Origin of the sequence: uncultured Sphingomonas sp. (assembly GCF_913777625.1) — a bacterium.
Taxonomy (GTDB): Bacteria; Pseudomonadota; Alphaproteobacteria; order Sphingomonadales; family Sphingomonadaceae; genus Sphingomonas.
On the sequence record NZ_CAJYTI010000023.1, the window covers coordinates 1 to 89,958 of the forward strand.

Annotated in this window: 61 protein-coding genes and 2 pseudogenes; 23 read left to right on the plus strand and 40 right to left on the minus strand. The window is 67.7% G+C overall.

Annotated elements, in window-relative coordinates; all coding sequences use genetic code 11:
- The 3 genes from clpX to QZ814_RS12835 form a co-directional block, all read right to left on the minus strand.
- On the minus strand, window positions 1-868 hold an 868-nt coding region (clpX, locus tag QZ814_RS12825; RefSeq protein WP_294332822.1), incomplete at its 3' end, for an ATP-dependent Clp protease ATP-binding subunit ClpX.
- Window positions 869-1,012: 144 nt separating this feature from the next.
- Complete coding sequence (locus QZ814_RS12830; RefSeq protein ID WP_294332824.1) at window positions 1,013-1,648, minus strand: ATP-dependent Clp protease proteolytic subunit; 636 nt, start codon at window positions 1,646-1,648, stop codon at window positions 1,013-1,015.
- Window positions 1,649-1,759: 111 nt separating this feature from the next.
- A complete protein-coding gene (locus QZ814_RS12835; protein WP_294332825.1) occupies window positions 1,760-3,721 on the minus strand; it encodes an SDR family oxidoreductase in 1,962 nt (653 codons plus the stop codon).
- A gap of 425 nt (window positions 3,722-4,146) precedes the next feature.
- Here QZ814_RS12835 and QZ814_RS12840 point away from each other — a divergent pair, with 425 nt between their 5' ends.
- Entirely contained in the window at window positions 4,147-5,319 is a 1,173-nt protein-coding gene (locus QZ814_RS12840; protein ID WP_294332826.1) for a cellulase family glycosylhydrolase, read from the plus strand.
- Window positions 5,320-5,373: 54 nt separating this feature from the next.
- Here the strand turns inward: QZ814_RS12840 and glf are convergent.
- A pseudogene (gene glf / locus QZ814_RS12850) lies at window positions 5,374-7,577 on the minus strand (UDP-galactopyranose mutase).
- A gap of 281 nt (window positions 7,578-7,858) precedes the next feature.
- Complete coding sequence (locus tag QZ814_RS12855) at window positions 7,859-8,557, minus strand: pirin family protein (protein ID WP_294332829.1); 699 nt, start codon at window positions 8,555-8,557, stop codon at window positions 7,859-7,861.
- 120 nt (window positions 8,558-8,677) lie between these two features.
- Here QZ814_RS12855 and QZ814_RS12860 point away from each other — a divergent pair, with 120 nt between their 5' ends.
- The 3 genes from QZ814_RS12860 (at window position 8,678) to QZ814_RS12870 (ending at window position 10,437) form a co-directional block, all read left to right on the plus strand.
- Window positions 8,678-9,607, plus strand: coding sequence for a LysR family transcriptional regulator (locus QZ814_RS12860; RefSeq protein ID WP_294332830.1), 930 nt, complete (start codon window positions 8,678-8,680; stop codon window positions 9,605-9,607).
- An 89-nt stretch (window positions 9,608-9,696) separates the two neighbouring features.
- Complete coding sequence (locus QZ814_RS12865) at window positions 9,697-10,062, plus strand: hypothetical protein (RefSeq protein WP_294332831.1); 366 nt, start codon at window positions 9,697-9,699, stop codon at window positions 10,060-10,062.
- Between the two features lie 45 nt (window positions 10,063-10,107).
- Entirely contained in the window at window positions 10,108-10,437 is a 330-nt protein-coding gene (locus QZ814_RS12870) for a hypothetical protein (protein ID WP_294332832.1), read from the plus strand.
- 20 nt (window positions 10,438-10,457) lie between these two features.
- On the opposite strand, the gene QZ814_RS12875 is transcribed toward QZ814_RS12870, so the two are convergent.
- The 4 genes from QZ814_RS12875 to QZ814_RS12890 form a co-directional block, all read right to left on the minus strand.
- A complete protein-coding gene (locus QZ814_RS12875) occupies window positions 10,458-11,240 on the minus strand; it encodes a transporter (RefSeq protein ID WP_294332833.1) in 783 nt (260 codons plus the stop codon).
- An 83-nt stretch (window positions 11,241-11,323) separates the two neighbouring features.
- A complete protein-coding gene (locus tag QZ814_RS12880; RefSeq protein ID WP_294332834.1) occupies window positions 11,324-11,806 on the minus strand; it encodes an OsmC family protein in 483 nt (160 codons plus the stop codon).
- Window positions 11,803-12,198, minus strand: a complete 396-nt coding sequence (locus QZ814_RS12885; RefSeq protein ID WP_294332835.1) for an OsmC family protein — start codon at window positions 12,196-12,198, stop codon at window positions 11,803-11,805. Before QZ814_RS12885 ends, QZ814_RS12880 begins: the two co-directional genes overlap by 4 nt.
- Window positions 12,199-12,210: 12 nt before the next feature.
- Window positions 12,211-12,525 (minus strand): hypothetical protein, encoded by a 315-nt coding sequence (locus QZ814_RS12890; RefSeq protein WP_294332836.1) that lies wholly within the window; start codon window positions 12,523-12,525, stop codon window positions 12,211-12,213.
- A gap of 216 nt (window positions 12,526-12,741) precedes the next feature.
- Between QZ814_RS12890 and QZ814_RS12895 the strand changes: the two genes are divergently transcribed.
- The 3 genes from QZ814_RS12895 to QZ814_RS12905 all read left to right on the plus strand — a co-directional run bounded on the left by QZ814_RS12895 (window position 12,742) and on the right by QZ814_RS12905 (window position 14,931).
- Window positions 12,742-13,161 (plus strand): DoxX family protein, encoded by a 420-nt coding sequence (locus QZ814_RS12895; protein WP_294332837.1) that lies wholly within the window; start codon window positions 12,742-12,744, stop codon window positions 13,159-13,161.
- A gap of 121 nt (window positions 13,162-13,282) precedes the next feature.
- The gene (locus QZ814_RS12900) at window positions 13,283-13,591 is read left to right on the plus strand and encodes a UBP-type zinc finger domain-containing protein (protein WP_294332839.1); all 309 of its coding nucleotides are present in this window, start codon (window positions 13,283-13,285) and stop codon (window positions 13,589-13,591) included.
- Window positions 13,592-13,596: 5 nt separating this feature from the next.
- On the plus strand, window positions 13,597-14,931 hold the full coding sequence (locus QZ814_RS12905; protein ID WP_294332840.1) for an MFS transporter: 1,335 nt from the start codon (window positions 13,597-13,599) through the stop codon (window positions 14,929-14,931).
- A 50-nt stretch (window positions 14,932-14,981) separates the two neighbouring features.
- Here the strand turns inward: QZ814_RS12905 and QZ814_RS12910 are convergent, their stop codons facing one another.
- Window positions 14,982-17,270 (minus strand): glycoside hydrolase family 3 N-terminal domain-containing protein, encoded by a 2,289-nt coding sequence (locus QZ814_RS12910; protein ID WP_294332841.1) that lies wholly within the window; start codon window positions 17,268-17,270, stop codon window positions 14,982-14,984.
- 155 nt (window positions 17,271-17,425) lie between these two features.
- On the opposite strand from QZ814_RS12910, the gene QZ814_RS12915 reads away from it, so the two are divergent.
- The 3 genes from QZ814_RS12915 (at window position 17,426) to QZ814_RS12925 (ending at window position 22,970) form a co-directional block, all read left to right on the plus strand.
- Complete coding sequence (locus tag QZ814_RS12915; protein WP_294332842.1) at window positions 17,426-18,454, plus strand: LacI family DNA-binding transcriptional regulator; 1,029 nt, start codon at window positions 17,426-17,428, stop codon at window positions 18,452-18,454.
- 8 nt (window positions 18,455-18,462) lie between these two features.
- The gene (locus QZ814_RS12920) at window positions 18,463-21,489 is read left to right on the plus strand and encodes a TonB-dependent receptor (RefSeq protein ID WP_294332843.1); all 3,027 of its coding nucleotides are present in this window, start codon (window positions 18,463-18,465) and stop codon (window positions 21,487-21,489) included.
- 62 nt (window positions 21,490-21,551) lie between these two features.
- Window positions 21,552-22,970, plus strand: coding sequence for a glucoamylase family protein (locus QZ814_RS12925; RefSeq protein ID WP_294332844.1), 1,419 nt, complete (start codon window positions 21,552-21,554; stop codon window positions 22,968-22,970).
- 3 nt (window positions 22,971-22,973) lie between these two features.
- Here the strand turns inward: QZ814_RS12925 and QZ814_RS12930 are convergent, their stop codons facing one another.
- From QZ814_RS12930 to QZ814_RS12940, 3 genes are all read right to left on the minus strand, one after another.
- Window positions 22,974-23,171, minus strand: coding sequence for a hypothetical protein (locus QZ814_RS12930; RefSeq protein ID WP_294332845.1), 198 nt, complete (start codon window positions 23,169-23,171; stop codon window positions 22,974-22,976).
- An 88-nt stretch (window positions 23,172-23,259) separates the two neighbouring features.
- A complete protein-coding gene (locus tag QZ814_RS12935; RefSeq protein ID WP_294332846.1) occupies window positions 23,260-24,573 on the minus strand; it encodes a HAMP domain-containing sensor histidine kinase in 1,314 nt (437 codons plus the stop codon).
- Window positions 24,566-25,243, minus strand: a complete 678-nt coding sequence (locus QZ814_RS12940; protein WP_294332847.1) for a response regulator transcription factor — start codon at window positions 25,241-25,243, stop codon at window positions 24,566-24,568. Before QZ814_RS12940 ends, QZ814_RS12935 begins: the two co-directional genes overlap by 8 nt.
- A 145-nt stretch (window positions 25,244-25,388) precedes the next feature.
- Here QZ814_RS12940 and QZ814_RS12945 point away from each other — a divergent pair, with 145 nt between their 5' ends.
- From QZ814_RS12945 to QZ814_RS12960, 4 genes are read left to right on the plus strand one after another with little or no spacing between them, the layout of a single operon-like run.
- Window positions 25,389-26,375: a YncE family protein gene (locus QZ814_RS12945; protein ID WP_294332848.1), complete on the plus strand. Its 987-nt coding sequence runs from the start codon at window positions 25,389-25,391 to the stop codon at window positions 26,373-26,375.
- Window positions 26,372-27,772: a TolC family protein gene (locus QZ814_RS12950; RefSeq protein ID WP_294332849.1), complete on the plus strand. Its 1,401-nt coding sequence runs from the start codon at window positions 26,372-26,374 to the stop codon at window positions 27,770-27,772. The genes QZ814_RS12945 and QZ814_RS12950 overlap by 4 nt, the downstream gene beginning before the upstream one ends.
- Window positions 27,769-28,743, plus strand: coding sequence for a hypothetical protein (locus tag QZ814_RS12955; RefSeq protein WP_294332850.1), 975 nt, complete (start codon window positions 27,769-27,771; stop codon window positions 28,741-28,743). The genes QZ814_RS12950 and QZ814_RS12955 overlap by 4 nt, the downstream gene beginning before the upstream one ends.
- Entirely contained in the window at window positions 28,743-31,811 is a 3,069-nt protein-coding gene (locus tag QZ814_RS12960; protein WP_294332851.1) for an efflux RND transporter permease subunit, read from the plus strand. Before QZ814_RS12955 ends, QZ814_RS12960 begins: the two co-directional genes overlap by 1 nt.
- 176 nt (window positions 31,812-31,987) lie before the next feature.
- Here the strand turns inward: QZ814_RS12960 and QZ814_RS12965 are convergent, their stop codons facing one another.
- Window positions 31,988-34,438 (minus strand): TonB-dependent receptor, encoded by a 2,451-nt coding sequence (locus QZ814_RS12965; protein WP_294332852.1) that lies wholly within the window; start codon window positions 34,436-34,438, stop codon window positions 31,988-31,990.
- A gap of 301 nt (window positions 34,439-34,739) precedes the next feature.
- Between QZ814_RS12965 and QZ814_RS12970 the strand changes: the two genes are divergently transcribed.
- Window positions 34,740-35,174, plus strand: a complete 435-nt coding sequence (locus QZ814_RS12970) for a PepSY domain-containing protein (RefSeq protein ID WP_294332853.1) — start codon at window positions 34,740-34,742, stop codon at window positions 35,172-35,174.
- On the opposite strand, the gene QZ814_RS12975 is transcribed toward QZ814_RS12970, so the two are convergent.
- From QZ814_RS12975 to QZ814_RS13070, 20 genes are all read right to left on the minus strand, one after another.
- Entirely contained in the window at window positions 35,137-36,528 is a 1,392-nt protein-coding gene (locus QZ814_RS12975; RefSeq protein WP_294332854.1) for a HAMP domain-containing sensor histidine kinase, read from the minus strand. The two genes, QZ814_RS12970 and QZ814_RS12975, sit on opposite strands and share 38 nt — an antisense overlap.
- The gene (locus tag QZ814_RS12980) at window positions 36,519-37,199 is read right to left on the minus strand and encodes a response regulator transcription factor (protein WP_294332855.1); all 681 of its coding nucleotides are present in this window, start codon (window positions 37,197-37,199) and stop codon (window positions 36,519-36,521) included. The genes QZ814_RS12975 and QZ814_RS12980 overlap by 10 nt, the downstream gene beginning before the upstream one ends.
- 73 nt (window positions 37,200-37,272) lie before the next feature.
- The gene (gene epsC, locus QZ814_RS12985; protein WP_294332856.1) at window positions 37,273-38,280 is read right to left on the minus strand and encodes a serine O-acetyltransferase EpsC; all 1,008 of its coding nucleotides are present in this window, start codon (window positions 38,278-38,280) and stop codon (window positions 37,273-37,275) included.
- 89 nt (window positions 38,281-38,369) lie between these two features.
- The gene (locus QZ814_RS12990) at window positions 38,370-39,032 is read right to left on the minus strand and encodes a DUF6445 family protein (protein WP_294332857.1); all 663 of its coding nucleotides are present in this window, start codon (window positions 39,030-39,032) and stop codon (window positions 38,370-38,372) included.
- A complete protein-coding gene (locus QZ814_RS12995; RefSeq protein ID WP_294332858.1) occupies window positions 39,029-39,745 on the minus strand; it encodes a SapC family protein in 717 nt (238 codons plus the stop codon). The genes QZ814_RS12990 and QZ814_RS12995 overlap by 4 nt, the downstream gene beginning before the upstream one ends.
- Window positions 39,746-39,766: 21 nt before the next feature.
- Entirely contained in the window at window positions 39,767-41,302 is a 1,536-nt protein-coding gene (locus QZ814_RS13000) for a tryptophan halogenase family protein (RefSeq protein WP_294332859.1), read from the minus strand.
- A 108-nt stretch (window positions 41,303-41,410) separates the two neighbouring features.
- The gene (locus QZ814_RS13005; protein ID WP_294332860.1) at window positions 41,411-44,569 is read right to left on the minus strand and encodes a TonB-dependent receptor; all 3,159 of its coding nucleotides are present in this window, start codon (window positions 44,567-44,569) and stop codon (window positions 41,411-41,413) included.
- Between the two features lie 107 nt (window positions 44,570-44,676).
- Complete coding sequence (locus QZ814_RS13010; protein WP_294332861.1) at window positions 44,677-45,666, minus strand: FecR domain-containing protein; 990 nt, start codon at window positions 45,664-45,666, stop codon at window positions 44,677-44,679.
- Window positions 45,663-46,238: a sigma-70 family RNA polymerase sigma factor gene (locus tag QZ814_RS13015; protein ID WP_294332862.1), complete on the minus strand. Its 576-nt coding sequence runs from the start codon at window positions 46,236-46,238 to the stop codon at window positions 45,663-45,665. Before QZ814_RS13015 ends, QZ814_RS13010 begins: the two co-directional genes overlap by 4 nt.
- A gap of 173 nt (window positions 46,239-46,411) precedes the next feature.
- The gene (locus tag QZ814_RS13020; protein ID WP_294332863.1) at window positions 46,412-47,545 is read right to left on the minus strand and encodes a hybrid sensor histidine kinase/response regulator; all 1,134 of its coding nucleotides are present in this window, start codon (window positions 47,543-47,545) and stop codon (window positions 46,412-46,414) included.
- Window positions 47,532-48,098: a chemotaxis protein CheB gene (locus QZ814_RS13025; RefSeq protein WP_294332864.1), complete on the minus strand. Its 567-nt coding sequence runs from the start codon at window positions 48,096-48,098 to the stop codon at window positions 47,532-47,534. Before QZ814_RS13025 ends, QZ814_RS13020 begins: the two co-directional genes overlap by 14 nt.
- Window positions 48,095-48,943: a protein-glutamate O-methyltransferase CheR gene (locus QZ814_RS13030; RefSeq protein WP_294332865.1), complete on the minus strand. Its 849-nt coding sequence runs from the start codon at window positions 48,941-48,943 to the stop codon at window positions 48,095-48,097. Before QZ814_RS13030 ends, QZ814_RS13025 begins: the two co-directional genes overlap by 4 nt.
- On the minus strand, window positions 48,940-52,389 hold the full coding sequence (locus tag QZ814_RS13035; protein ID WP_294332866.1) for a response regulator: 3,450 nt from the start codon (window positions 52,387-52,389) through the stop codon (window positions 48,940-48,942). The genes QZ814_RS13030 and QZ814_RS13035 overlap by 4 nt, the downstream gene beginning before the upstream one ends.
- 168 nt (window positions 52,390-52,557) lie before the next feature.
- Window positions 52,558-55,281, minus strand: a complete 2,724-nt coding sequence (locus QZ814_RS13040; protein ID WP_294332867.1) for a TonB-dependent receptor — start codon at window positions 55,279-55,281, stop codon at window positions 52,558-52,560.
- Window positions 55,282-55,535: 254 nt separating this feature from the next.
- Window positions 55,536-55,913: a YdbL family protein gene (locus QZ814_RS13045; RefSeq protein WP_294332868.1), complete on the minus strand. Its 378-nt coding sequence runs from the start codon at window positions 55,911-55,913 to the stop codon at window positions 55,536-55,538.
- A complete protein-coding gene (locus QZ814_RS13050; protein ID WP_294332869.1) occupies window positions 55,913-56,107 on the minus strand; it encodes a YnbE family lipoprotein in 195 nt (64 codons plus the stop codon). The genes QZ814_RS13045 and QZ814_RS13050 overlap by 1 nt, the downstream gene beginning before the upstream one ends.
- A 25-nt stretch (window positions 56,108-56,132) precedes the next feature.
- Window positions 56,133-59,282 (minus strand): YdbH domain-containing protein, encoded by a 3,150-nt coding sequence (locus QZ814_RS13055; RefSeq protein ID WP_294332870.1) that lies wholly within the window; start codon window positions 59,280-59,282, stop codon window positions 56,133-56,135.
- A 330-nt stretch (window positions 59,283-59,612) separates the two neighbouring features.
- Window positions 59,613-61,004: an efflux transporter outer membrane subunit gene (locus tag QZ814_RS13060; RefSeq protein ID WP_294332871.1), complete on the minus strand. Its 1,392-nt coding sequence runs from the start codon at window positions 61,002-61,004 to the stop codon at window positions 59,613-59,615.
- A complete protein-coding gene (locus QZ814_RS13065; RefSeq protein ID WP_294332872.1) occupies window positions 60,991-62,133 on the minus strand; it encodes an efflux RND transporter periplasmic adaptor subunit in 1,143 nt (380 codons plus the stop codon). The genes QZ814_RS13060 and QZ814_RS13065 overlap by 14 nt, the downstream gene beginning before the upstream one ends.
- Window positions 62,126-65,323, minus strand: coding sequence for an efflux RND transporter permease subunit (locus QZ814_RS13070; RefSeq protein ID WP_294332873.1), 3,198 nt, complete (start codon window positions 65,321-65,323; stop codon window positions 62,126-62,128). The genes QZ814_RS13065 and QZ814_RS13070 overlap by 8 nt, the downstream gene beginning before the upstream one ends.
- Window positions 65,324-65,501: 178 nt before the next feature.
- Here QZ814_RS13070 and QZ814_RS13075 point away from each other — a divergent pair, with 178 nt between their 5' ends.
- Window positions 65,502-66,581 carry a LysR substrate-binding domain-containing protein gene (locus QZ814_RS13075; RefSeq protein ID WP_294332874.1) on the plus strand — a complete coding sequence of 360 codons (1,080 nt, stop codon included), beginning with the start codon at window positions 65,502-65,504 and terminating at the stop codon, window positions 66,579-66,581.
- A gap of 30 nt (window positions 66,582-66,611) precedes the next feature.
- On the opposite strand, the gene QZ814_RS13080 is transcribed toward QZ814_RS13075, so the two are convergent.
- A complete protein-coding gene (locus tag QZ814_RS13080) occupies window positions 66,612-67,778 on the minus strand; it encodes an FAD-dependent monooxygenase (protein WP_294332875.1) in 1,167 nt (388 codons plus the stop codon).
- Between QZ814_RS13080 and QZ814_RS13085 the strand changes: the two genes are divergently transcribed.
- Complete coding sequence (locus tag QZ814_RS13085) at window positions 67,762-68,490, plus strand: TetR/AcrR family transcriptional regulator (RefSeq protein WP_294332876.1); 729 nt, start codon at window positions 67,762-67,764, stop codon at window positions 68,488-68,490. The genes QZ814_RS13080 and QZ814_RS13085 overlap by 17 nt on opposite strands.
- A gap of 374 nt (window positions 68,491-68,864) precedes the next feature.
- Here QZ814_RS13085 and QZ814_RS13090 read toward each other — a convergent pair whose 3' ends face one another.
- Entirely contained in the window at window positions 68,865-71,948 is a 3,084-nt protein-coding gene (locus QZ814_RS13090; RefSeq protein ID WP_294332877.1) for a TonB-dependent receptor, read from the minus strand.
- A gap of 496 nt (window positions 71,949-72,444) precedes the next feature.
- Window positions 72,445-74,946 (minus strand): beta-galactosidase GalA, encoded by a 2,502-nt coding sequence (gene galA, locus QZ814_RS13095; protein ID WP_294332878.1) that lies wholly within the window; start codon window positions 74,944-74,946, stop codon window positions 72,445-72,447.
- 171 nt (window positions 74,947-75,117) lie between these two features.
- Between galA and QZ814_RS13100 the strand changes: the two genes are divergently transcribed.
- Together QZ814_RS13100 and QZ814_RS13105 are read left to right on the plus strand one after the other, a co-directional pair.
- Window positions 75,118-76,683 carry an alpha-L-fucosidase gene (locus tag QZ814_RS13100; protein ID WP_294332879.1) on the plus strand — a complete coding sequence of 522 codons (1,566 nt, stop codon included), beginning with the start codon at window positions 75,118-75,120 and terminating at the stop codon, window positions 76,681-76,683.
- A gap of 22 nt (window positions 76,684-76,705) precedes the next feature.
- Window positions 76,706-78,781: a beta-galactosidase gene (locus QZ814_RS13105; RefSeq protein ID WP_294332880.1), complete on the plus strand. Its 2,076-nt coding sequence runs from the start codon at window positions 76,706-76,708 to the stop codon at window positions 78,779-78,781.
- Between the two features lie 68 nt (window positions 78,782-78,849).
- Here the strand turns inward: QZ814_RS13105 and QZ814_RS13110 are convergent, their stop codons facing one another.
- Window positions 78,850-79,785, minus strand: coding sequence for an IclR family transcriptional regulator (locus tag QZ814_RS13110; protein ID WP_365898671.1), 936 nt, complete (start codon window positions 79,783-79,785; stop codon window positions 78,850-78,852).
- An 80-nt stretch (window positions 79,786-79,865) separates the two neighbouring features.
- Between QZ814_RS13110 and QZ814_RS13115 the strand changes: the two genes are divergently transcribed.
- Entirely contained in the window at window positions 79,866-82,784 is a 2,919-nt protein-coding gene (locus tag QZ814_RS13115; RefSeq protein ID WP_294332881.1) for a TonB-dependent receptor, read from the plus strand.
- Window positions 82,785-82,911: 127 nt separating this feature from the next.
- Window positions 82,912-84,438 carry a tryptophan halogenase family protein gene (locus tag QZ814_RS13120; RefSeq protein WP_294332883.1) on the plus strand — a complete coding sequence of 509 codons (1,527 nt, stop codon included), beginning with the start codon at window positions 82,912-82,914 and terminating at the stop codon, window positions 84,436-84,438.
- Window positions 84,439-84,617: 179 nt separating this feature from the next.
- On the opposite strand, the gene QZ814_RS13125 is transcribed toward QZ814_RS13120, so the two are convergent.
- Both QZ814_RS13125 and QZ814_RS13130 read right to left on the minus strand, forming a co-directional pair.
- The gene (locus QZ814_RS13125; RefSeq protein ID WP_294332885.1) at window positions 84,618-87,803 is read right to left on the minus strand and encodes an alpha-L-rhamnosidase; all 3,186 of its coding nucleotides are present in this window, start codon (window positions 87,801-87,803) and stop codon (window positions 84,618-84,620) included.
- A 373-nt stretch (window positions 87,804-88,176) separates the two neighbouring features.
- Window positions 88,177-89,388, minus strand: coding sequence for an IS256 family transposase (locus tag QZ814_RS13130; RefSeq protein ID WP_294332887.1), 1,212 nt, complete (start codon window positions 89,386-89,388; stop codon window positions 88,177-88,179).
- A gap of 227 nt (window positions 89,389-89,615) precedes the next feature.
- Here QZ814_RS13130 and QZ814_RS13135 point away from each other — a divergent pair, with 227 nt between their 5' ends.
- Entirely contained in the window at window positions 89,616-89,741 is a 126-nt protein-coding gene (locus QZ814_RS13135; RefSeq protein WP_294332891.1) for a hypothetical protein, read from the plus strand.
- Window positions 89,714-89,958, plus strand: a pseudogene (locus tag QZ814_RS13140) (transposase); the annotation flags it as partial. The gene QZ814_RS13135 and the pseudogene QZ814_RS13140, both read left to right, overlap by 28 nt.

Below are 89,958 nucleotides of genomic sequence, written 5' to 3' on the forward strand. Positions count from 1 at the left end.
GCTCGGTCTGGCGGAGCAGTTCGCCGGTGCGGCGCTCGTCCGGCCCGGCGACATGCGCGCCGAAGCCGATCGACTTGCCCTGCAGGCGGTCGCCGATGATCTTTTCGAGCCCGCTGAACGCGCCGCCGCAGATGAACAGGATGTTCGTCGTGTCGACCTGCAGGAATTCCTGCTGCGGATGCTTGCGGCCACCCTGCGGCGGGACGCTCGCGGTCGTGCCCTCCATCAGCTTCAAGAGCGCCTGCTGCACGCCCTCGCCCGACACATCGCGCGTGATCGACGGGTTCTCCGCCTTGCGGCTGATCTTGTCGATCTCGTCGATGTAGACGATGCCGCGCTGCGCCCGCTCGACATTATAGTCGGAGGCCTGGAGCAGCTTGAGGATGATGTTCTCCACGTCCTCGCCGACATAGCCGGCTTCGGTTAGCGTGGTGGCATCGGCCATGGTGAACGGCACGTCGAGGATGCGCGCCAGCGTCTGCGCCAGCAGCGTCTTGCCGCAGCCGGTGGGGCCGACGAGCAGGATGTTCGACTTGGCGAGCTCGACATCGGCACCCTTGGCGCCGTGGTTCAGCCGCTTGTAATGGTTGTGCACCGCGACAGAGAGAACGCGCTTCGCCTTCTTCTGCCCGATGACGTAATCGTCGAGCACGTCGCAGATTTCCTGCGGCGTCGGGACGCCCCCGTCCTTCTTCGACACCAGCGAGGACTTGGTTTCCTCGCGGATGATGTCGTTGCACAGCTCGACGCACTCATCGCAGATGAACACGGTCGGGCCGGCGATGAGCTTGCGCACCTCGTGCTGGCTCTTGCCGCAGAAGGAGCAATAGAGCGTGCTCTTCGAGTCACCGCCGCTGAGCTTGGTCATTCAATCCATCCTTCGCGCCTCGGGCGCGCTACGCTCGCCTGCCATCCTACACGCAGGCGAAGTTCCGGCAATCCATAATCGCCCCGCCCGCCCGACGTTCCATGCACCGGGAATCGTCAGGCGGTCGAAGATAGTCCAATAGTCTTAATTACCCGCTGCCGCATCCTCGCTCGGCACCGGACGCTTCTCGTACACCTCGTCGACGATGCCGAAGGCCTTGGCTTCTTCGGCCTCGAAGAACGAGTCGCGGTCCATCGTCGTCTCGATCTTCTCGATCGGCTGGCCGGTATACTTCGCATAGAGCGCGTTCATGCGCGCGCGGATCCGCAGGATTTCCTTGGCCTGGATCTCGATGTCCGACGCCATGCCCTGCGCACCCCCCGAAGGCTGGTGAAGCATGATGCGGGCGTTGGTCAGCGCCACGCGCAGGCCCGGCTCGCCCGACGCCAGCAGGAACGAGCCCATCGACGCCGCCTGGCCGATGCACACCGTGCCGACGCGCGGACGGATATACTGCATCGTGTCGTGGATAGCCATCCCCGCCGTGACGACACCGCCCGGCGAGTTGATGTACATCCAGATGTCCTTCTTCGGATTTTCCGATTCGAGGAACAGCAGCTGGGCGGTGATCAGCGAGGCCATATGGTCTTCCACCTGCCCGGTGACGAAGACGATCCGCTCCCGCAGCAGGCGCGAATAGATGTCGAAGCTGCGCTCGCCGCGGCTCGACTGCTCGATGACGATGGGAACGAGTGCGCCGGTAACGGGATCGATGGTCATCTGACCGGAAAGCGGATGCATGTGGGATGATCTCGTGGTTGTTGTATTGCCCGCGACTACATCGGCGCTCCGGCAGCACAGCGCAAGAGGGGCTTTGCCGGAGACGCGCCGTCAGGCCGATTGCAGAGCCCCCGTCGACTGCGCAGCCCGCGCGATCCGCGCGAGGGTTTCGGGTGCAGCAGCAAAGGCTTCCACGGCGGAGGCGAGCGCTGGCATGCGCTGGCTTGCCAGGGGCACATGGCGCGGACGCGGCGCCTTCCAGCCCAGCGCGCTCCCGGGGACCGCGTCGACCAGCGCCACCGGCAGCCCGCAGGCATCCGCGATCGCGACGGCAAAGGCCGCCCAGCTCAGCGCGCCCTGATGGGCGAGATGGAGGACCCCATGGGTCCCGTCGATCAGTTCGTCGAGCACCGCGTTGCACAGGTCGGGGACATAAGCCGGCGACACGATCTGGTCCTTCGCGGCGGAGAAGCGCCGCCCGGCGGCCAGCGTCTCCACCGCCTGCATGGCGAAATTGTGCCGGTCCCAGGGAGAGAAGAACGCAGCGGTCCGCACGATCAAGTGCCGCCCGTCGAGGACGCCGATCGCCGCCTCCATCGCCGCCTTGCTGCGGCCATAGGCGCCGAGCGGGACGCAAGGGTCGTCCTCACGATAGGGTCGGTCGAGCATACCGTCGAACACCATGTCGCTGGAGAAGCTCACGGTGGAGACGCCGCGCTCCGCTGCAGCAACGGCGAGTTCGGTCGCGCCGACGCAGTTGGCGGCAAAGCACGCCGCCTCCTCCGCTTCGGCATTGTCCACGCGCACCCAAGCGGCCGCGTTGATCACCGCCCACGGGCGATGCGTATCCAGCGCCGCCGCGATCGAGTCGGCATCCCCCAGATCGAGCATGGCGCGACCGGTGAGGATATATTCCAGGTCGCGGACGGCGCAGGTCCGGGCGAGGGCCTGCCCCAGCGTGCCGCTCGCCCCGGCGATCAGCAGCGGTTGGCGTCGTCGGCCCGGCACGACCGGTCGGGCCGTGCCCGGTTCTGGGTGCGGATGGCTACGATGGGTTACCCGCAGGTCGCGGCGCCACCAGCCCGCCCCCTCCAGCGCAGGGTGGCCCGGTGGCGTGCCCGTCGCCAATGCGTGCAGCAGCGGAACCATCGCGATCGGCCGCGGTGCCCCGCCCGCCACGTCGAACACGCCGGGCTCATAGAGGCCCGGTTCGGTCAGCAGCGTATTCCAGCCCGAGTCGCCGAACAGCGACCAGGCGGTCACCGCCTGCACCTCGATCCCTGCCACCCGCGCCGCCTCGGCATCCGCCCACGCATCGCGCATCCAGCGCATCTGCTCCTCGCGGGTGCAGCCGTTATGCACCTCGGTGATCGCGATCGGGATGGCGTAGCGCGCCCAAGCCTCGGCCAGCGCGCTGGCGAGCCCGTCCGGCGCCGGATCCAGCACCCGCACCGCCTCGGTATCGACATAGGCGATCCGGCCATTGCCCCCGCGCATCGCCGGCGGATAGGCCGCGCCCCGCTCGTCGAGGAAGCGATCGCTGGTCAGATAGTGATTGATGCCGATCACGTCGGGCGGGCACGGCGCCTGGGCCAGCACCTCCAGCTTTGCGGTGAGGCCGTGGCCGGCCAGCCGCGCCCATATCGGATGCCCCGGCACGCCCCGTCCGCAGAGCAGGTCCCAGCCCATCCAGCGGCGATCGTTGTCGAAGGTAACCTGCGACTGCGTCTTCGGCGTGCCGTAGGTCTTGCCGAGATCGTCGGTCTGGATCAGCCGTGCGTCCGGCACCACCGCCCGCACCGCCGCCATCACCTGCACCACGCCCTCGATCTGGTGGACCAGCGCCCGCCAGAAGCAGCCCTCGTCGCGGGCGTGCGGATACCAGTGCCCGTACAGGGCGGCGAACCGCGCGGTGGTCAGCGGTTCGTTGACCGGCGTCCAGTCGGTGATCCAGGAATAGCGTTCGGTGACGCGGGCGGCATAGTCCCCCAGCTTCACGCCGAAATCGGGATCGAGCAGATCGGTGCGGCGCGGCCTGCTGCCATGATGGACCAGCCCGGCGATCGGGTGCACGCCAAGCGCCCGCAACCGCGCGAGACGACTGTCGCTCCACGTCCAGTCGCACGTGGCGGCATCTTCCGGGGATACCCGCTCCCACAGCACCGGAAAGCGCAGCGCGCGCGCCCAGCGCGGCGATACAATCGAGATCCTCGATCCTATCGTGATGGCCGGTCTCGACCGACTGGTCGGGGAAGCGGTCGCGGACGCGATTGACGGTGCATTCCGCGCCGCCCCAGAGTTTAATCGGTGGCACGCCGCGCCCCTTTATGATTGCAAGAACAAGGGCATGCGGCCGCCGCGGACCAACATGGATCAACCACGCCTCTCTGCTCGTCGCAGAATGCGCCTTTCCACCTCCGAACAAGCGCGTAGCGGGTACCCCCGCAATTCCCTTCGTCGCCTATAAAAACCACATTGTTGTCGGGGGTTGGACCACGATGTCGGTACAGGGCGTAACGGAGTACGAAGCGATGGTCGGGCGCTGGTCGGAGACGGAGGCAAAGGCGTGGTTCGCGCGCCAGCCTTGGGTTATGGGCTGCAACTTCACCCCCTCGAACGCGATCAACCAGCTCGAGATGTGGCAGGCCGAGACGTTCGACATCGAGGCGATCCGCGCCGAGCTGGCGCTGGCGGCCGATGTCGGCATGAACGCGGTGCGCATCTATCTGCACGATCTGCTCTGGGCCGAAGACCCGCAGGGCTTTCTCGAGCGGGTCGACACCGTGCTCGCGGTGGCCGACGGCTTCGGGATCCGGGTGATGCTGGTGCTGTTCGACAGCTGCTGGCATCCCGATCCGGCGCTGGGGCCGCTGCCGGCACCCAAGCCTGGCGTGCACAATTCGGGCTGGGTGCAGTCGCCCGGAATCCCGGCGCTGCGCGATCCTACGCAGCGGCCGCGGCTGGAGCGCTACATCAAGGGCGTGGTCGGCCGCTTCCGCGCCGATCGCCGCGTGCTCGCCTGGGACATCTGGAACGAGCCGGACAACGGCCCCGAAGTGTCGCTGTGCGACGCCGGCGAGCTCAACGCCAAGGCCGATTTCGTCCTGCCGGTGCTGGTCGAGGCGTTCGACTGGGCGCGCAGCATGCGGCCCGTGCAGCCGCTGACCAGCGCGATCTGGCTGGGCGACTGGTCCACGCCCGATCGCCTGACCCCGCTGCAGCAGGCGCAGACCGGCCTTTCCGACATCCTCTCGTTCCACAATTACGGCACGGCGGAGGATTTCGCCCAGCGCATCACCTGGCTCAGCGTATTCAACCGGCCGATGTGGTGCACCGAGTTCATGGCGCGCCCCGCGGGCAGCACGTTCGAGGCGATCCTGCCGGTGGCGAAGCTGCACAATGTCGGCGCCTTCTGCTGGGGATTGGTCCGCGGCAAGACGCAGACGCACTTGCCCTGGGCGGCTTGGGAAAACCCCGATCTCGCCGGGCTGAAGGACAAATGGTTCCACGACATCTTCGATGTCGGCGGCGTCCCCTATGACGACGCCGAGGTCGAGTTCCTCCGCCTGCTGCGGACCCTCGACGACAAGGCGCCGCACTGGCCGATCATCGCGGTGGAAGCGAGGAAAGACGCCGACAACAGGCCGGAGGGCGAGGCGAAGGCAGCCTAGTCCTCCTTCCACTCCTCCCCCCCTGCGGGAGGGGAACCTGCGGGGCGAGCCTGCTCACTCCGCCAACGCCACCGCCCTTACCGGCGCAGCCGCCTGCTCCACGGCGACATGCCGCCGATAGGTCGCGAGCGCCTGACCGACGACCTGGTCCATGTTGTAATAGCGGTAGGTCGCCAGCCGGCCGACGAACAGCACGCCCTTGGTCGCTTCCGCCAGCGCCTCATAGCGCTTGAACAGCGCCTTGTTCTCGGGCCTCGGGATCGGGTAATAGGGATCACCCTCCGCGCTCGGATACTCATAGGTCAGGCTGGTGTTGGGCGCCTGCTGGCCGGTCAGGTGCTTGTACTCGGTCACCCGGGATACGGTACGGTCTCGTCCGGATAGTTCACCACCGCCACCGGTTGCGCCCATTCGCGACCCTCGTGGACATGCTCGAAGCGCAGCGAGCGATAGGGCAGCTTGCCGAAGCGGAAGTCGAAATATTCGCCGATCGGGCCGGTATAGACGATCTGGTCGAAGCTGAACCGGCGCTTCGCGTCCTCGAAGGTCACGCCCCGTTCGAGGTCGATGTTGGGATGATCGAGCATCCGCGCGAACATCGCCGTAAACCCGTCGCGCGGCATCGCCTGGAAGCGATCGGTGAAATAGCGGTCGTCGGTATTGGTACGGGTCGGCATCCGGGCGGTGACGCTCTTGTCGAGCTCGGACGGATCGACCCCCCATTGCTTGCGCGTATAGCCCTGGAAGAAGGTCTCGTAGAGCTCGCGACCCACCGCCGAAATCACCACGTCCTCCGAGCTGCGGATCACCGTCACCGGCTCCGCCCGGTCGGCGAGGAAATCGGCGGCCTCCTGCTCCGGCTCCAGCGACAGGCCGAACAGCGCGTTCAGCGTCGTCCGGTTGATCGGGATCGGCACCAGCTGCCCGCGCACCTCCGCCAGCACGCGGTGCTCGTAGGGGCGCCATTCAGTGAAGCGCGACAGATAGTCGAAGATATCCGCGCTGTTGGTGTGGAAGATGTGCGGGCCATATTGGTGGATCAGGATCCCCGCATCGTCTTGGTGATCGAAGGCGTTGCCGGCAATGTGCGGCCGCTTGTCGATCACCAGCACGCGCTTGCCCGCGTCCGCCGCGAGCCGCTCGGCCATCACCGATCCCGCGAAGCCGGCACCGACCACCAGATAGTCATAGTGCGTGCTGCGCACCGGCTTGAGCAGCGGCTGATCGGGCTCGGTGACCTGGCGGATCAACCCCAGCATCCGGGCGGCAACCTGGTCCCAGCTCTGCTCGGCCAGCAGCGTATCGGCCTCGGCGCGCCAGGCATCGCCCGTGCCGCGCAACGCCAGCGCCTGCTCGCACGCTTCGACAAAGGCCTCCGCCCCCTCCGCCACAAACACGCCGGCAATCTCGCCATAATGGCGGATCACGTCGGTGATCGGTGTCGAGACCACCGGCAGGCCGGCCGCGAGATATTCCGGCGTCTTGGTCGGGCTTATGAAGCGCGTCGCCTCGTTGATCGCGAACGGCATCAGCGCGACGTCCCAGTCGCCGGCATAGAGTGGCAGCTCCCCATATCCCTTGGGGCCCAGCCAAGCGAGGTTCGCGCGCCGGGGCAGCGCGGCGGGGTCGAACTTCACCACCGGACCGACCGTCACGATGGTCCAGTCCGGTCGGGCGTCGGCGATCGCCGCGATCAGATCGAGATCCATGCGCTCGTCGATGACGCCGTAAAAGCCCAGCCGCGGGCGCGGCAGGCCGGGCTGGTCGGCCGCATCCTCTTCCAGCGCCCGGCCCTGCGCGAAATGCGCGGCGTCGACGCTCGACGGAAAGGGATGCACCGAGGGATGACAGTCGCGCTTCGCCTCATAGAGACTGTAGCCGCCGGTGAAGACGAGATCCGCCAGCCCGAACAGTTCCTGCTCCAGCGACATCGGCTCGGGCGGCGCGAAGCGGAAATTCTTCAGCTCGTCCATGCAGTCATAGACGGTGCAGCCGGCCTGCAGATGCCGCGAGAAGGGCAGCATCATCGGGGTATAGTACCAGCGGATCAGCTCCGCCTCGACGCCGGCGACATGCGCGTCGAGCAGTGCCCGCAGCGCCGCCACGCGCGCTTCCCCCTCCAGCCCGACGGGAAGATGGGGCACCGCCACGGCCACGCCGCCACCCGCGTCCCGAACGTCGAGCCAGGGCTTCGGCGTGTCGTCCTCGATCGGCTCCTCCCAGAACAGCATATCCATGTTGCGCGCGAAGCGCGTCATGAGGTGCTGCGGGCGCTGGAACACGAAGTCCCAGCGGAGACGGGAGAAGCAGATCAGCGCGAAGTTGCTGCTCGGATGGGCGATGGCGGCATGCTTGGTCAAGGACGGTTTTCCCGCTGCGTTCAACAGGGAGAACCCGTGCCTGCTTTGCACCGCTCCAGTTCTTGTAGCTAATTTCTTTTTAAATCAGCACGATGCAAGTTAATGCAACATGCCCGTAAATGAAGGCGGGGCGGCCGGTGCAATCGCACCATCCGCCCCACCTCCGGGATACACGTTCGTCAGGCCGCGTCGACCATCACGATCTCGCTGTCTTCGATCGCGGTGATCTTGAGCAGCGCGAGATCCTTGATGGCGGCACCGTCGCGGGCATTCACGCGCACGCCATCGATCTCGACCGCGCCGGTAGCCGGCACCAGATAGGCGCGGCGATCGCTGCCCAGCGGGTATTCGGCCGTCTCGCCGGTGCGCAGGGTTGCGCCGAGCACCCGGGCATCGGTGCGGATCGGCAGCGCGTCGCCATCGCCCTCGAAGCCGCTTGCCAGCACCACGAACTGGCCGGCACGATCGGTCTTCGGGAAAGGCCGCGTGCCCCAGCTCGGCTTCTCGCCGCCGCGGGTCGGCTGGATCCAGATCTGGAAGATCCGGGTGGTCTCGTCCTCGCGATTATATTCGGAGTGCGCGATGCCCGTGCCTGCCGACATTACCTGCACGTCGCCGGCGACGGTGCGGCCGTGATTGCCCAGATTGTCCTGGTGGGTGATCGCCCCGTCGCGGACATAGGTGATGATTTCCATGTCGCGGTGCGGGTGCGGCGGGAAGCCGGTCTGCGGCGCGATCGTGTCGTCGTTCCACACGCGCAGATTGCCCCAGCTGGTGCGGGCCGGATCATGATAGTTGGCGAAGGAGAAATGGTGCTTGGCGTCGAGCCAGCCATGGTTGGCGCCGCCGAGGCTGGAAAAGGGGCGAAGTTCGATCATGGTGGGTCTCCCTGTGGGGGTGCGCCGCGCTGCGGCGCCGTTTCGATGGCCGGGATATAGGCGGGCTCGACTTCTCCAATCAGTGGGATAAACTGGACAAAAACGTTCCAGGAAATCGAAATGTCTACCCCGGGCACCCCCACCTTCGACCAGCTTCGCATTTTCCTCGCAGTGGTAGACAACGGCAGCTTCGCGGGCGCGGGGCGGCAGCTGAACCGCGCGGTGTCGGTCATCAGCTACGGCATCGCCAACCTCGAAGCGCAGCTGGGCGTGCTGCTGTTCGATCGCGAGGGCACCAAGAAGCCGCGCCTCACCACCGCCGGCGAAGCGGTGCTGGCCGAAGCGCGGACGGTGGCGCAGGGCATCGATGGCTTGCGCGCCAAGGTGAAGGGCCTGCTCGACGGGCTGGAGGCCGAGGTGCACCTCGCCGTCGACGTGATGCTGCCGACGCGGCGACTGGGCGAAGTGCTGCGCGCCTTCCGCGCCGAGTTCCCCACCGTGACGCTGCGGCTGCACGTCGAGGCGCTGGGGGCGATCGCCAGCCTGGTGCTGGAGGGCAAGGCCGTGCTCGGCATTTCCGGCCCGCTGGCGGCAGGGATGAACGGCATCGAGTATAAGGCGGCGGGATCGGTGCAGATGGTGCCGGTGGCGGCGCCCGACCACCCGCTCGGCCGGATGAACCCGATCCCGCCAGGCGCGGGGCGCGACCATGTGCAGCTCGTGCTCTCCGATCGCTCGCCGCTGACCGCTGGCCGCGACTTCGCGGTGATGAGCCCGCGCACCTGGCGGCTCGCCGACCTGGGCGCCAAGCATGCGCTGCTCCGCGAAGGTATCGGCTGGGGCAACATGCCGTTGCCGCTGATCGAGCCGGACCTCGTCGCCGGCACCCTGGTCCGGCTCGCCATGCCGGAGAGCCCCGGCGGCATGTACCGCTTCAGCGCGATCTGGCGGCGGGATGCGCCCCCCGGCCCGGCGGCATCGTGGCTGCGGGCGCGGTTCGTGGACGCAGGGCGCAACGATATGGATCTGGAGGGGCTGGTCGAAGTTTAGACCGGACCTGGGGGAAACCCGGCGTCTTTGACAGCCCTGCGGGTCGGTCGGAGGACGCCGCAACGATAGATGTTGGAGAGGATGCGATCATGCAGGGCTGGTTCGCGATCGCGAAAGAGAAAGAGCGGCATCTCGTCCGCCTGACGATGGGCGGCTTTTTCGAGGCCGCCACGATCCTCCAGCTGCGCGCCGCGCTCGTCGAGGCGGTGGCGTCCCTGTCCTGCGGGCCGAACGAGCATGTCACGCTCTGCGACATTCGACAGATGGACATTCAAAGCCAGGAACGCGTGGAGGAATTCTCCAAGCTGGTCGGCAGCGACGACATCCGGTCGCGCAGGCTTGCCTTCGTCGTCGCGAAGAGCCTGGCACGCCTGCAGGCCAAGCGCCTGACCTCGCGCGAAGGCGTGGAGTTCTTCGCGGACCCGGAAACGGCCCTCGACTGGCTGACCAGCTAAGCCCGTTCCGCTTGCGAGGGGATCGAGATGCTCGCCCGAACACTGATGATCGCAGCGCTATTGGCCGCCGAGCCCGGGTTCCCGGCACCCGAACCCGCCCGCGGATCGCGGGCCGCACCCAGCCGCCCCGTGGGGCAAGACGGCGAAGACATCGTCGTCACCGGCGCGCGCCTGCGCACGACCAAAATAGACTATCGTCAGCGCGGCCCCCGCATCCTCTATTGCGGCCCGCGCGACGAGCGACAGGACGCCAGATCCGTCGCAACGATTTGCGATTTCCTGGAAACCTGTGCGCTCGGCGGCGCGCGGGCGCCCGGCACGCTGGCAGACTGCGTGGAGGCGAAGATCGCCGCCCGCAGCCGGCGCCGGGACTGACGCGCGCCCCGCTCGCCATCTCAGAACAGGATCGCGCCCCCCGTCACCAGCCGGAAGTCCGGCGAGTTATGGTTCAGACCAGCCACGGCCAGCACGTCGAACTGGAGCACCTTGGTCGGCCGCCATGCGGTCGACAATGCCGCGAGCGCATGGGTCTCGTGCCCCTGCGGATCCTGATCGCGCTCCAGCGAGACTTCGGCAGTGGTCGTCACCCTCTCGCTAAACTTGTACCGCAAGCTGGTGATACCGCTGTAGGCGAAGTGGCTCCCGGCGCCGCTCTGGTTTGCGGCGGCGTCGGCTTCGCCGGTGAAGGCGACCGCCACCTTTTCGGTCAAATTATACTGCACCGGCACGATCACCCCGGCGCCCCAGGTGCCGTCGCCGATCGGATATTTGCCCGTCGGCGCCGTGACGAATGCCTCGACGCCGGCGGAGAAAGGCCTGCCCTTCTCGCCCGCGAGATGCTGGCGGACGGCGAAGCGCAGGTCGCCCGTGCCGCGGATTGTGTCGATCCCGCCGCTGGCCTTGTCGCGCGTGCGATCCTGGCCATAGGCGGTCCAGCCCAGCTGGACCTCGGTCTTCGATGCGACCCCGACGCGCAGCAGCAGATCTGCCGCGGCGATGCGGTCCTCGCGCTGGTCGGGCTGGTCGTCGCGCTCCCAATCGAGGAACGACGCCTCGACATGTACCCGCCCGGGCTCGGTGGTACAGCTCGACCCGCCGATGCTCGGCCGGGTCGGGCAGAAACGCGGATCGTCGTCGGCCAGGGCCGACCCCGCTGCGAGCAATGCGCTCGCGGCCATCCCCACGTTGCAAACTGTCCGCCGCATGTCGCCCCCCTGGCTCGTTATGGGGGCCCAACGAGGCGTGTTACAAATTGTTTCGCTCAGCCGTCGCGGATGGCGTGCTCAAGGTCTGCGGCATGGGCAGCCGCCGGTTCGGTCGGTGCGGCGGCGTCCGCAAGTTCGGTCTCGACGCGTGCGCCGCCGGTGAGCGTGCGGTGTACCGGGCAACGATCGGCGATCTCGAGCAGCCGTGCGCGTTGCGCGTCGTCGAGGTCGCCCTCGATCTCGATCCGCCGGGTGAACAGGTCCGCGGGCACGATGCCGGCCTGGCGCTGGTGCCCGGCGAGCGTCCGGAAGCCGGTCACCGGCCAGCCCTTCTGCAGCGCATAGACGCGCAGCGTCATCGTGGTGCAGGCAGCTAGCGCAGAGGCAAGCATCTGATAGGGCGTCGGGCCCGATCCGAGGCCGCCGACCGATACCGGTTCGTCGAGCATCAGCGCCACGCCCGCGACCTGCACCGCCACCTGGAACTTGCCCGCCCCCGTATCGCGCGCCACCGCGTCCAGGGCCACTTCGCTGCTCATGCCGTCTGCTCCGCCAGTTGCGTTTCGATGGCGATACCCTGCTTGAGCGTGAGCGTCACCGGCGTCCGTTCCGCGATCTCGGCCAGCCGAGCACGTCCCGCCGCGTCCGGGCCGGCGATGGTCAGCGTCCGCTTGATGCGGCGCGCATCGGGCGTGCCGAGGATCCGCAGATCCACCTCCAGCGAATCGATCCGCCAGCCCTTGCGATCGGCATACATGCGCAGCGTCATCGCCGTGCAAGCGCCCAGCGCCGCGAGCAGCAGGTCATAGGGCGCGGGCCCCGCATCGTGGCCGCCATTGCCCGGCGGCTCGTCGGCGAGGATCGGGTGGCGGCCGGCCTGGATGCGGGTTTCCAGCAGGTCGGGGCCGATATGGGCGGTGGCATGGGCCATGACGGTCGCTCCTCAGATTGCCAGCAGCGCGATCGCTTCGATCTGCGCGGGGTTGAAGCCGTGGTCGGCCAGCATCGGCACCAGATCGGCGGCAGGGGTGCGCTGGCGCCGCGTGATGCAGACGAACTGGCGGATAGCCTCCAGCCGCGGGTTGGCGAGGGGGGTCGGCCGCCGCAAACCGAACAGCGTGTCCGCAATGCGGCCGAGCAGCGACGGGGACCGGGTACCCGAAAGGGCGCTGCAGCCGCAGTCCGCCGCGTCCTGGAACGCGACCGATATGGCAGCCCATTCGATCTGGCTGAGCTGGGGTGCGGTGTGACGATCCATCGAAGCCTCCTGTGTTGGCCCCTTGCTAGCGCGGCACCGCTATTCCGATCAGCCGGATAGTTTCGACGCTATCGTTCGAGGAAATCGAATAGCCTCTTTTCTAATTCCTCGAACATGTGGGACGATTTTATTCCAGTTAACCTGCCACTCCCTCGGGACCATGTTCGGGTCACCAGGCGAAGCAGATCGGCCCCCGCCCTATCTCGGAGACACATCATGGCTACCGCACCCCTCCCCACCGCCACCACCCCCACCAACGTTCAGTCGGCGCTGCCGCTGGTCGGCCGGATCGGCATTGCGGCGATCTTCCTGCTCAGCGGCCTGTCGAAGCTCGCCGCGCCTGCCGCGACGATCGGCTATATCGCCTCGTCGGGCCTGCCGCTGCCGCAGCTCGGCTTCGCCATCGCCCTGCTCGTAGAGCTCGGCGGCAGCATCGCGCTGATCCTCGGCTATCGCACCCGCATTGTCGCCGCGATTCTGGCCGCCTTCTCGGTGGCGACGGCGCTCGCGTTCCACGCCGCGCTGGGCGACCAGAACCAGTTCATCAATTTCTTCAAGAACATCGCGATGGCCGGCGGCCTGCTGCAGATCGTCGCCTTCGGGGCAGGCGGCTGGAGCATCGACGCTCGCCGCTGAACGGACGTCGGTCGCATGAAAGGGGGTCGCACGGTCGTGCGGCCCCTTTTTGCCATCCCCATCCATCGTACAGGCGACCAGCCGCCGGGGCTCCGCTAGAAACGCAGGCGAGGAGCTCGCCATGACCCGCTGCACGCACATGAACGCCGAGACGGTCCGCGCGGTAACCCCCAGCGCCAAGGGCTGCGAGGAGTGCCTCAAGACCGGCAGCTGGTGGGTGCATCTGCGGCTGTGCCGAGAATGCGGCCATGTCGGCTGCTGCGACCAGTCGCCCAACCGCCACGCCACCGCCCATTTCCACGAGACCGGCCATCCGATCATGGAAGGCTATGACCCGCCCGAAGGCTGGGGCTGGTGCTATGCCGACGGCATCGAGGTGGACCTGCCGGACCAGACGCCGCAGATCGGGCCGATTCCCCGCTTCTTCTGACCTGCATGGACAGCCGGCCGCCGCGCGCTAAGAGCGGCAGCCATGGCCTTTCCGGTTCTCCCGGCGTGATCGACCCGCCGCCCCCTGCCCGCAGCGCGATGCTGCTGTTCGGCGCAGGCGACTTTGCGTTCAATCTCTACTGGCAGGCAGTCAATCTCTACCTGCTGTTCTTCTATATCGACACGCTGCGACTGGCGCCGGCATTGGCCGGCTCGCTGTTCCTGATCGGCGCGGTCTGGGACGGGGTGGCCGATTTCGTCGCGGGCGTCGTCGCCGAGCGGATGCGGCGGCCCTATCGCTGGCTGATCGGCTGGGGGGCGTTGCCGCTCGGGCTCAGCTTCGTCGCGATGTTCACCGTTCCGGCCGGCGCCTGGGGCATCGCCCTGGCGGGGCAGCTCGCATTCCGCACGCTCTACGCTTTCACCAACATTCCCTATTCGGCCTGGACCACCCGGCTGGCCGGGACCAGCGCCGAGCGTGCGCTGATCGCCGGGCTGCGGATGATCTTCGGGGCGATCGCCGCGACGCTGGTCGCGGGCATCCTGCCGACGCTCGTGGCACGGTTCGGCAGCTATGCGGCGGCGAGCGCGCTGCTCGCCGCGCTCGGCGTGCCGCCGCTGCTCGCGATCGCCTGGCGCGTGCCGGAGCACCGTCCGCCGCCAGCTGCTGCGCCCCGCCCCCGCATCGGCCCGGCACTGGCGCTGCTTGCCCGCAACCGCGCGTTCGTGGCGCTCAACCTGGCCGCCGCGGCCGGTGCGGCGGCGGCGGCGCTGACCACCCAGTCGGTGCTCTATTATTTCCGCTATGTCCTGGCCGACGGCCCTGCCGGGCCGCGCGCGCTGGCCGCGATGGCCTTCGCCAGCCTCGTCGCGACCCCGCTGTGGACGATCGCCGCCCGTCGCGCCGGCGCCCGGGGTGCCTGGCTGATCGCCTGCGGGCTCGCGCTCGCCGTGCCCGCCGGCTTCGTACTGCTCCCAGCGCCAGGGGTGGCGGCGACGACACTGTTCCTGCTCGGCATGCAGGTGGCCTTTGCCGGGTTCGGCCTCGCGGCGTGGACGCTGCTGCCGGACAGCGTCGACTGGGGCGCAGCGCGGAGCGGCGTGCGCGTCGAAGCCATCGCCTTCGGCACCTTCGCGCTGGCCCAGAAGGCGGCGCTTGCGGCCGCCGGCTTCGCGATCGGCGCGATCTACCAGGCCAATGGCTTCGTCGCCGGCGCGCCGCAGGGCGCGGCAAGCCTGGCGGCGATCCGCTGGCTGATGCTGGCGGGACCGGCACTGCTGCTGCTCGCGGCACTGGCGGCCGTGGTGGCGCTGCCGCTGCGGCGAGAGACGATCGCCTAGCGCGTCCTTCGCGCAGGGCGAAAGGACGCGCTATTGCTAATCGTTAGCCTTCAAACCAGCGCAAAACTGCCCGAAACGCCCTCCGCCTCGGCCGAGGGGGCAATCCACAGCCGGAAGGTCCCAGGCTCGACCGTCGGCTTCATCGCCTGGCCGATGAAGAGCAGGTCGGCGCGAGTGAGCGTGAACTCGACGCGCTTCCGCTCGCCCGGCTTCAGCGCCACGCCGCGGAACGCCTTCAGCTCGCGGACCGGGCGAGTGACGCTCGCCGCTACGTCGCGAATGTAGAGCTGGACGACTTCCTCGGCCGCGCGCGACCCGCGGTTCGTAATCGTCGCCGATACCGTGAGCTTGCCGTCCGCCGTCAGCTTGCCGCCGCCCAGGTCGAGGTCGCTGTAGACGATCTCCCCATAGGTAAGCCCGTGCCCGAACGGGAACAGCGCCTCGTTCGGGAATTCGCGATAATGGGTCTTGTATTCCTGCAGCGGCCCCGCCGGGTTGGGGCGGCCGGTGGACTTGTGGTCGTAATGATAGGGTTCCTGCCCGGTCGCCTGCGGGAAGGAGACCGGCAGCCGCGCCGAGGGGCCGACGACGCCGAACAGCACGTCGGCGATCGCCGGACCGTCCTGCGAGCCGAGGAACCAGGTGACCAGGATCGCCGGGGCCTTGCGCACCGCGCCCTCCAGCGCCAGCGCGCGGCCGTTGCGGAGCAGCACGACGATCGGCTTGCCGGTCGCTGCCACCGCTTCGGCCAGCGCCATCTGCGCCGGCGGCACGACGATCGCGGAGCGCGACTGCGCCTCGCCGGACATGCGGGCATGCTCGCCCACCGCCAGCACCACCACGTCTGCCGCCCGCGCGGCCGCCACCGCTGCCTCGATCCCACCGGCGATCGGCCCGTCGAGGCCGGCGCCTTCGGTAACGCTCACCAGCGCCGGATCCGAAACCAGCGCCTTGACGCCGGTCGCCAGATCGATCGCTTCCTTGTCCGTGCCATAGACGTTCCATGGCCCGATCTGGTCGTGCAGCCCGCCGGCGAACGGGCCGATCAGCGCGATCTTCTTGCCCGAGCGCGGCAGCGGCAGCAGCTGTCCCTCGTTCTTGAGCATCACGATCGAGCGCGCGCCCGCCTCGCGGGCGAGCGCCAGATGTTCGCGGGTGCGGACCCGCGCCTTCTCCCGCGCCGGATCGATGCGGCGGAACGGATCGTCGAACAGGCCGAGCTGCACCTTGAGCGCCAGCACCCGCCGCACCGCCTCGTCCAGCCGCGCCATCGGCACCTCGCCCTTGGCGACGAGGTCCGGCAGGTGCTTGATGTAGAAGCCGCTCTGCATGCTCATGTCGACGCCGGCCAGGAAGGCCAGCTTCGTCGCCTCGCGCGCATCGGCGGCGAAGCCGTGCGCGATCAGCTCCTCGTCGGCGGTATAGTCGGAGACGACGACGCCGCCGAAGCCCCATTCGCGGCGCAGCACTTGGGTGAGCAGCCATTCATTGGCGGTGGCGGGAATGCCCGAGAGTTCGTTGAACGAGGCCATCACCGTCGGCGCCCCCGCCGCGAGCGCGGCCTGGAAGGGCGGGAAATAGATCTCGCGGAGCGTCCGTTCCGAGATGTCGACCGTGTTGTAGTCGAGCCCCGCCTCCACCGCGCCATAGGCGGCGAAATGCTTGGCGCAGGCAGCGACCGCGTCGGCCGCCTCCAGCCCCTTCGCGCCCTGGAAACCGCGCACCCGGGCCGCCGCCATGAGCTTACCGAGCAGCACGTCCTCGCCGGCACCTTCCACGCTGCGGCCCCAGCGGGCGTCGCGGGTGATGTCGACCATCGGCGCGAAGGTCCAGTCGATGCCCGCCGCCGCCGCCTCGACCGCAGCTGCCCGGGCGGTCCGCTCGGCGAGATCGGGATCGAAGCTGGCCGCCTCGCCCATCGGCACCGGGAAGACGGTGCGGAAGCCGTGGATCACGTCGGCGGCAAACAGCAGCGGGATCCGGAGCCGCGATTCGCGCATCGCTACGGTCTGCATCCGCTTGGCCATCGCCGCGCCGTTGCCGTTGAACACGCCGGTCAGCCGCCCGGCCCGGACCTCGGCCAGCTGGCCGTCGAAATTGGACGAAGCGCCCGCCGGATTGAGCGTCACCGCCGCCCCGCCGGACCAGGCCGCGGCCATCAGGGTGAGCTGCCCGGCCTTTTCCTCGACGGTCATCGTCGCGAGCAGCGACTCGACCGCGGCAGGCAGCTTTTGCGCCCCCGCCTGGAGCAGCATCGCCCGCGCCGGGCTCGCCGCCCAGGCCGCAGCGGCACTCGCCCCGATCAATACCGCACGCCGGGAAATTTGGCCGTCCTTCACGCGTTTCCTCCCTAAGCACGACCATCCTCCGGCCGCCCTATCATCCATGTTGCAAGTCACCCTTGCTTCATGTAACCGGTTACATCAATAGGTTCATGCCGTCACCTGCAAAACGCACGGCGCGGACCGAGGATCGGGAGAGGACCAACCACGCCATGCCGAATGCGACGATCCGAGATGTTGCGCGCGAAGCAGCGGTATCGGTCGCGTCGGTGTCGCGTGCGCTGAACGGCGCGGCCAACATCCGCCCGGAGCTGCGCGACCATATCCGCGCGGTGGCCGATCGGCTCGGCTATGTCCCGCATGCCGGCGCGCGACATCTCAGTCTCGCCCGCTCCTCGACGATCGGCGTCGTCGTTCCCGATCTGCACGGCGAATTCTTCTCCGAACTGCTGCGCGGCATGGACCGCCAGGCTTCCGAACTCGGGCTCCACCTGCTGCTAATGGTGATGCACGGCGAGGCCGATCGCGGCGTCACGGCGCTCCAGGCGATGCGCGGCCGGGTCGACGGGCTGGTGGTGATGGCACCGCAGATCACCTCGGACGAGCTGTTCGCGCATCTGCCGCGGACCATGCCCTCGGTGCTCGTCAACTGCCCGCCTCATGACGGCGCGCGCCCCGAACTTCGTGTCGACAACGTTGCCGGCGCGGTGGCGGTGATCGAGCATCTCGCCGCCGGCGGGTGCCGCCGCATCGTCCATATCGCCGGACCTGCGGCCAATATCGACGCGCAGGAGCGCCTGCGCGGCTGCCGGGAGGCATGCGCGCGGCTCGGCCTCGACCTGCGCGTGCTGCAGGGCGACTTCAACGAGGAAACCGGCACCCAGGCGGTCGCGACGCTGCAGGCCGAAGGCGCCGCCTATGATGCGATCTTCGCCGCCAACGACAATATGGCGGTCGGCGCGCTGATGGCGCTGAAGCGCGCGGGCATTGCGGTGCCCGAGCAGGTGGCGGTGGCAGGGTTCGACAATATCCCGCTCACCCGGATGATTTCGCCCGCGCTCACCACCGCCAGCATCGACATCGCCGAATTCGGCGCGCGCGCCGTGGTGCGCCTCGCCGGACTGATCGACGGCGCCGACGACGACACGCTCGAATGGCGCGCGCCGGTCGTCATCGCGCGGGAATCGACCCGCCCACTACCCGATAACACAACAGAAAACCCGATCCGCCGGGGAGATTGAGAGTGACCATGACCAAGTTTGTATTGCGTTCCGCATTGCTTACCATGACCGTGCTGGGCAGCGGTGCCCTGCTCGCCCCTGCGCCGGCCATGGCGCAGGTTGGCCAGGCATCCCTCCGCGGCACGATTACCGCGCCCGCCGACAATCCGGTGACGGAGGTCACCGCGATCGAGGTCGCCACCGGCATCCGCCGCTCGGCGACGGTCGGCGCCGACGGCACCTACAATTTCGCCTCGCTGCGCCCGGGCACCTATCGCCTGGAGATCCGCTTGCAGAACGGCACGCGCAATTCGGACGCGTTCACCCTGCGCGTCGGCCAGAATGCCGGCCTCGACCTCGATCTCTCGACGCCTGCCGACACCGCTGCTGCACCAGCCGACGGTGCTGCCGCCGCGCCTGCGGGCGGCGACGAGATCGTGGTGACCGGCAACCGCCTCCGCTCGCTCGACGGCGGCCAGGTCGGCATCAACATCACCCAGCGGCTGATCGAGCAGCTGCCGCAGAACAACCGCAACTTCCTCGCCTTCGCCGATCTCGCGCCGGGCGTCCGCTTCATTGAGAGCGCCGACGGCTCCTCGCGCATCCAGGGCGGCGCGCAGGACAGCCGCACGGTAAACGTGTTCGTCGACGGCGTCAGCCAGAAGGATTACGTCCTCAAGAACGGCATCACCGGGCAGGACAGCTCGGCGGGCAACCCCTTCCCGCAGCTCGCGATCGGCGAGTATCAGGTGCTCTCGTCCAACTACAAGGCGGAGTTCGACCAGGTGAGCTCGGTGGCGATCACCGCCGCCACCAAGTCCGGCACCAACGAATTCCACGGCGAGGGCTTCCTCGACTATACCAACCAGGACTTGCGCGCCCGCCGGCCGAGCGAGCTGTTCCCCACCAAGACCGACAAGGTCGAGTCGAACAACAAGCAGTTCGGCCTGTCGCTCGGCGGCCCGATCGTGAAGGACCGCGCCCACTTCTTCCTGACCTATGAAGGCAAGCGGATCGACAGCCCGTACGACGTACGGCCGGAGAACGGCTTCCCGATCAGCGGCCTGCCCACCCAGTATCAGCAATATTTCGGCAGCTTCTCACAGCGCTTCAACGAGGACCTGTATTTCGGCAAGATCGACGTCGAGCCGAGCGACAAGGACCTGATCGAGTTCACCGGCAAGTATCGCAAGGAATCCGGCGTCCAGATCGGCACCGGCTTCGCCGCGGCGAGCACCGCCACGCTCAACAAGGTCGAGGAAAAGCGCTTCACCGGGCGTTGGCAGAGGAGCGAAGACAGCTGGATCAACGACTTCCGCGTCTCCTACCAGGATACGCGCTGGGCCCCGACGCCGGCAACGGGCGGCATCACCACGCTGTTCCAGGCCACCCCGCTGGTCAACGGCAACCGCAGCAGGTTCAACCTGCTGCAGTTCGGTGCCGGCGGCAACCAGCAGGACAAGGGCCAGAAGGGTTGGACCGTCCAGAACGACTTCACCTGGACCGGCTTTGACGGCCACACCATCAAGGTCGGCGCCAAGGCGAGCTGGATCAAGCTGCGATCGCTCGAGCAGAACCTGACCAACCCGCTCTACACCTACGACATCAACGCGTTCAGCCAGGGCGGATTCAACGACGCGGTCCCCTATCGCGTCCAGTTCGGCGCGCCGAGCAGCTCGGGCGCGTCGGACGTGCGCTCGAACAACTTCCAGTTCGGCGTCTATGCGCAGGACGACTGGGACGTGACCTCGCGCCTGACCCTCAACCTCGGCCTGCGCTGGGATTATGAGCGGACGCCCGCCTATCTCAACTATGTGACGACCCAGGAGAACATCACCGCGGTGTCGCCGGCGAACTATCCGAACCTGGTGAACGCCGACTACAACATCAACGATTACATCTCGAACGGCCACAACCGGAAGACGTTCACCGGCGCCTGGCAGCCGCGCCTCGGCTTTACCTATCGCTTCGACGAGGCGGGCCGGTTCGCGATGTTCGGCGGCTATGGCCGCTCCTACGATCGCAACCAGTTCGACTTCCTCCAGCAGGAGGTCAGCCAGGGCGCCTTCCCGACGCGCAGCTTCAACTTCATCGGCGCGGACTCGCAGAACCCCTGTACGCCCTCCACGACCTGCGTCGCCTGGAACCCGATCTACCTCACCGCGGCGGGCCGCCAGCAGCTGCTCGCCGGCACCACCGGCGGCGGGCGCGAATTCCGCTTCCTCAACAACAACCTCAAGGTCCCCTATTCGGACCAGTTCAGCCTGGGGCTGCGCGGCCGGTTCAACCTGGTCGGGCTCGAAGTGGGCTATACCCACATCACCAGCAAGAACGGCTTCGTCTTCCTGCTCGGCAACCGCCGCAAGGACGGCAGCTTCTTCTTCAACGATCCGGCGAACCCGACCGACACGCCCTCGGCCCCGTTCGGCGACCCGCCCCCGGGCTATGGCGCGATCATCCTCGGCACCAACGGCCTGCGCACCGCCTCGGACGCGGCCTATTTCAAGGTGACCAAGACCTACACCCCGGCCTCGCCGTGGAGCATCGACGCGACCTACACCTTCACCGAAGCCAGCGAGAACCGGCAGTTCGGCGAGGTCTATTCGCTCGATTACGCCTCGATCAACGACTATCCGACGCTGCGGTCCTCGGGCGTGCCGCGCCACCGCCTGGTGATTGCGGGCAGCGTCGACCTGCCGCTGGGCTTCGCGCTTTCGTCCAAGTTCCAGGTCGAATCGGCCGCCTATGAGAAGGCGTTCATCGACCAGGCGAACCCGTTCCAGCGCGTGCTGGTCGGCCGCTTCACCGATGGCGTGGGCGGCGGCTGGGGCCGGCGCCAGCTCGACCTGGCGCTGACCAAGTACGTGCCGATCCACTTCATCAGCGACCAGACCCGCCTGCGCTTCCGCGTCGACGTGCTGAACGTGTTCAACGACTACAACTTCGTCGACTTCAACAACGATCCCAACTCGACCGACTGGGGTCGCCAGGTCGGCACCAGCATCGGCGGCAACCCGCCGCGCACCGTCAAGCTGTCGGTCGGCTACTCTTTCTGAGACCCCTCCTCTGGGGGCGGCACCGCGTATCGGGTGCCGCCCCTGCTTTTTCAGGATTTTCGATGATGGATCGCAGGCAGTTGCTCGGCTCCGGTGCCCTTGCGCTCGCAGGGCTGACCGGCGCGTGCACCACGCCCGGCACGCGCATCGGCAGCGCCGGCACCGCGCCGGCGGCAGACCCGCTGATCCGCGATCTGCAGGAACGCACCTTCCGCTATTTCTGGGACACCACCGATCCCGAGACCGGCCTGGCGCCCGATCGCTGGCCCACCCCCTCCTTCGCCTCGATCGCCGCGGTCGGCTTCGCGCTCACCGCCTATCCGATCGGCGTCACCAACGGCTGGATCACCCGCGAGCAGGCCCGCACGCGCACCCTCGCCACGCTGCGCTTCTTCGCCGCCGCACCGCAGGGCAATGGCGAGAGCGATGCCAGCGGCTACAAGGGCTTCTTCTACCACTTTCTCGGCGTGACCAAGGGCCGCCGCTTCGCCCGCGCCGAGCTGTCGACGATCGACACCGCGCTGCTGCTGGGCGGCGTGCTGTTCGCGCAGAGCTGGTTCGATGCCGACGATCCCCAGGAGGCCGAGATCCGCGCCCTTGCCGACCAGGTCTACGCGGCGGTTGACTGGACCTGGATCACGCCGCGCCCGCCCTTCGTCGCAATGGGCTGGCATCCGGAGAGCGGCTTCATCCCCTCGGACTGGAACATCTACAACGAAGGGCTGCTGCTCTACGTGCTGGCGCTGGGCTCCCCCAGCCATCCGCTGCCACCCGAGACCTGGGCCGCCTGGACCGCCCGCTTCGACGCGCAGTGGCGCGACACATGGGGCGAGCCGCACCTCCAGTTCGCGCCGCTGTTCATCCACCAGTACAGCCATTGCTGGATCGACTTTCGCGGCATCCGCGACCCCTATATGGCCGCCAAAGGCATCGACTATTTCGAGAATAGCCGCCGCGCGGTGCGGGCGCAGCGCGCCTATGCCATTGCCAATCCGGGCGGCTGGGCAGGCTATGGCGAAGATGTCTGGGGCCTCACCGCCTGCGACGGTCCCGGCGACTTCAAGCAGCGGATCGCCGGCAGGGAGCGGGAATTCTTCAGCTATTCCGCGCGGGGTCCGGGAGATCGCGACGACGGCACGCTGGCGCCGACGGCGGCCGCCGGCTCGATCGCGTTCGAGCCGGCGCTGGCGACGCGGGCGGTTGCGACGATGCATGCCCGTTACGGGCGCGGCATCTATGGCCGCTACGGCTTTCTCGACAGCTTCAACCCCACCCTCACCCGTGCGGCGGCGCCGCTCAAGCACGGCAAGATCGTGCCGGGGATCGGCTGGGTCGATGCCGACCATCTGGGGATCGACCAGGGGCCGATCCTGCTGATGATCGAGAATCTGCGCAGCGGCCTGGTTTGGGAGGTGATGCGCCGCAACCCGCATATCCGTCGCGGGCTGCAGCGCGCTGGCTTCAAGGGCGGCTGGCTCTAGGCGTCAATCGTCCTGCCGGTCGGTCTTCTTGGGGCTGACCCAGACATGGACCGGCACGACCACCTTGCCGGGCGCCGGCTTGCCGATGTCGACGCGGCTGGCCTGGACCAGCTCGCCGTTCGCGAGGGTGAAGGACGCCCAGGGCTTGGGCATGCGGCCGAACGTCATCTTCTGAATGGGTTCGCCGGTATTCGAATTCATGATGGTAGCAATGACTGGCATGTGGCGCCCGCTATGCGCTGCGGGCCCGGCTTGTCCAGCGGGCGCCCGACAGAAGCTGTGGATGACGTCACCCGCGCGGCAGGCGGAGCGTCGCCACGAAGCCGCGTTCCCCGTCAAGGTGCAGCTGCCCGCCATGCAGTTCGGCCACGGCCTGCACCAGGCTGAGGCCCAGGCCATTGCCGGGCGTCGTCCGGCTCGCGCTGCCGCGATAGAAGCGGCGGGCCAACCGCGCGACTTCGTCCGCCGCCACCCCGGACCCGCCATTCGCCACGGCCAGCGCGACTTCCTCCGCCTCCACCGTGAGGCGCAGGGTAATCTGCGTGCCGACAGGCGTATGGACCACCGCATTGTCGAGCAGATTGGCGAGCGCCTGCGCCAGCAATTCGCGGTGCCCGGCGCGCGTGACGCCGGGAGCCACCTCGATCGCGAAGCTCCGCCCGCCATCGACAATTGCCGCCTCGAAGGTCTCGCCCACCGCCAGCGCCAGCGCGGACAGATCGAGCGCCACAAAGTCGCGTACCAGCCCGCCGCCTTCGACCTCGCTGATCCGCAGGATAGCGCCGAACAGCCGCAACAGCTCGTCTCCCAGCGCGATTGCCCGCTCGGCGGCGCCTTCCACTTGCCCGACTTGGTCGAGCTGGTTGCGCAAGCGCAGCAGCGGCGTGCGGAGATCGTGCGCGACGTCGCTGGAGACCTGCCGCAGATTGGCCATGAGGGCACCGATACGGTCGAGCATCGCGTTGAGCCCGCTTGCCACCTCGTCGAACTCGTCGCCGCGTACACCGATCGGCACCCGCACGGCGAGATCGCCACCGATGATCGCGCGCGCGGTGTCGCGGATCGGCAGCAGCCGCCCGCGGAGATACCGCCCGAGCAGCAGCGCGCCTGCCAACCCCAGCACCAGCACGATGCCGAAGGCGGCGGCGAACAGGGTGAGGACGGTCGCGTCGATCCGCTCGATCGTCTCGGAATCGACCGCGACCACCAACCGGCCGCCGTCGCCCAGCACGACCGTGCGCGCGCGGGCATGGTCCTCCCCTTCGCTGGGGTCGACAAAGGTCAGCAGCCCCCAGCCCGGCGCAGGCGCGGACACCGCCAGGGAGCCCGCCACCCGGCGTCCGCTGCGATCGAACAGCGCATAGAGGAAGGCGCGCGGGCCCTTGGCGGCCTCGCGCGAGGCGATCTCCTCGCCCAGATGGCCGCCCCGCCCTTCGTTGAGCAGCGTCGCCACTTCCTCGGCGATCGCCTGGTCGCGGGTGCGGCGGAACTCGGCATCGGCGGCGAAATAGACGGCGATGCCGAGCATCAGCATCGCTGTCGCGAACGCCGCCGAGTACAGGAAGGCGATGCGATAGGCCGCGCTCAGCCGGCGCTCAGCCATCGCCGAGCATCCGGTAGCCGAGGCCGCGGACCGTTTCGATCGGGTCGCGATCGAAGCCATGGTTGAGCTTGGCGCGCAGGCGGCTGAGGTTGCTCTCGACGATGTTGGTGGTCGGGTCGAAGGTGAAGCCCCAGACATGCTCGAGCAGCATCGTCCGCGTCACCACCCGACCGGCATTGCGCATCAGTTGCTCGAGCAGCGCGAACTCGCGCGGCTGGAGCAGGATGGCGCGGCCGCCGCGCACCGCCTCCCGGCGCAGAAGGTCGAGCGTCACGTCTCCCACCGCCAGTCGCATCGCCGCCGCATCGGGCTGGAGCCGGCGACCAAGCGCGTGCAACCGCGCGATCAGTTCCTCGATCGCGAACGGCTTGACCAGATAGTCGTCGGCGCCGGCGTCCAGTCCCTCCACCCGGTCGCCGATCCCGCCAAGCGCGGTGAGCATCAGCACGGGGGTGCGGACCTGCGCATCGCGGAGTGCTCGCAGCACGCTGATCCCGTCCAGCGCGGGCAACATGCGATCGAGGAGCAGCAGGTCGAAAGCACTTTCCAGCGCGATCGCCAGTGCAGCTTCCCCATCGGCGGCATGCACCACCTCGTGGCCCAGCACGCGCAGCTCGGCGCCGAGAAAGGCGGCGGTTTCGGCATCGTCTTCGGCGATCAGCAGGCGCATGCGGTGTGGCGGGCTCCCTGGCCTGTCCTCTAGCGCGAGGCCGGTTCGCCCGCGCATTATATTTTCCCAATGTAGCCGCCGCCGGTGGCAGGCTTCCTACGATCTCGGCAAATAGACGGCGCCCGCTTCCTGGAGAACCGATCTCATGCTGCGCCTCGTTTCCGCGATCGCCCTGCTTGCGCTTTCTGCTCCGACTACCCCGCAGTACAAGCTTTCCGGCAGCATTGCCGGTCCCGACGGCGGCTGGGACTATGCCCAAGTCGATCCGACGACGAACATGCTCTTCGTCGCGCGCGCGGAGGCCGTGACGGCGGTGGATCTCGCTCACGGTACCGTGCGCTCGATCGGCACGATCGCCAGGGCCCATGCCGTGCTGCCGCTGCCCGGCGGCCGGTTGCTGGCGACCAGCGGCAACGACGCCAGTGTCCGCATTCTCGACCAGGCCAGCGGCGCCGAGCGCGCCCGGATCGCGGTCGGCAAGAAGCCCGATGCCGCAGTGCTGAACGCCGATCGCAGCCGCGCCTATGTGATGAACGCCAAGGACGGCAGCGTGTCGGAAATCGATACCGCCGCCGCCAAGCTCGTCCGCACCATCACGGTGCGGCCGGGGCTCGAATCGGTCGTGCTGGTCGGCAACCGGCTCTATGCGAACAACGAAGAGGCGAACGCCGTCGAGGTGATCGACCTTGCCGCGGGCAAGGCGCTGGCGCCGATCGCGCTGCCGGGCTGCGACGGCCCGACCGGGCTCGGGCTCGATGCGAAGAACGGCCGCCTGATCAGCGCCTGCGCCAACCGCAAGGCGGCCGTGGTCAGCCTCGCAAGCCGGCGCCTTACCGCGCTCATCGATATCGGCGGCGGCCCCGACGCGGTGATCGTCGATGCGGCGCGTGGCTTCGCCTTCATCCCCTGTGGCCGCGACGGGACGCTCGATCTGCTCTCGCTGCGCGCGCCCGGCGCGGTGCGCCGGATCGGCCGGGTAAAGACCGAAGTGGGCGCACGAACCGGCGCGCTCGATCCCCACAGCGGCGCGCTCTATCTGCCCACCGCCCGCTTCGCCGTGCCTGTGCCCGATACCGACCGGCCGGTGCCGCTGTCCGGCAGCTTCCATGTCCTGACCGTGCGGCCGGCGTGAACGCACGACACACCCTTGGCTGCACCCTGCCGGCGCTGGCGCTGCTTGCGGGGTGCATGCGCTACCAGCCGGCCCCGGTCATCCTGGGGGAGCGCGCGCAGGCATTGGCCGCCGCACAATTCGATCCGGCGGCGATCCAGGCCGACGCACGGCGAATCGCCCCCGATGCCGCCCCCGCGGGGCTCGACCGGCTCGCCCTGTTCGCGGCGCTGCTGACGCGCGACCCGAAGATCGCCCAGGCCCGCGCCGCAATCGCCACCGCGGCGGCGGAAGCACGCTCGAGCCGCCATGCGGTGGGGCCGACCTTCACGCTCAGCACCGAATACGCCCATGATCCCTCGGCGAGCTCGCCCTGGCTGCTCGGCGGCGCGGCAAACCTGCCGCTTGATCGCGGGCAGCAGCGCCAGGCTCGGCTCGACCGGGCCGACCTCGCCGTGCTGATCGCCCGCGACGATTATGCCGAGACCGTGTGGAGCGAGCGGATGGCGCTGCGCCGCGCGTTGATCGACGGCGCGATCGCCGCGCGGCAGGTGGCGGCGGGCGAGGCGATCGCTACTCTGCACGCCCGCCAGATCGCCGCGCTCGAACGCCAGGCACAGGCCGGCGCTATTCCGGGGGCATCGCTCTCCCCCTATCGCGCGCTCCAGGCGCAGGAGCGGCGCGCGACCGAGGATGCGCGCAGTCGCCAGATCGCCGCGCGTGCAGCGATCGCGGGGCTGCTGGCGGTGCCGGTTGCCGCCTTGGCCGACCAGCCGATGGTCTGGCCGGAATTCGACAGACCATCGGCCGAGCCGGCGGTGACGATCACCCCGGCGCTGCGGCTTCAGGCGGTCACCGCCCGCGCCGACGTGCTGCGCGCGCTCGCCACCTACGACCAGACCGACGCCGATGTCCGGCTGGAGATCGCCCGGCAATATCCGACGATCAGCCTGGGCCCCGGCTATACCTGGGAGCGCGGCCTGGTGAAGCTGCCGCTGGCGATCAACCTCGCCCTGCCGAGCTTTGATCGCAACCGTGCCGCGATCCGCACTGCGCTCGCCAAGCGCGACGAGGCGGCGGCGGCGATCGACACGGTGCTCACGACCGCGCAGGCCGAGATCGACGCCGCGCTGGTCGAACGTCGCGCCGCGATGGTGGCGCTCACCCGGTTACAGACTAGCGAACTGCCGCAACTCGATGCCGCCGCAGCGCAGGCCGAGGCCAGGCTGTCGCGCGGCCAGATCGCTCGCGCCGACTGGGTCGATGCGCAGATCGCGGCACAGACCGCCCGGCTCAATGCGCTCGATCTGCTGGCACGGGTGCAGACCGCCGAGGCCGCGCTCGAGAATGCATTGCGGCGCCCGATCGAGGGGCCGGAAACCAGGATCAGGCCGGACCGGCTGGAGGACGTACGATGAAGGGTGGAACTGCCGGCGCGCTGGCGCTGGGCAGCGCGGCGCTGGGCGCGTTGCTGATGTGGGTTGCGATGCCCGACAAGGACAATGCCGAACGGGACGAGAAGAAGCCCGCCGCCGAGGCTGCCGCGCCGGCAGCCGGGCCGGTGCTGGATGCCGAGGCGCAGCGCGCCGCCGGAATCGTGATAGTGCCGGTTGCCGCAGCAAGCGCCAGCGGCGGCCGCACCGCCTATGCCCGGGCGATCGACCTCAGCCCGCTCGCCGCCCTTGCTGCAGACGCGGAAACGGCGCGGGCTGCGGTGGCAGCGTCGGCGCGCCAGCTCGAGCGGCTGACCGCGCTCGCCGGTGCGGACCAGAGCGCCGCGCAGCGCGACGTCGAGACGGCGCGCGCGCAGCTTGTCGCCGACCGTGCGCGCCTCGCACTCGCCTGTCGCAAGATCGGCCTCGATTTCGGTGCGGGGCTGGAGCGGATCGGCTGCAACGGTATCTCGATGCTTGTCCGGCAGGCAGCCACCGGCCAGGCCGCCTTGCTCCGCATCGACTCGACCAGCAGCACGCTGCCCGCCGGCGGCACTCTCCGCGTCGGCGATATGGGCGTCACCGCACAGATCCTTGGCCCCGCCGTGGCGGCGGATGCCCAGCTGCAATCCGCAGGCGTGCTGGCGCTGGTGCGCGGTCCCCAGGCGGCGCAGCTCGGTGTCGGCCGCGTCCTGGCCGCCCAGCTTGGCAGCATTGGACAAAGCGGCGTGCTCGTCCCGCGCGCCGCGCTGATGCGGGCCGATGGCGGCATGTTCGTCTATCGCCCGGCGAAGGACGGTCGCTTCATCCGCGTGGCACTCAGCGGTGCGGTGCCGCTCGACGGCGGGTGGTTCGTGCCCGGCGGCCCGCTGAAGCCCGGCGACAGGATCGTCGTGTCGGGCGCGACCACGCTGCTCGGCCTCGAACGCGCGCCCGTTCCGGCGGAAGCCGACTGATGCTGCACTGGATCGTCCGCCAGGCACTACGCTTCCCCTGGCTCATCGTCTTTCTCTCGGCACTGCTGCTGGTGCTCGGCGTGCAGACGGTGCGCCACGCCGCCTATGACGTCTTCCCCGAATTCGTGCCGCCTCAGGCGACGGTGCAGACCGAAGCGCCCGGCTATGTCGCCGAGCAGGTGGAGACACTCGTCACGCGCCCGATCGAGGCGATCGTCGGCGGCACCAACGGCGTCGAGACGGTGCGCTCCGAAACGATCCAGGGCCTCTCGGTGCTCACCATCACCTTCAAGGCCGGGATCGACCCGTTCCGCGCTCGGCAGCAGGTGGCCGAAGCGCTGGCCGACGCGCGCAGCCAGCTCCCCGCCAATGTCGGCACGCCGGTGATCACCCCGCTCACCTCCTCGACGATGGACCTGCTCAAGATCGGCTTCGTCACCGACCGGCTGAGCCCGATGGCGCTGCGCGACCTCGTCCAGTGGACCGTGCGCCCCCGCCTGATCGCCGCCCCCGGCGTCGCCCGCGCCAATGTGTTCGGCGGCGACCGGCGACGGATCGAGGTGCGCGTCCGCCCCGCCGATCTGGTTGCGCGGCACGTCACCATCGCCGATGTCGCGGCGGCGACGCAGCGAGTGCTCGCGATCAACGGCGGCGGCTTTGCCGAGACGCCCAACCAGCGCATCCTGATCGCGCCGGACACCGGCAGCCTGACCCCGGCCGCCATCGCCAATACCGTCCTCACCGCCGGCAGCACCGGCGGCGGCCTGCGGATCGGCGACGTGGCCGACGTGGTGGAAGCCCCCGCGCCTGCGTTCGGCGATGCGCTGATCATGGGCCGGTCGGGCGTGCTGATGACGCTCTCCAGCCAATATGGCGCCAACACGCTCGACACCACCCGCACCGCCGAGGCCGCGCTGGCCGAGCTGATGCCCGCGCTCAAGGCACAGGGCGTCACCGTCTATCCGGCGATGCACCGCCCGGCCAATTTCATCGAGACGGCACTGGCCGGCATCGAACGCGACCTGCTGATCGGCGCGGCGATGATCGCGCTGGTGCTGCTGCTGTTCCTGCGCGACCTGCGCGTGGCGGCGATCACCTTCCTCTCGATCCCGCTGTCGCTGCTCGCCGCGCTGATGATCCTCGATTGGGCCGGCCAGACGATCAACACGATGACGCTGGGCGGCCTGGCGGTCGCGCTGGGCGTGGTGATCGACGATGCGATCGTCGACATCGAGAATATCGTCCGCCGCCTGCGCGAGGCGCCCGAGGGCGCCGATCGCCGCGCGCTGATCGCCGAGGCCTCGGTCGAGGTGCGCGGGCCGGTGGTCTACGCCACCTTCGTGCTGGCGCTGACCATCCTGCCGATCCTGTTCCTCACCGGGCTGCAGGGCGCCTTCTTCGCCCCGCTCGCGCTGGCTTTCCTGCTGGCGACGCTGGCCTCGCTGGTGGTGGCGATGACGGTAACGCCGGCGCTGGCCCTGCTGTTGCTCGGGCGCGGCACGCCGCATGCCGAGCCGCGGCTGCTCACCCGCTTCAAGGACTGGCACGGCCGCGCCACGGGACGGCTGCTGCGCTTTCCGGCGGCGATCGCGCTGGCCACCGCGGGGATCGGCGTCGCGGCGCTGCTGGTCGCGGCGCAGTTCGGCGGCGAGCTGCTGCCGGCGTTCCGCGAGCGCCATTATGTGCTGCAGCTGACCGGCCCCGCCGGCGCCTCGCTCGACTGGATGCGGCGCACCGGCACCGGCGTCTCGCGCGCGCTGCTGGCGCTGCCGGAGGTGCTGAGCGTCGAGGAACAGATCGGCCGCGCCGAGGCGGGCGAGGACACCTGGGGCCCCAACCGCGCCGAATTCCATGTCCGGCTGAAACCGGTGAGCGGCGCAGGCGAGGATGCCGCGCTGGGCAGGATCCGCGCGCTGCTGGCCAAGGTGCCGGCGGTGCAGAGCGAAGTCACCACCTTCCTCGGCGACCGCATCGGCGAGTCCCTCTCGGGCGAGACCGCCGCGGTGTCGGTAAGCGTGATGGGTGCCGATCTCGACACGCTCGATCGCGTCGCCGGCGCGGTCGCGGGGGTGCTCCGCGCCACGCCGGGGGCTGCCGATGTGCAGGTGAAGCTGCAACCGGGAACGCCGGTGCTCCGCGTCGCGCTGGATGCCCAGCGGATGGCGGTGCGCGGGATCGATCCCGCCGGGGCTGCCCAGGCGATCGAGGCGGTGTTCGAGGGCGTGCCGGCGGGCCAGCTCACGCTTGCCGATCGCATCGTACCCGCCGTCATCACCGTGCCGACGGCATTGCGGCAGGATCCCGAGGCGATCGGCGCGATGCTGGTGCGCGGCGCTGCCGACCAGGCCGTGCCGCTCGAGCAGATCGCCACGATCGGGCTGGAGGAAGGCCGCACCACGATCGCGCACGAAGGCGGCCAGCGGCGGCAGGTAGTGACGGCCAATGTCCGCTCGGCCGACGTCTCCGGCTTCGTCGCCGCGGCGCGCGCCAAGGCGGCGGGGCTGACGCTGCCGCCGGGGGTCTATCTTTCCTGGGGCGGGGCAGCCGAGGCGCAGGCGGCAGCGGCGCGGCAGCTGGCCGGCCATGTCGCGCTGGCGGCGATGGCGATCGTCGCGCTGCTGATCCTCGCCTTTCGCGGGGTGAGGCCGGCGCTGCTCATCCTCGCCGGCATGCCGCTGGCGATGGCGGGCGGGGTGGCCGCGGTGGCGCTGGGCGGCGGCGTGCTGTCGCTCGGCGCCTTGGTCGGCTTCGTGACACTGTTCGGGATTTCGGCGCGCAACGCGATCCTGCTGGTCGCCCATGCCGATCATTTGGTCGATCAGCAAGGCGCTGCCTGGAACACCGAGACGCTGCTCCGCGCGGTGCGGGAGCGGGTGACGCCGATCCTGATGACCGCCCTGATCACCGCCTTCGGCCTGCTGCCGCTCGCGCTGGAGAGCGGCCAGGCCGGACGTGAGGTGCAGGGGCCGATGGCGGTGGTGATCCTCGGCGGGCTGTTCAGCTCGCTGGTGCTGACGCTACTGCTGCTGCCCGCGCTGATGTGGCGGTGGCGGAGATCCGCAGACTAGGCCCCTCCTCCTCGGAGGAGGGGTTGGGGGTGGAGGGATGCCAGAACGCACGTTGGTCTCTGCGAGACTCTGCCCCACCCCAACCCCGCATCAGGTGAACAGCGCCCCGCGCTGTTCAGGCCATGCCGGGGGCATGGCCGGCCTGATGCGCCTGAAGGGGAGGGGATTGAAAGCCCTCAGAACTTCACCCGCATGTCGACCAGGAACGAGCGCGGCGGCAGGAAGCTGAACTGGTCGCCCTGGCCATAGCCGGTCTGATAGCTGGTCCCGCTGACCGTCGTCGTCGGCGCGCCCGAGCCGCTGTTCGCGATCGCGGTGATCGCCCGGCTGTTGAACACGTTCGAAACGGTTGCCCCAAGCCGAAGATGCTGGCCGATGTCCTGGCTCACCGAGGCGGTGCCGATGCCATAGGGGCGGATGCGATAGAGCCGCGGTCCCGGCGCGCCGCTGAATTCGGTGGCATATTGCGGGCCGGTGATCTTCTGGTCGAACGACAGGCGGAAGCCGTTCTTGGCGTAGACGAAGCCCGCCGCCGCCGTGGTGAACGGTGCCTTGGCGATCTGCGCGTCGGTCTGCACGCTGTGCGCATAGTTGTACGAGCCGTTGGCGAACAGCGTCAGCCCATGCACCGGCATCACGCTCGCGCCGCCCTCGACGCCCTTGTAGTGCACCCGGCCGATGTTCACGAGCAGCGTCGTGTCGCAGCCCACCGTGGTGCAGGTGCCGATCTTGTTGTTGACGTCGATGATATAGGCATCGGCGTCCAGCGACACCTTGGCGCCGTGCCAGACGGTGCCGACCTGATAGTTGGTCGTGGTCTGCGGCTTGAGTGCATCCAGCGCGGTCGAAAGGCTGCCCGAAGCCGAATAGAAGCTCGACAGGTCCGGCACATACATGCCCTGGGCATATTGGCCGTAGAAGGACCAGCTGGGCGTCACCCGCCAGTTGGCGGTGAGGAAGGGCAGCGTCTTGGTCCAGGTCGCGCTGGTGTCGAGCGGCGCGCGCGTCTTCTGGTTGAGCGCCGCGTCGACGCCGCGGGTGAAGTGGACATATTTCACGCCCGGGGTGATCGACACCCCGTCGACCGGCCGGATCTCCAGCTCGCCGAACAGCTGATACTGGTTCCAGGTCGAATGCTGGACGAAGTTGATGTTCGCCTGGGAAATCGGCGGCAGCGCATTGGCGGCGGCGGTGCCGCTGCCGTTGTTGAACTTCTCGTTGAAGCTCGGCAGGCCGGTGGTGCGATCGAGATCGAAATTGTGCCGGTCGGTCACGGCATATTCGTACCAGCCGCCGACCCGCAGCTTGCCCAAGCCGAAGTCGTAATCGACCTGGCCGATATAGCCGAACACGCGGTACTTGTTCAGCTTGTTGTAGCCCAGGATATCAGTCGCCGGGCCGTTCACCGCCTTGTAGGGCGAGGCCGCGGTGCCCGCGCCGGTGAAGCCGGTCACCACCGTGCCGGTGTTCCCGGACAGCGTGTTGTTGGTGTAGCCGTACATGTACGCGCGATTGTCCATCGACACGCCGCTGCCGAGCTGGGTCTGCAGGCGCAGATAGGAGAAGTCGGTCGTCTTGTCGGTGCGATTGTAGCGCCAATAATCCTGCTGGGTGGGATCGTTGCCCATCCCGTAATTCCTGCCATAGACGCCGATCTGCGAGGTCGCCGCACAGTTCTCGCCGGTCAGCTGGGTAAGCGGCTGGCCGTCGGTGCCCAGCGCCGCGTTGGCGAAGCCCGTCACGCCCTTGGTCGCGCTGCCGCAGCTCGCGCCCTTCAGCACGTCCGACTGATAGTAGAAGTTGCGGTTCCAGCTGCTCATCACCGTCAGCGTGTTGGCCGTGCCGATCGGCACTACCGCCTTGCCGAACAGGTTCTTGGAGCCCACCGGCGACCAAGTCAGCGCGCCATCGGATTCGAGATACTGGCCGGCCAGCACGAAGCGCGCGCCGCCCAGCTTCTCGATCCGGCCGCTCTGCACCTCGGCCCGGCCGATGAAGCTGTTCCAGTTGCCGAGAATCGCCTCGGCTTGGCCGCCGGCCGTGTCGCTCACCGCGCGCGAGTAGAGATTGACGTTGCCGCCATAGGTCGCCTGGCCGAGCTGGCTGGCGTTGCCGGGGCCACGATCGACCACCACCGTCTCGATCGTATTCGAGGGGAAGAAGGCGGTGGAGTGGTGCGTCGGGTTGTTGGTGTCGGCGAAGGGAATCGAATCGTAGGTGACGTTGTATTCGCCGTCCTGGAAGCCGCGGATCGTCACCTTGGTCTCGGAAAAGCCGAAGCCGTTGCCCGCGCCCGACAGCGACACGCCCGGCGTCAGCAGCACCAGCGTGTTGAAGTCCGCGGTCGGGATCGCGTGATCGATATAGTCGCGGCCTACCGCCGATTGCGGCTGGGTGGTGGCGAGCGACACGGTCAGCGGCGCGGCTTCCGCCGTGCGCGACCCGGTGACGATGATGTCCGAGGACGTGAGCGACTGCTTGTCGTTCGCCTGGCCCGCCTGGTTGGCGCTGCTGGTCTGGTCGGCAGGTGGTGCGGGCGGGTTCTTGTCCGGGTCCGCATGGGCAAGGGCCGGAAGCAGGATCGCGCCTGCGGCAAGCAGGGCGGCGCGCGACGAAAGCAGTTTCATGGTCTTCCTCATCATCGGCTGAAGTTCATGGGCTGGGCACGGCCGTTCCGCCGCTGCGAGGCGGACACCATGGGCGCGCGACCGCGCGCGGCGATCCGCATGCGCGGCCGCCGCCAGAGCGCTGGCAATCATCGATGCTTCCCCTTTTCCCCAGTTCCCGGCCGGTCGGGTCCGCCGCCGGGTGCACCGTCCGGCTAGGTCTGGCCGATGACGTCTCTGTTACGATCGGGTGTGGATCGGACCCGAAAGCGGCTACATTGCAAACTTAGAATGTTCCGATCATCCCGCTGTCATCGTCGCCATGCCACAAGCGGCGCGGCGACGGGCCCCGCTCCGACCGCCTCCATCCACCTCGCAGGAAAGACCGTCGATGCGCCGCTGGCACAAGTTTCTCGCTCCCTGGTTCGCGCTGATCCTGTTCGTGCTCGCGCTGACCGGCGTGGCAACGCAGATGACCTCGCTGCTCGATACCCGTCCCGCCGCGACGGCACCGAAGGACGGCAAGGAGGCCAAGGCACCGACGGACGCCAAGCCTGCGCAGAAGCCGCAAAGCGCGATGCGGAGCTGGAACCGCTGGGTGAAGCATCTCCATTCGGGCGAGTCGCTCGGTCCGGTAGGCATCGCCCTCAACCTGGCGGGGGGCCTGGCGCTGCTGTTCTTCGCCGCCTCCGGCTTCTGGATGTACCTGTCGATGGCGCTCAGGCTGCGGCGGGGCCGGCGGGCACAGCTGCGCTGAGCGGATCGTTCGCCGGGATCCGCACCCGCACCTCCAGGCCCGGCGCCGCTTCGCCCAGATCGAGCCGGCCCCGGTGGAAGCGCACGATCGCCTGCGCGATGGCGAGCCCCAGGCCGCTGCCGCGCACATCCCCCGCCGCCGCGCCGCGTTCGAACGGCCGGACGACGCGCTGACGGTCGCCCGGCGCCAGGCCGGGCCCGTCGTCGCGGATCGTGATCACCGCCGCCTCCCCGTCCCGCTCCAGTGACAGCCGTGCGCTGGTGCCGGCCGGGGTGTGGGTCGCGACATTCTCCAGCAGGTTGATCAGCAGCTGGTTGATCAGATCGGCATCGCCGGTGATCGTCACATCGTCGAGCCGCCCGACATCGAGCCGTCCGCCATGATCGGCGAGCACCGGCTCCATCGTATCGGCGACGTCCTCGATCAGCGGGCGCAGCGGCAGCGGCGCCATCGCGCTGGGCAGGCGGCCGGTCTCGATCTCCGCCAGGCGCAGCAGCGCGTCGAAGATGGCGATGATCGCCGCGCATTCGCGCTCGGCCCGCTCATAGGGCACCGGCCGCCCGCCCGCCCCTTGCGCCAGCAGCGTCCGCAACCGGGTTAGCGGCGTGCGCAGGTCGTGCGCGAGGTTGCTGGAGAAGAGCTGCTGCGCGCGCACCAACTCCTCCATCCGGTCGAGCATGCGGTTGAGGCTGTGCGCCTGCACCGCGAACATCCCGTCCAGCCGATCGGTGGGAATGCGGCGGCTGAGATCGCCCGCGGCGATGGCATCGGCAGCGTTCTGCGTCTCCAGCAGCCGGTTGGCGGTCAGCCGCGCGAACAGCAACGTGGCAGAGACGCCCATCACCACCGCGACCAGCGAGATCAGCAGCACCACGCTGGGCAGCAGCGCGTGGAGATTCTCCGCCGCCTCGCTGTGCTGGACGATCACGAACAGGCTGCCGCCGGGCGTGCGCGTCGCCATCGCCCGGCCGGTCTGGGGCGACCGGCCGCCGCCATAGAAGCTGACATCGGTCAGCCCCGGCGCCGGCGGCCCAAGCTCGAGCCGGCCCGCCAGCCGACGTCCCTGCCCGTCGAACAGCAGATAGGTACGCTCGCTCAGCACCTTGCGACGCTGCCAGTCGGCGATCCGCTCGATCAGCTCCGCATCGGTCACCCGGTGGCCGTCGGGCGGCGCCAGATATTTGGCGGTATGGTAACGCAGCGATGCGTCGATCCGGCTGGACACCCAGGCATCGGCCGCGCTGAAGGCGATCATCCCCACCGCCGCCATGGCAAGGGCAAAGGCGATGCCCGCCTGGATCGCCAGCCGCCCCACCCCGCCGCGCGGCGCCGCCAGCCCCGGCGTCAGAGGCATCGGTCGGACCGCAGGATATAGCCCGCGCCCCGCTGCGTCTCGATCGGATCGCAGCCGAGGTCGAGCAGCGCCGCACGCAGCCGGCTCATGTTGCTCTCCACGATGTTGGTCGTCGGCGAGAAACGATAGGCCCAGACGCGCTCGAGCAGCATCGAGCGGGTCACCAGCCGGTCGGCGTTGCACATCAAGTGTGCGAGCAGCGAATATTGCTTGCGGTTGAGCACCAGCGCGGCGTCGCGGAAGCTGGCGCGATGGCCGGCGGGATCGAGCTGGAGCTTGCCCACCTCGATCCGCGCGCCTTCCGGCCGCGGCTGGTTGCGCCGGGCGATCGCCGCCAGCCGCGCCGCAAGCTCGTCGATGTCGAACGGCTTGGTGAGATAGTCGTCGGCGCCGACCCGCAGCCCCTCGATGCGATCGTTGACCGATCCCAGCGCGCTGAGGATCAGCACCGGCACCGTGCTGCCCTTGCTGCGCAAGCCGTCGAGCACCGCAAGGCCGTTGGTATCGGGCAGCAGCCGGTCGAGGACGATCGCATCGTGCGCGGCGGGCTCGAACGCGGCGAGGGCCTCGCCGCCGCTGCGGGCGAGGGTCGCGTCATGGCCATGCTGGTGCAGGCCGGTCAGGATGTGATCCGCGATCACCGGATCGTCTTCGACGACGAGAATGTGCAAGGGCGGCGCTCCGAAAGCGCATGCCTGCGCCCGGCACGTTACGCTTCTATGGCAGTGCCCGCCTGCCCCCCGCTCAGATCAGCCCGCGCGGCGTATCGGGATCGGCTTCCTCGACGACATTGCCCCGCGGCAGGGCCGCGCTCCCGTCGCCGCGCGACCGCTCGGCAAAGGCCTGGTGGATCACGCTGCCCGGCGGCACGCTCTCGGTGAGCCAGACATTGCCGCCGATGACCGCCCCTGCCCCGACAGTAACGCGCCCGAGAATGGTCGCGCCGGCATAGATCACCACATCGTCCTCTACGATCGGGTGCCGCGCCACGCCCTTCGTCAGCGTGCCATCCGCCTCGGACGGGAAGCTGCGCGCGCCGAGCGTCACCGCCTGGTAGATCCGCACGCGATCGCCGACGATCGCCGTCTCGCCGATCACCACGCCATTGCCGTGATCGATGAAGAAGCTGTGGCCGATGCTGGCGCCGGGATGGATGTCGATACCGGTCTGGCCATGGGCGATCTCGGCGAGCACGCGGGCGATCAGCGGCGCGCCGTGCCGGTAGAGGCTGTGCGCCAGCCGATAGGGAATGACTGCCTGGATGCCCGGATAGCAGATCAGCACCTCGTCGACGCTGCGGGCGGCGGGATCGCCCGCATACGCCGCCTCGATATCGGTATCGAGCACGCGGCGGATATCCGGCAGTTCCTGGGCGAAGGCGCCGACGATCCGCCCGGCCTCCGCACGCGCCTCGGGCTCCGGGGTCGTGCAGCGCGCCAGGATTTCGAGCAGCACCTGCTCGCGCAGCGCAGCCAGGGCCCGGCCGAGCGCCTGTTCGACATAGGCCGCTTCCGTGTCCGCCTGCACCGAACTCGGTCCCAGCCGCAGCGGGAACAGTGCGCCGGAAAGGTCCGACAGGACCAGCTCCAGCCGCCGCCGCGACGGGAAGCGGAGCCGGGCGCATTCGCCCGGGCGGTGCGCGGCCCGCCAGTCTTCACGTGCCTGAAACAGCCCGGCGGCGATTTCGGCGACATCCCAGTCGGCCCAGTCGGCGGTGTCGGGCAGGTCCTTGGGCTCGGAATACGCAGTCATCGGCCGATTGATATCCCAAGTCCGGTCGCGTGGTAGAGATAAGAGCTACGCTGGCGACAAGGCGAAATTGTGCCCGGCGGCGGCGCCTCTCAGCGCAAGCGGAGCAGCGAGGTGATGGTGAGGCGCGGATCGGCGGCAGACCGCTGCCACGATGCCGCGACATCACCGGCATGCAGGCAGTTCGCCGGGTAAAAGATCAGCCGATTGAATGCCAAGGGTGCCTGGCCGATCCGCACGAAGGCGGGGCTGTCGCCATCCTGATAGCGTCTGGAGGGCAGGCCATGCGTCTGGCTGTCCCGCGCCAGTGCCTGGCGCCACAGCGGCACCCGCGCCGCCGTGATCCGCTCGAAGCCGGTGGCGCGGTGCCGGTAGAAGCTGGTGCCGCCGTGCGGCGAGGCGCAGAGATAATGGACCGCCGCCAGGATCGCGTCCGCGCTGTCGTCGAAATGCGGGATTCGCTGGATCGGCGCGAGCTGCGCGGGATCATCCCCGGCGATGGCGAAACTCGTCCGCAGCACGGCAGGGTCGCCGCAGCCGGCGGGCGTACCGAGGCTCGCACCCGCGATCTGGGCCAGCCACGCGGCATAGCCATCGGGTACCGGCGCGCGGAGGCCGGGATAAAGATCGCCAGCCTCCCGCCCGAACGCTGCCGCCTGCGCCGCTGCGACCAGGGCATCGGGCGCCGGATGGGCATGCTCGACCTGCCATAGCGGCACCTGCTCCGTCCCCATCAGGGCCGGGGCGACGCTCATGCCCCCGGCGCGAACCAGGCGGCTTCGGCGGCGAGCCGGGCGTTCTTGCGGCGCACCAGCCCCGCGACATGATCGAGCGACAGCGCCATCGCTGCCAGCACCATCACCTGGTCCCAGTCCCCCAGCGCCGCCGCCTTGCGGCCGAGCGCCCGCTCGTCGATGCCGTACAGCCCCTCCAGCGTGGCGGCGCTGCCATTGTGGAAGGCGACGTCGAGCTTCACCTCGCTGATCAGCCCGTGTTCGGTGATCCGCTCGACCAGCGCGGCGGTGGCAGCCTGCTCCGCCACCAGCTGGCCGAGGATCGCCTGCACCGATTGCAGATAGGCGCTGTCGCTGCCGTCCGCCTCGACGATGCCGACGGGCCCGTCGGGCACGATCGCAGGGCTGGCGCTATCGATGCACACCGCGCCTTCCAGCGCGCCGCTACCGACGAAGAAGGGTAGCCGCAACAGGTTGAGCGGCACATGATCGGCATCGAAGGCCGTGCCGTTCCAGAACAGGTTTTCCTGCGGTTCCAGCCCGAGCAGCGCGGCGGGGTAGAACTGGCCGGTCTCGGCATCCTTGGCGAGGAAGACGGGGAACTGGCTGGCCACCTTGCGGATCTCGCCGGCGACCAGCGGCACGAGGTGCACGGTTGCCGCTGCCGCCAGCGCGCGGGCGGGATCGAGCCGCAGCCCGGCATGGTCCTTGCGGGTGAGTTGCACCAGGGTCATCGGGTTTCTTTCAGGACAGGGTCAGACGGGCTGGAAGCGATATTGCGCCAGCTTGTCGAGCAGCGCGCGGTTGGTCGGCATCGCGCCCGCCAGCCGCCGCTTCATCGCGGCGACGCGTTCCAGCGCGTCCTCGGCGGCATCGCGGGCGGCGAGCGCACCCTTGCGGGGCTCGGTCCGGAATCCCATGCCGTAGAGGACATATTGGTAGCTCGCCGCCGGGAACATTTCGTGGGCGCTGGCAAAGTCGTGCTCGCCGGGCGGGGTATGCCGCCACAGCTCGAGCAGATCCTGCAGCGGCTGGGGGATGGTCGCCGGATCGCGATTGTCGCGCCAGAAGGCGGTGTCCTCGCGTTCCGACAGCATGTAGTGGAGCTTGAGGAACTCGATGATCCGGTCCCAGCGATAGCGGGTCATGTCGTTGAAGCGGCGGGCAACGATGTCCATCGCCCCGCGCGTGGCGGGCATGGCACTCGCGATATAGTCGGCCGACAGCTCGATCAGCACCAGTGCCGAGGCCTCGAGCGGCTCAAGGAACCCCGCCGCCAGCCCGACCGCGACGACATTGTTCTTCCAGAAGGTCTCCCGGTGGCCCGATCGGATCGTGATCTCCCGCGGGGTGAGATCTGCGAAGGCCGGGCCGACATAGGCGGCGAGCGCCTCCTCCACCCGATCGGCACCGGCATGGCGGCTGGAATAGACATAGCCCACGCCGCGGCGGTTCTGCAGGCCGATATCCCAGATCCAGCCATGGTCCTGCGCGGTGGAGATGGTGTGCGAGACGATCGGGGCGTCCTCGCTGTCATAGGGCACCTGCACCGCCAGCGCGCGGTCGATGAACAGTATGTCGCTGCAGTCGAGGAACGGCACGCCCATCGTTTGGCCGAGCAACAGCGAGGAAAAGCCGCTGCAATCGACGAACAGATCCGCCGAGATCGCCCCATGCCGCTGGCCGACGACGGCGGTGACATCGCCATTCTCCGCCTGCTCGACGCGGACGATATCGTCGTCGACATGGCGCACGCCAAGCTTGCCGACGCAGTGCTCGCGCAGCATCTCGCCCAGCCGCACCGCATCGAGGTGATAGGCATAGTTGGCGATGCCGCCATATTCGGGCGAGGTGATCTGCTTGGGTGCGAGGTCGTGCTCGCACAGGAATTCCTGGAAGCACACCGCATCGGAGAAGGACGGGGTGCCCGCCTCGTCCGCGCGCGCGTTCCAGAACGGCGCCAGGTCCACGCTTGGAAAGCCCTCGGGCAGCACCAGCGGGTGATAGTAGAAGTCATCCGTCGCGCCGGTGCGCCAGCCTGCGAACTTCGCCCCCTGCTTGAACGATGCCTTGCAGGCGCGCAGGAAGTCCGTCTCGCCGATGCCGATCTTGCGCAGCGTGTTGCGCATCGTCGGCCAGGTCCCCTCGCCGACCCCGATGATCCCCAGCCGCACGCTCTCGACCAGCGTTACCTGCAGGTCCGGTCCATGGCGCGCAGCGATCAGCGCCGCGGTGAGCCATCCGGCCGACCCGCCACCGACGATGCAGACCGACTCAATCTGTGGATTCATCCGTCTTCGTCTTCCCTCTCTCGTGCATCGGTCTAGCACGAACGCGCCGGCGGCAAAGGGGGCCGGAAGGGTTCTCCCCGCCTGCCCCCGATCCCATGCCCGCTCGGATCAGAAGCTGATCCGAGCGCCCAGCTTGAACCGCCGCCCGCTATCCTCCGCATTCAGGAACTGGTTGGAGTAATAGGCATATTTGAAGGCGATCGTGTTGGTGAGGTTGGCGCCTTCGACGAACACGGCGACGTTCTGGTTGATGTGGTAGGTCAGGCTGGCATCGACCTGCGAATAGGCGCGCACCTGGGTGACCGCCTGGCCGGCACCGTTGAGCGGCGGCGGCGCGAGATACTGCAGGAAGTGATCGCGCCAGTTGAACGCCACCCGCGCCTCGATGCCGTGATTGTCGTAGAACGCCACCGCATTGGCCGAGTTGGACAGGCCGGTCAGCGCGAACTTGTTGCGCAGGTCCTGCGGGTCGAGGTGACGGTTCGAGCCGACCAGCGTGCCGTTCACCTGGAAGCCGAAGCCGGTGTCGCCAAAGGCATGCTGCCAGGCGGCTTCGAGGCCGGTCACCGTCGCGTCCTGTCCGTTGACCGGCGCGGTGATGGTGAACTGCGCCGGGGTGCCCGTCGCCGGATCGAGCAGCGCGCTGCCCGAGGCCGAGGCGACCGGACCCGTCGTCTGGTTGAGCACGATGAAGTTGTTGACGCTCTTGAGGTACCCGCCCAGCGAGACATAGCTCGACCGGCCGTAATAATATTCGAACGACAGGTCGAGGTTGCTCGCCTTGAACGGCTTGAGGTCGGCATTGCCGCGGCTGGCGGCGAAGTTGCCGGGACGCAGCGTGACCAGCGTGGTCACCGGCGAGAGCTGTTCCAGGGTCGGGCGCGTGATCGTCTGCGAGGCGGCGAAGCGCACGGTGAACGCATCGGACAGCTGCCACTTCAGCGCGATGTTGGGCAGGATGTCGAGATAATGCGCGGTGCCGACGGTGCGCGTGGTGCCGGACGATGCCGAGCCATATTGGGTCTGGTCGTTGGCGAGCTTGACCAGCGCGGTATAGGCGGTGGCGAGGCCGTTGACGTTGGTCGAGGTATCCTCGAACCGCACGCCCGCGATGATCGAGATCGGCTTGCCGGCGACATTGCCGCGCCACTCGGTCTCGAGATAGCCGCCGAGCACCCGCTCCTTGACGATCGTGTCGTTGACCAGCGGCGGCGCGAAGGTGAAGCCCGCGCCCTGCTGCGCCGTGATCGCGTCGAACAGCGCAGGGCCGCTGAAGGTCAGCCACTGGGTCGGCAGGCGGTTCGACCCGCTCACCCCGGACAGAAAGTTGCTGCCGGCATTGAAGGTGGTGATCGCGACGCTCGAAGGCACCGGCAGATTGTAGCCGCAGGTGGTGCAGCCGGTGCCGCCGTCGTTCGAGTAGAGCGAGGTCCGCTTGCGGTCCTCGGAGCCGTAGAAGCCGGCACTGGCCTTCACCAGCCCCTCGCTGCCATCGCCCTTATAGGCGAGGTCGGCGCGGAGCTGCTTCACCTCGTCGCGGATGCCATAGCCGCGCAGCAGCATCACGTGCTGGCACATCGGCTGGCCGGCGCCGACCACGGTGGTGCTGCCCGGCTGGCCGGAGTCGGTGACGGCGCTGCCGCAACGGTTGGTCGGGTTGGCGAAGGTCGGCAGCGTCTCGGTCTGCCACGGCAGGCGCGAGCCGTCCGACTGGTAGCGCGACGAGCCGGTCAGATAGCCGAGCAGCGCCAGATAGGCTTCCTTGCCGCCATTGGGATCTTCCTTGGCCAGCGAATAGCTGCCGTCGAGGCTGGCGACGAGGTTCGGCGAGACTTGCCATTCGACGTTCAGGCCGACGGCGCGGGTATTGGTGCGCTTGTCGAACTTCTTGTCGTGGAAGTCGGTGGCGATGCCGCTCGCCTGGGTCATGTCGATCACGGTGCCGTTGGCATCGGTCTTGACGTTGGTCAGGTTCGACGCGGTGAACCAGTGGCCATAGGAGCGGGCATCGGTGGTGTTGGTGAACTTGGTGTAGAGCCCGTCGGCCGTCACCGTCACCGCGTCGTTCGGGCGATATTGCAGCACCAGCGTGCCGCCGATCCGCTCGCGATCCTCGCGGGTGACCTTGCTGTCGAAATTCTGCGGGATGAAGATATTGCCCTGCGGGTTGGTCGCCGAGACCGTCCCCTTCCCGCCATTCACTTGGGAGCCCGGAATGGCCGGATTGACCAGCCAGCCATCGGTCTGCGCCTGGTTGATCTTGGTGAAGCGGTGCTGGTAGCTTCCCGACAGCAGGACGCCGAGCTTGCCGTCGGCCAGCGTGTCGGCGAACAGGAACGACGCATCGGGCGCGCTCTTCTTGGCATTGCCGTCATAATTGGCGTCGACCGTCGCCGCGAACTTCATGCCCTTGTAATCGAACGGACGCGCGGTCTTGATGTTCACGGTCGAGCCGACGCCGCCCGACTGGTAGCGCGCGGTCGACGACTTGTAGACTTCCACGCCCGAGACCAGCTCGGAGGCGAGCGTGTCGAACGAGAAGGCGCGGCCCGAGGCCTGGCTGGGATCGGTCGGCGTCGCGATCTGGCGGCCATTGACCAGCACGGTATTGAATTCCGGCCCGAAGCCGCGGACCGTGACGAAGGCGCCCTCGCCGCCCGACCGGTCGATCGACACGCCGGTGATGCGCTGGAGCGATTCCGCCAGGTTCGCGTCGGGCAGCTTGCCGATGTCCTTGGTCGAGATCGCGTCGACGATGCCCGAGGCCGCACGCTTGATCCCGCGCGAATTGTCGAGGCTGGCGCGCAGGCCGGTCACCACGATGGTCGCGCCCTCTTCGGCGGCGGGTGCCTGCACGGCGGGCGCGGAGGATTGTTCCTGCGGCCCACTGCCCTGCGACGCCATCGCCACGGGCTTGCCTGCGCCACCGCCGGTCGGCTCCGCATTCGGGCGCGGCACGACGACGTAGGTGCGCGGGCCGGACTGGCGTGCGACGAGGCCGGTGCCCGCGAACAGGCGGTTGAGCGCCTCGCCCACGGTGTACTCGCCGCGAACGCCGTTGGTGCGGACCGACTGGGTCAGCCGCCGCGCCGCGATGATCTGCACATCGGCCTGATGGCCAAACAGGCCGATCGCGGTCTGCGCCGGCTGTGCTTCAATCGAGAATTGCTTGGTTTGTGCTGCAGCCTGTGCCGCGGCCGGCATCGCGACCATGCAGACGATGCTCGCGGACGCAAAGAGCGCCCCGCGCAAGGTGGCCCTCGCCATATTTCCTCCCCTTTTCAACCTGCGTCTTTTTCAGATCTTTGCGACCTGTATGTGCTTAGAGACGCCTGCGGGGATTTTCCTTCCCCGGTCACGCCCCCTCTCGAATTTTATTTCTCCATTGCTCGCGCCGTCATGCGCTGGATGCGGATGAAGCGCGGGTCGTCGAGATTGACGGCCAGGCCCAGCGCGTCGCGCACCGCCTGGGCAAAGCCTTCGGGATCGTTGATGCGGAACAGCCCGTCGAAGCGCTCGCCTGCGGCATCCGGGTCGGCGATGACGATCTGGCGCTCGTTGTAGCGATTGAACTCGTCGGCGGCGTCGGCCAGCGAAGTGCCGTTCAGATCGATCATGCCGCCACGCCAGGCAAGTGCGCGATCGACCGACGAGGACTTGGTCGCTTCATAATGGACGATGGCGTGCTCGTTGATCAGCGCGGACTGGCCGGCGCTGAGCCGCACGCGCTGCGCCTCGTCCCCGTCGGACCAGGTCTCGACCACGCCTTCGGTGACTAGCACCTCGACGCCATTGTCGCGCTTGCGGACCGAAAAGGCAGTGCCCACCGCCTGCGCCCGGACCTTGCCGGCGGCGACCACGAACGGACGGGCGGCATCCTTGGCGACCTCGAACCAGGCCTCCCCCTCGGCTAGTTCGACCTCGCGGGCGCGCTTCGCCATGCGCACCTGGAGAGCGCTGCCGGAATTGATCGTCATCACCGACCCATCGACCAACGGCACGCGCCGGATCTCCCCCACCTTGGTGACATAGGCGACCCCGCGCCCGGGAAAGAGCAACGCGCCGACGGTCCCGGCGGCAGACGCCGCGGCCAGCCCACCCAGCACCCCGCGCCGCCGCCAGAGGCCCGACCGCTCGAAGGCCTTGTCGTCGCTCTCGACGGGCGCAGCCTCGGCGATGTGCGCGACGATCTCCGGCGCCTGCCATAGCGCGTGGGTGCGCAGCAGCAGCCCCTGGCGGCGCGGATCCTCCGCAAGCCAGCGCTGGAGCTCGGCCTCGTCGGCGTCGCTCCAATCGCCGCCGTCCATGCGAGCGACCCAGGCTGCCGCAGCGTCGGCATCGGCGTGGGGTGACCTGATGCTCACAGGATACCGGCCTTGCGACCGGCCGCGGGTTCCGCAGCCCCGACCGGCGTCTCGCCGGACCAGCCCTCGCGAATGGCGCGGACGCCTACCCAGATCTGCTTTTCCACCGCCTTCTCGGTGATCCCCAGATGCGCTGCGATTTCCTTTTGCGACCAGCCCTCGATCTTGCGCAGTTCGACGATGCGGCGGCAACGTTCGGGAAGACCGGCGATCAGCGCCATCACGCGCTCATAGGCCAGGCGGATCGACACCTGCTCCTCGGGCGATGGGGTTTGGGTATCGCGGAAGCTCTCGATCTCACTGATCGCCTCGAGCGGCACGACCTGCTGGCGCTTGAGCCGGCGCAGCAGCAGATTGCGCGCGATCGAGAAGAAATAGGCGTGGCCGCAATCGATATGATCGACGGACTCCAGCGTCGCGATCCGGCAATAGGCTTCCTGCATCAGTTCATCCACGTCCTCGGGCGCAAGCCGTCGGCGCGCGAACCAGCCCCGGATGCGGTCTTCGTGCGGCACGATTTCGCGCGCGACCCATAGCGCCAGGGCACGGCGCCGCTCGACTTGCGATGTCACATTCCCTTTCGCCACACCCTCCTATGGCCGCGCTCGGATTTTCTGTTTGCCCCAAGAGAGACGCGGGATAGCAAAATCCTTCCCCGCCCCGGCGATTTTTCTTGTCGTCGCCGCTGGTCGCCGGCGCGGCGGCGGGCCTTCGTCACGCCGTGACTGGCTCCATTTCCCCGCAGTCACGCCGCGCAGGGAAGCAGCACGAGAAAGGTCGAGCCCCGCCCCACCGCGCTTTCCTTGAGCTCGATCCCACCGCCGTGCAGCGTGACGAGCTGGCGGACGAGCGCCAGCCCGATGCCGAGCCCTTCGGGTTGTCCTTCCCCGCGGTCCACCTGCGCGAACAGCTCGAACACCTGCGCCTGCATCTCGGCCGGGATGCCGAGGCCGGTATCGGCGACCTCGATCGCGGCCCAGGCACCCTCCCGCCGCACGATGACGCGAATAGCACCGCCGGGCGGCGTGTATTTCGCGGCGTTCGACAGCAGGTTGCTGACGACCTGGGCGATCCGCGCCTGATCGGCATGGATCCAGATCGGCGCTTCGGGCAGATTCACGGTCAGCGCGTGGCCTTGTCCATCGATCTGCGGGCGGCTCAGCTCCACCGCCAGCGCGACGGCATCGGCGAGGTTCATGCGTTCGGCGCGCAGCACGATCTTGCCCTGGTCGATGCGCGCGACATCGAGCAAATCCTCGATCAGCCGGGTCATGTGCCCGACCTGCCGCTCCATCTGCCCGCGCACCTGCTCGGCCGCTTCGCCTTCGGGACGGCGTCTGAGCAGATGCAGGCCGGCGCCGAAGGCCATGATCGGATTGCGCAACTCGTGGCCGACCATCCCCAGAAAGGCATTCTTGCGCCGGTCGGCGAGTTGGAGGTTCTTCGTCAGTCGCTCCAGTTCGTCGCGCTGGGCGATGATCTGGCGGCGCTGTTCGTACAGCTCGAAGAAGACGTTGCTCTTCGACCACAGGACGCCCGCGTCGACAGGCTTCTGGAGAAAGTCGACCGCACCTGCCTCATAGCCGCGAAAGCGGCGCCGGGCGTCGGCACTGCCGGCGGTCAGGAAGATGATCGGCACGTGCCGGGTACGTTCGTTGCCGCGCAGGAACTCGGCGAGTTCGAAGCCGTCCATGCCGGGCATCTGCACATCGAGCAGCGCCAGCGCGACATCGTGCACCAGCAGCAATTCCAGCGCCTCGTCGCCCGAGCGGGCCTTGAGGCATTCGAGGCCGTCCCGCCGCAGCAGCGCCTCCAGCGCCAGCAGGTTCTCGTCGAGATCGTCGACGAGCAGGAACTTGACGGGATCAGGGGCGGACATGGGATTGGGCCAATCGGATGAGATGTGGGGCAATGGCGCCGATCGTGAGGCTGGTAGCGTTGGGGCACAGCGCAAGGCCGGCTGCCGGCATCGTCGGCACGCGGGCAGTGTTCGGATCCTCGACGATCGCGGTGCCGCCCGCGCGGGCAACCGCGCGCAGGCCCTCGGCGCCGTCGTGGTTGGCGCCGGTGAGCAGCACGGCGATCACGCGGTGCCGCAGCGCGTCCGCCGCGCTTTCGAACAGAACGTCGATCGATGGCCGGCTATGGTTGACCGGATCGTCGGCGGAGAGCGCCAGGCTGCCGTCCGGCTCGACCAGCAGATGATAGTTGGCCGGTGCGAAATAGAGGGTGCCGGGCTCGGGCAGTTGCTTGTCCTCGGCCTCGCGCACCCGCATCGCGCAGCGCGCCTCGAACAGCGCCGCCAGCCCATGGTCGTGCTCGGGCGGCACATGAACGACGACCAGAACCGGCCACGCGAAGTCCGTGGGAAGCCCTGGCAGCAGCGTGAGCAGCGCCTGAACGCCCCCGGCCGAGGCACCGATGACGATCATGCCGCACACCGCTCGCGTCGCTGGTAGATCTTCTCCTCGCGGACGAAGTCGGCGAAGCCGGTGGCATGGTCGGAAAAGCGCAGGCTTTCCTTGCGGCCGAGGCCAAGGAAACCGCGGCGCACGAGCGACTCCTCGAACAGCCCGACCGCGCGCTCCTGCAGGCTCCGGTTGAAGTAGATCAGCACGTTGCGGCACGAGATCAGGTGCATTTCGGCGAACACCGAATCCGTCGCCAGGCTGTGATCGGAGAAGACGACATTGGCGCGCAGGCTGCTGTCGAAGATCGCCCGGTCATAGTCGGCCGTGTAATAGTCGGAGAGCGAGGTGCGCGCGCCGGATTTCTGGTGGTTCTCGGTGAACTTGCGGATCTGGTCGAGCGGATAGACCCCCGCCTCGGCCGCCCTCAGCGCCTTCGGGTTGATGTCGGTCGCATAGAAGATCGTGCGCTGCTCCAGCCCCTCCTCGCGGAACAGCATGGCGAGCGAATAGACTTCCTCGCCGTTGCTGCACCCGGCGATCCACACCTTGAGCGACGGGTAGGTGCGCAGGTGCGGGATCACCTTCTCGCGCAGCGCCCGGAAATAGCTGGGATCGCGAAACATCTCGCTCACCTGGACGGTGAGGTAGTTGAGCAGCCTAGGCAGCATGTCCGGATCGTGCAGCAGCCGCTCCTGCAGGGCCGAGAAGCTGCTTACCCCCAGCCGGGCACGCGCCTGGAGCAGCCGCCGCTTGATCGACGCGCGGGCATAGTGCCGGAAATCATAGTGATAGCGCCGGTAGAGCGCCTCGAGCAGCAGCTCGATCTCGATATCGTCGATATCGGGTTCCGCAGGTTCCTCGGTCATCGCGGCATCCAAACGCGGACGAGCGACAAGAGTTTATCGACGTCGATCGGCTTCGCCATGTAATCGCTCGCGCCCGCCTCGATGCAGCGTTCCTGGTCGTCGGGCATCGCCTTCGCGGTGAGCATGATGATCGGCAGCTTGGCCCAGCGCGGATCCTGGCGGATCGCGCGGGTGGCGGTGAGGCCGTCCATCACCGGCATCATCACGTCCATCAGCGCCAGATCGACGCCCTGGTTCGGATCGGCGGCGGCTTCCGCCAGTGCATCGAGCGCCTCCTGCCCGTTGCGGGCGATGCGGACGAGCACGCCGCGCGGCTCCAGCACGCTGGTCAGCGAATAGACGTTGCGGACATCGTCCTCGACGATCAGCACCCGTCGCCCCTCCAGCACGGCGTCGCGGCGGCGCGCGGCCTGGATCATCTGCTGCTGCTCGCTCGGCAGTTCCGAGACAACCTGGTGGAGGAACAGCGAGACCTCGTCGAGCAGCCGCTCGGGCGACTTGGCGCCCTTGATGATGATCGAGCTCGAATAGCGGCGCAGCTTCTGCTCGTCATCGGCGCTGAGGTCGTGGCCGGTATAGACGATCACCGGCGGGAAGCTGTGCGCACCGTCCTCCTGGCTGAGCGTCTCGAGCAGCGAATAGCCCGAGGCGTCGGGGAGCGACAGGTCGAGCACCATGCAGTCGAAGGTCTGGCTGCGCAGCATGTCGAGGCATTCGGCGGCGGTGCGCACGCCGACGGTCTCGACATCGTCGGTCTGGAGCAGCCGGGCGACGGCGTCGCGCTGGACGTCGTCATCCTCGACGATCAGCACGCGGCGCATGCGGCTGGCGGTTCGCGCCTGCAGGTTCTGGAGCACCTCGGCGAGCAGCTCGCGCTTGATCGGCTTGATGTGATAGCCGACCGCGCCGAGCGACAGCGCCGTCTGGCTCTGATCCGCAGCGGAGATGACGTGGATCGGGATGTGGCGGGTCGCGTCTTCCTGCTTCAGCTGGTCGAGCACGATCAGCCCGGACTGGTCCGGCAGGCCGAGGTCGAGCACCACCGCGCTCGGTCGATAGGTGCGGGCCAGGTGCAGCGCCTCGTCCGCGGTGCTGGCGATCAGGCACTGGAAGCCGAGCTCGCGCGACAGATCGCAGACGATCGCGGCGAAGACGGCATCGTCCTCGATCACCAGCAGGTGCCGACCCCCAGGCACCAGGGCTTCGCGGTCGTCCTCCAGCACCCAGTCCGCCGCTGCGGCGGAACGGCGCGGGGGCGTCGGCGCCACCACGGGGGTCGACGCTGGCTCGGGCAGGTGCTTGGCGGCAGCGGCGGCAGCCGGCACTGCGCGCGGTGCCACCGCCCCGGCATCGTAGCGAAGCGGCAGCGTCAGCGTGAAGCTGCTGCCCTCGCCTGCCCGGCTTTCCAGCGTGATGCCGCCCCCCAGCAGCCGCGCCAGCTCGCGCGAGATCGACAGGCCGAGGCCGGTACCCCCATAGCGGCGGTTGATCGTGCCGTCGGCCTGGTGGAACGCCTCGAAGATCATCTTCTGCTGCTCGGGCGAGATGCCGATGCCGGTATCACGCACGGCGAAGGCAAGCCCGTCGCCCGCCGCGCGAACCTCCAGCGTCACCGCGCCCTTTTCGGTGAACTTGAGCGCGTTCGACAGGAGGTTCTTGAGGATCTGTTCCAGCCGCATCCGATCGGTCTCGATGCCGCGCGGGGCCGCGTCGTCGAGCACGATGTCGAGATCGAGCCCGCGCTGCTCCGCCACCGGCTGGAAGACCTGGCGCAGATCCGTGGCCAGCCGCACCAGGCTAACCGGCTCCGGCCGGATTTCTATATGGCCCGCCTCGATCTTCGAAAGGTCGAGGATATCGTTGATCAGCGTGAGCAGGTCGTTGCCCGAGGATTCGATCGTGCGCGCGAACTTCACCTGCTCGGCGGTCAGCGTGTTCGGACCGTTATCGCCAAGCAGCCGGGCGAGGATCAGCAGCGAGTTGAGCGGCGTGCGCAGCTCGTGGCTCATGTTCGCCAGGAAGTCGCTCTTGTACTGGCTCGCCTGCTCCAGCTCGCGGGTCTTGGCGAGGAGGGCAGAGCTGCCGCGCTCCAGTTCGTCGCGCTGGTGCTCCAGTGCCTGGGCCTGTTCCTCGAGCTGGCTGTTGGTCTGTTCGAGCTCGACCTGCTGCTGCTCGAGCATCGCCTGCGATTCGCGCAGCGCCCGGCCCTGCTCCTCCAGTTCCTCGTTGTTGACCTGGAGCTCCTCGCTCTGGGTCTGGAGCTCGGCGGCTTGGCGCTGGGTTTCCTCCAGCGCGTCCTGCAGCTGGGCGCGGAAGCGTGCCGAGCGCAGCGCCACGCCGATCACCGGCGAGGCGCGCTCCAGCAGCTCCAGCATCATCGGATCGGTCGGGTAAAAGAAGCCGAGTTCGAGGACCGCATTGACGATCTCGTCCGCCTTGGTCGGTGCGATCAGCAAGTGGCGCGGCTTGTCGCTGCCGAAGGCCGAACCGATCTCCAGATACTGGTCGGGCACGTCGTCGAGCAGGATCGGCACCCCCTCCGCCGCGACCCGGCCGAGCAGGCCGTCGCGCAGGCCGAAGCTTTCCGGCACATCGGCATCGCCCGGCACGCCGAGCGTCGCGACACGGCGGAACAGCCCGGCCTCGCCCTTGAACAGCGCGCCGGCCTGGAAGCCGAGCTTCTCGGCGAGAAACGCCAGCACCGCCTCGGCGATTTCCTCGACCGAGCGATCGCCGCGTACCGCAGCGGAAATGCCGAGCAGCCCGTTCTGCAGCCATTCCTCCCGCGCACGGGCATGCAGGTTGCGGCGAATGAGGACGAAGATCATCAGCGTCAGCGCCGCGCCGATCAGGCTCGAGACAACGCCACTGGCGATCGCCGCGCTGGATGCCGCCGCCATGTCGTCCAGCCGCTGCTGGCGGAGGCGCCCTTCTTCCTGCGCCATCACCGCAAGCTGGGCGCGGATCGCGTCCATGCTGGCCTTGCCTACGCCGGTTTCGACCACGGCGAGCGCCGCCGCCAGGCTCTTGGTGCGGCGGAGCTCGATCGTTTCGCGCAACTCGTTCAGCTTGGCACTCACCTGGCGGCGCAGCTGCACGATGTTGCTCTGCTGCAGTGCATTGTCGCTGACGAGCGTCTGGAGATGCCCCAGCCGCGCGTCGAGCGTCTCGGTCGCCCTGCTATAGGGCTCGAGATAGCTCGAGGCGCCGGTCAGCAGGAAGCCGCGCTGCCCGGTTTCGGCATCCTGGACGGTGGAGAGCACCTCGTCGAGCGCGATCAGCACGGTGTGGCTGTGCCGGATCGCCGCGTCGCTCTCGTTCAGCGCCCGCACGTTGCGATAGGCGAGCGCACCGCTGATCAGGAAAAAGGCCAAGCCGACGACGAGCCCGATCGTCGTCCAGGCGGAACGGCCGCCGGAGTCGCGCAATAATGTCCGACGCTTCATGCACTTGATCCCGATAGAGCCCCCGCGCTGCGCATACCGCACCATGGCGGCAGGGCAAGGGTCCCGACGAACAGGATCAAGCAGACGGAGTGCCGGCGCCTCTCCTTGCGGAACGCCGGCACTCCTTCGTGTCGCCGCCTTTACCCTTTCAGGCGCGGGCGGAGGGGATCAGAATCGCGTGCGCAGCGTCAGGCCGTAGGTGCGCGGCTCGGCGAGGAACGAGCCGAACACTGCATTGCCCACCGCATAGGCCGGCGCCCCGAAGGCCTGCACCTGCGACTGGCTGCCGGCGCCCTGGAACGGCATGCTGAAGGCGACCTGCTGATACTTGGTATCGAGCAGGTTCTGCGCCCACAGCTCCACCGCCCATTTCTCGTCCGGGCCGCGCACGCCGAGGCGGGCGTTCATCGTGACGAAGCCGTCCTGCATCTTCTCGATGAACAGATCCGAGCCGGTGTTGTAATCGCTGGTCATGCGGCCATCGACATAGAACAGGCCGGTCAGCCCGTTGCTGCCGATCGCGGGTGTCCAGGTCACCGCACCGGTCACGGTGTTGCGCGGCGCGTTGGACATCTGGCTGCCGGGCAGCAGGAACAGCGCCGAGTTGAGCGGCACGCCCGACTTGCTGCCGACCAGATCGTGCTGATATTTGGCGTCGGCCAGCGTGTAGCCCAGGTTCACGGTGAAGTTGGACGTCGGGTAGAGGCCGACCTCCAGCTCCACGCCCTGCGTCACCACGCCCTTGCCGACGCTGCCGGTGCAAGCCCCGGTGGCCGAGCTGTTGTCGCGGTCCGCACCGTTCAACGGCGTGCTGCACCCACCGATATTCTGGACGATATAGGCGGTGCCGTTGAACGTGTTGAGCTGGAAGTTGGTGAATTCCGAGCGGTACACCGCGACGTTCGCGGTGAGGTGGCGCGAGGTGTATTTCGCGCCGATTTCATAGGCGTTCACCGTCTCGGGGTCGAACCGCAGATTTGCCGCGGTGGCCGGCGTCGGCGTGGTGAACACGGTGGCCGTCAGCGCCGAGCGGTCGAGGTTGTAGCCGCCCGCCTTGTAGCCGCGCGCGAACGAGGCATAGGCGAGCGTGCTTTCCGACGGCTTCCACGAGAGCACGGCGGTGCCGGTCAGCTGGCCTTCCTTGAAGCGATGGCTGAACGGCACGCCGGTCAGCGCCGAGGTCGAGTTGCCGGTGCAGGTCAGCGTGATGATGCCGCCGACCAGTGCCTGGAGCGCCGGCACGCCGAGCAGCGGGCCGAGTGCCTGCTGCTGCGCCGGGCAGACGGTGTTGTTGTTGTTGAACGCCGCCGTCAGCGACTTGCTCTCGTGCGTGTAGCGCGCGCCGAGCGTGAGGCTCAGCTTGTGGGTGAGCTTGTAGATGTTGTGGGTGAAGAACGCCCAGTTCTCGCTGGTCTGGTTGTAGAGATCGAGCGTGCTGCCGAGGTCGTTGAGCGTGCTGAGGCGATCGATGCCGGCAACCACCTGCGGGCCGACGGCAGGCGTCAGCGCGGCGCGGCCGATGGCGCTCAGGCAGCCGGGACGGGTCGGGTCGCGCAGCGCTGCGGTGGGGTTGATCGTCGCGACCATGCGGCAGGCGGCGAAGGCGCCGTACTGGGTGCCGAAGCGGAGATTGTCCGCCAGCTGCAGCTTCTCGCGCGCGTAATAGCCGCCGACCAGCCAGTCGAGCTTGTCGCCCAGGATCGTGCCTGAGAAGCGGCTCTCGTGGCTGAAGGTGTGGAACTGGCGGTAGCTGTTGCCGTCGTTCGGGCGATAGGCGATGTCGACATTGCCATAGTCGATGTCGGCCGCGCCGCCCGACTTGTACTCGCGGTACGCGGTCAGCGAGGTCAGCTGAGTCGAACCCAGGTTCCAGCGGACGCGGGCGGAGAGGCCATAGTCGGTGGTGAGGTTGGCATAGGCGCGGCCGGGCGTCTGCGCGATCTGGCGGTTATAGGGGTCGCCTTCGCTCGGCAGCACGCCGCCCAGGCTGCGCAGGATCGCGGTGACGCGGTTGCCCGCCGGATTGATCGAGAAATCGCCCGCGACGCCCGGCGTCGGGTCCAGCTTCTCGCGCGTGTCCATATAGACCGCGCCGCAGCACTTTTCGCGGCGATGGGTATAGTCGGCGATCAGGCGAATGCCGAGATCCGGGTTGACCGTGAACAGCAATTGCCCGCGGACGAAATAGCGGTTGCGATCGTTATAGTCGGTCTTGTTGACGACATCGTACAGATAGCCGTCCCGCTTCGAATAGACGCCGTCGATGCGGAAGGCGAGCAGGTCCTTGACCACCGGGCCGGTCAGCGCGCCGGACAGGCGAACGGCGTTGTAATTGCCATAGGTGGCCTCGGCGAACCCGCCGAACTTGAACTCGGGCAGCTTGGTGTAGATGCTGATCGCGCCGGCCGAGGAGTTGCGGCCGGACAGCGTGCCCTGGGGCCCGCGCAGCACCTCGATGCGCTCGATCTCGCCCATGTCGTTGAGGCCGGAGCCGGTGCGGCTGCGATAGATGCCGTCGATGAACACCGCGACCGAACTTTCCAGGCCCGGATTGTCGCCGACCGTGCCGATGCCGCGAACGCGGGCGGCGGCATTGGCCTCCGAGCCGGTCGACGAGACCAGCAGCGACGGCGCGATCTGCGTCATCTGGCGGATATCAGTCGCGCCCGAATTCTGGAGCGCCGCCTGGCCGAAGGCGGAGACGGCGATCGGCACGCTGGAAAGACGTTCCGAGCGCCGGGTCGCCGTGACCACGATGTCGGCGGTGTTCGGGGATTCGTTCTCGGCTGTCGAAGGCGTGTTGGCAGCGGAGCCTCGCAGGTCCTGGGCCGCGGCCGGAGAAGCGATCAGGGCAAGGACCCCGGCGGACACCAAGAATGCGCACTTCGACATGACGGCTTCCTCTCAATCCCCAGCTTTTGCTTTGGTTTGATTGCCGTTTTGATCGGAGACGGATAAATTTCGATGAATGCCGCGTCCGTAGTCGCACGGAGCGTGCAGCGGCCTCGCCCCTTCGCCGGAACGGCAGCGAGAGGCGCGATGCGCGGCTATAAGAGGGCTTCTAGAGCAGGTAGTTGCTGCGTCCGCGCGTCTCGAAAGGCGCGGAGCGAAGGCCGCGCCCTTCTCTTCCCGCTGCCCGCTGCCGATCAGAGGCAGCGCGGGTCGCGAACGGGGGCTTCATTGCCCCGGGTCAGCCAGCGGCCATCCGGTGCGCGGTACTTCTCGCCCGGCGCGGTGCGCAGGATCAGGTTGCAGCCGGTGACGAACGCCATCTGCTCGACGGTCGAGCTCGCCGCCGCCTGATCGGTGTAATGGCGCTTGCGCTGGATGTTGATGTTGTTGACGATCGCCTGCAGCTCGGGCGTCGCCGCGCCGACGATGCCGAGATAGCCGTCGGGCTGTTCGCCCACCTTGCCCTCCTGGCGCGCCGCCTGATAGGCCGGATCGCGTTGCGCAAGGGCCGGCGCCGCAACGCCCGCCGCGATCACTGCGGCCATGCCCAAGGTGTAAAGCAACTGTCGCATCAGAAAATCCCCGGATTGTCCTGGATGATGGCCTTCGCCTTGTTGTCGAGGCGGTAGACCACTTCCTGGGTGATCGAAATATTGAGGTTGATGACGATCGGCTTGTCGGGTGCGTTCACTGTCACGCACCCGCCCAGCAGCGCCAGCGGGGCGATCGCACACCCTCCCAGCCGAAAAGACCAACCCTGTTTCATGGTTCCAAGCTCATCGACATGCCTTTCATGGACGGGGTGTGCTTTCAGCGGGCTGAACGGTTGCGCTGCCCGCGTCCTGTGCACGTTTCTGCTCCTCGAGCAACGCCGGCAGGTTGCGCTCGATCAGCCGGCGCGGATCGTACCAGGACTGCACCGAGTCAAGGAGCTGGCGGAAGGGCGCGTTGATCCGTACGTTGAACACGAGCGGCAGCTTCGCCAGCCGGCGAATGAGGAAGTTGGACTTGGTCCCCTGCCCCTGGCTGAGCCCGGAGAAACTGATGTCGGTGATCATCTCGCCGGCCAGCGGGCCGTTCATCCGGATCGCGAGGCTGCGATAGTCGAGCGACTTGAGCGCCTGGAAGGCCATGTTGCCCCAGGTCCCCAGATCTTCTCGGGATACTTCGCCGACATAGGCGAGGTGGCCGCCCTTGCGCGCCCGCAGCACACCGCCTTCGATCCGGCCGCCGGTCTCGTCGAAGATCATCGGCAGCGTGCCGTCGAAGGTGCCGGTCGCATCGAGATTGTCGAACGCCATCTCCTTCAGGAACAAGGCGGCGTCGACGCCCTTCACCAGGAAGGTCATGCGGCGCTCGCCCGACTCATTGAAGTCGAGCGTGGTCGGCTCCAGCACCAGCTCGCCGCCCGCGAACGGCCACCGGGCACCCTCGACCCGCACCCGCCGGCTATCGAGCAGCTGGTAGCGGAACACGCCGTCGCGTACAGGAACGCCGGGGTTGACCTCGGTCACCTTCGCCACCTGCGCGGGCGCGGTCTGCGCGTTCAGCAGGTCGGTGAAGTTGAGTTCGGTGGTGAGCCCCTGCACCGGGCCGAATGCTGCCGCCAGGGACATGTTGGTCGCGGTGAAGCGACCGATGCTGGTCACCGCCTCGCCCGCCCAAGCGATCTTCCCCGTGCCGGCAATCGTGCCGTCGACATCGGCGATCACGCCCAGAGTGAGCGGGGTGAGATCGGTCGGCTGCAGGCCGCCGGTCCGGAAGCGGATACCGGCCACGTCCAGCAGCGCCTGCCCCTCGCCACGGCCGAGATCATGGGTGATCGCGACCGACGCGACCGGCACCGGCCGCTTGGTGCCGACCAGATCGGCCCGCGCCTCGATCCGATTGCCTTGCAGGTGCAGACGGCCCGCCGGCGCAAGCAGCGGCTCGAAACGCGGGCTGGGGTCCGCGTCGGCGAGGCGGAAGCTGCCGAGCAGCGACAGTGCGCCATCGGCAACCTGCCAGCGGCCCTTGCCCTGCGAGAGGATGAGCGGGACCGCACCGATCTGCCCGCCCAGCGCCTCGAAATCACCGCTTGGGGTGTTACCGAAGGTGCCACCCAGCCGGCCGATATCCAGCCGGGTCGGATGCTCCGCCCCCATCCGCACTGCGACCTCGGTGAGATCGAACGCACGGCTCGCCAGATCCAGCCGGATGCCACCGGCGGCGAGCCGCAATGGGTTGCTGCCCATGGTGCCGGTGAGGGCGACGCCGCGGACCTGGGCGCCGCCGGTGAGCCGTTTGCCGTTCCAGGCCACCATCGCCGGTCCTACCGGGCAAAGCCGCTGCCGATGCCCGCGCAGTACCATGCCCGACGCGGCGATCCGAGCGAAGCCCAGCGTCGCGCACCCCGGGTTCACCAGCACGCTCGGCCCGTTCCACCGCGCCACCAGTGGCATCGAAACATCGTCGATCTGCCCGCCGCCGATCGGGCCGGACAGCGTCGCGACCGTGCGCGCCGACCCTGCCCCGCCCCGCGCGGTGAAGTAGAGGTTCGACAGCGCCAGCCGCGCGCCGCCGGCCGCATAGGGGCGCAGCGTTCCCGTACCCTGCAGCTGGTCGCTGCCGGGACGCTGCAGCAGATCCACCGCCGCGTCCGGCAGCCCGCCGCCACCAAGGGACAGGCGCCCGGCCAGGGCGACCGTGCCGGCAGGGATATCCAGCACCGCACCGCTCGCGCCTACGAAGCGCATCCATGCTCCCGATCGTGCGGTCAGGTCGACCGCTTTCACGCGAAGCGTCACGCCCCTGCCCCGCGTGGCCACGCCAAGATCCGCCACGCCGTCGAAGCGCCGCCCCGCCGCGTCCACGGCCGAGGCGAACTTGGCAGCGAGCGGCCCTATCGGCGTCCCTGCTAACGCGTTGCGATATCCGGTTACCTCTGCCCGCACCCTGGGGGACACCATTGCTTGCTGCACGCGTACGCGGCCGTCGAATGCCATCACGCGGCCGATCGCATAGCGGCCGGCGACGTCGACAGCGTCGGCACCGACGCTTTTGGTGGCCGCGCCTGTCGCGTCCAGCCTGAGGTCCCCCGCCGTCCGTACGCGGTCGCCGGCGAAATCGAGCCGGGCATCGGCCCGGCCAAGCGTGCCTACGCCCGACCGCAGCGATGCGACAGCAAGCGTCGCGTCGCCCGTCCATCCCGCAAATGCATCATCGAGCGTCACGCGAACGTCGCCCCGCGGCTGCTTCGCCTCGAACGCGCCGCACGCCAATCGCTGTGCGGCCAGCGGCCCGGTAAGGCTCGGCGCGCCCTTGCGGATGCGCAGCTCCATCGCGGCGGCGAAGCCCGAGAGCGCGCAACTTCCGAGCTTCAGCGGCCCCGCCTGCGCATGCAGCGTGCCGGCGAAGCCGTCGGCCAGCAGCCCCTTGCCGCGCAGCCCGAGGAGGACGAGCCCTGCGTCGCTCTCCAGCCGCAGCTGCGCGTCGGCAACCTCGACGCTCAACCGGGGCAAGGTAAACGGCTTGCCCGAGGGCGGCGGCATCAGCCGGTCCAGCGATCCCAGCGACAGAACGCCGTTGACGATCCGGCCCTTGATACGGACGCGCCCGGCCTTCGCCACCAGCAGTTCGGCACGCCAGGGGCTAAGCGCGGTCCGCAACTCGATCCAGTCGGCGGTCAGGTCGGGGTCGCGCGGATCGCCGATGGAGACGCCGGTCAGGCGCTGCCGCCAGGGGGAGAGCTGGTCGATCGTATAGCGGGCTGGCACCCCGCGCCGGGCGAGTGCGCGATCGACGAAGCCCTGCGCGATCGTGCGCCGCTGGAGCCACACCGTCGCTACCGATGCGGATACCAGGACGAGCAACGCCAACGCGACGCGACGGCGTCGCGTCGCGCGCGCTGCTGCACTGGTCCGCCGCACCTCGACGTCGGTGTCGTCTTCGCTCCGGTTCACGCCCGCTCCAGCCGCCTCATTCTGCGGCCCCTGCCATAGCTATCCGAACTCGCAAAGGTTCCTTGGATCGGGAACTGGGCAGCGCCGGCCATCGCCTGTCACCTTACCGATCCGATCTTTGCTGCTTGGCCTCGCGCCCGGTTTCGCCCGTGGCGTGATACTCGCCCGGTACCGTGCGACGATGCGTGCCGAACGGCCAGCGCGCCCTTCCCTCACCGCTAGCCCCGCCCCCGCCCGCGCCGCGCTGCCTGCGACACCCGCGAGCGCCAGTTGGTCGCGGTCGGGAGGCGGTTTGCCGGGAGGGGTGGTCGCGGCACGTCGGCCGACGGATCAGTAGAGGCCGCCCAATGCCCGTACGGTTTCGGTCGCCACGCCGAGCTGCCGGGCGCGGATCGCCAGCAATGTGCGCTCCGCATCGAGTGCAGCGGTCTGCGCGATCGTCACTTCCAGGAAATCGGCAGCGCCGTCGCGGTATCGGGTCATCGCCAGGTCCTGCGTACGCTCGGCCGCAGCGGCGGCCTCGCGCTGGTTGCGCTCCTGGTCGATCAGGTGCCGACCGGCGGCGAGATCGTCCTCGACCTCGCGGAAGGCCGTCAGCACCGTTTCGCGATAATTGGCAGCAGCCTCGTCATATTGGGCGCGCGAGATCCGCACATTGGCGCGCCGCGCACCGCCGTCGAAGATCGACAGCGCCGCCGACAGGGGGCCGAGCGCCCAGAAACTGTTGTCGCTGTTCAGCAGGCCGCCGCTCACGGCCTCGAAGCCGCCGGCGCCGCCCAGCGTGATCGTCGGGAACATCGCCGCGCGCGCAACGCCGATCTGCGCATTGGCGGCAGCGACGCGACGTTCGGCGGCGGCGATGTCGGGGCGGCGTTCCAGCAGGGTGGATGGCAGCGCGGCCGGGATCACCGGCGGCGCGATCAGTGTGTCGACCACTGGAAGCGAGAAGGTCGAGGGACTCTCGCCGATCAGCACCGCGATGGCATGCTCGTCATTGGCACGATCCGCGGCGACGGCGTCGAGCTCGGCCCTGGCGCCCGCCAACTGGCTCTGCGCGCGGCTGACATCGATGCCCGAAGCGATGCCGCCGCCATGGCGCGTCTCGGTAAGGTCATAGGCCCGCTGAAACGCGTCCACCGTCTTGCGCAGCAGCACGGTGCGCGCATCGAGCCCGCGCAGGTCGAAATAGGTCGCGGCGAGCCGGGTCTGCAGGCCGAGCCGGACGCCGACGAGGTCGGCAGCGCTGGCCTCGGCATTCGCCTGACTGGCTTTCACCGCGTTGCGGATGCGGCCAAACAGATCGAGCTCATAGTCGAGCGAGGCGCCGACTTGCGGATTGGTATAGGTGACGGCACGCCCCGAGGAGAGCGGCCGGCCAGCCGAGACGCGGTCGCGCGCGATCGTGCCGCTCGCCCCGATTTCGGGCAGCAGCGCCGCGCGATTGCGGCGCACCAGCGCGGCGGCCTGGTCGTAGCGCGCGATCGCCGCGGCAAGGTTGGGGCTGCCCGCAATCCGCGCCTCCAGCCCGTTCAGCGTCGGGTCGGCGAAGCGTTCCCACCAGTTGCCGCCGGGAGGAACCTTGGTCCCGGCGGTCTGCCAGTCGCCGCTTTCCTTGTACGCGGGCGCGGCGGCGACTTCAGGCCGGTGATAGTCGGGCGCCATCGAGCAGGCGGAAAGGCCGAGCGCCGTCGCCGCGACCAGCGCTGCCTTACTTGCGCGCATTGGCGAGCACCTTCACCAGATCCCCGGTCTGGAGCGAGTCCGGCGGGTTGTCGATCACCCGGTCGCTCGGCGAAAGACCCGCCACGACCTCAACCACCTTGCCTTCGTCGCGGCCCAGCGTGACGGTGCGCAGCTGCGCCTTGCCGTCCGCCCCCAGCACCGCGACCTGCGTGCCCTTCGACCCGATGATCAGCGCACTCGGCGGCAGGGTCACGGCGCTTCCGCCGCCGCGCAGCGGGAAGCGCGCCTGCGCATAGGCACCGGGCTTGAGCGCGCGATCGCCATTGGCGGCCTGGAGCTCGACCAGCACCGTGCCGGAAGCGGGATCGACTGCATCCGCGGTACGCGTCAGCGTCGCCTTGAAGGTCCGCTCGGCATATTCCGGCAGCGTCAGGCTGACCTCCATGCCGGGGTGGATCTGCGCCGAATAGGCCTGGGGGACCTTCACATAAGCACGGATCCGGCTGACATCGGATACGGTGAACAGCGGCGTCGCACTCGCATTGCCGGCAACGACCAGCGCGCCGATGTCCGTCGCGCGGCTGGTGACGACGCCGTCGAACGGCGCGACCAGCCGGGTGAAGCCGGTCAGCGTCTGCAACCGCGCGACATTGGCGCGGGCCGCATTGGCGACCGCGGTCTTGGCGGCAAGATCGCCCTGCTTCTCGTCGGTCTCCTGCTTCGACACCGCATCCTTGGCGAGCATTGCGCTCCACCGCGTCGCGGTGGTCTGGGCGAGCTGCTGGTTGGCGCGGGCGGTCTGCAGGTCGGCGCGGGCGGCGGCGAGCTGCTGCTCGACATCGGGGGCGTCGAGAACCGCCAGCACTTGGCCGCGCCGCACCGGATCGCCCAGGTCGACCAGCCAGCGCCGGACATAGCCCGTGGTGCGGGCATAGATCGGCGCGCTGTTGAGCGCCTGCAGGTTGGCCGGCAGGCGCAGCGCCTCGCTCGAGGCGGCCAGCGTCGGATGGATCACGTTGACGCTCGGCACCGCCTGCTCGGCGGTCCAGGCGGCAAGGTTGCGCTCGGAATGGGCGCGCGTGACGATGCCGGTGACGACCGCACCCATCGCGACGAACGCCGCGACGCTGGCGGTGATTTTGAGGCGGCTGTTGCCGTTCTCAGACATGCGCTTCCTCCAATGGAATAGGCCGGTTCCCGGCCGCGGCGGACCCGGCCTTGCGCTTGTGGACCAGGCTGAAGATGACGGGGACGAACATCAGCGTCGCGAAGGTGGCGACGATCAGCCCGCCGATCACGGCGCGGCCGAGCGGCGCGTTTTGCTCGCCGCCCTCGCCGAAGCCGATCGCCATCGGCAGCATGCCGATGATCATCGCGAGCGCAGTCATCAGCACCGGGCGGAAGCGGACCATGCCCGCCTCGAGCGCTGCCGCCGTGGCGTCGCCCAGCTCGGCGAGGCGCTCGCGGGCGAAGCTTACCACCAGGATCGAGTTCGCGGTCGCGACGCCCATGCACATGATCGCGCCGGTGAGGGCGGGCACCGAGAGGGTGGTGCCGGTGGTGAACAGCATCCAGATGATGCCGGCGATCGCTCCCGGCAGCGCGGTGATGATCACGAACGGATCGAGCCAGCTTTGGAAGTTCACGACCGTGAGCAGGTAGATCAGCACGATCGCGCCGAGCAGGCCAAAGCCCAGGCCGTAAAAGGCGCTGTTCATCGTCGCATATTGCCCGCGCATCGTGACGGTGACGCCCTTCGGTGCCTCCGCCTTGAGGCTGTCGAGCACCTTGCCGATGTCGGCGGAGACCGCGCCGAGGTCGCGCCCGTTCGGGGTCGCGAAGATGTCGATGACCGGGTTGATATTGTAGTGCGAGATCACCGCCGCCGCGGTGCTGCGCTGAATCGCCCCGATCCCGCCGAGCACCTGGCTGCCGCTGCCGCCCGTGCCGGTGACCGGCAGGTTCGACAGGTCGCTGATCGAGCCGACGCGATATTCCGGGGTTTGCGCGACGACCGCATAGGACACGCCGTTTTCCGGGTTCAGATAGAAGACCGGCGCGGTCTGCGAGGTACCGGCCAGCGAGCTGGCGACGCTGGTCGTCACGTCGCGCTCGGTCAGGCCGAACTGGCCGATGCGGCTGCGGTCGACGTTCACGTCGAGCTGCGGATAGCGCGACGATTGCTGGATGCGCGCGTCCGCGACGCCGGCGATGCCACCGATCCGGCGCAGGATCTTGCGGGCATAGGCGGCGTTCGCGTCGGCATCGCGGCCGGAGACCTGGATGTCGATCGGCGCCGGCGCGCCGAAGTTGAGGATCTGGCTGGTGATATCCGCCGGCAGGAAGGCGAACTGCGTGCCCGGATAGGCCTTGGGCAACAGCTCGCGCAGCTTCTTCACATAGTCGGCGGTAGGCGCGTGGTCCTTGCTCAGCTGGATCAGGATGTCGCCGTCCTGCGGGCCGACCGTGCCGGAGTTGTTGTAGGTCGTGTTGATCGCGCTGACCGGCAGGCCGATATTGTCGACCAGCGACACGAGCTGGTCCGGCGGGATCACGCCGCGGATGGTGCGCGCGATCCGATCGAACTCGGCCGAGGTATCCTCGATCCGCGAGCCCACCGGCGCGCGGACATGGATCGCCATCGCCCCGGCGTCGACGTTCGGGAAGAAATTCTGCCCGAGCAGCGGCACGAGGAACAGGGTCACCGCAATCACGAGGATGAAGGCGAGGATGAACGGCCGCGGGGTTCCCAGCGCCTTTTCCAATAGCCCGCCATAGCCGGTGCGGACCTTCTCGAAGCGATGCTCGAAGCCGCGCTGGAAGCGCACCAGCGGATTGCGCGATTCCGGCGCGCCCGCCTCATGGCCATGCCCCGGCGCGTGCGGCTTGAGCAGGAACATCGCCATGGTCGGCACCAGCGTGCGCGAGAGGAGGAACGACGCGATCATCGCGAACACCACCGACAGCGCCAGCGGCACGAACAGGAAGCCGGCGATGCCGGGCAGGAAAAACATCGGCACGAACACGATGCAGATGCACAGCAGCGAGACGAAGGCCGGCGTGACGATCTGGGCCGCGCCGTCGAGGATCGCGTCCTTGACCGACTTGCCCTGTTCGAGGTGCCAGTTGATGTTCTCGATCGTCACCGTCGCGTCGTCGACCAGGATGCCGACGGCGAGACTGAGGCCGCCCAGCGTCATGATGTTGAGCGTGTTGCCCGTCGCCGACAGCGCGATGATCGCCGCCAGGATCGCCAGCGGGATCGAGATCGCGATGATCACCGTCGAGCGCCACGAGCCAAGGAACAGCAGGATCATCAGCGAGGTGAGCCCGGCGGCGATCACGCCTTCCTTGATCACGCCTTCCACCGCCGCCTTGACGAACAGCGACTGGTCGCCGATCGGCGCCACCTTCAGGCCGGGCAGCGTCGCGGTGACCTTGGGCAGCGCATCCTTGATGCCCTGGACGATCGCCAGCGTCGAGGTCGCGCCGCTCTTGAGCACGGTCATCAGCACCGAGCGCGCACCGTCGACATGGACAACGTTGGTCTGCGGCGCGGAGCCGTCGCGGACATGGGCGACGTCCCGCATGTAGATCGTTGCGCCGTTGACCACCTTCACCGGGAGCGCGTTGAGTTCCTCGATCGATCCCGGCGCGTTGTTGAGCTTGATGCTGTACTGATAGCCGCCGATCTTGGCGAAGCCCGCCGGATTGATCTGGTTCTGCGCGGCGATGGCGTTGCCGACATCCTGCGCCGAAAGCCCCTTGGATTGCAGCGCCTGCGGATCGAGGTCGATCTGCACCTGGCGCTGGCGGCCACCGGACGGGTACGGGATCGCGGCGCCCGGCACGGTGACGAGCGGCGGCCGCACCTGGTTCTGGGCGGTGTCGAACAGCTGGCCCTCGGACATGCCCTTGCCCGACAAGGCGAGCTGGAGGATCGGCACGGTCGAGGCATTGTAGTTGAGGATCAACGGCGGGGTGATGCCCGGGGGCAGCTGGCGCAGCACCGTCTGCGAGATGGAGGTGACCTGCGCGGTCGCGGTGCGGATGTCGGCACCCGGCTGGAAATAGATCTTCACCACACCGATGCCCTGCATCGACTGGCTCTCGACATGATCGATGTCGTTGACCGTCGTGGTCAGCACCCGCTCGAACGGCGTCACGATCCGCCCGGACATGTCGTCGGGCGACAGGCCGCTATACTGCCAGGCGACGGCGATCACCGGCACGCGGATGTCCGGGAAGATGTCGACCGGCGTCCGGATTGCGGCGAGCACGCCGAGAATCAGGATCAGGATGGCCATGACGATGAAGGTGAGCGGCCGCGCCAGCGCGATCCGGACGATCCCGATCAAGAGCGACTCGGGTCGCGAAAAAGCGAAGAATGGCAGGCGGCCAAGCGCATACGGGATACTCCGGATTGACGGGGCGGTGCGCGTCCCAGTTCGCAGCCGCAGCATTCCCCTGCATCCGCCGACCCATCCGCGTCCAATATTGTTTACGGCATGATTGATATGCAATAGGTACGGATCTATGGAGCTGCGCCATCTTCGCTATTTCGTGGGCGTCGCCGAGGAACTGCATTTCGCCCGCGCCGCCGCGCGCCTTGGCATCTCGCAGCCGCCGCTCAGCCAACAGATCGGCCAGCTCGAAGCCGAACTCGGCGTCCGCCTTTTCGAGCGGACCAGCCGGAGCGTGCGGCTCACCATCGCGGGCGAGGCGTTCCTGCCGGCCGCACGCGCCACGCTGGAGCAGGCCGAGCGTGCGATCAACATCGCGCACCGCGCGGCCCGCGGCGAACTTGGGGAACTCAACCTGGGGTTCAACGCCTCGGCGCCCTTCGTGCCGATGATCGCCCGCGCGATTTTCACCTTCCGCCAACGCTTCCCGGACGTGAAGCTGAACCTCACCGAGGTGGCTGGCACGTCGCAGTCGACTGCCTTGGTCGATCATGCCCTCGACGCCTGCTTCGTGCGCAGCAAATGCCGTCCGCAGGTGTGCGACGACATCGCGGTCACCCCCATCCTGCGCGAGCGCTTGTTCGTGGCGCTGCGTCCCGACCATGCGCTCGCCGCGAAGGAGCAGCTGCAGTTGCACGATCTCGCGGGCGAACCGATGATCGTCTATGCCCGCGAGCACGGCGCGACATTCACCGACGAACTGCTGGGGATGCTCCGCGGCGTCGGCGTGGAACCCCGGATCGAGCATCGCGTCCGCGAGGTTTCGACGCTTCTCGGCATGGCTGCCGCCGGGGTAGGCATCGCAGTCGTCGCGGAATCGCTATGCGCGCTGCAGTCCGCTAGGCTCGTCTACCGTCCCCTTTCGGACCCCGAATCGATCACCTCGATCTGGCTGATCCACCTCCTCGACGAGGCTAGCCTGCCGTGCCGAAATTTCCTCGATATCGTCGCACGCGAGCGGTCGCTGCTCGACCTTCCCCCCGACGAGGTTTCGAGGATCATTCTCGACGACTCTGTACCGCAGGAGGTGCCCCTGACTGCGGTCAGCGTCGCCGCTCCGCGCGCTGTCGAGTGTGCCGCGCAGCTCGCCGCCGCCGCAGATCGGCCCGCGGCACGCAAGCCAATCCCGGGTGGCCGGAATAGGCTGGAATAGGCCGGAGCGCCGGCTCGCGCGCGGAGCCCCTCAGGGAGCCCCCATCCGGGAAAAGAAGTCGACCAGCGCGTGCGGGGTGCCGGCACCCAGCAGAAGCGCCAGCATCTCGTGCCCTTCCCTGGCAGCCTCGGCGCCGCGCGGGAACATCTTGGATTCGTAGGCCGCCAAGGCCGTTTCGATGTCGTGGGGATGTGCGGCGATCGCCTGGCCTAGTTCGGCGCCATCGAGGAGCGCCAAGTTGGCGCCTTCGCCGGCGGGCGGTGCAAGATGCGCGGCATCCCCCAGCAGCGTGACGCCGGGGATGCGGTCCCATCGATGCCCGGTCGGAAGCGCGTAGAGCGGCCGCGGCACCGGGACCGTGTCGCTGTCGACGATCAGCGCGGTAAGCGCGGGCGCCCAGCCGTCGAATGCGGACGCCAGCCGGGCCACGGCAGCGGCGGCGTTGCCGAAGTCGATGCCTGCGCTCCATTCGAGCGGGCGCTGCAACGCTGCATAGGCATGGAGGACGCCGCCCGCTTCGCGGTGCGCGAAGAAGCCCTGGCCGGGCGCGAGCGCAAACAAAACGCCCCCGCCTGCTGCGGCGGCCGTCGCGGGATGGCGGGTATCGACGTCGTGAAGATAGGTCTCGACGAAGGTTGTGCCGACATATCGGGGCGTCGCGTTCGATAGCAGCGGGCGGACCTTCGACCAGGCGCCGTCGGCACCGACGAGGAGATCGGCGGTCGTGCGCGAGCCATCGGTGAAGTGCAGTTCGTGCCGTCCACGGCCCAGCGCGACGACGCCGACGAGCTTCTTGCCCCACTGGACGGTGCCCGCCGGCAGCGACTCCAGCAGAATGCGCCGCAGATCGCCACGCAGCACTTCGGGCCGCCCACCCGAGCCATTGTCGGGTAGGTCCAGAAGCACGGCACCGTGGCGGTCGAGGACACGGGTCGCTTCCCCGCCCGGATGGATAATCGCGCGAAATTCCTGCGCAAGACCGGCAGCGGCGAGCGCGACCTGCCCGTCATGGGCGTGGATGTCGAGCTGACCACCCTGTGTGCGCGCCATGGGCGAGGAGTCGGCCTCGTAGATGACCGCGACGATGCCGTGGACATGGAGGATACGGGCCAGGAGCAGCCCGCCAAGGCCGGCGCCGACGATGGCGATATGCGGTGTCATGATCTCCCTTCCAACAACCATGGAACGGCGTTCCATTCGCAGCCTGTTGGAACATCGTTCCATTCATGTCAATGCGGGCACCATGACGCGCAGAAATCTGAGCACGGGCGCCCATGGTGCATTGTCGCGGGAGCGTATCGTCGAGGCCGCCATCGGTATTCTCGACGGCGCCGGCGTCAACGGATTGACCTTTCGGGAACTCGCGTCCCGCCTGGAGACCGGGAGCGGCGCGATCTACTGGCATGTCGCGGACAAGCAGGCGTTGCTCGCGGCGGCTACCGATCGGGTTCTTGCAGGTGCCATCGCCGCAGTGGCCAAGGAAGCGGAACCGCAGGATACCATCCGCGCGCTCGCACTTGGCGTGTACGATGCCATGGCAGCGCACCGGTGGATCGGCGCGCAATTGTCAGGCAATCCTTGGCAGCTGGCTTCCCTGCGGATCCTGGAGCACCTCGGCCGGGAGGTTCAAGCCCTCGGGATCCCCGAGCACGCGCTGTTCAATGTCGTCACCGCGCTCATGAACTGCATCCTCGGCGTCGCGGCGCAGCACGCCGCAGCGAGCCTTCTGCCGCGCGACAGCAAGCGCATCGATCATCTCACCGCGATCGCCGCCGACTGGGCACAGCTCGACCCGGTCGACTATGCATTCGTCCGGACATTGGCGGCACAGCTGCCCCTTCATGACGATCGGGTACAGTTCCTTGCCGGCGTCGATCTCGTCCTGGTGGGCGTCGCGCACCTCCGCTAGCCGAACGCCCGCGAATGCAGCCGTGGCTGTCGGTTCCCCCTGCCCTTCAACGCGCGGGCGCCGCCGCATGGAGAAAGCGCTGAAAGAGCGAGATCAGCATGCCGCGGCTGGAGCACCGCCGGCGGAGGTCCCGAGCGATGTCCGCATGTGAAGGCGGTTCGCGCAGCGGCGGCGCAGATCAGGCGATCGGCGCGCCTTGCCGGTACAGGATCGCTCGGCCGACGTAATGCAGCCCGTTCCGGGCACCGCTTTTCCAGGGCGAACATTACACCGGCCTCACAAGGTTCCCGCCACGATGGCGCTGGTCCGTCCGGTACCAGGCTTCTCCAGCGCTCTGCCCGCCCCCCATGGCTGGTTCACCGTGGCTACCCGACTTAGAACTTCACCTCCGCGGTGATGCGGTAGCTGCGCCCATATACGGCATCGAACTCCTTGTTCGTGCTGAATTCGGGCACCGGCCCGGCATAGGTCACGTGCATGTTGAACGGGTTGTTGACGATCGCCCGCAGCCGGAAGTGATCGTTCACCATCACGCCCGCCGACGTGTTGACCATCCAATAGGCCGAGACGCCGTAATACTGGTAATTGCTCGCCGGATTGTTGGGGTTCACCTTGGTCGGGCCGTCATAGAGCACCGTCCACGACCAGTCGAAGCGCTTGGTCTGCCAGTCGATCATCGAGGTGACCGCATCGGCCGGCTCGCCGATCGCATCGTGATAGATTTGTGCGCTCCCGCTACCGATCACCTGCTGATTCTTGAACTCATGCAGATAGTTGGAGCTCAGGTTCAGCACGCCGGCGGAGTCCGGGAGCCCCAGGCGGCTGAGCGGCAGCGTGTAGGTCGCCGATGCCTGCAGCGCACGATAGTTCTGCGACGCGATGTTCAGGAACGTGTCCGAGAAGCTGGTGATCTGGTGCGTCGTCGGATCGCGGGTGAAGTCCGCGCAGAAGGGCGAGTTCGGGTAGCTCGGCGAATCGTAGCACGCCTGCATGATGCTCTGGATGCCGGGCTGGACGATCTCGTTCTTGATGTCGATGTGGATATAGTCCGCGGTCAGCACCAGGCCCGGCAGGAACGGCGCGGCATAGTTGGCGCCCACCGTCCAGCTGTTGGCGATTTCGTTGTTCAGCTTGGCGTTGCCGCCGCCCAGGCCCTGCACCGTCGCACTCACGATCGACGAGGTAAAGCCGCCCGCGGGGATGCCGGCCGCAGCGCAGTTCTTCGCCCGGGTCGCAGGGTTCGAGCCGCCGTTGATGAAGCTCGAATCGCAGGGATCGTTGCCGGTTTCAAAGGTCGTGGCAATCGGCGCGAAGGCTTCGGTAACCGACGGTGCGCGGAACGAGCGCGTATAGTTGCCGCGGATCGTCAGGCCCTTGACCGGCGACCAGTTGCCGCCCCCGGTGTAGGACCAGAAGCCGCCGTTCAGCGAGTTGTCGGTATAGCGCGCCGCACCGTGCAGCGTCAGCTCGCGCAGGAGCGGCAGGTGCATGTCGGACGACAGCAGCGGCAGGGTGACCTCGGTGAAGGCCTCATGCGTATAGTAGGAACCGGCGACCGGCGCGATCGCGGCATATTGGCTGTACGAACCAGCGAAGAACGTGCCCGGATCGAAGGACTGGCTTTCTCGGCGGATTTCACCGCCGACCACCGCCTTGAGATCGCCCGCCGGCAAGTGCGCCAGCGAGCCTTTGACGTCCAGCACCGCATCGAACTGCTTGTTGACCTGGCGGCTGATGGCCGGCGCACTGATGTAGTTCAGTGCCGCCTGGCTGGCATTGCCATTGCCGAACACATTCAGCGGCGCGCAGGTGCTGCTGAGCGTCGCGATCGGCGCGTTGGTGTAACCGGGCGCGCAGATGATCTGGCCATTGGGGCCGACCACGGCGTTCAGCGCGTTCTGGATATTCTGCCACACCAGGCCGGGCTGGCTGGTGGTGGTGTTGACCTGCCCGTAGGTGACGGTGCCTTCCCAGGTGAAGTCGTGCGAGCCGATCGCAAAGTCGCCGTCGAGGCCGGCCACGCCGCGCGCCAGCGAGGAGCGGGTCGTGAAGCCGCCATTGTACAGATCGTCGTTGGCGCGCGCGAGATAGAATTGATTGGTCGGCTGCCCCGATGCCGCCAGCGAAGCCTGGATCGTTGCCTGATCGGCCGCGCTCAGGAACGGGTTGGTCGAGGAAATCGCATAGTTGGCATAGGGAAGCCCCGCGCCGCCCGGCCCGGAAAACAGCGCGGTGTTGTAGAGGGGCTGGGATGCGATGTTGGTCGAGATATTGCGGCTTGCCCAGGCTTCGGCGTGGAAGCGCAGGTGATCGCTGAAATCATAATGGCCGAGCAACACGCCCTGAATACGGCTGCTGTTGGTGAGCAGGTTGCCGTAATCGCCGATCCGGTAGCCGTCCCCACCGGCTTCGTCGGTAAAGTTGCCGACCGCCGTTCCGTGCTGGAAGGGTACGAGCTGGCCCGCCTTGTTGAACACCAGCGCCTGCCCCGCAGCGTTGGTGATCGCCTGATAGGGGGCGCCAAACACCGGATCCGCTGCGCCGCCCGCGGAAAGCCCGTTGAACGGGATATTGTCGATCGCGGTCGGGATGCCCGTGTCGCTTACCACCGAGAACCGGTCGCCGCCGAAATAGGCGACCCGGCTCGGACCCGAGCTGCTGGTACTCTTGCCGAGGAACGGCGCATCCGCGCTGGTGACGTACCGCGACGCGGTGGTCAGCCCGTCCTGATGATCGTAGAAGACGTTGAGCGTGATGTTGCCGCGCCCATCGCCGAAATTCTTGCCGGCGAGCAGCGAGACGTTGCTGTTCGCGCCGTCACCCCGCGAGGAAATGCCGTTGCTGGCGGTGACGTCGATCCCCTCGAAATTCTTCTTGAGGATGATGTTCACCGTGCCCGCGATCGCGTCCGAGCCGTAGATCGGCGCACCGCCGACCGACACCACGTCGATGCGCTCGACCAGCGCCGGCGCGATCTGGCCCAGGTCCACCGGGGTACCGACCGCGGCGCCGAACACGCTGGACGTGGCGCCGGAGACGAAGCGACTGCCGTTGACCAGCGTCAGCGTCCGCTGCGCGCCGAGATTGTACAGGTTGCTGAACGACTGGCCCGCGCCGAAGCTGCCTTGGCTGCCGACCGTGCTGTTCGCCGGCACGCCGAACTGCGGCTGGTTGGTCAGCGCCTGGCCGATCTGGGTGAACCCCTGGTTCACGATGCTGGCGCCGGTGATCGCCACGACCGGCTGGTCGGCCACCTTGCCGCCGGTGCGGGTGCCGGTGACGATGATCGTGTCGCTCGACGACGACTGCTGCGGGTCGGGCACGGTGGTGGGCGCGGATGAATCGTCCTGACCGGTGGCGGTGGCGGGCTGCTGTTGCGCATGTGCAGCAGTGGTGGCGACCAACGCCATCACAAGCACCGAGCTCGCGGCCAGGAATTTGCGACTACCAACGTACATGCCAGATCCTTTCACTGCGTAACGGCTTCTGGCTCCGCAATCGGCTCGTCTCTTTCCAATGAAACCTGTTTAATGTTGCATTCTGGTGCGCTGCTGTGGCGTTTCGGTAACTGTATTTTTCCTGGCCGGCACGTATATTGCGCCCCACGCTTTACAGATCTCGAATTGTAACGTCATGCATCCGAGATATTTCTGAAAATGTCGCATTTCCCCCGGTCCTGAGACTCACAAAGGCCACAGGATGCTGGCCGCTAGTTCGCCAAGTCGCGCAAGACAGGATCCTTTTCACAGACCTCTGCCACCGGGAAGCCATGTTCCCCGGCGGGACCATGGCCTCCCATCGGTATTGTGGCAGGATGGTTCTGCGTCTCGATCGGCGCCCCGCACTCGTCCGATCTGGCCCGGTGCCGGAGGCAACCGCCACGCGGTTGCCCGAAACCTCGCCGGATCGTTGGCGGCCGCCCTTCACGTTGGGCGTGAAATCGACGCAGCCCCATCAGCGAGTGGCTCGCAGCACCACCTTCCCCGCCAGCAGCGGCTCCGCGCGTGGCCCATCGGCCACGGCGTGGAGAACGATAGTCCCAGCCTGCCTGGTAGACTGCACGATGACCTGCGCGAGTCCGTTGAAGAGCGAGCGGCGCGGTTCCTTGTCGCTTTCCAGGCAGTTGGGATCACCATTGCCGACGCCGATGATTGCGCCCGGTCCCTCGATCGTGAAGGCCAGCTTGTCCATCGCGGTCGATACGGGACGGCCGCGCGCATCGAGCAGTTCCGCCTTGAGCATGGCCACGTCGCGGCCGTCGGCCTGAAGGAGAGAACGATCGGCGGTAAGCCGGATGGACCGGCCGGGGCCGGTCGTCTCGCGCCGTTCGGTGAGCAGCCGTCCGCCCCTGCGCCCGCGTGCCTCGATATACCCTGGGGTGTACGGCACCTTCCATTCGAGATGCCCCAGCCGTGGCACCGTTTGCGCGCCCATGCTGCGTCCGTTGACCAGCAACTCCACCGTGTCGCAGTTCGAATACACCCAGACGGACACCATCTCGCCTTCGCGCCCCTGCCAGTTCCAGTGCGGGAACAGGTGCAGCGAGGGCTCCGAGCGCCACCAGGCGCGGTAGTAATAGTAATAGTCCTTGGGAAAGCCGCACATGTCGACGATGCCGAACTGCGAGTTGATCGACGGCCAGCCATAGGGGGTCGGCTCGCCACGATAATCGAAGCCGGTCCAGGCGAAGCCGCCGGCCGACCATTCCTTGCCGCCATAGAGCTTCCACCACTCTTCCGGCGTCTTTCCCCAGCCGACCACGCCGTCATAGCTGCTGACCGTGTTGCGCGTCTTGTCGCTGCTATATTCGCCGCGCGTCGAGATCGCACTCGACGTCTCCGAGCCGAAAATCGGTCGGGTCGGATGCTTGGCGTGGAAGGCCTCGGGATACTCCTGGTGGTAGTTGAAGCCGATGATGTCGAGCGGATCGCTCACGCCCTGTTCGTTGTCGTCATTGACCGCGGCCGAGACCGGCCGGGTAGGATCCAGCGCATGGCAGCGGCGTACCATCGTGGCGGCGATCGGCTTGCCCTGCTCGGCCATCTTCTTCTGCAGCAGCCATTCCTCGTTGCCGATCGACCAGAGAATGACCGAGGGCGAATTGCGAAACCGTTTCACCATGATCTCGAGCTGCGCCATCGCCTCCGGGTTCGCGCTCAACTGGCGCGCTTCGCACATCACCAGCACGCCGCTACGATCGCATGCCTCCACCCATTCGGGCGTCGGCATGTTGTGGGTGGTGCGCACCGCGTTGCAGCCCATTTCGCGCAGCACGTTCAGCCGGTAGCGCTGGATCGCATCGGGCAGCGCTGCGCCGACCCCGGCATGATCCTGGTGGTTGCAGGTGCCCTGCAGCTTGATCGGCTTGCCGTTGAGCGAGAAGCCGTGGTCGGCATCGAAGCGGAAGCTGCGGACGCCGAAGGTCACGCGATCGGCATCGCGCACGCTGCCGCCCGCCGCCAGCCGTGCAGTGGCGGTATAGAGCGTCGGCGCCTCGACCGACCACAGCTTCGCCTCCGCCATCGAGGTGCGGACCTGGCTCTCGGCGGTGCCGCCCGCCGCTACCGTGACGGCCGATGCGGAAGCCCGGGCCACGACCTGTCCTGCCGCGTCGACGATGGTCCATTCCACCACCACCTGCTGTGCGGCGTCGGTTTCGTTGGCGATCACGGTGGCGAGGTCCAGCGTCGCGCCGCTGTCCCCCGGGGTGGCGCGCACGACGCTGTCCCATTTGCCGAAATGCAGCGCGTCGTGCTTGGTCACCCAAACATGGCGGTAGAGCCCCGCCCCTTCGTAGAACCAGCCATCGCCCAGCGACGCATCGAGGCGGACGACGATCACATTGTCGCCGCCATAGTGCAGGAAGTCGGTAAGGTCGAAGCGGAACGGCGTGTAGCCGTCGTTGTGGCGGCCGATATAGCAGCCGTTCACCCACAGGATCGCATCGCGCATCGCGCCGTCGAATTCGATCCAGACACGGCGACCGCGATCGCTTGCCGGCACGTCGAAGCGGCGACGATACCAGCCGATGCTCGTCTCCGGGTAGCGGCGGCCGAGCGGCTTGTAGCCATGGCTTCGGCTGTTCGCATCCCCCTCGCCGCGGTCGTCATGGACAAAGGGCAGTTCCACCGCCCAGTCGTGCGGCAGGTCGAGCGCGCGCCAGTCGCTATCGTCGAAATCGGACGTCGCGAGCTTGAAGTCGCCGGTCTTGGCGAAGTCGCTCTGGCCATAGCCGAAGCCATAATCCTTGGCCGGATCGCTGCCATGGCCGAGTGCGAAGCGCCAGCCGGTGTCGAACGGGAGCAGTTCGCGCGGCGCCAGGCCGGCGGTGCGCGCCATGATGGACGGCTCGGCCGGCGCCTCGGTGCCGGCGCGCGCCGCCTGGGGCAGCAGCGGCGCGACGGCGGCAAGCGCCAGGAGGTTGCGGCGCGAAGGATCGGACAGGCGGTCGCTCATGATCGGCTCCTGGTGCTGCGAGGCTGCCGGGGGAAAGAACCACCTGCCCCTCGTGCGGGTGGCGGACGATTACGGCAATATTATCCTTGCCATATGAAAACCAGCTTGCAAATATGATAGCACAAAAGCAGCGCCCGCCTATGGGCACCGGCAAGCAGATCGGGGGAGCGGATGACGACTTTCAGCAAGCGCGAGATTCTGGCCGGTTCGTTCGCCACCGGGCTTGCGGTGAAAAGCGTCAGGCGCGCCCGGGCCCAGGCGGGGCAGAAGCTCGCCGGTGCCGATATCGCACCGGCCGCCGCCCCCGGTCCCTTCCAGCCAACCGGCGCATCGCTTTCCACCTATCGAACACCCGACTGGTTCCGCGACGCCAAGTTCGGGATCTGGGCGCATTGGGGCCCGCAGGCGGTTCCGGCGCAGGGGGATTGGTATGCCCGCTTCCTGTACGTGCCTGGACATCCCCATTACGAACATCATCTGAGAACCTACGGGCATCCTTCGGAGAAGGGCTACAAGGACATCATCCCGCTCTGGACTGCCGAAAAGTTCGATCCGGAGGCGCTGGTGCAGCGGTACGAGGCCGCCGGCGCACGCTACATCGTCTCGATGGGCGTCCACCACGACAATTTCGACCTGTGGAACTCGCGCCATCACCGCTGGAACGCGGCGCAGATGGGCCCTAAGCGCGACATCGTCGGCGCGCTTCGTACGGCGGCGAAGCGGCGGGGGCTGCGGTTCGGCGTGTCGGAGCATCTCGGCGCGAGCTATAATTGGTGGTACCCGAACCAGCTCTACGACCAGTTCTGGCCGAAGATGGGCAAGCGCTATGACGGCGCAGATCCGCGCTACGCCGATCTGTACCATGGCAACCGCGACGAGCCGTACCTCGGCGATTCCGATACCTGGTACACCCACAACCCGGAGTATCAGCGCCACTGGTTCGCCCGCATCCGCGACCTGGTCGACAGCTACCAGCCCGACCTGCTCTATTCGGATGGCGGCGTGCCGTTCGGCGAAATCGGGCGGACGATGGTCGCGCACCTCTACAACAGCAGCATCGCCCGTACCGGCAAGCTGGAGGCGGTGTACAACCACAAGGCGCTGGGTTCGGGCGAGTTCGACAAGAGCTGGGGCGTGCAGGACGTCGAGCGCGGCGTGCTGAGCGGCATCAATCCGCTGCCCTGGCAGACCGATACGTCGAACGGGGACTGGTTCTACACCGGCGATGTCGGCGGATACAAAGCCACCGACGAAGTGATCACCATGCTGGTCGACATCGTGTCCAAGAACGGCAACATGCTGCTCAATGTCGTGTTGCGGCCCGACGGCAGCCTGCCGCCGCCGTCCGAACAACTGCTGAACGAACTGACGCCCTGGATGGCGGCGAACGGCACCGCGATCCACGGCACGCGCCCCTGGCACGTATATGGCGAAGGGCCGACCCAGGCCAAGGAAGGCGCCTTCCAGGAAAAGGCCGCCTACACGCCGCAGGACATCCGCTTCACCACGAAGGGCGAAACCCTATACGCGATCACGCTCGGCGAACCCAAGGGACCGGTGGCGATCACGTCGCTCGCCCGCGGCAACCCGCACGAGAAGCGGCGCGTGCGGCAGGTGCGGCTGCTCGGCCACCCCGGCGCGATCGACTTCCGCCAGTCCGACCAGGCGCTGGTGATCACCCCGCCGGCCAGCCTGCCCACCCGCCACGCCAGCGCCTTCGAAATCCATTTCGCCTGACCGGCGATCCTCAGACGGACGCATGACCATGCCCCAGCGCTCCTCCAACTACGGCATCGCCGCGCGCCTCGCGGTCGCGCTCGCAGTGACAACGCTGCCAGCAGCCGCGCTCGCCCAGAGCGCCGCCGGCCATCCGGAATGGCCCGGCAAGGGCGACCTGTATGTCGGGACCTGCTACCAGCCGGTCGATCGCAGCCCCGAGCAGATCAGCCAGGACATCGCGGTGATGAAGGCGGCCGGCTTCACCATGGTCCGCATGGGCGATCTTTCCTGGGACTCGTTCGAACCGCAGGAGGGCCGCTTCACCTTCGAATGGTTCGACAAGATCCTCGATCAGATGCACGAAGCCGGCATCCGCGTGATCGTCGACATCCCCGGCCAGCCCGCACCGATCTGGCTGCACAAGCACTATCCCGGCGTCGATCTGGTCAGCCAGGGCGGCACCCGGCTGAATGCGGCCTCGCGCTACTGGGACAATATCAGCGATCCCGACTATCGCCGGCTCGCCCGCCGCCTCGCCGACAAGCTGCTCCAACGCTACGCCAAGCATCCGGCGGTGATCGCGGTCGGCTATGACAACGAGATCGGCAACGGCCGCATGTCCTATTCGGAAGCGGACAAGAAGCGGTTCGTCAGTTGGCTGCAAAAGAAATACGGCACGATCGAAGCGCTCAACCAAGCCTGGGCGACCCAGCGCTGGTCGCGCCGGATCAACAGCTGGGACGAAGTCGACCTGCCCTATGGCGACGGCCCCGGCCCGAACGAGCGCAATCTCGACCTGCGCCGCTACTGGTCTGACGACACGATCAGCGCGCTCAAGGACCTCGAAGCATCGCGCAAGGCCAATGCCCCCAACCTACCCGCCGCCTCCAACTATTGGCCGACCGCCTGGACCAAGGGGTTCGACTATCTGCGGTCTTGGGACCAGGTTTCCACCTATGGCGCGCAAGGCTTCTACCCCGGCGATCCGCTGGGTGCCGGCTTCGAAGTGATGATGAACCGCGCCGGGCACGATACGCCGGTCTGGTTCAACGAGTTCACCGCCGGCGGCGGCGGCTATTACGGCACGCCGGGCCGGTCGCGCATGTGGGCGTATTTCGGGCTGCTCTATTATTCGCAGACCTTCCTTGCCTGGACCTTCAACTCGCATCTCGGCGGCGAGGAGCAGGCGCTGTTCGGCCTGCTCGACCATGACGACCGCCCGTCATGGAAGGTCGGCGAATTTGCGACGATCGCACGCGAGTTCCAGAAACTGCGCAAGCTCGGCTTCCCGCGCTACCAGGCGCCGCAGGTGGCTGTCGCCTATTCGTTCGACACGATGTGGCTGACCAGCCCGCCACCGGGCCCGAACACGATGAAGGAATACTTCAAGGCCGATTATACCGAGCAGGCAAAGGCCGGCTATGCTCCTTTCTTCCGGGACAATATCGACGCGGCGGTGATCGACATCGGCCATGACCCGATCGGCGCCTACAAGCTGGTCGTGCTGCCCGCCGCCTATCTGATCGACGCGCAAACGAGCACCGCCGTGCGCCGGTACGTCGCCGCGGGCGGCACGGTGATCATGACCGGCTATTCCGCCAAGGTGGACGCCACGGGCAAATGGTTCGGCACGCCGCTCCCGGGCGGACTGACCGAGGTGTTCGGGCTGCGCACCAACGAATTCTACCGGTCGGAGACTCCGCTCAAGGTGACCTTCGAGGGCCAGACGCTGACCGGCACCGACCCCTATTATGAAGTGCTGGAGCCGAGCAGCGCGGCCACGCTCGCCAGCTTCGCCAACACGCCCAAGAAGAGCCCCGCGATCACCGTCAACCGCTACGGCAAGGGGCGCGCCATCTATCTTGCCACCGCCGCGCAGGAAGCGCTGCTCGCGCCGCTGGTCCGGTCCCTCTACCCCACCCTCGGGATCGTGCGAGGTCCGGAAACGCCGGATGGCGTGGTCGCGCGCGTCGTCGAGGGGCGCACGCTCTACGTCAACACCAGCGCACAGCCGGTGCGGGTGACCATCACCGGCAAGAAGCACGACGTGATCGGTGACGCAGACGTCCGCGACACCCTGACGATGCCAGGCTTTGGTGCCGCATTGCTGGAGTGAATGCTGGCGCTGAGGCTTTCGTATATGCAAGATAACGCGCATATACGAGCATCTCAGGGGGTAGCGGCCTATTCGGGCGCGTAGCCCAGCCGATCCGAAATCCGAGCAGTGGCGGCGCGCAATTTCTCGCGAGCGGCATCCAGGTCCATCTTCTGAGAGCCGTCGATCAGCGCCAGGAAAGGAATCGTCAGCGCCGCCACAACGATGCGATCGAACCCGAAGATCGGGTAGCTGATGTCGGTGACGCCGAAGGTTATCGGGCTCTTGCGGCTGTCATAGCCGAGCCGCCGCACGGTCGCGAGCCGGTCGGCCAGCCAGCTGCGATCCACGGCGACACCATGTTCCTCCTCCGCCGCACGCACCATCCGCTCGGTCAGATTGAGGTTGGAGAAGGCCAGCAGCACCTGCCCGGAACAGCTCTGCACCAAATCGATGTGCGCGCCGACCTTCAATGCGAATCCGCGGGTTGCGGGTGATTCCTCACGCGCAACGACAAGGCCGTGCCCCTGGCTAGGGACGACAAGATGGCAGGATTGCACCGTGTCCCGCGCCAGCATCTGCATTTCGGGCAGCGCAGCGCGAACCAGATCCTGCGATGGCGTCGATCGCAGGGCAACGTCGAGCAGCTTGTAGGCGACGGCGTAGCGATCGGTGATCTCCGAGCGCCGCAGATAGCCGAGCTGCTCCATCACCACGACAATTCGGAATAGTTCGCCAACGGACCGGCCGAGATCAACCGCCATCTCGCTGACCAGCGCGCCTTCCTGGCGACCGGCGAGCAACTCGATGATTTCGAAAGCTTTCTCGATTGCCGGGGCGGAATAGGTCTTTGTGGACCCCGCTCGAACCATAGTGCCTCCTCGTTCCTGGTCGTCCTCCCTCGCGCGAAACGGAGTGCTGCGCAACGGCGGAGCGACCGGACAGCCCGCAATGGCAGGCGCCGACCGGCACCGAATACCAACACCAAAAAAATTTAGTTGTCGCATGTGAATACGCATTTTCATATACGACAGTTAGCGCTATCATCATATTTATAAGCCGGCGATCAACGACGGCTATTCTGGAGGGGAAGACCATGCGGGGTATGAAGCCCAGGTTCGCCACTGCGTCGGCTCTGGCGATCGCGACGGCGGCGCTAGCGCTGCCGGCTGCGGCACAGACGACACAGCCACAGGACTCGCAGCAACCGCCGGCACCGGCCGACCCGGCAGACAACGCTGCCAGCCAAAACGAGATCGTCGTGACCGGCCTGCGCGCCAGCCTCGCCTCGGCCCAGGCGGTCAAGCAGAATGCCGAGCAGATCGTGGATTCGATCACGGCGCAGGACATCGGCCGTTTCCCCGACGTCAACGTCGCCGAGTCGCTGCAGCGCATTTCCGGCATCCAGATCCAGCGCAACCTCGGTGAAGGCAGCACGGTGGCGATCCGCGGCCTCAGCGACATTCGTACCGAACTGAACGGCCACGACATCTTCACCGCCAATGGCGGCGTGGGCCTGTCGTTCGAGGAAGTCGGACCCGACCTGCTCAGCCGCGTCGACGTGTACAAGAACCCCTCGGCGGAGATGATCGAAGGCTCGCTGGGCGGGACCATCGATCTGCGCACGCGGATGCCGTTCGACGCCAGCGGCCGCATCCTCTCGGCTACCATCGCCGGGACCCGGTACGATCTGGCCAAGAAGAACGGCTGGAACGTCTCCGGCCTCTACAGCAATCGCTGGCAGACCGGGATCGGCGAGATCGGCTTCCTGGTCAACGCATCGTACCAGAAATCGGCATTCCGCCAGGATCTCGACCAGGTCGAGCCCTATCTCTGGCACGGGCCCAATCCGACGGCCGACGGTTCGCCGGTGCAGCCCTCGCTGGTGCCGGGATATACGACGCAGAACGTCCAGGTGCAGAAGGGCGGCGGCTTCAACGTCGCGCAGGGCGATCGTCGCCGCACCAGCGTCTCCGCCGCGCTGCAGTGGAAGCCGGCCGACAATATCGAGATCTATGCCCGGGTGCTCAACGCCACCTACAAGTTCCGCGACACCGGCGTATCCTTCTTTGCCACCGAGGACGGCGCCGCGCCGGTGGGCAGCTTCACCGTCGAGAATGGCGTCGCCACTTCGGGCGCGCTCGCCAGTCCGTCCGGCTCCTCGGTCACCTACGGCGCCAACCGCTCGACCCGCACCACCGATCTCAGCGGGGGGATCAAATGGGCGGTCGGCGAGCATCTGCACCTGGTGTTCGACTATCAGCACATCGACGCCAAGGTGGACCAGGATTCGCTGAACCTCACCATCACCCCCTATGCCGCCAGCGATGGCGCAGCCGGGGTATTCACCGGCGACTATAACTACGTGTTCGACAATCGCGGCAAGTTCCCCACCCAGGGCGCCGTCGATCCGGTCACCGGCCGGCCATCCAACTTCTTCACCAATCCGGCAAATTACGGCTTCACCGCGATCCAGCCGGATCGGACGCGCAACACGGCCAAGGGTGACAGCCCGCGGCTTGACCTCACCTGGGATTTTGACGACGGCAGCTTCCTCAAGTCGATCACTGCGGGTGCGCGGTACAGCGGCAAGACCGCGATCAATCGCGATACCAACGTGAATAACTGGCAGACGATCGGGGGCACCTGTGCCAACTGGTCGAGCGCCGCCAACTGCTACCGCGTCGCCGACCATCCCGAGGTGGTCGAGTTCAATCCGGGTCAGGCGACGCTGCTGCGCGGGGCCGGCACGAACTCAGTGTTCGGGCCCGTGCTGCAGTGGAAGCTCTCGGACGCGCAGAACCCGGACGCAGCCTTTGCGCATCTCAAGGCGATCAGCGGGCAGACGATCGGCTTCGGCGACCTCGACAACCCGCAGCAATCGACCACCAGCCGCGTCACGGAGCATGACTACGCCGCCTATCTTCGCACCGCGTTCGGTACCGACATTGGCAGCATGACCTTCGACGGCAATATCGGCCTGCGCTACGTGCGCACCGAGGCCACGGGCGTCGGCTTCCAGGTGCTCAGCTATCGCACCTCGGGCGGCACGAACCCGACCAGCACCTCGATCGTCGCGCCCTATGAGGGCGGCCGGGACTATTCGAAATGGCTGCCCAGCGTGAACTTGCGATTGCGCATCACGCCGCAGGTCCAGGCACGCTTCGCCTTTTCCAAGAATATCTACCGGCCCACCTTCAGTCAGCTGAACCCCAGCTATACCCTCTCGCCGGTATATGACGGCGCGAGCGCAACGCCGACCCCGCTCAACCCGTCGGCGCCCTACAACCCGACGACCAATCCCTATCAGGGGTCGGGCTCGGTGTCCGGCAACCCCAATCTGCGGCCCGAACGGGTGACCTCGTTCGACGGGGCGCTGGAATGGTATTTCGCGCGCGCCGGCTATGTGTTCGTGACGGTGTTTCGAAAGGATCTCCGGGATATCATCGACACCCGCAGCTTCCTGACCACGCGCGACGTCGCCAATGTCGGCACCGTACAGTTCAACGTCAGCGCCGTTCTCAACACGCCGCGCGGATCGGTGCAGGGCTTCGAGATCGGCGGGCAGAAGTTTTTCGACTTCCTGCCCGGCGCGCTTTCCGGTTTCGGCGTCTCCGCGAACTACACCTTCGCGGACAGCGATGCGGGAACGGTCGCATCGGGGTCGCTGGGATCACAGACCAAGTTCGCGGTGCCGCTGATCAACCTGTCGCGCAACAGCTACAATCTGATCGCGCTATACGACAAATATGGGATCAATGCCCGTATCGCCTATAACTGGCGCGACAAGTATCTCGACTCCATTTCGGAAGTGGGTGCCGAGAGCCTTCCCATCTACTTCAAGTCCTACGGCACGCTGGATGCCTCGATCAGCTATGACATCACCAAACAGTTTTCGGTGACAATCGACGGGCAGAATCTGCTCGATACCGTCAACAAGAGCTACCAGGGCGATCCGCGCTACCTGCGCAACTATCAGATCAACGATCGCCGCTTCTCGGTGCGATTGCGCGCCTTGTTCTGATCGCAGCACGCGGGCCACCTCCTCGGCCCCGGGCAACTTCGGGCAGTTGCACCCACAGGACGTGCGGCTGCCCTTCTTTTCGAATACCAAGCGGATCGCACAACCATTCGCCGCGGGGGAACGCAGCATGCAGGACAAGCCGGTGACCAGCGTCGTCATCGCCGGCGGGGGCACCGCCGGATGGATGGCTGCGGCCACGCTTTCGCGCAACTTCGCGCCCGACGCGCTCAAGATCACGCTGGTCGAATCCGACGAGATCGGGACAGTGGGTGTCGGCGAGGCAACCATTCCGCCGATCCTTCAGCTCAATGCCCAACTGGGCATCGACGAGGACGAGCTCGTCCGACGTACCCAGGGCACCTACAAGCTGGGGATCGAGTTCATCGACTGGGGCGCACGCGGCAGCCGCTATTTCCACCCCTTCGGTAGCTATGGCGCAGACCTTGGCGGCATCGCCTTCCACCACCACTGGCTGCGGACGCGCGAAGGGGTGCTGGCGGACTATTCGCTCAACACCCGTGCGGCGATGGCCGGCCGGTTCGATCGCCCTTCGGAAGACCCGCGCAACGTCTTGTCGAAGCTGTCCTACGCGCTGCACTTCGATGCGACGCTCTATGCCGCGTTGCTGCGCGAACGCGCCCTGGCGCAGGGCGTGGAGGCGATCGAAGGCAAGATCGCCGAGGTGGTCCTCGACCCGCTGTCCGGGCATGTCGATTGTCTCTCGCTCGCCGATGGCCGCGCACTTCGCGGCGATCTCTATATCGACTGCACCGGCTTTCGCGGCCTGCTGATCGAACAGGCGCTGAAGACGGGCTATGAGGACTGGAGCCACTGGCTGCCGATGGATCGCGCGCTGGCGGTACCCACGGCGCCCAACGGCCCGCCGATGCCGTTCACCCGATCGACGGCGGGAGCGGCAGGCTGGCGCTGGCGGATTCCGCTCCGGCACCGGGTAGGCAACGGCCATGTCTACAGCAGCGCGTTCACCGATGACTCCGCCGCTGCCGATGCCCTCGTCGCGGGCCTGGATGCACCGATGCTCGCGACGCCCCGAAGGCTTTCGTTCACCACCGGGCGGCGACGCCTGGCCTGGAACAAGAATGTCGTGGCGCTCGGCCTGGCGAGCGGATTCGTGGAACCCCTGGAGTCGACCAGCATCCACATGATCCAGCGCGGCGTCGTGACGCTGATGTCGCTCTTCCCGGCGGCCGGCTTCGCGCAGGCGGAGATCGACTGCTACAACCGTCTGATCCGGGCGGAGACCGAGGAGGTGCGCGACTTTGTCATCCTCCACTACAAGCAGACGTTGCGCGACGACACGCCATTCTGGCGCAGCGTGCAAGCGATGGCGGTGCCGGACAGCCTGGCCGAACGCATGGCGATCTTTGCACATAGCGGTCGGGTGCTGCTGGGGCCCGGCGAACTGTTCCGCGACACGAGTTGGGTGGCCGTGCTGCTCGGCCAGGGCATGGCACCGCGCGGCCACGATCCGCTCGCCGACAGCATGCCGGAAGCGGAGCTGCGCGCGGCGTTGCAGCGGATGCGCGCCGTCATCGGCCGCGGCGCGGAGGCGCTTCCTGCGCATGCCGACTTCCTACGCCAGCGGTTGTCGCCCGAGCCGGCACTCAGCATCCTCGATCCGGAGCGGACCTAAAGGCGCGCCCGCCACGGCTCCGCCGGGATGACATCTCTGGGGACGGCGGTAGGTTCTGATTCTGATCCACATGGCTTGATATCCGTCGGGTAGCGCCAGCAAATCAACGATCCTCAACCGACCAACCGTCGAGAGTGGCCATGGCGGCGCCCGGCCGATCTGTCGCACTGCCCCGCTTGTCACACTATTTCGAAGCGGTACGTACCTGCAGGCACCGAAAGAATTGCCTCCTCGGCGGTTCGCTGCTCGGGCGCCAGGAAACTACCCACCGCCTTGCTGCCCTCCAGGATACGCTGTCCCGTCTTGGCGGGCAGGTGGACGCGGGCCTGGCTGCCGACCGGGACCATCAAGTCGAGCGTGAAGTGGTTGTTTCGCTGCTGCCAACGCGTCGCGATGCGGCCGAGCCGGGACTCATAGCTCGCCCCCGCCGAGGGCATCCGCGGGTCGCGCAAGGGTCGAACCGTGAACCGAGTGAAGCCCGGCGCGGTCGGCGCGATGCCGGCGATGCGGCGGAACAGGAATCCGACAACCGCGCCCAGCGCATAATGGTTGAACGAATTCATCGAGCGATCGCCCGCATCGCTGTTCCAGCGTTCCCAGGTCGTCGTCGCCCCTTTCGCGATCATATAGCCCCAGGACGGGAATTCGGTGCGGAGCAGCAGATCGTAGACCAGCTCGACCTCCCCCGCATCCGCCAGCACGTCCAAGCTATAGGGCGTGCCCAGAAAGCCGGTGGATAACAATGTGCCGCGCCGCCGGATGTCCGCGACCAAGTGCCGGACCGCGCTGGCGCGCAGCTGCGGCTCGACCAGGTTGAAATACAGCGCGAGAATATAGCCCGTCTGCGATCCGTTGCCGATCGCGCCGTCCGCCCGCAAGAACGCCGTACGGAATGCGTCGACCAGCTTGGCCGACAGCGCCGCATAGCGCGCCGCCTCGGCAGTACGGCCGCTGGCGCGGGCCATGTCGGCCATCTGGTCGGCAGCCGATTTCCAGAACGCGGTACCGATCAGATCCTTTGGCGTCGTCGGATCGCCGGGCTGCTTGGCGTCCAGCGCCAGCCAGTCACCATAATCGACCCCGCGGGCATGGGACCAGAGATGATCGGGATTGCTGGCCTCAATCGATTCCAGGAAGCGGACCATCGAGTCCCAGTGCTGGTCGATGATCCCGGTGTCGCCAAACCGCTGCCACACCGTCCAGGGCAGCGCCACACCCGCATCGCCCCAGCCCGGCGACGAGCCCGGCTGGGCGAAATGATCGCGGCGCGCCACGGGGGCAATATCGGAATAGGCGCCGTCCTCGCGCTGGGCGTCGCGCATGTCGCGCATGAAGCGCTGGGTGAACGCCTGGGTGTCCATGTTGAAGCTCGCAGCGTCCCAGAACACATGGGCGTCGCCCGTCCATCCCAATCGTTCGTCCCGCTGGGGACAATCGGTAGGGATGCCGATGAAGTTGGAGCGCTGGCTCCACCGGCTGTTGAGCCACAATCGCTGCGGCACATAGCTGGAAAGCGTAAGATCGCTCGTTTCGGGGAGATCGGTGCGGATCGAGACGCCCGTGATCTCCTGCGTGGTTATCGCACGACCAAGCCCTTCGACCTGGATGTAGCGAAATCCGTGATAGGTGAAGCGCGGCTCGTAGACCTCGATCGTGTCCTCGGTCGCAAAGGTATAATGGTCGGTGGCGTCGGCAGACCGCAGATTGCTCTGATCGACGCTGCCGTCGGCGTTGAGGAGTTCGGCATAGCGCAGACGGATCGTCTGGCCACGCCGCCCCTTCAGCGCCACCCTGGCCCAGCCCGCGAAATTCTGCCCCAGATCGACGACGCTGGCGCCGTCGGCAAGCGTGACGATCTTCTGCGCGTGCAGCCGTTCCTTGCGCCGGATCGGCGGGACGACCGCCGCAACCAGCGCCGCCGTGGCGGGCGGCGCGGCGACGGCGGGCGTCCAGCGCGCGTCGGGCACGAAAGCGGGGCTGCTCCACCCGGCCAGCGCACGCCGCGCGTCATACGCCTCGCCATCGTAGAGGGTGGCACGGACGATGGGCGATTCCGCGACCGACCAGCCCGGGCCGGTCGCGACGACCTGCACGCGGCCGTCCGCGTACCGGATTTCAAGCTGGCCGAACACCCGCAGCGGCGGTTCGCCATAGGAGAACCGGCCGTCCGGCGCGATGTAGCTGCCATACCAGCCGTCTGCGACATGCAGCCCCAGCACATTGTCGCCGGCCACCAGCCGATCGGCCACGTCCTCGACGGCGTAGAGGCAATGCTTTCGATAATCGCTGAATTCGGGCTTCAACAGGGTGTTATCGAGCCGAACGCCATTCAGCTCGGCCTCGTACATGCCGAGCGCCGTCATATACAGGCGCGCGCTGGCGATGCGACCCTCGACGCGGAACGGCTTGCGCAGCAGCGTCGCGGCGCGGGCCGGCATCGTTGCCTGCCCCCCGGCAAAGATGGTCGGAGTCCAGCCGGTCTCGTCGGACGCCGCTGCGGCCGCCGCGCCGGTCGCGACCAGGCGGGCTTCCAGACGATCGCCATCGCTATGGACGGTGCGACCGTCGCGCATCGTCACGCGAAGGAGGATCGCCACCTTTTCCGGATTGTCCCCCGCCATGCTGGTTTCGACGATCAGCATGTGCGGGCCGGCGGCGACGGCGCCCGTGGCGCTTTGCGGCCCCGGCGCGCCCCAGCCGCCGCGGCGCGGTGCTATGATCTCATCCCCGTCCAGCCGCACGCGAAAGCCCGCCGTGCACGCGACCAGGGTCGTGATTTCCCCGCCCAGCGGCAGCGTGAAGGGGAGCCGATAGAGCAGGCCATCGCCGCGCTTGCCCGCCGCGCCTGTACGCCAGGGCAGCCCGGCGGCGCGGTCCGCGCGCTGCTCGGCGGTTTCGGCCGACATCCACTGCGCCGACCAGTCCGTCGGCGCGAGCAGCCCCATTTCCCAGGAGGCGACGGGGGATCGGGCCGCCGTCCCGCGTTCGTCCCACGCGGTCACCACCCACCATACGCGCTGCCGTGCGGCCAGCGGCTTGCCGGCATACGCAATGTCGAAGCACTTGGCGCCCGCGACCCGGCCGCTGTCCCACAGATCATAGCGCCCCGCTTCGGCCGCGGCCTTGCTCGACGCGACCCCCACCCGCCAAGCGCTTTGCCGCGCCCCGCGCCGGTTCGACGTCAACTGCCAGGAAAGGCGCGGGATCAGGCTGTGCAGGCCCAGCGGATCGGCAAGCCCATCGGTCAGCAGCGTCTCCACCGCCCAAGGAGAGTCCCCCGCCTTGGGAAACGTCGCGTGCAGCGAGCTCGGCTGCAGCGCCAGGCCAGCCCCTGCACCCAGCAATACGGAACGCCGATTTGGCATGGCCTCTCCAATCTATCGCCGGCGGGTTCACCTGATCCGATCGGTGACGCCGGCTTCCCTGTTTCCACGACCTAACCGGAGCAGGAAAGCACGTCCATTTCGGAACGTGAAGTATCCCTGTCGGTAGAGGTAACGGAAATCGGCGGACGACAATCCAGATCCTGTCCATCAACCGCCGAAGGTGCGGACATGCGGCTGGGGGGGATCAGGCACAATCCTGCTACTCGCAACGCGGATTACGCTGCAGTCGATTACAGGATAGCCTGCCCTCCCCGCTCGTGATCGCGCGGCCGGTTCGATCAGCGATTCCCCCGCTTCTGGGTCGTGTCCGTCAACGTGGTGTAATTTCGGGTGTGCCACCGGGCCGCATCGTTCAGGCGGCCTTAGGTGTAATCTGTAGCGGGGGCACCTCCTCGATTTGCGGTGTGGCGAGGGCGGCCATGCCCTCGATCTGCATGTAGCGGTTCTGGAGCTGGTATTCGTCGTTCTGCTCGAGGAGCACGGCGCCGATGAGGCGGGTGATGCTGTCTTCGTTGGGGAAGATGCCGACGACGTCGGCGCGTCGCTTCACCTCCTTGTTCAGCCGTTCCAACGGGTTGGTGCTGTGCAGCTTGGTGCGGTGCTGCTCGGGGAAGGTCATGTAGGCGAGCACGTCATGCTCGGCATTGTCCATGCAGGCGCCGAGTTTCGGCCAGCGGGCGCGCAGCTGGTCGGCGACGTGGCGCCAGGTCTGCGTGGCGGCGGTATGGTCTGGCTGGAGAAAGACCTGGCGGATCGCGGCTGCCACCATGGTATTCTGCCCCTTGGGCACATGCGCCAGGGCATTCCTCATGAAATGTACGCGGCAGCGCTGCCAGGTGGCGCCGACGACGCGGGTGATGGCGGCCTTCAGGCCTTCGTGCGCGTCGGAGATGACCAGCTTGACGCCCTTGAGGCCGCGCCGGACGAGATCGCGCAGGAAGGTCGACCAGAACGGCTCGGCCTCGCTGGGGCCGATGTGCAGGCCGACGATCTCGCGCTTGCCCTCTGTAGTGACGGCGACGGCGATTATGGCGGCGACCGAGACGATGCGGCCGCCCTCGCGCACCTTGAGGTAGGTCGCGTCGAGCCAGAGATACGGCCACTCGCCGGTGAGCGGGCGCTTCAGGAAGGCGTTCACCCGCTCGTCGATGTCCTTGCACAGCTTCGACACCGACGACTTCGAGATGCCCGACATCCCCATTGCCTGTACCAGCTCGTCGACACGCCGCGTGCGGACGCCAGCGATCCAGGCTTCCTGGATGACGCTGACCAGCGCCTTCTCCACCGTTTTGCGGGCTTCCAGGAAGCCGGGGAAGTAGGCGCCGGTGCGCAGCTTCGGGATCTTGAGGTTGAGCGTGCCCAACCGGGTATCCAGACTGCGGTCGCGGTAGCCGTTGCGCCAGGTGCTGCGCTCGCCGGATCGCTCGTGGCGGCCGGCGCCGATGAGGCCGTCGACATCGGCCTCCATGATGATCTGCAGCACGCTTTCAGCGACGCTGCGCAGGAAATCGCCGTCTCCGGTCTTCGCCATCAGCTCGGCAAGCGGTAGTCTGTCGTCGGTCATCGGGAATTCCTCGGGTCAGGTTGAAGTATGGAAACTCCACCATATCCGATGTGCCCGGTGGCCACCGAGACGCCGGTGCCGGGGTGGGGCCTCGGCCCCACCCCGGCATACACCGTCATCTACACCGGGAAATTACACCACGAACGCGGACGCTAACATGGAGCGGGGTCCATGCGCGGTTCCGCCGTTGGTCGCACGCTTGCGTTTGGGAGAAGCTGTTCCATGCGATGGCCGACACGCCGGACTTCGAATATGTCCTGATCGACAGCACGATCTCGAAGGTTCACGCCGACGCAAGCGGCGCAAAAGGGGGGCTGAAGCTGCCGCAATCGGCCGTTCGCGTGGCGGACTGACGACCAAGCTACACGCGGCCGTCGATGCCATCGGACTGCCGATCCGTATCCACCCGACGCCGGGGCAACGTGGCGACGCTCCACAGGCGCGCGATCTCTTGAAAGGCCTGCGTGGCATTGGTCACGTCATCGCAGATGCTGCCTATGATGCCGATCCGCTGCGCATCTTCATTGCCGATGATCTCGGCGCAACGGCGCAGATCAAGGCCAATTCCAG

Excerpts from the sequence above, each read along its gene's own strand:
- QZ814_RS13020 (WP_294332863.1), bottom strand. The coding sequence starts at position 47,545 with ATGTCCGCCCCTGATCCCGTCAAGTTCCTGCTCGTCGACGATCTCGAC.
- QZ814_RS13105 (WP_294332880.1), top strand. The coding sequence starts at position 76,706 with ATGACCATGCCCCAGCGCTCCTCCAACTACGGCATCGCCGCGCGCCTC.
- QZ814_RS13115 (WP_294332881.1), top strand. The coding sequence starts at position 79,866 with ATGAAGCCCAGGTTCGCCACTGCGTCGGCTCTGGCGATCGCGACGGCG.
- QZ814_RS13065 (WP_294332872.1), bottom strand. The coding sequence starts at position 62,133 with ATGTCTGAGAACGGCAACAGCCGCCTCAAAATCACCGCCAGCGTCGCG.
- QZ814_RS12930 (WP_294332845.1), bottom strand. The coding sequence starts at position 23,171 with ATGAATTCGAATACCGGCGAACCCATTCAGAAGATGACGTTCGGCCGC.
- QZ814_RS13120 (WP_294332883.1), top strand. The coding sequence starts at position 82,912 with ATGCAGGACAAGCCGGTGACCAGCGTCGTCATCGCCGGCGGGGGCACC.
- QZ814_RS12975 (WP_294332854.1), bottom strand. The coding sequence starts at position 36,528 with ATGCCTCTGACGCCGGGGCTGGCGGCGCCGCGCGGCGGGGTGGGGCGG.
- QZ814_RS13060 (WP_294332871.1), bottom strand. The coding sequence starts at position 61,004 with ATGCGCGCAAGTAAGGCAGCGCTGGTCGCGGCGACGGCGCTCGGCCTT.
- QZ814_RS12855 (WP_294332829.1), bottom strand. The coding sequence starts at position 8,557 with ATGATCGAACTTCGCCCCTTTTCCAGCCTCGGCGGCGCCAACCATGGC.
- QZ814_RS13045 (WP_294332868.1), bottom strand. The coding sequence starts at position 55,913 with ATGCGACAGTTGCTTTACACCTTGGGCATGGCCGCAGTGATCGCGGCG.
- QZ814_RS13100 (WP_294332879.1), top strand. The coding sequence starts at position 75,118 with ATGACGACTTTCAGCAAGCGCGAGATTCTGGCCGGTTCGTTCGCCACC.
- QZ814_RS12955 (WP_294332850.1), top strand. The coding sequence starts at position 27,769 with ATGAAGGGTGGAACTGCCGGCGCGCTGGCGCTGGGCAGCGCGGCGCTG.
- QZ814_RS13075 (WP_294332874.1), top strand. The coding sequence starts at position 65,502 with ATGGAGCTGCGCCATCTTCGCTATTTCGTGGGCGTCGCCGAGGAACTG.
- QZ814_RS13050 (WP_294332869.1), bottom strand. The coding sequence starts at position 56,107 with ATGAAACAGGGTTGGTCTTTTCGGCTGGGAGGGTGTGCGATCGCCCCG.
- QZ814_RS13025 (WP_294332864.1), bottom strand. The coding sequence starts at position 48,098 with ATGATCGTCATCGGTGCCTCGGCCGGGGGCGTTCAGGCGCTGCTCACG.
- QZ814_RS12925 (WP_294332844.1), top strand. The coding sequence starts at position 21,552 with ATGATGGATCGCAGGCAGTTGCTCGGCTCCGGTGCCCTTGCGCTCGCA.
- QZ814_RS12995 (WP_294332858.1), bottom strand. The coding sequence starts at position 39,745 with ATGACCCTGGTGCAACTCACCCGCAAGGACCATGCCGGGCTGCGGCTC.
- QZ814_RS13135 (WP_294332891.1), top strand. The coding sequence starts at position 89,616 with ATGGCCGACACGCCGGACTTCGAATATGTCCTGATCGACAGCACGATC.
- QZ814_RS12830 (WP_294332824.1), bottom strand. The coding sequence starts at position 1,648 with ATGACCATCGATCCCGTTACCGGCGCACTCGTTCCCATCGTCATCGAG.
- QZ814_RS13090 (WP_294332877.1), bottom strand. The coding sequence starts at position 71,948 with ATGTACGTTGGTAGTCGCAAATTCCTGGCCGCGAGCTCGGTGCTTGTG.
- QZ814_RS12865 (WP_294332831.1), top strand. The coding sequence starts at position 9,697 with ATGCAGGGCTGGTTCGCGATCGCGAAAGAGAAAGAGCGGCATCTCGTC.
- QZ814_RS12905 (WP_294332840.1), top strand. The coding sequence starts at position 13,597 with ATGGACAGCCGGCCGCCGCGCGCTAAGAGCGGCAGCCATGGCCTTTCC.
- QZ814_RS12890 (WP_294332836.1), bottom strand. The coding sequence starts at position 12,525 with ATGGATCGTCACACCGCACCCCAGCTCAGCCAGATCGAATGGGCTGCC.
- QZ814_RS12960 (WP_294332851.1), top strand. The coding sequence starts at position 28,743 with ATGCTGCACTGGATCGTCCGCCAGGCACTACGCTTCCCCTGGCTCATC.
- QZ814_RS12970 (WP_294332853.1), top strand. The coding sequence starts at position 34,740 with ATGCCACAAGCGGCGCGGCGACGGGCCCCGCTCCGACCGCCTCCATCC.
- QZ814_RS13085 (WP_294332876.1), top strand. The coding sequence starts at position 67,762 with ATGGAACGGCGTTCCATTCGCAGCCTGTTGGAACATCGTTCCATTCAT.
- QZ814_RS13040 (WP_294332867.1), bottom strand. The coding sequence starts at position 55,281 with ATGTCGAAGTGCGCATTCTTGGTGTCCGCCGGGGTCCTTGCCCTGATC.
- QZ814_RS12875 (WP_294332833.1), bottom strand. The coding sequence starts at position 11,240 with ATGGCCGCGAGCGCATTGCTCGCAGCGGGGTCGGCCCTGGCCGACGAC.
- QZ814_RS13005 (WP_294332860.1), bottom strand. The coding sequence starts at position 44,569 with ATGGCGAGGGCCACCTTGCGCGGGGCGCTCTTTGCGTCCGCGAGCATC.
- epsC (WP_294332856.1), bottom strand. The coding sequence starts at position 38,280 with ATGACTGCGTATTCCGAGCCCAAGGACCTGCCCGACACCGCCGACTGG.
- QZ814_RS12915 (WP_294332842.1), top strand. The coding sequence starts at position 17,426 with ATGCCGAATGCGACGATCCGAGATGTTGCGCGCGAAGCAGCGGTATCG.
- galA (WP_294332878.1), bottom strand. The coding sequence starts at position 74,946 with ATGAGCGACCGCCTGTCCGATCCTTCGCGCCGCAACCTCCTGGCGCTT.
- QZ814_RS12990 (WP_294332857.1), bottom strand. The coding sequence starts at position 39,032 with ATGAGCGTCGCCCCGGCCCTGATGGGGACGGAGCAGGTGCCGCTATGG.
- QZ814_RS12860 (WP_294332830.1), top strand. The coding sequence starts at position 8,678 with ATGTCTACCCCGGGCACCCCCACCTTCGACCAGCTTCGCATTTTCCTC.
- QZ814_RS12870 (WP_294332832.1), top strand. The coding sequence starts at position 10,108 with ATGATCGCAGCGCTATTGGCCGCCGAGCCCGGGTTCCCGGCACCCGAA.
- QZ814_RS12920 (WP_294332843.1), top strand. The coding sequence starts at position 18,463 with ATGACCAAGTTTGTATTGCGTTCCGCATTGCTTACCATGACCGTGCTG.
- QZ814_RS12885 (WP_294332835.1), bottom strand. The coding sequence starts at position 12,198 with ATGGCCCATGCCACCGCCCATATCGGCCCCGACCTGCTGGAAACCCGC.
- QZ814_RS12945 (WP_294332848.1), top strand. The coding sequence starts at position 25,389 with ATGCTGCGCCTCGTTTCCGCGATCGCCCTGCTTGCGCTTTCTGCTCCG.
- QZ814_RS13110 (WP_365898671.1), bottom strand. The coding sequence starts at position 79,785 with ATGAAAATGCGTATTCACATGCGACAACTAAATTTTTTTGGTGTTGGT.
- QZ814_RS12935 (WP_294332846.1), bottom strand. The coding sequence starts at position 24,573 with ATGGCTGAGCGCCGGCTGAGCGCGGCCTATCGCATCGCCTTCCTGTAC.
- QZ814_RS13125 (WP_294332885.1), bottom strand. The coding sequence starts at position 87,803 with ATGCCAAATCGGCGTTCCGTATTGCTGGGTGCAGGGGCTGGCCTGGCG.
- QZ814_RS12940 (WP_294332847.1), bottom strand. The coding sequence starts at position 25,243 with ATGCGCCTGCTGATCGCCGAAGACGATGCCGAAACCGCCGCCTTTCTC.
- QZ814_RS12900 (WP_294332839.1), top strand. The coding sequence starts at position 13,283 with ATGACCCGCTGCACGCACATGAACGCCGAGACGGTCCGCGCGGTAACC.
- QZ814_RS12880 (WP_294332834.1), bottom strand. The coding sequence starts at position 11,806 with ATGAGCAGCGAAGTGGCCCTGGACGCGGTGGCGCGCGATACGGGGGCG.
- QZ814_RS13030 (WP_294332865.1), bottom strand. The coding sequence starts at position 48,943 with ATGACCGAGGAACCTGCGGAACCCGATATCGACGATATCGAGATCGAG.
- QZ814_RS12840 (WP_294332826.1), top strand. The coding sequence starts at position 4,147 with ATGTCGGTACAGGGCGTAACGGAGTACGAAGCGATGGTCGGGCGCTGG.
- QZ814_RS13035 (WP_294332866.1), bottom strand. The coding sequence starts at position 52,389 with ATGAAGCGTCGGACATTATTGCGCGACTCCGGCGGCCGTTCCGCCTGG.
- QZ814_RS13080 (WP_294332875.1), bottom strand. The coding sequence starts at position 67,778 with ATGGAACGCCGTTCCATGGTTGTTGGAAGGGAGATCATGACACCGCAT.
- QZ814_RS13000 (WP_294332859.1), bottom strand. The coding sequence starts at position 41,302 with ATGAATCCACAGATTGAGTCGGTCTGCATCGTCGGTGGCGGGTCGGCC.
- QZ814_RS12965 (WP_294332852.1), bottom strand. The coding sequence starts at position 34,438 with ATGAAACTGCTTTCGTCGCGCGCCGCCCTGCTTGCCGCAGGCGCGATC.
- QZ814_RS12895 (WP_294332837.1), top strand. The coding sequence starts at position 12,742 with ATGGCTACCGCACCCCTCCCCACCGCCACCACCCCCACCAACGTTCAG.
- QZ814_RS13130 (WP_294332887.1), bottom strand. The coding sequence starts at position 89,388 with ATGACCGACGACAGACTACCGCTTGCCGAGCTGATGGCGAAGACCGGA.